General features: G+C 53.2%; 104 protein-coding genes, 7 tRNA genes, 3 rRNA genes, 1 other RNA gene, 1 pseudogene and 1 other annotated feature (2 of these 117 cut by a window edge). Of the genes and pseudogenes, 54 read left to right on the forward strand and 62 right to left on the reverse strand.

What is annotated here, in order from left to right; translation table 11 throughout:
• Positions 1 to 309 carry the final stretch of an NO-inducible flavohemoprotein gene (hmpA, locus tag AC6I8A_RS14705; RefSeq protein ID WP_497818958.1) on the forward strand. The gene continues 897 nt to the left of window position 1, outside the view, so 309 of the gene's 1,206 nt are visible here — the last part of the coding sequence; its start codon lies beyond the left edge, outside the window; the stop codon is at positions 307 to 309.
• Positions 310 to 357: 48 nt separating this feature from the next.
• Here hmpA and glnB read toward each other — a convergent pair whose 3' ends face one another.
• From glnB to purL, 5 genes are all read right to left on the reverse strand, one after another.
• Positions 358 to 696, reverse strand: a complete 339-nt coding sequence (gene glnB / locus AC6I8A_RS14710) for a nitrogen regulatory protein P-II (RefSeq protein WP_007886217.1) — start codon at positions 694 to 696, stop codon at positions 358 to 360.
• Positions 697 to 771: 75 nt separating this feature from the next.
• Positions 772 to 2,103: a two-component system response regulator GlrR gene (gene glrR / locus AC6I8A_RS14715; protein ID WP_497818706.1), complete on the reverse strand. Its 1,332-nt coding sequence runs from the start codon at positions 2,101 to 2,103 to the stop codon at positions 772 to 774.
• Positions 2,104 to 2,105: 2 nt separating this feature from the next.
• Positions 2,106 to 2,777, reverse strand: coding sequence for a two-component system QseEF-associated lipoprotein QseG (gene qseG, locus AC6I8A_RS14720; RefSeq protein ID WP_497818707.1), 672 nt, complete (start codon positions 2,775 to 2,777; stop codon positions 2,106 to 2,108).
• Positions 2,778 to 2,780: 3 nt separating this feature from the next.
• Entirely contained in the window at positions 2,781 to 4,208 is a 1,428-nt protein-coding gene (locus AC6I8A_RS14725; RefSeq protein WP_497818708.1) for a sensor histidine kinase, read from the reverse strand.
• A 614-nt stretch (positions 4,209 to 4,822) separates the two neighbouring features.
• Positions 4,823 to 8,713, reverse strand: a complete 3,891-nt coding sequence (gene purL, locus AC6I8A_RS14730; protein WP_497818709.1) for a phosphoribosylformylglycinamidine synthase — start codon at positions 8,711 to 8,713, stop codon at positions 4,823 to 4,825.
• 270 nt (positions 8,714 to 8,983) lie between these two features.
• Between purL and mltF the strand changes: the two genes are divergently transcribed.
• Entirely contained in the window at positions 8,984 to 10,441 is a 1,458-nt protein-coding gene (gene mltF / locus AC6I8A_RS14735; protein ID WP_312179986.1) for a membrane-bound lytic murein transglycosylase MltF, read from the forward strand.
• Here the strand turns inward: mltF and tadA are convergent.
• Together tadA and yfhb are read right to left on the reverse strand one after the other, a co-directional pair.
• Positions 10,438 to 10,932 (reverse strand): tRNA adenosine(34) deaminase TadA, encoded by a 495-nt coding sequence (gene tadA / locus AC6I8A_RS14740; RefSeq protein ID WP_008101500.1) that lies wholly within the window; start codon positions 10,930 to 10,932, stop codon positions 10,438 to 10,440. The two genes, mltF and tadA, sit on opposite strands and share 4 nt — an antisense overlap.
• Positions 10,933 to 10,996: 64 nt before the next feature.
• Complete coding sequence (yfhb, locus tag AC6I8A_RS14745) at positions 10,997 to 11,635, reverse strand: phosphatidylglycerophosphatase C (RefSeq protein ID WP_497818710.1); 639 nt, start codon at positions 11,633 to 11,635, stop codon at positions 10,997 to 10,999.
• 167 nt (positions 11,636 to 11,802) lie between these two features.
• Between yfhb and AC6I8A_RS14750 the strand changes: the two genes are divergently transcribed.
• Together AC6I8A_RS14750 and AC6I8A_RS14755 are read left to right on the forward strand one after the other, a co-directional pair.
• Entirely contained in the window at positions 11,803 to 12,642 is an 840-nt protein-coding gene (locus AC6I8A_RS14750) for a MurR/RpiR family transcriptional regulator (RefSeq protein ID WP_256697137.1), read from the forward strand.
• 55 nt (positions 12,643 to 12,697) lie between these two features.
• A complete protein-coding gene (locus AC6I8A_RS14755; protein ID WP_008101505.1) occupies positions 12,698 to 12,946 on the forward strand; it encodes a YfhL family 4Fe-4S dicluster ferredoxin in 249 nt (82 codons plus the stop codon).
• Here AC6I8A_RS14755 and acpS read toward each other — a convergent pair.
• The 11 genes from acpS to rpoE all read right to left on the reverse strand — a co-directional run bounded on the left by acpS (position 12,943) and on the right by rpoE (position 22,289).
• Complete coding sequence (gene acpS / locus AC6I8A_RS14760) at positions 12,943 to 13,323, reverse strand: holo-ACP synthase (protein WP_497818711.1); 381 nt, start codon at positions 13,321 to 13,323, stop codon at positions 12,943 to 12,945. The genes AC6I8A_RS14755 and acpS overlap by 4 nt on opposite strands.
• Entirely contained in the window at positions 13,323 to 14,054 is a 732-nt protein-coding gene (gene pdxJ / locus AC6I8A_RS14765; RefSeq protein WP_007886179.1) for a pyridoxine 5'-phosphate synthase, read from the reverse strand. The genes acpS and pdxJ overlap by 1 nt, the downstream gene beginning before the upstream one ends.
• A gap of 70 nt (positions 14,055 to 14,124) precedes the next feature.
• The gene (gene recO, locus AC6I8A_RS14770) at positions 14,125 to 14,853 is read right to left on the reverse strand and encodes a DNA repair protein RecO (RefSeq protein WP_008101510.1); all 729 of its coding nucleotides are present in this window, start codon (positions 14,851 to 14,853) and stop codon (positions 14,125 to 14,127) included.
• 3 nt (positions 14,854 to 14,856) lie between these two features.
• Entirely contained in the window at positions 14,857 to 15,762 is a 906-nt protein-coding gene (gene era, locus AC6I8A_RS14775) for a GTPase Era (protein WP_256697140.1), read from the reverse strand.
• 49 nt (positions 15,763 to 15,811) lie between these two features.
• The gene (gene rnc, locus AC6I8A_RS14780) at positions 15,812 to 16,492 is read right to left on the reverse strand and encodes a ribonuclease III (protein ID WP_036620136.1); all 681 of its coding nucleotides are present in this window, start codon (positions 16,490 to 16,492) and stop codon (positions 15,812 to 15,814) included.
• Positions 16,493 to 16,610: 118 nt separating this feature from the next.
• Positions 16,611 to 17,582, reverse strand: coding sequence for a signal peptidase I (lepB, locus tag AC6I8A_RS14785; protein WP_176971030.1), 972 nt, complete (start codon positions 17,580 to 17,582; stop codon positions 16,611 to 16,613).
• A gap of 9 nt (positions 17,583 to 17,591) precedes the next feature.
• Positions 17,592 to 19,391, reverse strand: coding sequence for a translation elongation factor 4 (lepA, locus tag AC6I8A_RS14790; protein WP_256697141.1), 1,800 nt, complete (start codon positions 19,389 to 19,391; stop codon positions 17,592 to 17,594).
• A gap of 218 nt (positions 19,392 to 19,609) precedes the next feature.
• Complete coding sequence (rseC, locus tag AC6I8A_RS14795) at positions 19,610 to 20,074, reverse strand: SoxR-reducing system protein RseC (protein ID WP_008101521.1); 465 nt, start codon at positions 20,072 to 20,074, stop codon at positions 19,610 to 19,612.
• A complete protein-coding gene (gene rseB / locus AC6I8A_RS14800; protein ID WP_008101523.1) occupies positions 20,071 to 21,027 on the reverse strand; it encodes a sigma-E factor regulatory protein RseB in 957 nt (318 codons plus the stop codon). The genes rseC and rseB overlap by 4 nt, the downstream gene beginning before the upstream one ends.
• Positions 21,027 to 21,683, reverse strand: a complete 657-nt coding sequence (gene rseA, locus AC6I8A_RS14805; RefSeq protein WP_008101525.1) for an anti-sigma-E factor RseA — start codon at positions 21,681 to 21,683, stop codon at positions 21,027 to 21,029. The genes rseB and rseA overlap by 1 nt, the downstream gene beginning before the upstream one ends.
• 27 nt (positions 21,684 to 21,710) lie before the next feature.
• A complete protein-coding gene (gene rpoE, locus AC6I8A_RS14810) occupies positions 21,711 to 22,289 on the reverse strand; it encodes an RNA polymerase sigma factor RpoE (protein ID WP_007886161.1) in 579 nt (192 codons plus the stop codon).
• A gap of 441 nt (positions 22,290 to 22,730) precedes the next feature.
• On the opposite strand from rpoE, the gene nadB reads away from it, so the two are divergent.
• Entirely contained in the window at positions 22,731 to 24,368 is a 1,638-nt protein-coding gene (gene nadB / locus AC6I8A_RS14815) for an L-aspartate oxidase (protein WP_497818712.1), read from the forward strand.
• On the opposite strand, the gene trmN is transcribed toward nadB, so the two are convergent.
• Positions 24,334 to 25,083, reverse strand: a complete 750-nt coding sequence (gene trmN / locus AC6I8A_RS14820) for a tRNA(1)(Val) (adenine(37)-N(6))-methyltransferase TrmN (RefSeq protein WP_265300105.1) — start codon at positions 25,081 to 25,083, stop codon at positions 24,334 to 24,336. The genes nadB and trmN overlap by 35 nt on opposite strands.
• A 141-nt stretch (positions 25,084 to 25,224) precedes the next feature.
• Between trmN and srmB the strand changes: the two genes are divergently transcribed.
• A complete protein-coding gene (srmB, locus tag AC6I8A_RS14825) occupies positions 25,225 to 26,553 on the forward strand; it encodes an ATP-dependent RNA helicase SrmB (RefSeq protein ID WP_497818713.1) in 1,329 nt (442 codons plus the stop codon).
• Between the two features lie 185 nt (positions 26,554 to 26,738).
• Here srmB and grcA read toward each other — a convergent pair whose 3' ends face one another.
• Complete coding sequence (gene grcA / locus AC6I8A_RS14830; RefSeq protein WP_256697147.1) at positions 26,739 to 27,122, reverse strand: autonomous glycyl radical cofactor GrcA; 384 nt, start codon at positions 27,120 to 27,122, stop codon at positions 26,739 to 26,741.
• 265 nt (positions 27,123 to 27,387) lie between these two features.
• Here grcA and ung point away from each other — a divergent pair, with 265 nt between their 5' ends.
• Positions 27,388 to 28,065: a uracil-DNA glycosylase gene (gene ung, locus AC6I8A_RS14835; RefSeq protein ID WP_497818714.1), complete on the forward strand. Its 678-nt coding sequence runs from the start codon at positions 27,388 to 27,390 to the stop codon at positions 28,063 to 28,065.
• A gap of 46 nt (positions 28,066 to 28,111) precedes the next feature.
• Here the strand turns inward: ung and grpE are convergent, their stop codons facing one another.
• Positions 28,112 to 28,690 (reverse strand): nucleotide exchange factor GrpE, encoded by a 579-nt coding sequence (gene grpE / locus AC6I8A_RS14840; RefSeq protein ID WP_154155627.1) that lies wholly within the window; start codon positions 28,688 to 28,690, stop codon positions 28,112 to 28,114.
• Positions 28,691 to 28,812: 122 nt separating this feature from the next.
• On the opposite strand from grpE, the gene nadK reads away from it, so the two are divergent.
• The 3 genes and pseudogenes from nadK (at position 28,813) to bamE (ending at position 31,974) form a co-directional block, all read left to right on the forward strand.
• Complete coding sequence (nadK, locus tag AC6I8A_RS14845; protein WP_008101540.1) at positions 28,813 to 29,691, forward strand: NAD(+) kinase; 879 nt, start codon at positions 28,813 to 28,815, stop codon at positions 29,689 to 29,691.
• Positions 29,692 to 29,776: 85 nt separating this feature from the next.
• Complete coding sequence (recN, locus tag AC6I8A_RS14850; protein WP_265300097.1) at positions 29,777 to 31,438, forward strand: DNA repair protein RecN; 1,662 nt, start codon at positions 29,777 to 29,779, stop codon at positions 31,436 to 31,438.
• 187 nt (positions 31,439 to 31,625) lie between these two features.
• A pseudogene (gene bamE / locus AC6I8A_RS14855) lies at positions 31,626 to 31,974 on the forward strand (outer membrane protein assembly factor BamE).
• A gap of 54 nt (positions 31,975 to 32,028) precedes the next feature.
• Here bamE and AC6I8A_RS14860 read toward each other — a convergent pair.
• Both AC6I8A_RS14860 and AC6I8A_RS14865 read right to left on the reverse strand, forming a co-directional pair.
• A complete protein-coding gene (locus tag AC6I8A_RS14860; protein ID WP_265300094.1) occupies positions 32,029 to 32,319 on the reverse strand; it encodes an RnfH family protein in 291 nt (96 codons plus the stop codon).
• The gene (locus AC6I8A_RS14865; protein WP_008101549.1) at positions 32,312 to 32,746 is read right to left on the reverse strand and encodes a type II toxin-antitoxin system RatA family toxin; all 435 of its coding nucleotides are present in this window, start codon (positions 32,744 to 32,746) and stop codon (positions 32,312 to 32,314) included. Before AC6I8A_RS14865 ends, AC6I8A_RS14860 begins: the two co-directional genes overlap by 8 nt.
• Positions 32,747 to 32,905: 159 nt before the next feature.
• On the opposite strand from AC6I8A_RS14865, the gene smpB reads away from it, so the two are divergent.
• The 4 genes from smpB to AC6I8A_RS14885 all read left to right on the forward strand — a co-directional run bounded on the left by smpB (position 32,906) and on the right by AC6I8A_RS14885 (position 37,922).
• The gene (gene smpB, locus AC6I8A_RS14870) at positions 32,906 to 33,388 is read left to right on the forward strand and encodes an SsrA-binding protein SmpB (protein WP_007886141.1); all 483 of its coding nucleotides are present in this window, start codon (positions 32,906 to 32,908) and stop codon (positions 33,386 to 33,388) included.
• 44 nt (positions 33,389 to 33,432) lie between these two features.
• Positions 33,433 to 33,795: a transfer-messenger RNA gene (gene ssrA / locus AC6I8A_RS14875) on the forward strand.
• 192 nt (positions 33,796 to 33,987) lie between these two features.
• Positions 33,988 to 35,178, forward strand: coding sequence for an integrase domain-containing protein (locus AC6I8A_RS14880; RefSeq protein WP_497818715.1), 1,191 nt, complete (start codon positions 33,988 to 33,990; stop codon positions 35,176 to 35,178).
• A 149-nt stretch (positions 35,179 to 35,327) separates the two neighbouring features.
• Positions 35,328 to 37,922 (forward strand): SIR2 family protein, encoded by a 2,595-nt coding sequence (locus AC6I8A_RS14885; protein WP_497818716.1) that lies wholly within the window; start codon positions 35,328 to 35,330, stop codon positions 37,920 to 37,922.
• Positions 37,923 to 38,222: 300 nt separating this feature from the next.
• Here the strand turns inward: AC6I8A_RS14885 and AC6I8A_RS14890 are convergent, their stop codons facing one another.
• Both AC6I8A_RS14890 and sid read right to left on the reverse strand, forming a co-directional pair.
• Positions 38,223 to 38,474: an ogr/Delta-like zinc finger family protein gene (locus tag AC6I8A_RS14890; protein WP_497818717.1), complete on the reverse strand. Its 252-nt coding sequence runs from the start codon at positions 38,472 to 38,474 to the stop codon at positions 38,223 to 38,225.
• A 2-nt stretch (positions 38,475 to 38,476) separates the two neighbouring features.
• The gene (gene sid / locus AC6I8A_RS14895; protein WP_497818718.1) at positions 38,477 to 39,187 is read right to left on the reverse strand and encodes a capsid size-determining scaffold Sid; all 711 of its coding nucleotides are present in this window, start codon (positions 39,185 to 39,187) and stop codon (positions 38,477 to 38,479) included.
• A gap of 521 nt (positions 39,188 to 39,708) precedes the next feature.
• On the opposite strand from sid, the gene AC6I8A_RS14900 reads away from it, so the two are divergent.
• From AC6I8A_RS14900 to AC6I8A_RS14935, 8 genes are all read left to right on the forward strand, one after another.
• Positions 39,709 to 39,966 (forward strand): helix-turn-helix transcriptional regulator, encoded by a 258-nt coding sequence (locus tag AC6I8A_RS14900; protein WP_159338566.1) that lies wholly within the window; start codon positions 39,709 to 39,711, stop codon positions 39,964 to 39,966.
• Complete coding sequence (locus AC6I8A_RS14905; RefSeq protein ID WP_497818719.1) at positions 39,963 to 40,211, forward strand: hypothetical protein; 249 nt, start codon at positions 39,963 to 39,965, stop codon at positions 40,209 to 40,211. The genes AC6I8A_RS14900 and AC6I8A_RS14905 overlap by 4 nt, the downstream gene beginning before the upstream one ends.
• 13 nt (positions 40,212 to 40,224) lie before the next feature.
• A complete protein-coding gene (locus AC6I8A_RS14910) occupies positions 40,225 to 40,752 on the forward strand; it encodes a host cell division inhibitor Icd-like protein (RefSeq protein ID WP_497818720.1) in 528 nt (175 codons plus the stop codon).
• Complete coding sequence (locus tag AC6I8A_RS14915; RefSeq protein ID WP_497818721.1) at positions 40,749 to 41,015, forward strand: hypothetical protein; 267 nt, start codon at positions 40,749 to 40,751, stop codon at positions 41,013 to 41,015. Before AC6I8A_RS14910 ends, AC6I8A_RS14915 begins: the two co-directional genes overlap by 4 nt.
• The gene (locus AC6I8A_RS14920) at positions 41,002 to 41,343 is read left to right on the forward strand and encodes a DUF5375 family protein (protein WP_497818722.1); all 342 of its coding nucleotides are present in this window, start codon (positions 41,002 to 41,004) and stop codon (positions 41,341 to 41,343) included. The genes AC6I8A_RS14915 and AC6I8A_RS14920 overlap by 14 nt, the downstream gene beginning before the upstream one ends.
• A 14-nt stretch (positions 41,344 to 41,357) precedes the next feature.
• Positions 41,358 to 43,670: a primase-like DNA-binding domain-containing protein gene (locus AC6I8A_RS14925; RefSeq protein WP_497818723.1), complete on the forward strand. Its 2,313-nt coding sequence runs from the start codon at positions 41,358 to 41,360 to the stop codon at positions 43,668 to 43,670.
• Positions 43,671 to 43,973: 303 nt separating this feature from the next.
• Complete coding sequence (locus tag AC6I8A_RS14930; RefSeq protein ID WP_497818724.1) at positions 43,974 to 44,684, forward strand: lysogenic protein; 711 nt, start codon at positions 43,974 to 43,976, stop codon at positions 44,682 to 44,684.
• 623 nt (positions 44,685 to 45,307) lie between these two features.
• Positions 45,308 to 46,162 carry a PA4780 family RIO1-like protein kinase gene (locus AC6I8A_RS14935; RefSeq protein ID WP_256697170.1) on the forward strand — a complete coding sequence of 285 codons (855 nt, stop codon included), beginning with the start codon at positions 45,308 to 45,310 and terminating at the stop codon, positions 46,160 to 46,162.
• Here the strand turns inward: AC6I8A_RS14935 and AC6I8A_RS14940 are convergent.
• Positions 46,129 to 47,046 (reverse strand): LysR family transcriptional regulator, encoded by a 918-nt coding sequence (locus tag AC6I8A_RS14940; protein WP_436333369.1) that lies wholly within the window; start codon positions 47,044 to 47,046, stop codon positions 46,129 to 46,131. The genes AC6I8A_RS14935 and AC6I8A_RS14940 overlap by 34 nt on opposite strands.
• A 106-nt stretch (positions 47,047 to 47,152) precedes the next feature.
• Here AC6I8A_RS14940 and AC6I8A_RS14945 point away from each other — a divergent pair, with 106 nt between their 5' ends.
• The 3 genes from AC6I8A_RS14945 (at position 47,153) to AC6I8A_RS14955 (ending at position 49,794) form a co-directional block, all read left to right on the forward strand.
• On the forward strand, positions 47,153 to 48,472 hold the full coding sequence (locus tag AC6I8A_RS14945; RefSeq protein ID WP_497818725.1) for a serine hydrolase domain-containing protein: 1,320 nt from the start codon (positions 47,153 to 47,155) through the stop codon (positions 48,470 to 48,472).
• Between the two features lie 182 nt (positions 48,473 to 48,654).
• Positions 48,655 to 49,011 carry a KPN_00521 family repetitive protein gene (locus AC6I8A_RS14950; protein ID WP_008101580.1) on the forward strand — a complete coding sequence of 119 codons (357 nt, stop codon included), beginning with the start codon at positions 48,655 to 48,657 and terminating at the stop codon, positions 49,009 to 49,011.
• A 123-nt stretch (positions 49,012 to 49,134) separates the two neighbouring features.
• Positions 49,135 to 49,794 carry an epoxyqueuosine reductase QueH gene (locus tag AC6I8A_RS14955; protein WP_008101584.1) on the forward strand — a complete coding sequence of 220 codons (660 nt, stop codon included), beginning with the start codon at positions 49,135 to 49,137 and terminating at the stop codon, positions 49,792 to 49,794.
• 133 nt (positions 49,795 to 49,927) lie between these two features.
• Here the strand turns inward: AC6I8A_RS14955 and mgtA are convergent, their stop codons facing one another.
• Positions 49,928 to 52,651 (reverse strand): magnesium-translocating P-type ATPase, encoded by a 2,724-nt coding sequence (gene mgtA, locus AC6I8A_RS14960; protein ID WP_256697173.1) that lies wholly within the window; start codon positions 52,649 to 52,651, stop codon positions 49,928 to 49,930.
• A 737-nt stretch (positions 52,652 to 53,388) separates the two neighbouring features.
• On the opposite strand from mgtA, the gene AC6I8A_RS14965 reads away from it, so the two are divergent.
• The 6 genes from AC6I8A_RS14965 to speG are packed head-to-tail and all read left to right on the forward strand — an operon-like array spanning position 53,389 to position 58,913.
• Positions 53,389 to 54,957 carry an ABC transporter substrate-binding protein gene (locus AC6I8A_RS14965; RefSeq protein ID WP_008101588.1) on the forward strand — a complete coding sequence of 523 codons (1,569 nt, stop codon included), beginning with the start codon at positions 53,389 to 53,391 and terminating at the stop codon, positions 54,955 to 54,957.
• Positions 54,957 to 56,009 (forward strand): ABC transporter permease, encoded by a 1,053-nt coding sequence (locus AC6I8A_RS14970; RefSeq protein WP_154181619.1) that lies wholly within the window; start codon positions 54,957 to 54,959, stop codon positions 56,007 to 56,009. Before AC6I8A_RS14965 ends, AC6I8A_RS14970 begins: the two co-directional genes overlap by 1 nt.
• Positions 56,006 to 56,863, forward strand: a complete 858-nt coding sequence (locus AC6I8A_RS14975; protein WP_008101592.1) for an ABC transporter permease — start codon at positions 56,006 to 56,008, stop codon at positions 56,861 to 56,863. Before AC6I8A_RS14970 ends, AC6I8A_RS14975 begins: the two co-directional genes overlap by 4 nt.
• The gene (locus AC6I8A_RS14980; RefSeq protein ID WP_497818726.1) at positions 56,853 to 57,686 is read left to right on the forward strand and encodes an ABC transporter ATP-binding protein; all 834 of its coding nucleotides are present in this window, start codon (positions 56,853 to 56,855) and stop codon (positions 57,684 to 57,686) included. The genes AC6I8A_RS14975 and AC6I8A_RS14980 overlap by 11 nt, the downstream gene beginning before the upstream one ends.
• Positions 57,679 to 58,371 carry an ABC transporter ATP-binding protein gene (locus AC6I8A_RS14985; RefSeq protein WP_061718040.1) on the forward strand — a complete coding sequence of 231 codons (693 nt, stop codon included), beginning with the start codon at positions 57,679 to 57,681 and terminating at the stop codon, positions 58,369 to 58,371. Before AC6I8A_RS14980 ends, AC6I8A_RS14985 begins: the two co-directional genes overlap by 8 nt.
• Positions 58,368 to 58,913: a spermidine N1-acetyltransferase gene (gene speG, locus AC6I8A_RS14990; protein ID WP_008101618.1), complete on the forward strand. Its 546-nt coding sequence runs from the start codon at positions 58,368 to 58,370 to the stop codon at positions 58,911 to 58,913. The genes AC6I8A_RS14985 and speG overlap by 4 nt, the downstream gene beginning before the upstream one ends.
• Positions 58,914 to 59,316: 403 nt before the next feature.
• Here speG and AC6I8A_RS14995 read toward each other — a convergent pair whose 3' ends face one another.
• The 4 genes from AC6I8A_RS14995 to AC6I8A_RS15010 form a co-directional block, all read right to left on the reverse strand.
• Positions 59,317 to 59,736, reverse strand: a complete 420-nt coding sequence (locus AC6I8A_RS14995) for a hypothetical protein (protein ID WP_256697178.1) — start codon at positions 59,734 to 59,736, stop codon at positions 59,317 to 59,319.
• Positions 59,737 to 59,820: 84 nt separating this feature from the next.
• On the reverse strand, positions 59,821 to 60,756 hold the full coding sequence (gene mmuM / locus AC6I8A_RS15000) for a homocysteine S-methyltransferase (RefSeq protein ID WP_497818727.1): 936 nt from the start codon (positions 60,754 to 60,756) through the stop codon (positions 59,821 to 59,823).
• Positions 60,746 to 62,161, reverse strand: a complete 1,416-nt coding sequence (gene mmuP, locus AC6I8A_RS15005; RefSeq protein ID WP_497818728.1) for an S-methylmethionine permease — start codon at positions 62,159 to 62,161, stop codon at positions 60,746 to 60,748. Before mmuP ends, mmuM begins: the two co-directional genes overlap by 11 nt.
• A 132-nt stretch (positions 62,162 to 62,293) precedes the next feature.
• Positions 62,294 to 62,632, reverse strand: a complete 339-nt coding sequence (locus AC6I8A_RS15010) for a DUF2002 family protein (RefSeq protein ID WP_008101622.1) — start codon at positions 62,630 to 62,632, stop codon at positions 62,294 to 62,296.
• 150 nt (positions 62,633 to 62,782) lie between these two features.
• Here AC6I8A_RS15010 and AC6I8A_RS15015 point away from each other — a divergent pair, with 150 nt between their 5' ends.
• The 11 genes from AC6I8A_RS15015 to emrB all read left to right on the forward strand — a co-directional run bounded on the left by AC6I8A_RS15015 (position 62,783) and on the right by emrB (position 75,213).
• Positions 62,783 to 63,103: a DUF883 family protein gene (locus tag AC6I8A_RS15015; protein ID WP_008101623.1), complete on the forward strand. Its 321-nt coding sequence runs from the start codon at positions 62,783 to 62,785 to the stop codon at positions 63,101 to 63,103.
• 434 nt (positions 63,104 to 63,537) lie between these two features.
• The gene (gene nrdH / locus AC6I8A_RS15020; protein WP_008101624.1) at positions 63,538 to 63,780 is read left to right on the forward strand and encodes a glutaredoxin-like protein NrdH; all 243 of its coding nucleotides are present in this window, start codon (positions 63,538 to 63,540) and stop codon (positions 63,778 to 63,780) included.
• A 3-nt stretch (positions 63,781 to 63,783) separates the two neighbouring features.
• On the forward strand, positions 63,784 to 64,188 hold the full coding sequence (nrdI, locus tag AC6I8A_RS15025; RefSeq protein WP_497818729.1) for a class Ib ribonucleoside-diphosphate reductase assembly flavoprotein NrdI: 405 nt from the start codon (positions 63,784 to 63,786) through the stop codon (positions 64,186 to 64,188).
• Complete coding sequence (gene nrdE, locus AC6I8A_RS15030) at positions 64,167 to 66,305, forward strand: class 1b ribonucleoside-diphosphate reductase subunit alpha (RefSeq protein WP_293792566.1); 2,139 nt, start codon at positions 64,167 to 64,169, stop codon at positions 66,303 to 66,305. The genes nrdI and nrdE overlap by 22 nt, the downstream gene beginning before the upstream one ends.
• Positions 66,306 to 66,313: 8 nt before the next feature.
• Positions 66,314 to 67,273: a class 1b ribonucleoside-diphosphate reductase subunit beta gene (gene nrdF, locus AC6I8A_RS15035; protein ID WP_497818730.1), complete on the forward strand. Its 960-nt coding sequence runs from the start codon at positions 66,314 to 66,316 to the stop codon at positions 67,271 to 67,273.
• A gap of 399 nt (positions 67,274 to 67,672) precedes the next feature.
• On the forward strand, positions 67,673 to 68,863 hold the full coding sequence (proV, locus tag AC6I8A_RS15040; RefSeq protein ID WP_008101632.1) for a glycine betaine/L-proline ABC transporter ATP-binding protein ProV: 1,191 nt from the start codon (positions 67,673 to 67,675) through the stop codon (positions 68,861 to 68,863).
• Between the two features lie 2 nt (positions 68,864 to 68,865).
• A complete protein-coding gene (proW, locus tag AC6I8A_RS15045; protein ID WP_479486113.1) occupies positions 68,866 to 70,041 on the forward strand; it encodes a glycine betaine/L-proline ABC transporter permease ProW in 1,176 nt (391 codons plus the stop codon).
• Positions 70,042 to 70,104: 63 nt separating this feature from the next.
• Positions 70,105 to 71,100, forward strand: coding sequence for a glycine betaine/L-proline ABC transporter substrate-binding protein ProX (gene proX, locus AC6I8A_RS15050; protein WP_265300026.1), 996 nt, complete (start codon positions 70,105 to 70,107; stop codon positions 71,098 to 71,100).
• 708 nt (positions 71,101 to 71,808) lie between these two features.
• On the forward strand, positions 71,809 to 72,339 hold the full coding sequence (mprA, locus tag AC6I8A_RS15055) for a transcriptional repressor MprA (protein ID WP_008101638.1): 531 nt from the start codon (positions 71,809 to 71,811) through the stop codon (positions 72,337 to 72,339).
• Positions 72,340 to 72,487: 148 nt separating this feature from the next.
• The gene (emrA, locus tag AC6I8A_RS15060) at positions 72,488 to 73,660 is read left to right on the forward strand and encodes a multidrug efflux MFS transporter periplasmic adaptor subunit EmrA (protein ID WP_256697186.1); all 1,173 of its coding nucleotides are present in this window, start codon (positions 72,488 to 72,490) and stop codon (positions 73,658 to 73,660) included.
• 17 nt (positions 73,661 to 73,677) lie between these two features.
• Complete coding sequence (emrB, locus tag AC6I8A_RS15065; RefSeq protein WP_101763434.1) at positions 73,678 to 75,213, forward strand: multidrug efflux MFS transporter permease subunit EmrB; 1,536 nt, start codon at positions 73,678 to 73,680, stop codon at positions 75,211 to 75,213.
• Positions 75,214 to 75,250: 37 nt separating this feature from the next.
• On the opposite strand, the gene AC6I8A_RS15070 is transcribed toward emrB, so the two are convergent.
• Entirely contained in the window at positions 75,251 to 76,363 is a 1,113-nt protein-coding gene (locus AC6I8A_RS15070) for a tRNA/rRNA methyltransferase (protein ID WP_256697189.1), read from the reverse strand.
• A gap of 156 nt (positions 76,364 to 76,519) precedes the next feature.
• On the opposite strand from AC6I8A_RS15070, the gene trxC reads away from it, so the two are divergent.
• The 5 genes from trxC (at position 76,520) to AC6I8A_RS15095 (ending at position 82,276) form a co-directional block, all read left to right on the forward strand.
• Complete coding sequence (gene trxC / locus AC6I8A_RS15075) at positions 76,520 to 76,939, forward strand: thioredoxin TrxC (protein ID WP_008101648.1); 420 nt, start codon at positions 76,520 to 76,522, stop codon at positions 76,937 to 76,939.
• Positions 76,940 to 77,030: 91 nt separating this feature from the next.
• A complete protein-coding gene (locus AC6I8A_RS15080; protein ID WP_497818731.1) occupies positions 77,031 to 77,735 on the forward strand; it encodes a tRNA-uridine aminocarboxypropyltransferase in 705 nt (234 codons plus the stop codon).
• A gap of 87 nt (positions 77,736 to 77,822) precedes the next feature.
• Positions 77,823 to 80,480 carry a bifunctional acetate--CoA ligase family protein/GNAT family N-acetyltransferase gene (locus AC6I8A_RS15085; RefSeq protein ID WP_497818959.1) on the forward strand — a complete coding sequence of 886 codons (2,658 nt, stop codon included), beginning with the start codon at positions 77,823 to 77,825 and terminating at the stop codon, positions 80,478 to 80,480.
• 116 nt (positions 80,481 to 80,596) lie between these two features.
• Positions 80,597 to 81,952, forward strand: coding sequence for a CDP-diacylglycerol--serine O-phosphatidyltransferase (gene pssA, locus AC6I8A_RS15090; protein WP_256698443.1), 1,356 nt, complete (start codon positions 80,597 to 80,599; stop codon positions 81,950 to 81,952).
• A 3-nt stretch (positions 81,953 to 81,955) separates the two neighbouring features.
• Positions 81,956 to 82,276, forward strand: a complete 321-nt coding sequence (locus tag AC6I8A_RS15095) for a YfiM family lipoprotein (RefSeq protein ID WP_497818732.1) — start codon at positions 81,956 to 81,958, stop codon at positions 82,274 to 82,276.
• Here the strand turns inward: AC6I8A_RS15095 and AC6I8A_RS15100 are convergent, their stop codons facing one another.
• The 9 genes from AC6I8A_RS15100 to rluD form a co-directional block, all read right to left on the reverse strand.
• Positions 82,277 to 83,581 carry an MFS family transporter gene (locus AC6I8A_RS15100; RefSeq protein WP_293792560.1) on the reverse strand — a complete coding sequence of 435 codons (1,305 nt, stop codon included), beginning with the start codon at positions 83,579 to 83,581 and terminating at the stop codon, positions 82,277 to 82,279.
• Between the two features lie 232 nt (positions 83,582 to 83,813).
• Positions 83,814 to 83,929: ribosomal RNA gene (gene rrf, locus AC6I8A_RS15105) — 5S ribosomal RNA — on the reverse strand.
• A 106-nt stretch (positions 83,930 to 84,035) separates the two neighbouring features.
• Positions 84,036 to 86,941, reverse strand: a 23S ribosomal RNA gene (locus AC6I8A_RS15110).
• A gap of 201 nt (positions 86,942 to 87,142) precedes the next feature.
• Positions 87,143 to 87,218, reverse strand: a tRNA-Ala gene (locus AC6I8A_RS15115).
• A 116-nt stretch (positions 87,219 to 87,334) separates the two neighbouring features.
• Positions 87,335 to 87,411 (reverse strand) — tRNA-Ile (locus tag AC6I8A_RS15120).
• Between the two features lie 73 nt (positions 87,412 to 87,484).
• Positions 87,485 to 89,024: ribosomal RNA gene (locus tag AC6I8A_RS15125) — 16S ribosomal RNA — on the reverse strand.
• The 16S, 23S and 5S rRNA genes sit together here with 2 tRNA genes alongside, the layout of an rRNA operon.
• Before the next feature lie 474 nt (positions 89,025 to 89,498).
• Positions 89,499 to 92,072: an ATP-dependent chaperone ClpB gene (gene clpB, locus AC6I8A_RS15130; protein WP_436333483.1), complete on the reverse strand. Its 2,574-nt coding sequence runs from the start codon at positions 92,070 to 92,072 to the stop codon at positions 89,499 to 89,501.
• A 126-nt stretch (positions 92,073 to 92,198) separates the two neighbouring features.
• Entirely contained in the window at positions 92,199 to 92,927 is a 729-nt protein-coding gene (yfiH, locus tag AC6I8A_RS15135) for a purine nucleoside phosphorylase YfiH (RefSeq protein WP_256697196.1), read from the reverse strand.
• A complete protein-coding gene (gene rluD / locus AC6I8A_RS15140; protein ID WP_256697198.1) occupies positions 92,924 to 93,904 on the reverse strand; it encodes a 23S rRNA pseudouridine(1911/1915/1917) synthase RluD in 981 nt (326 codons plus the stop codon). Before rluD ends, yfiH begins: the two co-directional genes overlap by 4 nt.
• 130 nt (positions 93,905 to 94,034) lie before the next feature.
• Between rluD and bamD the strand changes: the two genes are divergently transcribed.
• From bamD to pheA, 4 genes are all read left to right on the forward strand, one after another.
• Positions 94,035 to 94,775 (forward strand): outer membrane protein assembly factor BamD, encoded by a 741-nt coding sequence (gene bamD / locus AC6I8A_RS15145; protein ID WP_008109011.1) that lies wholly within the window; start codon positions 94,035 to 94,037, stop codon positions 94,773 to 94,775.
• A 276-nt stretch (positions 94,776 to 95,051) separates the two neighbouring features.
• Positions 95,052 to 95,378: a ribosome-associated translation inhibitor RaiA gene (gene raiA / locus AC6I8A_RS15150; RefSeq protein ID WP_436333484.1), complete on the forward strand. Its 327-nt coding sequence runs from the start codon at positions 95,052 to 95,054 to the stop codon at positions 95,376 to 95,378.
• 96 nt (positions 95,379 to 95,474) lie between these two features.
• Positions 95,475 to 95,599 (forward strand) — a sequence feature (Phe leader region).
• Positions 95,476 to 95,523: a pheA operon leader peptide PheL gene (gene pheL / locus AC6I8A_RS15155; RefSeq protein WP_100703679.1), complete on the forward strand. Its 48-nt coding sequence runs from the start codon at positions 95,476 to 95,478 to the stop codon at positions 95,521 to 95,523. (Overlaps the previous feature by 48 nt.)
• 22 nt (positions 95,600 to 95,621) lie before the next feature.
• The gene (gene pheA / locus AC6I8A_RS15160; RefSeq protein WP_154155473.1) at positions 95,622 to 96,785 is read left to right on the forward strand and encodes a bifunctional chorismate mutase/prephenate dehydratase; all 1,164 of its coding nucleotides are present in this window, start codon (positions 95,622 to 95,624) and stop codon (positions 96,783 to 96,785) included.
• A gap of 33 nt (positions 96,786 to 96,818) precedes the next feature.
• Here pheA and tyrA read toward each other — a convergent pair whose 3' ends face one another.
• The gene (tyrA, locus tag AC6I8A_RS15165; RefSeq protein ID WP_008109005.1) at positions 96,819 to 97,940 is read right to left on the reverse strand and encodes a bifunctional chorismate mutase/prephenate dehydrogenase; all 1,122 of its coding nucleotides are present in this window, start codon (positions 97,938 to 97,940) and stop codon (positions 96,819 to 96,821) included.
• A gap of 6 nt (positions 97,941 to 97,946) precedes the next feature.
• Entirely contained in the window at positions 97,947 to 99,026 is a 1,080-nt protein-coding gene (locus AC6I8A_RS15170) for a 3-deoxy-7-phosphoheptulonate synthase (protein WP_061719955.1), read from the reverse strand.
• A 287-nt stretch (positions 99,027 to 99,313) separates the two neighbouring features.
• Between AC6I8A_RS15170 and AC6I8A_RS15175 the strand changes: the two genes are divergently transcribed.
• Positions 99,314 to 99,835 carry a GNAT family N-acetyltransferase gene (locus AC6I8A_RS15175; protein WP_256697199.1) on the forward strand — a complete coding sequence of 174 codons (522 nt, stop codon included), beginning with the start codon at positions 99,314 to 99,316 and terminating at the stop codon, positions 99,833 to 99,835.
• Positions 99,836 to 99,892: 57 nt separating this feature from the next.
• Here the strand turns inward: AC6I8A_RS15175 and rplS are convergent, their stop codons facing one another.
• The 5 genes from rplS to ffh form a co-directional block, all read right to left on the reverse strand.
• On the reverse strand, positions 99,893 to 100,243 hold the full coding sequence (rplS, locus tag AC6I8A_RS15180) for a 50S ribosomal protein L19 (RefSeq protein ID WP_007893316.1): 351 nt from the start codon (positions 100,241 to 100,243) through the stop codon (positions 99,893 to 99,895).
• Between the two features lie 42 nt (positions 100,244 to 100,285).
• The gene (gene trmD, locus AC6I8A_RS15185) at positions 100,286 to 101,050 is read right to left on the reverse strand and encodes a tRNA (guanosine(37)-N1)-methyltransferase TrmD (RefSeq protein WP_036649673.1); all 765 of its coding nucleotides are present in this window, start codon (positions 101,048 to 101,050) and stop codon (positions 100,286 to 100,288) included.
• Positions 101,051 to 101,085: 35 nt separating this feature from the next.
• Positions 101,086 to 101,634, reverse strand: a complete 549-nt coding sequence (gene rimM, locus AC6I8A_RS15190; RefSeq protein WP_008108998.1) for a ribosome maturation factor RimM — start codon at positions 101,632 to 101,634, stop codon at positions 101,086 to 101,088.
• Between the two features lie 18 nt (positions 101,635 to 101,652).
• Complete coding sequence (gene rpsP / locus AC6I8A_RS15195; RefSeq protein ID WP_007893313.1) at positions 101,653 to 101,901, reverse strand: 30S ribosomal protein S16; 249 nt, start codon at positions 101,899 to 101,901, stop codon at positions 101,653 to 101,655.
• Between the two features lie 143 nt (positions 101,902 to 102,044).
• Positions 102,045 to 103,406 (reverse strand): signal recognition particle protein, encoded by a 1,362-nt coding sequence (ffh, locus tag AC6I8A_RS15200; protein ID WP_008108995.1) that lies wholly within the window; start codon positions 103,404 to 103,406, stop codon positions 102,045 to 102,047.
• Positions 103,407 to 103,573: 167 nt separating this feature from the next.
• Between ffh and AC6I8A_RS15205 the strand changes: the two genes are divergently transcribed.
• Both AC6I8A_RS15205 and AC6I8A_RS15210 read left to right on the forward strand, forming a co-directional pair.
• A complete protein-coding gene (locus AC6I8A_RS15205; RefSeq protein ID WP_008108993.1) occupies positions 103,574 to 104,368 on the forward strand; it encodes a cytochrome C assembly family protein in 795 nt (264 codons plus the stop codon).
• 10 nt (positions 104,369 to 104,378) lie between these two features.
• Positions 104,379 to 105,665 (forward strand): HlyC/CorC family transporter, encoded by a 1,287-nt coding sequence (locus tag AC6I8A_RS15210; RefSeq protein ID WP_008108991.1) that lies wholly within the window; start codon positions 104,379 to 104,381, stop codon positions 105,663 to 105,665.
• A gap of 53 nt (positions 105,666 to 105,718) precedes the next feature.
• Here the strand turns inward: AC6I8A_RS15210 and luxS are convergent, their stop codons facing one another.
• From luxS to pncC, 14 genes are all read right to left on the reverse strand, one after another.
• Complete coding sequence (luxS, locus tag AC6I8A_RS15215) at positions 105,719 to 106,234, reverse strand: S-ribosylhomocysteine lyase (protein WP_007893307.1); 516 nt, start codon at positions 106,232 to 106,234, stop codon at positions 105,719 to 105,721.
• Positions 106,235 to 106,384: 150 nt separating this feature from the next.
• Positions 106,385 to 107,989, reverse strand: a complete 1,605-nt coding sequence (gene gshA / locus AC6I8A_RS15220) for a glutamate--cysteine ligase (RefSeq protein ID WP_265299441.1) — start codon at positions 107,987 to 107,989, stop codon at positions 106,385 to 106,387.
• 31 nt (positions 107,990 to 108,020) lie between these two features.
• The gene (locus AC6I8A_RS15225) at positions 108,021 to 108,449 is read right to left on the reverse strand and encodes a YqaA family protein (RefSeq protein WP_061719953.1); all 429 of its coding nucleotides are present in this window, start codon (positions 108,447 to 108,449) and stop codon (positions 108,021 to 108,023) included.
• Complete coding sequence (gene yqaB / locus AC6I8A_RS15230) at positions 108,446 to 109,012, reverse strand: fructose-1-phosphate/6-phosphogluconate phosphatase (protein WP_256697202.1); 567 nt, start codon at positions 109,010 to 109,012, stop codon at positions 108,446 to 108,448. Before yqaB ends, AC6I8A_RS15225 begins: the two co-directional genes overlap by 4 nt.
• A 240-nt stretch (positions 109,013 to 109,252) precedes the next feature.
• Positions 109,253 to 109,329 (reverse strand) — tRNA-Arg (locus AC6I8A_RS15235).
• A gap of 44 nt (positions 109,330 to 109,373) precedes the next feature.
• Positions 109,374 to 109,450: transfer RNA gene (locus AC6I8A_RS15240), tRNA-Arg, on the reverse strand.
• A gap of 55 nt (positions 109,451 to 109,505) precedes the next feature.
• A tRNA-Arg gene (locus tag AC6I8A_RS15245) sits at positions 109,506 to 109,582 on the reverse strand.
• Between the two features lie 85 nt (positions 109,583 to 109,667).
• Positions 109,668 to 109,744, reverse strand: a tRNA-Arg gene (locus tag AC6I8A_RS15250).
• Between the two features lie 8 nt (positions 109,745 to 109,752).
• Positions 109,753 to 109,845 (reverse strand) — tRNA-Ser (locus AC6I8A_RS15255).
• 305 nt (positions 109,846 to 110,150) lie between these two features.
• Positions 110,151 to 110,336 (reverse strand): carbon storage regulator CsrA, encoded by a 186-nt coding sequence (gene csrA / locus AC6I8A_RS15260; RefSeq protein WP_008104508.1) that lies wholly within the window; start codon positions 110,334 to 110,336, stop codon positions 110,151 to 110,153.
• A gap of 249 nt (positions 110,337 to 110,585) precedes the next feature.
• Positions 110,586 to 113,213 (reverse strand): alanine--tRNA ligase, encoded by a 2,628-nt coding sequence (gene alaS, locus AC6I8A_RS15265; RefSeq protein ID WP_497818733.1) that lies wholly within the window; start codon positions 113,211 to 113,213, stop codon positions 110,586 to 110,588.
• Between the two features lie 135 nt (positions 113,214 to 113,348).
• Positions 113,349 to 113,804: a regulatory protein RecX gene (locus tag AC6I8A_RS15270; RefSeq protein WP_256697204.1), complete on the reverse strand. Its 456-nt coding sequence runs from the start codon at positions 113,802 to 113,804 to the stop codon at positions 113,349 to 113,351.
• Between the two features lie 175 nt (positions 113,805 to 113,979).
• Positions 113,980 to 115,050 carry a recombinase RecA gene (recA, locus tag AC6I8A_RS15275; protein ID WP_008104515.1) on the reverse strand — a complete coding sequence of 357 codons (1,071 nt, stop codon included), beginning with the start codon at positions 115,048 to 115,050 and terminating at the stop codon, positions 113,980 to 113,982.
• 92 nt (positions 115,051 to 115,142) lie between these two features.
• A protein-coding gene (pncC, locus tag AC6I8A_RS15280; RefSeq protein WP_497818734.1) for a nicotinamide-nucleotide amidase crosses the window boundary here: on the reverse strand, positions 115,143 to 115,343 show its end. 294 nt of this gene lie beyond the right edge of the window; the window shows 201 of its 495 coding nt (coding positions 295–495); its start codon lies off the right edge, out of view — the gene reads right to left on this strand; the stop codon is at positions 115,143 to 115,145.

Below are 115,343 nucleotides of genomic sequence, written 5' to 3' on the forward strand. Positions count from 1 at the left end.
CTGCACGCCGCAGAAGCCGGTTCGCAGCATGCATTTGCCGAAGAGGTGAAATCCCTTGGCGCACGCCTGCCAATCTTCACCAGCCACGTTTGGTATCGTCAGCCGGAAGGTGCAGACGCCGGACGTTACGACGCGCAAGGCTTGGTGGATTTAGCAAGCGTATCCGCCGCGCTCAACCAGGCCGATCGTCAGTTCTGGATCTGTGGTCCACTGCCGTTTATGCAGTTTGTCGCGCGTCAACTGGTTGACGCCGGCATTAATGCCGATCGCATCCACTACGAAGTGTTCGGCCCGCACAAGGTGCTGTAAAACAAAAACCTGCACAAGGCAGGTTTTTCAGGCAATGCGCGAAGGGGCTTAGATCGCCTCTTCGTCCTCTTCACCGGTACGGATACGCACCACGCGCGCCACGTCAAAGACAAAGATTTTGCCGTCACCGATTTTGCCGGTCTGCGCGGTTTTCATAATGGTTTCTACGCAGGTATCGACGATATCGTCACCCACCACCATTTCGATTTTCACTTTTGGCAGAAAATCAACCATGTACTCAGCGCCGCGATACAGCTCAGTGTGACCTTTCTGACGACCAAAGCCTTTCACTTCACTGACCGTCATCCCGGTGATGCCCACTTCAGCTAACGCTTCACGTACATCATCGAGTTTGAATGGTTTGATAATTGCATCGATCTTTTTCATGACAGATCCTTTTTAACTCCCTCCATGATGGACGGATAAATATAGTATACGTGTTCCTGCCGCCGCCGCAGCAAGCTACTCTTTAAATTCGCTGGCGTCCAATTCATGGCGCGACAGCAGCTTATAGAATTCAGTGCGGTTACGTCCAGCCAGACGCGCAGCGTTGGTGACATTTCCTTTGGTCATCTGTAGCAATTTACGCAAATAGTTGAGCTCAAACTGATTACGCGCTTCGACGAAAGTGGGCAACGCGGTATTTTCGCCCGCCAGCGCCTGTTCAACCAAAGCATCACCGATCACCGGCGCGGTACTCAAGGCGACGCACTGCTCAATCACGTTGACCAGTTGGCGCACATTGCCCGGCCATGCGGCGCTGACCAGCCGCTTCATCGCATCCACCGAGAAGCTGCGCACAAAAGGTTTATGGCGATCGGCCGACTGGCGCAGCAGATGATTTGCCAGCAGCGGGATATCTTCAGCACGCTCGTGCAGCGCCGGGATCTTTAGATTCACCACGTTTAGACGATAGTAGAGATCTTCGCGGAAACTCTTCTTCTCCATTGCTTTGGGCAAGTCGCGGTGCGTCGCGGAAATAATCCGCACGTTGATATCCAAATCGCGGTTGCTGCCTAACGGACGCACTTTGCGCTCCTGCAGCACACGCAGCAGTTTCACCTGCAGCGCCTGCGGCATGTCGCCAATCTCATCAAGAAACAGCGTGCCGCCCTCGGCCGCCTGGAACAGACCTTCACGTGCGCTAACCGCGCCGGTAAAGGCGCCTTTAGCGTGGCCAAACAGCTCGGACTCTAAAAGCTGTTCCGGCAGCGCACCGCAGTTGATGGCGATGAACGGCTTAGTGGCGCGCGGGCTGGCGGCATGAATTGCCTGCGCCAGTACCTCTTTACCGGTGCCACTTTGCCCATTGATCAACACGCTGACGTCAGATTGCGCCACCATGTGCGACTGGTCCAGCAAACGCAGCATCTGCGGATTGCGCGTCACAATCGTTTCACGCCAGCCGTCATCGCTGATCGGCGCGCGCTGGGCCAGCGCTTCATCTATCGCTTTGTACAAGGCGTCACGATCAACCGGTTTGGTCAGAAAACTGAACACGCCTTGTTGCGTGGCGGATACCGCTTCCGGGATCGATCCGTGCGCGGTGAGAATGATCACCGGCAAGCCCGCATGACGTTTCTGCACTTCGCCGAACAGCGCCAGACCATCCATTTCGTCCATGCGCAGGTCGCTGATCACCAGATCGACCTTCTCTTTTTGCAGATGGCGCAGGGCTTCTGGCCCGCTGGCGGCCGTCGCGACCTGATAGCCTTCACTGCTTAGGCGCATGCCAAGCAGTTTCAATAAGCCCGGATCGTCATCCACCAGCAATAAACGTGCGGCTTGTTTCATGGTTACTGATCCTCACTTTGCACATCGCTGCCGCCGTGCGATGTGTCGCTGCTGTCGGGCGCTTTGCGCGACGACAGCTGGCGTTCGATATCGGTTAAACGCTCTAACTTGCGTTGGGTATCGGCCAGCGACTGACGCATTTTGGTTTGCTGCTGGCGCAGGTTATCCATCTCGGCGTCATTACTCTGCTGCAAAGCGGCGTAGCGTCCACGCGCTTCACTCAGCTCCAGTTGAGCCGCCTGATTGCTACGCCACAGCTGGAGCAGCGGACGCACCGACGCCGGATACGCCGCGCTGTAACCGTCTAAAGTGGTGACAAAATCACGGCGCTCAACCGGCGTGACATTACCGTTAGCGAGTAAGATGCCCTGCTTGAAGGCGCGCGCCCAGCCTTGCACCGGCCAACGACGTGCTTCAGCCCGCGCTTCGGCTGGCGATAAGCGCTCGGCGCAATCCATGGCGCGCTGCCAATAGAGCGGATTGCCTGAAGCGGTTGGCGTTTCGATTTGCCAGACGTTTTGGCAATCGGTCGCCAGATAATCCGGCAAGCGCACGTCCGGTTCTGGCACGCTGACGCCATTATGCTGCGTACGATCTTGTGACGGTGCCTGGCAGGCGCTGAGGCCCAAAACCAGCACGGCACTGGCCACAAGTTTGAATAGGGTTAATTTCATTAATCAGGCATTCCCGGCGCTGGTCGTCAGAATGATACGAAAACAGACATCCGCATCCTTGCGTGTTACCAACTGCAGATCGCCGTGCATCCTGCGCAGACAATCTTTGGCGATGCTCAAACCCAGCCCGCTGCCTTTAACCGGCCCTTTGCGCTGTTGGCTGCCCTGATAAAAGGGCTCAAAAATCATCGCCTGCTCTTCAGCCGGAATCGGTGTGCCGGTGTTTGCTACCTCAATCCACACCTGGTTGCCCTTCTGCTGGCTCTGCAGCCAGATGTTACCGGATTCGCTGCCGTAGTTCACGGCGTTCGAATAGAGGTTATCAATCACTCGCTGCAGCAGCGTCGCTTCCGCCAGACAGTGATGCACTTGCAGATCAACATGTGTGGTCATTTCACGCGCATTGGCGGGCAACGAGTGCACTTTTACCACCGAATCAATGATTTCATTTAGCGCCACGGGCTTCAGCGCCATTGGGCCATCGGCCAGTTTGCGGTTGTAATCGAGTAACTGCTCGATTAGCCGCTGTAAATGGCGGCTGCTGGTATCGAGGATTGCCACCACTTCCTGCTGCTCGGCATTCAGGGGACCAGCGACCTGATCGGCCAGCAGTTCAGTGCCTTCACGCAGGCTGGCGAGCGGCGTTTTCAGCTCGTGCGACAGATGACGCAAAAATTCGTGGCGCTGCTCTTCCAGCCAGCTTAAACGCTCACTCAGCCAGACGATGCGCTGCCCCAGCGAACGGATCTCACGCGGCCCCCGGAAGCTACCGCTATCGCCCAGCGCTTTACCTTCGCCCAGGCGATTGATCATACGTTCGACCCGTTTCACCGGACCGATGATCATTCCCGTAAACAGCAAGACCAACACCAGGCTTATCAGGAACAATATCAGCGCCTGCCAGCCAAAAAACTGACCGCGATCGGCGATTTCACGCTGCAGCTGTAAACCGCGCGAAAACACCACTTCGCGCGTTGCCTGCACCATTTGCGTATTGTTATCTGAAAAGCGCTCCAACGCGCTGGCGGCTTGTGCCTCAGGATTGCCGTTGTCGCATTGCAACTGCTGCAGCTGCGGCAAGGTGGTTTGCAGCACTTCAAAAGAGGGCAGATCGGGTAAACTGGCGGCGTGGCTGCTGAGCATTTGGCCGTAGCGCGTCCATTGCGTTTGATACAGCTTCGCCAGCGACACATCGCCGAGCACGCAATATTGACGATAGCTGCGCTCCAGCTCCAGCGCGGTTCGCGCCATCGCTTCACTGCGACGCACATCGGTAAAGGTGTTGCGGTTGGTATCCGCCGCCTGGTTGCTTAACGCCGAAAGACTTTCCCACGCTTGCCACGCCAGCACCAGCAACGGTAGCAGAACCAGCAGGAAAGCCATTAACACCAACTGCCGCAGGGATCGGGGAAACAGACGCCATTTCATCACAACCGCGCTTCCTTAAATGTGAGCTGCAGGCATGCTAGCGAAGTATCAAAAGGGAAGAAAGGCCAGATATGAAAACGGCAGGCCTTTTGGCCTGCCGTGGGAGCGACGCCGCAGCATCGCTTGCAAATTAGGTGGAGCCTAACTCAACGTTGCGTCCGATGTTTGATAACGTTGCAAAGCAAACGATTATCGGTGAGGTGGACGACAGGCTCCGTTTGGTGCGTCATTCGGTTTTTATGAGCTCAGCCGCTAAAGCGGGGCAATCATAAACAGGTGAATGAGCCACGCAAGGAGTATAGCAAGTATCGTGCCAATAAATAAATAGCATTTATTATCAGAGAAATACCAGACAGGAAGCGGGTTCCGGGCGAAAAGCGGACCGGACGGTCAGTGAAAAGTGTCGCTAATTAGCAACGGGTTTAGTACGCCAATTTACTCGCTATATAAATCAATAAGTTAAGTGTCACCTTTTGGCGACAACATAAAGGCGGGATTGTCGTTGTTTTCCGACAGTCTCAGAATCATGCGGATTTCAGCAAGGTCGCCATGAATGGCGACCCTACAAAACGCGCAGTTCAATAAAAAAGGCCGCTGTTTAGCGGCCTTTGTTTTGCTTATCCCAACTGCTTACGCGCGTTGCGGAAGATACGCATCCACGGGCTGTCTTCGCCCCACTCTGCCGGATGCCAGGAGTTGCTCACGGTACGGAACACACGCTCTGGGTGCGGCATCATAATAGTGACGCGACCGCTTTCGTTGGTTACCGCAGTGATGCCGTTTGGTGAGCCGTTCGGGTTGGCCGGATAGCTTTCTGTCACTTTGCCGAAGTTATCGACGAAGCGCAGCGCCACTAAACCTTTGCTCTCCAGCTGTGCCAGATGCGCGCCGTCACGCACTTCGACAAAACCTTCACCGTGCGATACCGCGATTGGCATATGCGATCCGACCATGCCATCCAGCAGCAGCGATGGACTCGCCGCCACTTCAACCAGGCTGAAACGCGCTTCAAAACGCTCGGACTGGTTGCGCACAAAGCGTGGCCACAGCTCGCTGCCTGGAATCAGTTCACGCAGGTTCGACATCATCTGGCAACCGTTACACACGCCGAGTGCCAGCGTTTGTGGACGATGGAAGAAGTTCTCGAACTCATCACGCACGCGGCCATTGAACAGAATGGATTTCGCCCAGCCTTCGCCCGCGCCCAGCACATCACCGTACGAGAAGCCGCCGCAGGCGACCAGCGCCTGGAACTCTTCCAGACCGCGACGACCAGCCAGCAGATCGCTCATGTGCACATCAACCGCAGTAAAGCCTGCACGATGGAAGGCGGCAGCCATTTCCACGTGTGAGTTAACGCCCTGCTCACGCAGCACTGCCACACGCGGACGTGCGCCCGTCGCAATCATCGGTGCCGCAACATCTTCTTCTGGCTTGAAGGTCAGATGAACGTTCAGACCTGGGTCGTTATCGTCTTTTTTCGCTGCATGCTCCTGATCGGCACAGGCTGGGTTATCACGCAGACGCTGCATCTGCCAGGTGGTTTCTGCCCACCAGGTACGCAACGTGGTACGGCTTTCGCTGTACACCGCGCTGTCGCCAGAACGGATCACGAAGCGATCGCCCGGCAACGCTTTACCAATCACATGCAGGTTAGCGCTCAGGCCGTGGTCAGCAAACACCTTCTCGACTGCTGCACGATCCGCTGCATTGATCTGCAACACTGCGCCGAGCTCTTCGGTGAACAAGGCGGCTAACGCATCGCTGCCCAGCGCGGCGATATCGGCTTCGATACCGCAGTGGCCGGTGAAGGCCATCTCCGCCAGCGTAACCAGCAGGCCGCCGTCAGAACGGTCGTGGTAAGCCAGCAGTTTCTGCTCAGCCACCAGCGCCTGAATGGCGTTGAAGAAGCCCGCCAGCTGCGTGGCGTCACGCACGTCGGCAGGCTTGTCACCCAGCTGACGATAAACCTGCGACAGCGCGGTCGCGCCAAGCGTGTTCGCGCCGTTGCCGAGATCCACCAGCAATAGCAGGTTGTCTTGATCCGCTTGCAGCTGTGGCGTCACGGTGCGACGCACATCTTCAACGCGAGCAAAAGCGGTGATCACCAGCGACAGCGGCGAGGTCATTTCGCGCTGCTCGGCACCATTCTGCCAGCGGGTTTTCATCGACATCGAGTCTTTGCCCACCGGAATGGTGATGCCCAGCGCGGGACACAGCTCTTCGCCAACTGCTTTCACCGCAGCGTACAAGCCGGCATCTTCGCCCGGATGACCGGCGGCGGCCATCCAGTTCGCGGACAGCTTAACGCGTTGCAGCGAACCAATTGAGGTTGCTGCGATGTTAGTCAGCGCTTCACCGACGGCCAGACGACCTGAAGCGGCGAAGTCGAGCAACGCCACTGGCGCGCGCTCGCCGAGGGAGAAGGCTTCACCGTGATAGCTATCGAGGCTGGCGGTGGTGACGGCGCAGTTCGCAACCGGAATCTGCCACGGACCTACCATCTGATCGCGCGCGACCATGCCGGTTACGCTGCGGTCACCAATGGTGATCAGGAAGGTTTTTTCTGCCACGGTCGGCAAGTGCAGCACGCGATTTACCGCATCCGCCACGCTAATGCCGTCACGCTGCAGCGCATCACCTTTAGCCTGCTGGCTGGCAACATCACGCGTCATCTTCGGCGTTTTGCCCAGCAGCACGTCAAGCGGCATGTCGATTGGCTTGTTGTCGAAATGGCTGTCGGCGAGGTTCAGATGCAGCTCTTCGGTGGCTTCACCGATAACGGCATAAGGTGCGCGTTCACGCTTACACAGCTCGTCAAACAGCGCCAGTTGTGCAGGGGCAACCGCCAGCACATAACGTTCCTGCGACTCGTTACACCACACTTCCAGCGGGCTCATGCCTGGCTCATCGCTGAGGATGTCGCGCAGGTTGAAGTTACCGCCACGATTACCGTCGCTCACCAGTTCTGGCATCGCATTCGAAAGTCCGCCCGCGCCGACGTCGTGGATAAACAGAATCGGGTTGGCTTCGCCCAGCTGCCAGCAGCGGTCGATCACTTCCTGGCAGCGACGTTCCATTTCTGGGTTGTCGCGCTGTACTGACGCAAAGTCGAGATCGGCATCCGATTGGCCAGATGCCATCGAAGATGCCGCGCCGCCGCCCAAACCGATGTTCATCGCCGGTCCACCCAGCACGATCAGTTTGGCGCCCACCACGATTTCGCCTTTCTGCACGTGATCGGCACGGATGTTACCGATGCCGCCCGCCAGCATGATTGGCTTATGGTAGCCGCGCAGCTCCACGCCATTGTGGCTGTTGACGCGCTCTTCATAGGTACGGAAGTAGCCGTTCAGGGCAGGACGACCAAATTCGTTGTTGAACGCCGCGCCGCCCAATGGGCCTTCGGTCATGATATCCAGCGCGGTGACAATGCGATCCGGCTTACCGAAATCCTCTTCCCACGGCTGTTCAAAGCCTGGAATACGCAGGTTCGATACCGAGAAACCGACCAGACCGGCTTTTGGCTTGGCGCCACGTCCGGTTGCGCCTTCGTCACGAATCTCGCCACCGGAACCGGTCGCGGCACCCGGCCACGGTGAAATGGCGGTTGGGTGGTTATGGGTTTCAACCTTCATCAGGATATGCGCGTCTTCCTGATGGAATTCGTATTCGCCCTTCTGCGCATCGGCGTAGAAGCGGCCAACCTCGGAACCTTCCATTACCGCAGCGTTGTCTTTATAGGCAGACAGCACGTGCTCAGGATTATGTTCGAAGGTGTTTTTGATCATTTTAAACAGCGACTTCGGCTGCTTTTCGCCGTCGATAATCCAGTCGGCGTTGAAAATCTTGTGACGACAGTGCTCAGAGTTTGCCTGCGCAAACATGTAGAGCTCGATGTCGTTCGGATTGCGGCCCAGCTTAGTAAAGGCATCAAGCAGGTAATCGATCTCATCATCGGCCAGCGCCAGGCCCAGCGTGGTGTTGGCCTGCTCCAGCGCGCTGCGACCGGCGCCCAACACGTCAACGCTCTTCAGCGGCTGCGGCTGATGGTGAGCAAACAGCTGCTGCGCATCGTTGAGGTCAGCGAACACCGTTTCCATCATGCGGTCATGCAGCAGGCTAGCCAGTTGCTGCCACTGTGCTTCCGTCAGCTCAGGCGCCTGCACATAGAAGGCCATACCGCGCTCGAGACGCAATACCTGTGGCAAATCGCAGTTGTGAGCGATGTCAGTGGCTTTCGATGACCATGGCGAGATAGTGCCGGGACGCGGCGTTACCAGCAACAGACGCCCTTGTGGCGCGTGTTCGGCGAGAGAAGGACCGTATTTCAGCAGGCGTTGCAGGCGGGCTTGCTCATCCGCGCTGAGCGCTGCACTAACATCGGCAAAATGGACGTACTCGGCGTAAATATCACTCACCGGAAGGTGAGCGTCCTGAAAGCGGGTCAGCAGTTTGTTTACACGAAATGCCGACAGAGCGGGCGAACCACGCAGAATTTCCATCATTAAAGATCTCTCGTCTTTGAAGTGCCGGGCGACGCTTCATTGGGCGCAACAGGGGAAAACGGGCGGTATTATAGAGAAACAGCACGGGTTACGAAACCGTTTGCGCATAAATTCTGGCACCTGGCGTTTGGCTGAATTTTGCACAATTCTTGCTATAAAAGTTGCCCTGCCCCTTTTTGTTGCGCAAAATGCCCCTCGCTCTGGGAGTTAAAACAACATAAATACTGCCTTTAAAAGACAGAGGCCTGTGAGCCATTACGAGACAACTATTTGAAACGCCTAAAAATAAACTATCTGTTTATCGGTCTGATCACCGTGCTGCTTGCGCTAGCATTGTGGCCTTCCATCCCGTGGTACGGGGGCGGAACAGACGCGCTATCACAGATCAAATCACGCGGAGTGCTGCGCATCAGTACCGTTAACTCTCCGCTGACTTACTACACCATTAACAATGCACCAGCCGGTATGGACTACGAGCTGGCGAAGCGCTTCGCCGATTACCTGGGCGTGAAACTGGAAGTTGAGGTGCGTCCTAACCTCGGCGATCTGTTTGACGACCTCGATGACGGAAAAGCGGATTTGCTGGCTGCCGGCTTGATCTACAACAGCGAGCGCCTCGCACACTACCAAAGTGGCCCGAGCTACTATTCGGTGTCGCAGCAGCTGGTGTACCGCATTGATAAGCCCCGGCCGAAGAATCTGGGCGATCTCAAAGGCCGCCTGATTGTGCAGTCCGGTTCGGCATATCTGTCAACTTTACGTTCCGCCAAAGCTGACAGCTATCCCGATCTCGACTGGGCTATCTCCACCGATCAGGGCCAGAAAGCGCTGCTTGAAGCGGTTGCCGACGGCAAACTCGATTATACGGTGGGCGATTCGGTCACCATCGGCCTGCTACAGCGCATTCATCCGCAGCTGGCGGTGGCGTTTGATGTGACCGATGAAGAGCCGGTAACCTGGTATTTGCCGCGTAACGATGACGACAGCCTGAGCGCGGCGATGCTCGACTTCTACAGCCAGATGGGCGAGGAAGGCACCATGGCGCGGCTGGAAGAGAAGTATCTCGGCCACGTTGGCACCTTTGACTACGTTGATACCCGCACCTTCCTGCGCGCCATTGATCACACGCTGCCGGATATCAAACCGCTGTTTGAGAAATATTCTGCCAGCATGGATTGGCGTTTACTGGCGGCGATCTCTTATCAGGAATCGCACTGGAATCCGCAGGCTACGTCGCCAACCGGCGTGCGCGGCATGATGATGTTGACGCGCAATACCGCCGATAGCCTCGACGTTGACGATCGCCTCGATCCCGAACAGAGCATTCGCGGCGGCAGCGAATATCTCAAGCGCATGATGGAGAAAGTGCCGGAGACCATTCCGGAAGAGGAACGTATCTGGTTCGCGCTGGCGGCATATAACATGGGCTACGCGCACATGCTGGACGTGCGCAAGCTGACGGCAAAACAGGGCGGCAATCCGGACAGCTGGGCCGATGTGAAGCTGCGTCTGCCAATGCTCAGTCAGAAGCGCTACTACACGCAAACCACTTACGGCTATGCGCGCGGCCACGAAGCCTATAACTACGTTGAGAACATCCGTAAGTATCAGATCAGTTTGGTGGGATATTTGCAGGAGCAGGAGAAGCGTTTAGCGCAGCAGTCTGCGCTGGAAGCGGAATTAGGCGCCGGTTACCCGGCGGTCGAACCGAAAATTGCGATGAATTAACCGGTGCGCTGCGCCTGACGCAGCGCCTTCTTCTGCTCGCGACGCATGCGGAAGAAGTCACTCAGCATCCCGGCACACTCTTCCGCCAGCACGCCGCAATCAATCTGAATTTGATGATTCATGCCGGGATGACCAATCACATCCAGCAGTGAACCGGCCGCGCCGGTTTTCTCATCTTTAGCGCCATACACCAGCCTCGTGATGCGGCTGTGCACCATCGCACCGGCGCACATCACGCAGGGTTCCAGCGTGACGTACAGCGTGGTATCCAGCAGACGATAGTTTTCCAGTACTTTGCCGCCCTGGCGCAGCGCCATGATCTCGGCATGTGCGGTAGGATCGTGCTGACCAATCGGCCGATTCCAGCCTTCGCCAATCACCTTGTCACCCTGCACCAGCACCGCACCAACCGGCACTTCGCCCTGCTCCCACGCGCGCTTCGCCAGTTCCAGCGCATAACGCATCCAATATTCATCAGTTTGTGGGTTCACCGGGCAGCTCCTGCGGACATTTAAGGCGGCGCATTATAACGATGCTGCTGCCGGAATCGAAGCGTTATTCCAGCTGTTGCAGCTCACCGCTTGGCGTGACGCGCCAGCGGTGCTGACAGAAGAACAGCAGCGGGTTGTCATGTTTGCTGTCGCTGTAGCCGCTATACAGTTGCAGCGGCGTGCCGATTTTCTCCTCCAGCTGCGCCACCTTTTCATGGCCGAGGCAGCGCATTGACAGCAAACGTCCGCCACGGCCCGGTTTCATCTGGCTGGCAATCAACTGCACGCGCGGTAAGAAGGCCGAATCGAAATAGACTTGCTCCACCAGCGACTGCGGCGAACCGGTAATCAGCCAGACATCGGCATCGTTACTGCTGAGGTAGTCGGTAAGCCGCTGCTGCACCACCGGAAATGCGGTAACACGCTGGCGGAACCACTCGGCGAATTCAGCCTCACGCTGGCGCAGACGTGTTTCGCTGTGGCCGAAAGTGATCGCCCACAGTAATAAACTCATCGGCCAGCGTGCGGCGCGGCCTTTGAACAGCATGCCGAGACCGATCACCGGCAACAGCGGCACCACCAGCAGCAGATTGATCGGCTGACGTCGCAGCAGATAGCGCATAAAGGTGCCAAACATGTCTTGCTGATGTAGCGTGCCATCGAGATCGAAAAACACCACGCGTCGTTGTGTACCCTTTGTCAAACAGCACTCCTTCTCTATCCTTCGCGGTTTCTGCACTACAGTGTAGCCAGCTTCGGCGTTCGAGGCGAAAGCTGCTATTTTTAATTCCAATGACTACAATGCCATTTGAATAGTTTATTCTTCGCGTTTACGCGCTGTTTGCGGATAAAGGAATTAAGGATCGAACCATGAGTTCATTGCTGCGCATTCGTCAGCTCTACCCGCGACTGGCGCTAAATGAGCGTCGGCTGGCGGATTTTTTGCTGTCGCAGCCGGATCGTGCACGGCATCTCAGTTCACAAAAACTCGCCGAGGAATCGGGCGTCAGCCAATCCAGCGTGGTGAAGTTCGCCCAAAAGCTCGGCTATAAAGGCTTTCCGGCGCTAAAGCTGGCGCTGAGCGAGTCGATGGCCGATCGCGATGCGATTACCGTGCATAACCATATTCTCAGCGACGATCCGCTGAAAGTGGTTGGCGAAAAGTTGCTGACCGAGAAGATCTCGGCGATCCGCGCCACGCTGGATATCAACAGCGAAGAGAAGCTGCTGCTAACCTTGCAGCTGCTGAAAAACGCTAATCGTATTTTGCTGGTCGGCATCGGTGCGTCCGGTTTAGTGGCGAAAGATTTTTCGTGGAAGCTGATGAAGATCGGCATTAATGCGGTGGCGGAACAGGATATGCACGCCTTGCTCGCCAGCGTGCAAGCAATGGCGCCAGGCGATGTGCTGCTGGCGATCTCCTATACGGGCGAACGCCGCGAAATCAATCTGGCGGCGCAGGAAGCCGCGCAGGTCGGTGCCGATGTGTTGGCCTTCACCGGTTTTACGCCGAATGCCCTGCAGCAATGCGCCACGGTTTGCCTCTACACCGTGGCGGAAGAGCAAAGCACGCGTAGCGCGGCGATCTCGTCGACCAGCGCGCAGCTGGCGCTGACCGATTTGCTGTTTATGGCGCTGGTACAAAACGATCCCGAACGCGCCTCCAGCCACATTCGCCACAGCGAAGAGTTGGTGAAAAAGCTGGTCTGATGAGATCAGGCGCGTATAATACCCGCGCCTTTTCTGCTGTTATTGGACTTCCGCTATGGCCCTGCTCATCACCACTAAATGCATCAATTGCGATATGTGCGAACCTGAATGCCCAAACCAGGCAATCAGCTTAGGCGATGCGATCTATGAGATTGACGTCGACCGCTGCACCGAGTGCGTGGGCCATTATGATGTGCCGACCTGCCAAAGCGTCTGCCCGATTGATAACACCATTATTCTCGATCCACAGCACCCGGAAAGCCGCGAGGCGCTGTGGGAGAAGTTCGTGGTGTTGCACCCTTAGTTCTCGATAATCACCGTTGCGCAGGCGTAATGGCGTTCATCCGCTAACGTCACATGCACGTGCTTCACGCCGAGCTGGCTGGCAATCACTTTGGCCTGCTCAAAGAAACGTAATCCCGGCTTGCCCAGCGCATCGTTGTAGACTTCGAACTGATTGAACGCCAGCCCACCGCGAATGCCGGTGCCGAAGGCTTTTGCTGCCGCCTCTTTCACCGCAAACCGTTTGGCCAGAAAGCGCACCGGTTGCTGGTGCACCTGATATTGTTGCCACTCGGCTTCGCTTAATACGCGGCGCGCCAGACGGTCGCCGGAGCGCTCAATGACGCCCGCAATGCGCTCGATCTCTACGATATCGCTGCCGAGTCCGAGAATGGCCATTAGCGACGCGCTTCCCGCATCAGCTGCTTCATTTCGCTGACCGCATCTGCCAGACCGCTGAACAGCGCACGACCAATAATCGCATGGCCGATATTCAGCTCGTGCATTTCCGGCAGTTCAGCAATCGGCTGCACGTTGTGGTAGGTCAAACCGTGGCCGGCATTCACTTTCAGGCCAAGGCTGGCGGCGAAAGTCGCGGCTTTACGAATGCGTGACAGCTCTGCCTGGCGCGCGAGACCTTCGGGCGCTTCGGCATAGGCGCCGGTATGAATTTCGATGTAAGGCGCGCCGCTGGCAACCGCTGCTTCAATCTGGCGGTGATCGGCATCAATAAATAACGAAACCAGAATGCCGGCATCGCTCAACAGGCGCACCGCAGCATTGATTTTATCCTGCTGGCCCGCCACATCCAGCCCGCCTTCGGTCGTCACTTCCTGACGCTTTTCCGGCACCAGACAAACAAAGTGCGGCTTGATTTCGCAGGCAATGTCGATCATCTCGTCAGTGACCGCCATCTCCAGATTCATGCGCGTCTGGATGGTGTCACGCAGAATGCGCACATCGCGATCGGTGATGTGGCGGCGATCTTCACGCAGATGCACGGTAATGCCGTCGGCGCCGGCCTGCTCAGCTACAAACGCGGCCTGCACCGGATCGGGATAGTTTGTGCCACGTGCATTACGTACGGTGGCAATGTGGTCAATGTTGACGCCTAATAGCAACTCAGCCATGACAATCCTTAAATGTGTTCAGTGTGTTTGCAGTGTACCGCGCTGAATATATCAGGCGGTACGACCAGCGCTAGTCGTTTGCCACATCGGGTTTCTTTTTTGGCACAAACTGGCGAAACAGTTCCTGGCTCTTCAGCGGTTTGCCGCCAAGATAGGGCTTCAGCGCCATACGCGTAAAGCGTTTGGCGGCGCGTAGAGTATCGGCATCGGGGAATTCGCGTTCCCACAACGCCCGCAGCTGGCGGCCGGTAAAGCTGCGCTGATTGACCACCAAACTGGCGATGAAGCCCTTCTCTTCGCGGTAGCTGTAGGTCATGCCATCGGCTACCTCTTCGCCACTGCCTGCACAATGCAGAAAATCCACGCCGTAGCCGAGATGCCCAAGCAGCGCCAGCTCAAAGCGACGTAGTGCCGGTTCAGGCGAGCCGTTGCCTGCCGCCAGCGTTTGGATGCAATTCAGGTAATCGAAGAACATGTCAGAGAAGGGAATTTGCTGCTCCAGCACGCGCGATAGCAGCTCGTTGACGTAGAGTCCGCAATAGAGCGTGATGCCGCTGAGCGGCAATGCCAGCGAAACGGCTTCGGCATTGCGCAGCGTTTTGACGTCACCGCGTCCGCCCCAGCGCACCAGCAGTGGCGTAAAAGGTTGCAGTGCACCTTTCAATTGAGAGCGGCGCGAGCGGGCGCCTTTGGCAAGGACGCGGACGCGCCCTTCACTTTCGCTGAACAGATCGAGGAGCAGGCTGGTTTCGCTGTAGGGGCGACTGTGCAGCACAAAGGCGCGTTGCCAGCCTTCCATCAATTAACCTTCGTCAGAGTAACCTAAGCTGCGCAGCGCACGTTCATCGTCCGCCCAGCCAGATTTCACTTTAACCCACAGTTCGAGATGCACTTTCGCTTCAAACATCTCTTCCATGTCTTTACGCGATTCAATGCCGATGGTTTTGATCTTGGCGCCTTTATTGCCGATGACCATCTTCTTCTGGCCTTCGCGCTCAACGAGGATCAGGCCATTGATGTCGTAACCGCCGCGATCGTTAGACACAAACTGCTCAATTTCTACAGTAACGGAGTAAGGCAGCTCAGCACCAAGGAAGCGCATCAATTTTTCACGGATGATCTCAGACGCCATAAAGCGCTGTGAGCGGTCAGTGACATAATCTTCCGGGAAATGGTGCTCAGATTTTGGCAGGCATTTGCGCGCAATTGCTGCAATAGCATCAACGTTTTTGCCGCTTTCCGCTGAGATCGGAACGATTTCGAGGAAGTTCATCTGCTGGCTGAGGAACTGAAGATGCGGCAACAGAATGCTCTTGTCCTGAATGTTGTCGACTTTATTGATCGCCAATACCACAGGAACTTTGTTATCACGCAGCTTGTTGAGCACCATCTCGTCGTCTGGTGTCCAGCGCGTGCCTTCAACTACAAAAATCACCAGCTCAACGTCACCGATGGAGCTACTGGCGGCACGGTTCATCAGGCGGTTGATCGCCCGCTTCTCTTCCATGTGCAGCCCTGGCGTATCTACGTAGATCGCCTGATAAGCGCCTTCGGTGTGGATGCCCATGATGCGGTGACGCGTGGTTTGCGGCTTGCGTGAAGTGATCGACACTTTCTGCCCCAGCAACTGGTTCAGCAAAGTGGATTTACCGACGTTTGGTCGGCCTACAATCGCGATAAAGCCGCTATATGTTTCGAGTTCGCTCATTCGAGTCCTGACTTGGGCAGCGTCGCTGTCGACGCTGCGATGTGACTATTTATTCGAGGCCAAGCTTAATTAACGCCTGTTCGGCGGCTGCTTGCTCGGCTTTACGGCGGCTGGAGCCAATGCCCACCACCGGTTCTGCCATGCCACTCACCTGACAGTGAATGGTGAATTCCTGATCGTGGGCTTCGCCACGCACCTGCACCACCAAATACGATGGCAGTGGCAGATGACGTCCCTGCAAATACTCCTGCAGGCGCGTTTTCGGATCTTTTTGTTTATCGCCCGGACTGATCTGTTCCAGTCGCGAGTGATACCAGTCGAGAATTAACTTTTCGACGGTTTGAATGCTGCTGTCGAGGAAAATGCCGCCGATCAAGGCTTCAACGGTATCCGCGAGGATCGATTCGCGACGGAAACCGCCGCTTTTCAGCTCGCCCGGACCGAGGCGTAAACATTCGCCAAGGTCGAACTCGCGCGCCATCTCCGCCAGCGTATTGCCGCGCACCAAGGTGGCACGCATGCGGCTCATGTCGCCTTCGTCCACGCGCGGGAAGCGGTGATAGAGCGCATTGGCGATCACGTAGCTGAGAATAGAATCGCCAAGAAATTCAAGACGTTCATTGTGTTTGCTGCTGGCGCTACGGTGCGTCAGTGCCTGCTGCAATAAATCCGGATGAGTAAAAGTGTAGCCCAGTTTGCGCTGCAGCTTGTTAATGACGATGGGGTTCATGCTATTCCAGTTGTTCTGTGCGTCTATCACTGCATACGAAACAGGGCTGAGGTTCCAACCTGTTCTGTTTGGTGTGCACTGGCCTCCCGAAAGAGAGGCCAACCTTTTTTGAAGATAATTAGTGAATCCCACCAATGCGGCTAAAGCGCACGCCGGTCGGCCACTGTCCTTCTTGTTTTTCGAAGCTCATCCAGATAGCCACCGCTTTGCCGACCAGATTCTTCTCGGGCACAAAGCCCCAGTAGCGGCTGTCGGCGCTGTTATCGCGGTTATCGCCCATCATGAAATACTGCCCTTGCGGCACAATCCAGGTCGATTGCGGCTGGCCCGGCTGCTGATAATACATGCTTGCCTGACTTTGCGCTTCGTTTACCAGCAAGATATCGTGCGTTACGTTGCCCAATGTCTCTTTACGGGTGCCGAGACGCAGGCCGCCCTTCATGGTTTCGCCCTGCGGCGCCTGGAAGAAGCCGTTGCCGGTTTCATTGCCATCAAAGCCGCTGAAGGTCTGAATGAAGTTGCTTGGCTCAACGTTAGTGTAAGTCACCGGCAGCGCCGTGTCGCAATTGCCGCTGCTGCAACCCGGATTGATGGTCAGGGTTTTGCTGTAAGGATCAAACACCACTTTGTCGCCTGGCAAGCCAATCACGCGCTTGATGTAATCCACGCTTGGATCTTTCGGGTATTTGAATACCGCGACATCACCGCGCTGCGGATGGCCGGTTGGGATCAGCGTGGTTTGAGTAATCGGATCTTTAATGCCGTAAGCAAACTTCTCCACCAGGATGAAGTCGCCAATCAGCAGCGTTGGCATCATTGAGCCCGATGGAATCTGGAACGGCTCAAAAATAAACGAACGTACGATCAAAACCACCGCCAACACTGGGAACACCGATGCGGTGGTTTCTACCCAACCCGGCTGCGCGGCTACTTTCGCCAGCGTTTTACTGTCGAGTGCGTTGCCAGCCTGCGCTTGCGCAGCAGCCTGCTTCGCACGACGCGCCGGTGCCCATTTAAAGCGATCGATACACCAGATAACGCCAGTGATCAGTGTGGCGATCACTAAAACCAGGGCGAACATGTTAGCCATTAAAAATCCTTATTTGCTGTCTTTACCGACATGCAGAATGGCAAGGAATGCTTCCTGCGGCAGCTCAACGTTGCCGACCTGCTTCATTCGCTTCTTACCGTCTTTCTGCTTCTGCAACAGTTTCTTCTTACGGCTCACGTCACCGCCATAGCATTTCGCCAGGACGTTTTTACGCAGCTGTTTTACCGTTGAGCGAGCGATAATGTGGTTGCCGATTGCCGCCTGAATCGCAATATCAAACTGCTGACGTGGGATCAGATCTTTCATCTTCTCCACCAGATCGCGGCCACGATATTGTGAGTTATCACGGTGAGTAATCAGCGCCAGCGCATCAACACGTTCTGAGTTAATCATCACGTCGACACGCACCATGTCAGAGGTCTGGAAACGTTTGAAGTTATAATCCAGCGAGGCATAGCCGCGCGAGGTTGATTTCAGACGGTCAAAGAAGTCGAGAACCACTTCTGCCATCGGAATCTCATACGTCAGCGCAACCTGCTTGCCGTGGTAAACCATGTTGGTTTGCACGCCACGTTTTTCGATACACAGCGTAATGACGTTGCCGAGGAACTCCTGCGGCAGCAGCATGTGACACTCCGCAATCGGCTCACGCAGCTCAGCAATATTGTTCAGCGGTGGCAGCTTCGACGGGCTATCAACGTAGATAGTTTCGCCGTCGGTGGTTTCCACTTCATACACGACGGTTGGCGCGGTGGTGATCAGATCCAGATCGTATTCACGCTCAAGACGCTCCTGAATGATCTCCATGTGCAGCAGACCGAGGAAGCCGATGCGGAAACCGAAGCCCAGCGCCGTTGAGCTCTCTGGCTCATAGAACAGGGACGCATCGTTCAGGCTCAATTTGCCCAGCGCATCACGGAACGCTTCATAGTCGTCAGAGCTGATCGGGAACAGACCGGCGTAAACCTGTGGCTTCACTTTCTTGAAGCCAGGCAACACGTTCTCTGCCGGATTGCGCTGCAAGGTCAGAGTATCGCCCACAGGTGCGCCGAGAATGTCTTTAATCGCACACACCAGCCAGCCTACTTCACCGCAGTTCAGTTCATTGCGATCAACACGCTTCGGCGTGAAAATGCCGAGACGGTCAGCGTTGTAGCTTTGACCGGAGCTCATGACTTTAACTTTGTCGCCTTTGCGCAGCGTGCCGTTCTTAATACGAATCAGCGAGACCACACCAAGGTAGTTATCGAACCAGGAATCGATGATCAGCGCCTGCAGCGGACCTTCCGGATCACCTTCTGGCGGCGGGATGTCACGCACCAGACGTTCCAGCACGTCGGGTACGCCAACGCCGGTTTTCGCCGAGCAACGCACCGCATCGGTCGCATCAATGCCGACGATATCTTCAATCTCTTCCGCTACGCGCTCTGGATCGGCGGCAGGCAGGTCGATTTTGTTCAGTACCGGTACCACTTCCAGATCCATTTCCATTGCGGTGTAGCAGTTTGCCAGCGTCTGCGCTTCAACGCCCTGCCCTGCATCGACCACCAGCAATGCTCCTTCACACGCCGCCAGCGAGCGGGAAACTTCATAGGAGAAGTCAACGTGACCGGGAGTATCGATAAAATTGAGCTGGTAAGTTTCACCGTTCAGCGCTTTGTAATCGAGCGTCACGCTCTGCGCTTTAATGGTAATGCCGCGCTCACGTTCCAGATCCATGGAGTCCAGAACCTGCGCCGCCATCTCACGATCGCTCAGGCCACCACAAATTTGAATCAAACGGTCAGAGAGCGTTGATTTGCCGTGGTCAATGTGAGCGATGATGGAGAAATTTCGTATATGCTTCATTTATATGAATATCTTCACGTAGAAAACCAGTGGGAAACTTGAGCACGGACACATTCAGGAAAGTGAGCTTTACCCGGAACCCTGTCGGCCTCATTAATGACGACGCATATTACACTGTTAACGCCGCGCGTTAAAGAATGGAACTGTGGGGAATCGCAACAGATTTCAGCGGTTAAGCCGATTGAGAAAGGCCGCATCAAATGCGGCCTGGACGGGGATCACGCTTCGCTTTCCACGCGCAACGCATCAGGCGGTAACGCAACGCTAAGAATCACCGGCTGGAAAGCCTCGCGATCGCCGAAGAGTTTGGATACACCTTTAGCAACGATAAAGCCGCCAATGCCGCCTAAGAGCGCGCCACAGGCCGCAGCCAGATCGCTGGCAAACAGCATCTGAAAGATGCCCGCCACTAAAAACAGGCCAAACAGCGGCGTCATGTAAACCAGCAAAGCGGAACCCAACAAGCTGCTTTCGCGGATGCCTAACTCGATGCGCTGGCCGGGTTGCAACGGCTCCGCACTGGCGATAGTCATCACGTGGGCATTTTTCGGCCCCAGCTGATTAAGCGCGTGGCTGCCGCAGCCTTTACGCGCTGAGCAGCTGTTACAAGACGTTTTCGCTTCCGTGTGCAGGGTGGCAATGCCTTCTTTCCACGCCACCACGGTGGCCCATTCTCTCATCATTTTGGTGAACCCGAATCTATGCTGTCCGCAATACGTTTAGCAGTGGCTGGCGGTAACTCGCCCACCACCGTGATTTCGTTATTATTGCGTACTTCTGTCTGCACCGTACGACGCCCAGTGCGCAATGCCTGCACGCTGCTGCTTTTATCGGCTGGCGTAACGTTGATGGCGAAGCTAAACAGGCCATCGCTGTACAGGCGCGATTCGACCGTTTTGTTCATCGACGGGATATCACGGCGACTTTGTGAGATCAGTTTCATGCCCGCCGGGAGCCAGCCTGGCTGCCAGCTGAGTTCAACTTTATCACCCGCAGGTAAAGACAGCGATGGCGGCAAGTTGGCCTTCTCCAGCCCTTGCATCAAGTTGCGCACGCCTTCATCGACGGCAAAGCTGATGACGCGGAACTGCTCCAGCGTTTCACCATCACGATCGAGCAGATCGATGCGCAGCGGCAATTTGGTATCCACATCCAGCCACACAACGTAGCTGTAGCGCGTGCCATCACGTGACACGATGCGCACCACTTCGCACATTTGATCGGCCATGCGCGAGCGGCCAACCGGAATGAAATCGTAGGCTTCACCCAAACGGGAGAAGTCGGCGAACATCAAACCAGGTAACGCATCGATGATGTGATTGCCCGGCAGCGAGAAGGGATCTAATCCCGGCTCGAAATAGCTGATGTCGTTTCCACGCTGGATCACTTCACGGCGCGGTCCGTCCATCTGCAGCAGTTGGGCAAAGATACGATTGTCGATAACCGCGTGGCGATAACGCAGGGATTCAATGCCGAGACGCGAGACATTGATGTAGGCAAATTCGTAGTTGAGGTTCTGGCTTGCCTGCTCCATCTGTTGTAACAACGCACCGGACGCAGAGGTCTGCGCCGAGGCGATAGATGAGCAAAACAGGCTGCCTGCCAGCAGGCTAACGGCACACCAAAGCTGCTTCATTACTGCTGCTGAGTTCCTAACGACTGATTTCCGGGAACATTAGCCTGAGCCTGTTGCGGATCGTTTTTCTCAAACTGAACCTGATCGGCATGCAGACGACGTTGCAGTTCATAATCCTGTAGCATGGCATTGACGCGACGACGCTGCTCCTGCACCTGCTGATTAGAGCTGTTGGTGTCAAAGGCTTCAGAAGGCACGCCTAAGCTAACCGGAGAAGCTTTACCCATCATCGGCAAGGTATTGAATGCCGGTGAATCGGACGCTTCAGTCGCGCTGCCGGTGGGTGAACTGTTGTAGTGCTGAACACCGACAATCACCGCCAGTGAAACACAAGCAGCAACACCGACTTGCGTCAGCTGTGCCGCCCAACTGCCACCGCGACGCCAGAACGGCATCTTCTCGTAACGTGACGGCTCAGGCTGCGCTTCAGGGATCAGCGGAGTGACTTTGCGTGCCGGCTCGTTTTCGATGGCCGCAGCCACACGTGCGGAGATATCAAAATGCAGCACTTCTCCGATATCACCTCGTAAGGTGTCGCGGATGAGATGGTAGCTTTCCCAGCTTTGCTGAAGATCCGCATCCTTAGATAACGACGCCAACAGCTCGTTATCTAATGTTTCACCATCCATTAAAGCGGAAAGTTTTTCTTTCTGCATGCCTTGGTACCCTTCCAGTAGCCGTTATCACTGACGTTGGATAAGCGGTTGAACTTTATTATCAATAGCCTCTCGTGCACGGAAGATACGCGAACGTACGGTACCGACCGGACAATCCATGATGACGGCAATCTCTTCGTAACTCAGGCCATCCAATTCCCTGAGGGTAATGGCCATACGAAGATCTTCGGGAAGCGCCTCAATGGTACGAAAGACGATTTGTTTCAGTTCCTCAGACAACATTAAGTTCTCAGGGTTCGAAATTTCTTTCAGTGCACCTGCACTTTCGAAATTTTCCGCATCAATCGCATCCACATCACTGGATGGCGGACGTCGCCCCTGAGCAACCAGATAATTTTTTGCTGTATTGACCGCGATGCGGTACAGCCATGTATAAAAGGCGCTGTCGCCACGGAACGATTCCAGTGCGCGATACGCTTTAATAAAAGATTCCTGAACCACATCAGGCACATCGCCTGACGGAACATAGCGTGAAACCAGGCTCGCCACTTTATGCTGGTATCGAATCACCAGTAAATTAAAGGACTTTTGATCTCCCTTCTGAACCCGCTCAACGAGAACCTGATCCGTTAACTGCTCGCTCATCCGAGGTAATATCTCCCCAAAACTTTTTTATGCGTAAGTGAACTGCCAGCACATCTCATTGTTCAGAGCAAGCATGCGCTTAGAGTGACCAAATGGTCTGAAGTTCACTACGACCTGAATTTTTCCGTATCGGAACCACGACATCATTGTTGTTGATTGTCTTTCAGTGTAGCGACTTGCCACGCTGGTGGTGTCTTTTGCGGCACCGATAATCGCTGGCAGAGTACCTTATGACGCCGTCATTTTCACCTTTATTACCTGAATTTTCAGAGTGTTTGATATAAAAAACACGTTGTGCGCAATTTCAGAGTTAACTTACTGAATTCACGTTATTATCTTCCTTTGCTGAATAATTTTTCCGCGCAATTTGTTCAAAATACTTCACAGCATCCCCATCCGGGCTTATGCTCAAGCCACCTTTTGTTTAGTAAATTAAACACCATGACTTCTCTCCCGGAATATCAGTGTGATGTCCTCATCGTCGGCAGCGGTGCGGCAGGTTTATCGTTAGCGCTGCGCTTAGCGCCGCATTATCAGGTTACCGTGCTGAGTAAAGCGCAGGTGAATGAGGGCTCAACGCTGTATGCGCAGGGCGGGATTGCGGCGGTGTTTGACGAAACAGACAGCATCGAATCACACGTTGAAGACACGCTGGTTGCCGGCGCAGGTTTGTGCGACCGCGATACGGTGAGCTTTATCGCCAGCAACGCGCGTCACTGCGTACAGTGGCTGATTGATAACGGCGTCGCCTTCGACAAAGAGCCGCAGGCTGATGGCGAAGCGCGTTATCACCTTACGCGCGAAGGTGGACACAGTCATCGCCGCATTCTGCACAGCGCCGATGCCACCGGCCGCGCGGTAGAAACCACGTTGGTAAGCCAGGCGTTGAGCCATCCCAACATCCGCATTATCGAACGCACCAATGCGGTGGATTTGATTCTCTCCGATAAGCTTGGCCTGCCCGGCAAGCGTCGCGTGGTTGGCGCGTGGATTTGGAACCGTAAGCGTGAGCAGGTGGAAACCTGTCGCGCGCGCGCCGTGGTGCTAGCCACTGGCGGCGCAGCAAAAGTCTATCAGTACACCACTAATCCGGACGTAGCGTCTGGCGATGGCATTGCCATGGCATGGCGCGCCGGTTGCCGCGTGGCGAACCTCGAATTCAATCAATTCCATCCCACCTGTTTATTCCATCCGCAGGCGCAAAACTTTCTGCTGACGGAAGCACTGCGCGGAGAAGGCGCCTGGCTGTTGCGTCCTGACGGCACGCGCTTTATGCCTGACTTTGATGAGCGTGCCGAGCTGGCGCCGCGCGATATTGTGGCGCGCGCCATCGATCATGAGATGAAACGGTTAGGCGTCGATTGTATGTATCTTGACATCAGCCACCAGCCGGAAAGCTTTGTGCGCGCGCACTTCCCGATGATTTACGAAAAGTTGCTGACCTTTGGCCTCGATCTCACCAAACAGCCGATTCCAATTGTGCCAGCAGCGCATTACACCTGCGGCGGCGTGATGGTCGATCGGCAAGGCCGCACTGACGTGGATGGGCTGTACGCGATAGGTGAAGTGAGCTATACCGGCTTGCATGGCGCAAACCGTATGGCATCCAACTCTTTGCTGGAGTGCCTGGTCTATGGTTGGTCAGCGGCTGAAGATATGATCGCACGCTTGCCGGACGTCGCGGCGGTCGAGCATCTGCCCGCGTGGGACGAAAGCCGCGTTGATGATGCCGATGAACGCGTAGTGATCCAACATAACTGGCATGAACTGCGGCTATTCATGTGGGATTACGTGGGCATTGTGCGCACCACTAAGCGTCTGGAGCGCGCACTGCGGCGCATTAATTTGCTGCAACAGGAGATTGATGAGTACTACGCGCACTTCCGTCTCTCTAACAATTTGCTCGAGCTGCGCAATCTTGTGCAGGTCGCCGAACTGATGGTGCGCTGTGCGCTGGAGCGGAAGGAGAGCCGAGGGCTGCACTTTACCCTCGACAATCCCGATTTGCTGGATGAAGCGTTACCAACCATCCTGCAGCCCGAAGTTAGCGGAATAGGTAGAAGTCCTTCACCAGGCTGAGCCAGTCGGCTGAATAGCTTTTATCTTCATCACGAATGGCGAGACGTTCCAGCAACGTTTCACCGGCGGAGGGCGAAAAGCCCAACACCACGCGATTCGGCGGGCGCTGCGCATAGGCGGCGACATCGTAGCGATAACGCAGATGCCAGCCATCCGCCAGCGCCAGTGAAATCAATGCTTCGCCTGCTTCAGCCGGCAGCACCACGCAAAATAGCCCTTCCTCTTCAATCAACTGGGCGGCACAGCGCAGCAGCGTGAGATGGTCGAGTGTGGCGGTGCTGCGTGCGGTATCACGCGCGACACTGCCTGTTGCCATGCCGGGCGCAAAAAACGGCGGGTTGCTGACGATGAGCGAAAAGCGTTTTTCACACTGCTCGCTCCAGCTGACAATATCCTGATGGTGCACATGAATGCGATTTGCCCACGGCGAGGCCTGCATATTTTCCTGCGCCTGTTGCGCCGCACTGGCTTCCAGTTCGACCGCATCAATCTCTACCGAATCGGGCGTGCGTTGCGCCAGCATCAGCGCTATCAACCCGCTGCCGCAGCCAATATCGAGGATACGACGCGTACCTGCCACTGGCGCCCAGGCCCCGATTAACACGCCATCGGTGCCGACTTTCATCGCACAGCGATCGTGCGCCACGAAAAATTGCTTAAAGGTAAAACCATCTTTTCTTAACGTCGGCCGCACCTGCGGCTGGTCCTGAGACATACTTCACTACCATTGAATTTTTTACTGCCGGAAGTGTAACGTGGTGGCGATGGGAATTCACCTGCGCCTGTAATACCTACACAAACAGATGAAGATTATATTCGTTCTGTCTATAATCAGCGCCCCAAACTGAGGTAGACCATGACCGTAACCACATTCTCCGAACTCGAACTCGACGAAAGCCTGCTACAAGCTTTGCAGGAAAAAGGCTTTACTCGCCCTACTGTTATTCAGGCCGAGACCATTCCTGCGGCGCTGGAAGGCCGTGACGTTCTGGGTTCGGCTCCAACCGGGACGGGGAAAACTGCAGCGTTTTTGCTGCCCGCTTTACAGCACTTGCTCGATTTCCCGCGCAAGAAATCAGGCCCACCACGCATTCTAATCATCACCCCAACGCGCGAACTAGCGATGCAGGTTGCCGATCACGCGCGCGAACTGGCTAAACACACGCATCTGGATATCGCCACCATCACCGGTGGTGTGGCGTATATGAACCATGCCGAAGTGTTCAGCGAAAACCAGGACATCGTTGTCGCGACTACCGGCCGTTTGCTGCAGTACATCAAAGAAGAGAACTTTGACTGCCGCGCAGTAGAAACGCTGATTCTTGATGAAGCTGACCGCATGCTCGATATGGGCTTTGCGCAGGACATCGAGACCATCGCCGCAGAAACCCGCTGGCGCAAACAGACGCTGCTGTTCTCGGCGACGCTGGAAGGCGATCACATTAAAGACTTCGCCGAGCGTTTGCTCAACGAGCCAGTCTTTATTGAGGCCGACCCAAGCAAAAGCGAACGTAAAAAGATTCAGCAATGGTATTACCGCGCCGACGATCTGCAGCATAAAAACAAGCTGCTGATTCACCTGTTGAAACAGCCAGACGCCACCCGCGTCATCGTATTTGTGCGTAAACGTGAACGTCTACATGAGCTGGTCACCTGGCTTCATGAAGCCGGTATTCGCACCAGCTATCTCGAAGGCGAAATGGTGCAGGTTAACCGTAACGAAGCGATCAAACGTATGAATGATGGCCGCGTTAAGGTGATGATTGCCACCGACGTTGCTGCGCGCGGTATCGACATTGACGATATCTCGCACGTGATTAACTACGATTTGCCGCGCACCGCCGATACCTATCTGCACCGCATCGGCCGTACCGCGCGTGCAGGCCGTAAAGGTACCGCCATCTCGCTGGTTGAAGCGCACGATCACGTGCTGCTGGGCAAAATCACCCGTTACATCAACGAGCCGTTGAAAGCGCGTGTGATTGATGAGCTGCGTCCGGAAAGCCGTGCGCCAAGTGCTAAAGTGACGGGAAAACCGTCGAAAAAAGCCCTTGCGAAGCGTCAAGAGCGTAAAGAGAAAGAACAAGAGAAACCGCGCGTCAAACAACGCCATCGCGACACCAAAAATGTGGGTAAACGCCGCAAGCCAAGCGGTAGCGATGCACCAGAGTCTGGTGCGGAATAAAACAGCACTCGCTGTAATTAATCGCCTCTTTTGAGGCGATTTTTTTGTTTTAAGCGTAGCGAAAAAGCACTTTCGCTATCAAACGCCCTCAAGCAGCCTTCTTTTAAACTCGGCCTATAAAAAAGCCGCGCCAATCAACATTGGCGCGGCTTGTATTGCTGTGTGTCTTTTCGTCAGCGCTGCAATTACAGGCTTTCGGTGAATGTACGTGTAATCACGTCACGCTGCTGCTCTGGCGTCAGCGCGTTAAAGCGCACGGCATAGCCCGATACGCGAATGGTCAACTGCGGATATTTTTCCGGATGATTGACGGCATCTTCCAGCGTTTCGCGACGCAGCACGTTGACGTTGAGATGCTGACCACCTTCGATGCGCACCTGCGGCTTCTGCTCAAGTGGAATTTCACGGTAAGCGATTTCGCCGAGGTCGCTGATAGCAACAACCTGATCTTCTGAGAAATCGCCTTTGGCGCACAGGCAGCGCGCTTCGGCTTTATCATCGTCCAGCAGCCAGAATGAGTTCAACAGCTGTGGATTATTTGCCTGAGTAATTTGAATACCGGTAATCATAGTAGGTCTCCAGGGCTTTACGCTGTCGCAACCGGACAGCGAGGTTCATAAGGTTTTGGAATGCTGTGGTATATCACTGCAAGAAACCCGCCGTTTTGACCTGTATCAATTTCGCCCAGTCACTATTGCAAGCTGAAAACCTAACAACTTGATTCATAACAACTTCACTCGATAACTTTTTACGTAAATATTCAAATTATTTTTACCCTTCTGCTGTTGAGTCCGACACGTTAAGCTAGGCGCACTATTTTGCAGGGAGTCAATGATGGCTGAGAAGCTGACCTGGCACGACGTGCTGGCTGAAGAGAAAGAGAAACCTTACTTCGTGGAAACGCTGAAAGCGGTGGCCAATGAACGCGCTGCCGGCGTAACGGTGTATCCGCCGCAGAAGGATGTGTTTAATGCCTTTCGGCTGACCGAACTGGGCGATATCAAAGTGGTGATTTTGGGTCAGGATCCTTATCACGGCCCGAATCAGGCGCATGGTCTGGCCTTTTCTGTGCTGCCCGGCGTGGCGATTCCACCGTCATTACTGAATATGTACAAAGAGCTGGAGCAGGATATGCCCGGCTTTGTGCGCCCCACGCACGGTTTTCTTGAAAGCTGGGCAACGCAAGGCGTGATGCTGTTGAACACCGTGTTAACGGTGGAAGCCAATAAGGCGCATTCGCACGCGCGCTTTGGCTGGGAAACTTTCACTGATAACGTTATCAGCGCCATCAATCAGCATCGCGAAGGGGTGATTTTCTTGCTGTGGGGATCGCACGCGCAGAAGAAAGGCAGCATCATTGATACGCAACGCCATCATGTATTGAAAGCCCCGCACCCCTCCCCGCTCTCTGCGCATCGCGGCTTTTTTGGCAGCAAACACTTCTCGCAGGCGAATGCGTTGCTGAGCCAATCAGGCCAGTCACCGATTGACTGGATGCCGGTGCTGCCTTAAAAAACAAACGGCCGCATTAAGCGGCCGTTGTTATGATAGCGACGGATTAGCCTTTGGCTTTGGTCACTGCCACCATCGCCGGACGCAGCAGGCGACCGTTGAGGGTGTAACCGCGCTGCATCACCATCAGCACGTGATTTGGCGCCATCTCTTCTGATTCCATCATCGACATCGCCTGATGAATCTCTGGGTTGAATGGCACATTGGTTTCGCCAACCACTTCCACGCCAAACTTACGCACCGCGCCCAGCAGCGACTTCAGCGTCAGCTCGATACCTTCAATCATCGAAGCCAGTTCAGCGTTATCTTTGTTTGCGACTTCCAACGCGCGCTCCAGGCTATCGATCACTGGCAGCAGCTCGTTGGCAAATTTTTCCAGCGCAAATTTATGCGCCTTTTCCACATCCATTTCAGTACGACGACGGATATTCTCGATTTCCGCCTGCGCACGCAGCTGAGCATCACGCACGCCGGTTTGCGACACGGCTAACTCGGCTTCCAGTTGCGCGATACGCTCATCACGCGGATCCACCTCAGCGGTTGTCTCTGCGTCCACGTGCTGCTGATCCTGTTGAATTTCGTCTGAGACTTGCTCGTTTGGGGTGTTCTGTTCTTTACTACTCATGAATTTCTCCGCGTTTTGCACATTCATCTCGCTGGTTGGCTTATTATGGGGATCAGTTTGACGGTTTCAAGTAAACCCATCACATTGCCTGGCCGTTTTGGCTTATAAGGAACTCGCGCTAAATGAACAAACACTTTAACTGCATCGGGATTGTCGGCCATCCGCGCCATCCTACTGCGTTAACCACCCATGAAATGCTCTGGCGCTGGCTAACGGCAAAGGGTTATGAGGTGATTGTCGAGCAGCAGATTGCGCGCGAACTGGATTTGAAAAATGCCGAAACCGGCAGCCTTGCGGATATTGGTCAACGCGCTGATTTAGCGGTTGTAGTAGGTGGCGATGGCAACATGCTGGGTGCTGCCCGCGTGCTGGCGCGCTATGACATCAAAGTCATTGGCATTAACCGTGGCAATCTCGGTTTTCTGACCGATCTCGATCCGGACAACGCGCAGCAGCAGCTGGACGATGTGCTGCAGGGCGATTACTTCGTCGAAAGTCGCTTCTTGCTCGAGGCGCAGGTGTGCAAAGAAGATTGCTCGCCGCGTATTGGTAGCGCCATCAATGAAGTGGTGCTGCATCCCGGTAAAGTCGCGCACATGATTGAATTCGAAGTCTATATTGATGAGGTGTTTGCCTTTTCACAGCGCTCCGATGGTTTAATTATCTCCACGCCAACCGGTTCAACCGCCTACTCGCTCTCGGCGGGCGGTCCCATTCTGACGCCGTCACTGGATGCCATTACGCTGGTCCCGATGTTCCCGCATACGCTCTCAGCGCGTCCGCTGGTGATCAATAGCAGCAGCACCATCCGCCTGCGTTTTTCTTCCCTGCGCAGCGATCTGGAGATCAGCTGTGACAGCCAGATTGCCTTGCCGATTCAGGAAGGTGAAGACGTTCTGATTCGCCGCAGCGCTAATCACCTCAATCTAATCCATCCAAAAAATTACAACTATTTTAATACCTTAAGTTCAAAGTTGGGTTGGTCTAAAAAATTGTTCTGAAAATCAGCACTGACTACTTTACTGTATAAAAAACCAGGATATACTGTATGTAAAACCATATCTGTTTTTACATACAGGTGATTCTATGCTGGCACAACTGACCATCAGTAACTTTGCTATCGTTCGTGAACTGGAGATCGACTTTCATCGTGGTATGACCGCGATCACGGGTGAAACCGGCGCAGGTAAATCTATCGCCATCGATGCGCTAGGCCTGTGTTTAGGCGGACGCGCTGAAGCAGATATGGTGCGTCAGGGTGCCAGTCGCGCGGATATCTGCGCCCGCTTCCAACTCAAAGCTTCGCCTTCCGCACAGCGCTGGCTGGTGGAGAATCAGCTGGATGAAGGCAATGAGTGTCTTCTGCGTCGTGTTATTAGCGCGGATGGTCGTTCGCGTGGCTTTATCAACGGCACGTCGGTGCCGCTGTCGCAGCTGCGTGAACTCGGTCAATTATTGATTCAGATTCACGGCCAGCATGCCCATCAGCTGTTGCTCAAATCCGATCACCAAAAACATCTGCTGGATGCTTATGCAGCCCACGATCATTTGCTGTCTGACATGCGCCAGCACTATCAGCGCTGGCATCAGAGTTGTCGCGCGCTGGCGCAGCATCAGCAGCTCTCGCAAGAGCGTGAATCACGTCGCGAGCTGCTGCAATATCAGTTGAAAGAACTCAATGAATTTGCCCCGCAGCTGGGCGAATTTGAACAGATTGATGAAGAGTACAAACGTTTGGCGAACAGCGGCCAGTTGCTGTCCACCAGCCAGCAAGCATTGCAAATTCTCGCCGATGGTGATGACACCAACCTGCAGAGCCTGCTGTATAGCGCCCGTCACATGCTGGGTGAACTGGTGACGTTGGATAATAAAGTCAGCGGCGTGTTCAATCTGCTGGAAGAAGCCGCAATTCAGCTCAGCGAAGCCAGCGATGAATTGCGTCACTACTGTGAACGTCTGGATCTCGATCCCAATCGCCTGCATGAGCTGGAGCAACGTCTGTCACGGCAGATCGCGCTGGCGCGTAAGCATCATGTCTCACCTGAAACCTTGCCGGTGCTTTATCAGCAGCTGCTGGATGAAGCAGAACTGCTTTCGCAGCAAGAGAGCGATCAGGAAACCCTGCAATCTGAAGTCGTCGCGCACCATAAAGCCGCGCTAGCAAGTGCTGAAAATCTGCATCAATTGCGTGAACACTCTGCTCAAGAGTTGAGCCAGCTGATTACGCAAAGCATGCGCACGCTGGCGATGCCGCACGGCCAGTTTGCAATTGTGCTGGAGTTCAATGCCGATCAACTTACCGCAGATGGCGCAACGCGTATTGATTTCCGTGTCACGACTAACCCAGGCCAACCGCTCCAGCCGCTGGGTAAAGTAGCATCCGGCGGTGAGCTGTCGCGTATTGCGCTGGCGATTCAGGTGATCACTGCACAGAAAATGGAAACGCCAGCGATGATCTTCGATGAAGTGGATGTCGGTATCAGCGGCCCAACCGCCGCAGTGGTAGGCCAAATGCTGCGTCAACTGGGCGAGTCAACCCAGGTGATGTGTGTGACACACCTTCCGCAGGTTGCTGGCTGCGGTCATCAGCACTTCTACGTCAGCAAAGAGACGGATGGCGCGATGACAGAAACCCATATGCAGCCGCTGGATAAACGCGCGCGTCTGCAAGAGTTGGCGCGTTTACTGGGCGGCAGCGAGGTGACGCGCAACACGCTGGCCAACGCTAAAGAACTTTTAGCCGCCTGATACCGCACTTTTTTCCTGGCTGGTGGTCATATGCTTGCTCTGTAGAGGTTTCAAATAGCGAAAAGGTTTATTATCATCGGCAGTTATGTCGTCTGAGTAATAAAGCCTGCCGCAGGCAGAGTTCAGAATTTGATGGCAAAAAAATAGCCTGCTGAAAGGCGTTTGGCCCCAGAAAAGGAATGTATAGATGCGCTGTAAAACGCTGACTGCCGCGGCAGTAGTAATGTTGATGATGACCGCTGGATGTTCCACCCTTGAGCGCGTTGTGTATCGTCCGGATATCAATCAGGGGGAATTACCTGGTCGCCAACGATGTGTCGAAGATTCATAACGGCATGACGCAGCAGCAGGTTGCCTACACGCTCGGTACGCCGATGATGCGCGATCCATTTGGCAGCAACGTTTGGTATTACGTGTTCCGCCAGGAACCAGGTCATGAAAGTGTGAAACAGCAAACCCTGACGCTGACCTTTGACAGCAATGGAACGTTGACCAACATCGACAACAAGCCGAAGCTCACTGGCAAAGAAGGCTAAGTGAACGGCAATAAAAAAGGCGCTTAAGCGCCTTTTTTTGTTTTTACTTTCTGACTATTTCTTTTCAGCTGAACGCTCTGCGCGTTGACGCCGCAACTCTTTCGGATCGGCTATCAGCGGACGATAAATCTCAATGCGATCACCATCCTGCACGACATCAGCCAATTTTACCGGGCGGCTATAAATCCCGACCTTATTCGAGTTCAGGTCAATATCTTTACGCAGTGACAGCAAACCCGACGCCTTGATCGCTTGCTCAACTGTTGCGCCTTCCTGAAGCATGACGGCACGCAAATACTGCTTATCGGGCAGTGCGTAAACCACTTCCACGCTGATATCAGGCACGATAAACCTCTTTCGCGCGCTGGCTGAATGCCTGCACCATGCTGTTCGCCAGCTCTTTAAAGATGCGGCCGAACGCCATTTCTACCAGCATATTGGTGAACTCAAAATCGAGGTTCAACTCAACTTTGCAGGCATCATCACCCAATGAGGTGAAATGCCAGCCGCCTGTCAATTTACGAAACGGGCCATCAACCAACTGCATCAATATGCTTTGGTTGCTGATCAGCGTATTGCGCGTGGTGAAAGTTTTACTGATGCCGGCTTTCGAGACATCAACGGCCGCGGTCATTTGATCTCCGCTGTTATCCAGCACGCGACTGCCGGTGCAGCCCGGCAGAAACTGAGGATAAGCATCCACGTCATTCACAAGACGGTACATCTGCTCAGCGCTATAGGGGACCAGCGCTGAACGACTAATCTGGGCCATAATGGTTCCTGTTCATCACAAAACCATTGAATAATACCATTTTCGGTCACCAAACAAAAATTCACGGCTTTGCTTGCTGTGCTAAAATGGAGTGTTTTTTACCGCCCTGCAGGACAGGGGATGCGCCCATAAACTGAGTGATGTAGACTACGCCGCACTATGACAAAGAAAAAAGTTAACAAACCCGGTTCAGCCACTATTGCCCTCAATAAACGCGCACGTCATGAATACTTCATTGAAGAAGAGTTCGAGGCGGGTATGTCGTTACAAGGATGGGAAGTCAAATCACTGCGTGCCGGTAAGGCAAACATCAGCGATAGCTACATTCTGCTGCGTGATGGTGAAGCTTACCTGTTCGGCTCCACTTTCCAGCCGCTAGCGGTGGCTTCAACGCATGTGGTGTGTGACCCCACCCGAAGCCGCAAGCTGCTGCTAAAACAACGCGAACTCGATTCGCTGTATGGCCGCGTTAACCGTGAAGGCTTTACCGTGGTTGCACTGTCGATGTACTGGAAAAATGCCTGGGCCAAACTGAAAATCGGGGTGGCACGCGGTAAGAAAGAGCACGACAAGCGTGACGACGTTAAAGAGCGCGAATGGAAGATGGATAAAGCGCGTATTATGAAGAATTCAAAGCGTTAAGCGCTGGATCTTGACGCCACTTATCTGTAGTATTGAAATTTCTTGGGGCTGATTCTGGACTCGACGGGATTGTGAAGCCTTAGGAGCATGCCGAGGGGCGGTTTGCCTCGTAAAAAGCCGCAAAAAAATAGTCGCAAACGACGAAAACTACGCTTTAGCAGCTTAATAACCTGCTTTGAAGCCCTCTCTCCCTAGCTTCCGCTCTTAAGACGGGGATCAAGAGAGGTCAAACCCAAAAGAGATCGTGTGGATGCCTTGCCTGGGGTTGAAGCACTAAATCTAATCAGGCTAGTTTGTCAGTGGCGTGTCTGTCCGCAGCTGGCCGGCGAATGTAAAGACTGACTAAGCATGTAGTGCCGACGGTGTAGTAATTTCGGACGCGGGTTCAACTCCCGCCAGCTCCACCAAAATCCTTCGAAGATGATTCCAGAGTCATCCGTAGAAGTCCTGAAAGCCCGCACGGCACAAGCCCTGCGGGCTTTTTTGTGTCTGTAACCTTCCGAGACGATCCGCCTGAATCCAGAGATAATTGGTACACGAATTGGTACACGTTATAATGTGTACCAAAAACGTGTACCAATTATGGACGGAAACCAGTCATGGCGCGGATGACACGCCCACTCACCAATAACGAAATCCTCAAAGCTAAGCCTCAAGAGAAAGACTTCACACTGCACGATGGCGACGGACTTTTCCTACTCGTCAAAACTTCAGGTAAGAAGCTGTGGCGTTTTCGCTACCAGCGACCAAATAGCAGCAGTCGCACAAATCTCAGCCTTGGCTCTTACCCTGCCCTGACGCTAGCTGTCGCACGCCAAATGCGTGACCAATATCTTTCGATGCTTGCGCAAGGGATTGACCCGCAGAAGCAGCAAGAGGAAGTTTCTGAGCAACGGCAAATAGAGCTGGATAGTATTTTTTCAGTTGTAGCAGGAAGGTGGTTCCAGCTTAAGAGCAAAAGCGTTACCGAGGATTATGCGAAGGATATTTGGCGATCGCTGGAGAAGGACATCTTCCCTACTATCGGAGAGATTCCTGTTCAGGCGCTAAAGGCCAGAACGATCGTTGAAGCACTGGAGCCGATTAAAGCTCGCGGGGCGCTTGAGACAGTTCGCCGGTTGGTGCAGCGCATTAATGAGATCATGATTTATGCAGTCAACACGGGGTTGATTGATGCGAATCCGGCTTCGGGTGTCGGAATGGCTTTTGAAAGGCCAAAAAAACAAAATATGCCAACTTTACGGCCGGAAGAACTGCCAAAGCTAATGCGCTCATTAGTAATGTCCAATCTCTCAATCACCACCCGATGTTTAATTGAGTGGCAACTTCTTACTCTTGTACGGCCGTCAGAAGCCTCTGGAACACAATGGGCAGAGATCGACTTTGATTTAAACCTTTGGGTTATTCCAGCGGAGCGTATGAAGGCTAAGCGCGAACATGTCGTTCCTTTATCGAAACAAGCTCTCGATATTCTTGAGGTTATGCGGTCTCTAAGCGCCAACCGACAATATGTTTTTCCAAGCCGAAACGATCCGAAAGAGCCAATGAATAGCCAGACTGCGAATGCCGCATTAAAGCGCATAGGCTATGGAGGCAAACTAGTGGCTCATGGATTGAGATCAATAGCTAGCACAGCATTGAATGAGGCAAATTTTAATCCTGATGTTATTGAAGCGGCACTGGCACATTCTGACAAAAATGAAGTAAGAAAAGCATACAACCGCAGCACTTATCTAAAGCAACGGGTTGAATTAATGGACTGGTGGGGGGCTAAAGTTAAAGAATTATGACGTAAAACATTCACTACCAATATGTGACTATAGTTACAAAAAATCAAACACCACTATAAACCATTGATTTTAAATGTTTTAATTTTGTTTATTTTTATAACTCAAAGTTATAATGTAAGAATAATCTTAAAAAACATCAAAGGATTCTTATGCACAGTATCTCGCCAATGGACAAAAAACTTGAGAATAAAAAAAGGACTGTAAAGGATTTAGCAGATTATATTAGAACTAGATCTGGTAACGCTCCGAATTATTGTTTATTCCTCGGGGCAGGTGCTTCTGTCACATCTGGTATTAGAACAGCAGTTGAACTTGTTGATGAATGGAGAAAGGAAATATTTCTTCGTTTAAGTAATGAGAGTTTTGATTCTGATGAACAATCAAAAAAGTGGTTAGAAAGTCATCATGGCGATTGGTACAACCCACTTAATGAGTACTCTTCATTATTTGAAAAGAAGTTTGACCTCCCATCTCAGCGCCGCAGGTTTGTTGAGTTGCAAGTTGATAAAAAATTGCCTTCAATCGGTTATGCCTATCTGGTTGAACTTTTTGAAGCGCAGTGCTTTGATACTATATTTACTACCAACTTTGACGATCTCATCAATGAGGCTTTTTATCAGTTTTCAGCTGAACGGCCTCTCTTGTGCGCACATGATTCGTCTATTAAAGGAATATCAATAACATCATCGAGACCTAAGATAATAAAATTACACGGTGATTATTTATATGACAGCATTCGAAGCTCCCTGAATGAAACTGAATCCTTAGAGATAAACACCAAAGAAAAACTGATTGAGTTCACCAAAGAGTACGGCCTTATATTTATAGGATATGCTGGCAATGATAATTCCATAATGGAAGTTATTAAATCTCTTTTGAAGCAAGATGAATATTTGAAAAATGGAATTTATTGGTGTAAAAGAAAGTCAGACCCCTTGACCGCAGAATTAATCCGATTCATAAACAATGAACGCGTATACTTAGTTGAAATTGATGGATTCGATGAATTAATGGCTGAATTATGCCATGAGATGGGGCAGAAATTATCTTTAGGTGGTCTACAGAAATCAACAAAACGAGAAAGAATAATTTCAAAATTTTTGGAAGATGAATTTCATTTAAATAATAACGAATTCATAAATGATGATTTAGTTACTCTTAAAAAACACACTTACACGCAAGATATATCGTCCTTAATAAACGAACTATCTGATGAAGAAAGTACTGACCATCGAATTCCAGAAACTGACTTTAGAAATCTATTGCTCCTAGATGAATTATTAAGAAATAAATCATATGATCAAGTAGAGTCAGAAATTGAGAAACTCCTATTATTGAACCCAAGTGATAACATGAGGGCTAAATACTTACAGCGTCTAATCGTAGCATCTGAGGATAAAGGCAATCTTAAAAAAGCTCTTGAATATAATGAAAAACTAATAAGCTTAGATGAGTATAATATTTCCCACAACTTATCAAGATCAGATTTCTTCCCAAGCACTTTGGAAAAAGTTGTTTATTTAAAAACTTTACTTACTAAATTTCCATATAGCATTAACCTTAAAAATGAATTAGCAAGATTCTCAATAAAGTTAATGAATGAGTCGACTATTCAAGATGTAGTTACTTATACAGATATAGACAAATGGCTTGAATGCAGCATCAAACATGATTGTGGGCTAGATAACCGAGCATGGAGTATTAAATATGATAGTATTAATTCCGAATACTCAAATACGATCGATAAGAAAGACAGAAATGAGAAGATCGAAAACCTTTTAAAGACCATGAGAGATATCAACCCCTCAAATGGAAATTATTTAAATCTAGAAGCATCATCCGCTTGCGAAAGTTCGGATTTCAAAAAAATAACAAATTGCATATCTACACATAATGACGTATACGAAAAATCACCTCGAAGCAAAAGAAAATACATACTTAAAAACCTATGCAAGCTTAATTTAGGTCTATTTGAAACCGATAAGATATTAGAATCAAAGCAGATTATGGATGATTTCATTAATCGCTATGATAATGGTAAAGATGAAGTTAACATTGCACCCTTCTTAATATTTAAGGCTAGGTATGCGATAGGACACAATCGAGATATTTCGTCTGCAATAAATTTAGCTAAACAGAGCCTAGATAAACCTTTGCGAAATTTTGAGATCGATAAAATCTGTGATATTTTACTTCTCGATAAAGAAAACATTAAATTTACTCTAGAATTTCTTGATGCGTTACCAAATGATGAGCACAAAATCACAATTGAGAAAATAAAATCAGACATACACCTTTCTCAAGGTAACTTTTCAGAGGCTTTACAACATTTAGATAATGCTCTAAAGAAAAATTGGCCATTTACTGAATACTTGATGTCCAAAGTATATTTATTCCTGAAAGAGGGGAAATATTCTGAGGTAATCCATTTAGTTGACAATAACCTTGATAAGGTCAAAGACGTTAGAGACAGAGACGTGTTAATAATTAATCGTGAAGTTGCAAAAAAGAACAAAGGCATCGATTTGAAAGAAAGCGACATTCGCAGTGTAATTGCTCATCAACAATCAAAAGGGCAGATAGCAATGTGTGCATTCTTTCTATTGAATGAAGATCACAATGCAAAAAGACAGCTTAAAAACATCATCGATAAAGATTATATGAATTACTTCAGAATGAGAAGTTGGCCTGCTTTACCGCATGGCGCTCTTTCAAGCTATGAATTAACTATTATCGCAGCTTGAGATCACTAGTTTTAGGTAGAGTAGCCAGCGCTTCGATTAAGTTATTGAGGGGTGCCAGCGCGCAATGCTATCCCCCCCTCGCCTGCCCGCTTTATGCACCGCTTTTCATGCAGGTGCATAAAGCCACTTACGCCACGCCATGTATGGCTTCAACACATCCCGCTGACGCATAACTTTGCATGCAAATCCATGCACCTTATGTATGCACGGCTATTTACAAACCGGCTTGCCAGAAAAAACGCTTTCGAATGGCGAATAGCGGATACAATAAAGCCGCTGTTTGATTAGCGGCTTTGAGAGTTAGTGAGCAATTCGAAATGCTGAGCCGTATCGGCCTAGCGTCTGCCGTTCTTTAACCGGCATTGGCGCAACTTCCTCAACAGTTTCCTGCGGTGGCGGCGAGGTTATGACTTTCGTTATGCTTTCATTCGTCTTAAACGTGCAGGAGCAGTCCAGATTCGTGCACTGGTGATAACGCTCTTTTACCTGCTCGGACATATAGCGACTGGATTTCGCGTGCGCCGGGCTTTTGCAGTAAGGGCAGTGCATCATTTCTAATCTCCTCCCTGCAGTTCAGAACGCTGATCACGGATTGACTCGGCCAATTTGCTACGACGCATAGTAGAGTTGTAGAGTTCCATATCGACGCCCGTCAGTGCAGGTCGGTAAAGACCAATATTTTCCAGAAGTGGGGCATCATGCATTACATTATCGGGCAATGCCGCAGCAGCATGCGTCAGAGCCTCGCCGACAAGCCAAGCTATGTCGCGCATCGTATTGTGATCATCTCCAACAAATGTCGGTGCGATTGTTTCACGCTGGATGCGCAACTTGATCGCCCATAGCAATGATGGACTTACGTTACGCATTGCCGACTGCCAGTGTAGATCTGCAAATTCCGTAAAGGCTGCACTGTGTGACTCGACTAACTCTTTACCAGTAGTACAGCAGCGCAGCATGGCGTATTGCTTATCCAGCTCAAGTTCCTTTAACAGTCCCGCGAACTCATCTGCCAGCTCGCGGTTGGCAATGCGCTGAGTATGCTCGGCACGAAGCTCCTCCGTGAGATTACCCCGCAATTTTCGAAAATTAGTGCGCCAGTTATTCTCAGCTTCCTTACCCGCCTCGATAGCGGCCTGACGCTCTTTTTCACAACGTGTAATGTTAGCGACAACGCCATTAAATTCCGTCATCTGCGCAGTGTGTTCTGCGCGCGCTTTTTCAAATCGAATCAGTGAGGCTGGTTTGTTTTCCGTAGTGCTCATCGTGGTCTCGCATCGTCTGTAAAGGATGAAGACATTCTGTCGTGCACCAACGGACAAATCATTTCATTGCTTTCTGTCTGTCGCTCAGCAAACAAACCCAAAATTGCGGCGGGAACATACTTCTAAGGCTTTTAATTCTTATAAAGCTATTCACCACTATTCATTAAAGGAAAAAAGATAGTAAATACAGTAATTAAAGTAGTGAACAGTTAGACATTAAGTCTTCACTCAGTGTTCACTAGTCTTCACCGTCTTTCAAATAGCAGCCTTTTTCTGGCTAGCTATTTATAGAATTTATTCCTATTAATTTGGTAATTTCAATTACCGTTAGCTATTAAAGGGCAAGCTTTGGCATCTCCTGGCAAACAGGGTGTAACATGATAGAACAGAGCTGAATTTTGCTCATTTATTAGCAAACAGGGGGTTGTTTACATTAGATAAAATATTCTCAAAATAGCGAGTTACCTAAAGACACACCCGGAACCGGGCAGCACCGGCCGGACTTATTATGAGGTAACACCATGCACGCTGTTTCATCCGCTTCATCCCCAACAACGCCTATTACTTGTGATGTTTCCTATCCCCGTGATCGCTTTATGCGCCTGCCGGAAGTGATCAACACTTGCGGCCTGTCCCGCTCAACTATTTATGACTTAATCAGTCGTGAGCTGTTTCCTACGCAAATTTCCCTTGGCGGTAAAAACGTTGCCTGGCTGGCATCAGAGATCGACGGCTGGATGCAATCGCGTATCGCTCATCGTGCTGGAGGTACAGCATGATTACACTCAATTTCGATACTCGCTCATTTCCGTTAACTAAAGATGAGGCAACCTTCATAGCTGAGAGCCTCACTAACGCGCTTAGTCATAAGCCACCTACTTCACCTTCCTTTAACAGCGGGATGCACGGTCATATTTCGGTTATGAGCAAAAAAGCGCAGTCAAGAAATCACATAACGGGCAAAGCTGACAGCAAACGCCGATCAAATCCGCAGCAGTCCGATCAAGTCCTGACCGATTGCTAGGGAAAACGCACCAATGAACGAAAAAAGCCTTTTCTCTGGCGAGCGGCCGTTATACAGTTTTCGCGCTGCCGCAAAATCGGTAGCCGGGATTTGCAGCCCGTGTAACTCAATGGCGACACAACACGCGCCACGCGTGTTTTTTTGTGTCATTGCTCAGGCATACCTATTTTTCGGGCTGTGGTTCTTTATCCGCAGTCTCTGTCAAATAATGGTGGCTCGGGCGGGGCAGCCTTCGGGCTGGCCGGTATCCATTGAGGCCGGTACTGCAAACCCCGTTCGGGTCACCACCCATGAGATTTGCAGCTCCGGTGGTGGCGTTAACCGCTACTCATTGGAGATTGTCATCATGGCAACGGTTCTAACTATTACTCGCCCCAAATTCACTTATATTTTCGCTGCCGTGCGCCGCACCGATCACGAAGCCCGTCCCTGCATGCTGCGCTATGCGGCAGAAGACGAGCGCACAGCTCGTGCCAATTTCGTTCGTGATTATGTTCTGTGCTTTGCTGGCCGCGTGCCGGTACAGGCGGTGGCTGCATGAATACTCTTGCCGCTCGCACCAACAGCAACAGCACCTATTCAATTCCACACGCCGATTATCTGCGCCTGCTGCATGCTCATTCCGTAGGCGTAACAGTGCTTGATATGTTCGATTCCGTTCATTGCCTCAGCGCTCAAAACTTCGTGCCTGACAGCGCCGCTCTGGCTTCTGTCGTTGCCCTTCTCACCGATCAGCTCGGTAAAGTCGTTGAAACCTGTGATTCCCTGATTCTTGCCACGGAGGCTCGCCATGATGACCGCTAATAATTCCTGCTTACCTGTTGAAGTCCGTACTGCAGTTTACCGTCGTGCGCTGGCGCAGGGGTATCTCAACGCCTGCAAAACACTGGGGATCACCGTTTCGGCAACGCTCGACGAGCTGCAGATGACCATCGCGCTTGAGCTGGAAGGATTTTACGTGCGTCGCCACGGCGCAGAAGCCGGAATGGAAATGGCCTGCACCATGCTGGGCGATATGGTTGAGCCTGACCTGCTGACCGCGACGCCGCGCCTGACGCGTCTTGGCGCAACCATGATGGATGAGCTGTTCTGTAGCCAGCTTGCCGCAACCCGTCGCGCCACGTTGCACTGAGGGAGGTCGAGCAGATGAAACATATTGTCTCTGACACGGTAAAAGCGGCCGCCGGATTCTGGCCGCAACTGCTGCCCGCGCTCGGCATCAGCATTCTCGCCAGCGGCAGACACGGCGCATGCCCGGTTTGCGGCGGCAAAGATCGTTTTCGCTTTGATAATCAGGACGGTCGCGGGACGTGGCACTGCAACCATTGCGGAGCCGGTGACGGCCTGAATCTGGTCGAAAAGGCGCTCGACGTCAGCGCCAAAGAGGCGGCAATCAAAATTGCCGATATGCTTGGCGCGCTGCCACCGGTATCAAAAGCACCGGTGAACACAGTTGATAAAGCAGCCGCACAATCAGAGGCCGCCGCGCGGGCGCAGACGCTGATCGCCGCCGCCGTCAGCCGCACGGATAACGCCTACCTTTTATCGAAAGGGCTGCATAGCACTCAGGCATTAACGCTCGCTGCCGGTCTGCGCTGTGGCGGTATCAGTTTTGTGGCTGGCGATCTGGTTGTGCCGTTAACCAACGAAAGCGGCAACGCCGTTAACATCCAACTAATCAGCGCCGCTGGTGACAAGCGCACCCTGCCCGGCGGACAGGTGAAAGGCGCTTATCACCTTGCAGGCGAGCCGGACAGCAAAACGCTGTGGCTCACCGAAGGCTATGCAACTGGCCTCACAGTGCAGCGCCTGATGGGGCAACCGGTTTATGTGGCACTCAGCGCCAATAACCTGCCGGCGCTTGCCGCGCAGCTACGCAAAATCAATCCTGATGCGCTGATGCTGATTGCCGCCGATCGCGACGACAACGGCACAGGCCAGCTTAAGGCAGATGAAGCCGCGAAAGCCTGCAAAGGTAAAGCCGCTTTACCGCCAGAAACCGGCGACTGGAACGACGTCTGGCAGGCACAGGGCGACATTGCGACGCAGGCGCTACTTACCGCTTTCACTCAACTCCACAAGCCAAGCCCGTTTGAGTCGGTGAGCGAGGCCGATCTCAAAGCCATGAGCGCCAGTGAAAAGGCGGAGCTACTGGTCGATCATTACGGGCAGGCGCTGGCCGTGCCGCCCGTTGGAGAGGAAATCTGCCGCTACGAGAACGGCGCGTGGCAGGTGATGCCGGTACAGACGCTGCGCCGTGAGATTGCCGCGCTGTTTCAGAAGGTGCGCGCACCGTTTTCAGCCGCCGGGATTAGCAGCGTGCTCGATACGCTCAAGCTGATGGTGCCCCAAATGGGTGAACCGGCGCGCCGTCTTATTGGTTTTCGTAACGGCGTTTTTGATACGACCAACGGCACATTCAGCCCGCACCGCCGCGAGAACTGGCTGCGCACGGTAAACAGCGTTGATTACTCTGCGCCGCGCCCCGGTGAAAATCTCGCAGACCACGCGCCTAACTTTTACCGCTGGTTAAAGCGGGCGGCCGGAAACAATGACGACAAGCAGAAGCGCATCCTCGCGGCGTTATTTATGGTGCTGGCAAACCGCTACGACTGGCAGATGTTCCTGGAGGTAACTGGTCCAGGTGGAAGCGGGAAAAGCGTATTAGCTTCGATCGCCACGCTGCTGGCTGGCCGCGATAACACCACGTCTGCCACCATCGACACGCTGGAATCATCGCGCGAACGCGCCAGCGTGGTAGGATTCTCGCTGATAATTCTGCCCGATCAGGAGAAATGGAGCGGCGACGGCGCAGGCATTAAGGCAATTACCGGCGGTGATGCGGTAGCCATCGATCCCAAGTATCGCGATCCGTACTCAACCCACATCCCGGCAGTAATTCTGGCAGTAAACAACAACCCGATGCGTTTCAGCGATCGCAGCGGTGGCGTATCACGTCGCCGGGTAATCCTGACGTTCCCGGAAGTGATACCGGCGAAAGAGCGCGACCCACAGCTGCTCGAAAAAATCAGCGCCGAGCTGGCCGTCATTGTTCGTTACCTGATGCAGCGCTTCGCGTCACCGAATGAAGCGCGCGAGCTGTTACAGGCGCAGCAAACATCCGGCGAAGCGCTGGAGATAAAACGACAGGCCGATCCGCTGGTCGATTTCTGCGGCTACCTGATGCCGCTGAGTACGCCGAACGGGCTATTTATCGGCAATGCGAATATTCGCCCGATAAATCCGAAGCGTTACCTCTACCATGCGTATTTATCATTTATGGAATCGCGTGGACATCTGCACCCGCTCAGCCTGACAGCTTTCGGCCAGGCTGTGCCGCAGATGCTTAAAGAGTACGAGCGTGTGCTTCTCAAGCGGCGAACGAATAACGGCATACAAACTAATCTGACGCTGCATGAGGACAGCGAGGCTGACTGGCTGCCCGCTTGTAGCAAGTGAGTACCATATGCTAACCGGCTAAGGCCGGTTTTTTATTTTAAGGAGGAAATCGTACATATTGGAACATTTAATAGCCTGGCAATCACAATGAGTAAATTGTGTAAGCATAGTTCTGTGTTGACAACGATAATTGACAAGTAACAAAATACTGGCTTGATAAAAATCACAAATGAAAATATTATCGAAGCATCAATATGCTTAACATCCTTTCCAAATGAATTTAGATTTAATAATTACCCGCTGACTATAAATTCAAAAAATAGAGCCATTTCACTATAAACAAAAATCTAAGGAAGAGTTTAAATGAATGTAACATTAATATCTAGCATCATCAGTGGCGTTTTTGCAATAGTTTCCGTTGCCATTTCCGTTGGAATTACTACGTACTACCAGAGTAGAGTCAATAGAATAAACAATGCAATAGAAAACAATAGGAAGCACCAATATTACCTTGAACCATTAATTCGTTCCGCGGCCGATCTGCAAAGCAGAATTTATAACATCTTAGAACTTAGATTTATTGAAACATACTACCATAATGGCACCGATAGAAATAAAGATTATGTCATATATAATACTATTTTTCTTTTAGCACAATTTTTTGCATGGACTGAAGCAGCTCGCAGTGACGTTCAGTTCCTTAATCTTGAAAATGATTCAAAGACCAGTAATCTGTCAAAATTGCAGAGTGATATATACTCATTAATGCAGACCGATAAGTATGGGAGTAATTTTATGTTTTTTGCAGGAGAACAACGAGCTATAGGTGAACAAATGTTAATTAAAATGGAGCGTGGATATAATTGCATTGGGTATGGTGAATTCATAAAAAAAGATGCATTCAGTAACGAGCTTCTATTCAATGAAATAAAAAAAGAAGTCATTAAAATGACTATAGACATTCAATTTTATCGCAAGCGATTACAGGAATTGCAGCATGCATTGATTGATCTTCTTGATTATCTTGACCCGAAACACATTAGAATCCCAAGTAAAGAACGCACTAAAATATAAAAAAAATTTAAAATTGATAATCAAGTCATAACGACGACTAACATTTAAAGGAGTATTTAAATTGGTTAATTTTTAAATACTCCTTTGCTAATTCCATGTTGCTCAAGCGCAGAACTAACCATAAAAGCCAAACAAGACTAACCAAGACCGGCCGTTTTCAAGCATTCATCACTGGGCTACGTGATCCAACATTAAGCCAGTTCAGGTCGGTCTATATGGACGCATATTAAGTGATAACTATAAGTGCATACTAGTGTACATCCCGCTTCAAACCCCTCACTACCTAAAGATATGATTTTTATAGACAAAAATCAAAAGTGAACAGTGTGAATACTTTTCCCTAAAATCATTTTTATTTGGATTTTAGGTTAGCCGTTGGTTATCCTAGCAACGCCGTTCCGGGGTATGAGATCCATTAATTGGTACACGTTTAGGTACACGGAACAAAGTTGAATTAACGAAAAACACTTAATTTCATTAACTTACAAAAATTATTCAGATTCCGCCAGCCCACCAAAATTCTCCATCGATGATTACCAGAGTCATTCGATGAAGTCCTAAGAGCCCGTATGGCGCAAGCCTTACGGGCTTTTTTGTATCTGGACTCTTTCAAGGCGACTCGCATGAAAATCCCAAACCGACTCCAGCCTCTCGTCGATGATGGCCTGGTAGATGAAGTACTACAGAGACTAAGAAGCGGCAAAGAAGCTGACGTTTATACCGTGTTAACGGGCGGCAAAATCCAATGTGCCAAAGTGTACAAGGACGCCACGCAACGAAGTTTTAAGCAGGCCGTGCATTATCAGGAAGGACGTAAAGTCCGTAACAGCCGCAATTCACGTGCGATGCAAAAAGGGTCGAAATTCGGGCGTAAGCAGCAAGAAGAAACCTGGCAAAGTGCCGAAGTGGATGCGTTATTCCGCCTAGCGAATGCCGGCGTACGCGTCCCACAGCCCTACATTTGCATCGACGGCGTATTGTTGATGGAGCTGGTCACAGACGCAGAAGGCCTGGTTGCGCCACGCCTGAGTGATGTGTTCCTCTCCAAAGAGAATGCCATGAAGGATTTCGATACCATGATCCGCAATATCGTGCGTATGCTGTGCGCCGGCATTGTTCATGGCGATCTGTCGGAATTCAACGTGCTGCAGGACGCCAACGGACCGGTCATTATCGACTTGCCACAAGCTGTCGATGCCGCCGCAAATAATCACGCAGAATCGATGTTTGAGCGCGATGTGAATAACATCACCGCCTATTACGGGCAATACGCTCCTCAAATTTTGCAAACGCGCTATGCGAAAGAGATCTGGCAGTTATATGAAGACGGAAAGCTAACGCCAGAAACGCCGCTTACCGGTCTCTTCGTAGAAGAGTTGCATGAAGTGGATATGAATTCGCTGATGGATGAGATCATCGCCGCCGAGGATGAGTTCTACGATCGTCAGCGCGCGGCTAAAGAACGCGACGAGGAATAAATGCGGCTCCACAGCTCGGGCAGGCTGGCAATAAACGCCTCGGCTATCGCATGTTTATTGCCCCCGGGATTCCATAACGTTACCAGCGTAACATTCAATCCCTGATTGCCGACTTCGGTGGGCAATAGCTGCACATTGCGCCACTGCTGAGCCTGAAAATGCATCGGCAGGAATCCCCAACCCGCACCACTTTCCAGCAAATGCTGCAGGATGGCGCGATCGTTAACGAATAGGCACTTGCCAGAAATTTGCAGGCGTCGGCTAATCTGTTCATCGTGGTGGGGATGCATTACCAACTGCGGAATTAGTGACAGATCGAGCAGCGTCACCGGCCGCTGCTGTTCGCGAAACAGCGTGTGGGCGGCGAAAAAATTAAGTTCGATGGTGCCCAGCGCCTGCCATTCCATCTCATTTCCCAACGTACGATGCTGCGCCTGGCAGATAGCAACATGCGCCGTCCCATTTTTGAGCGCCGCTTCAGCCTCATCACGCGTACAACTCCATGCGTTAAAACGGATGTTCTTCTCAGCCATATATTCAATCACAGCGTGAAGAAAAGCGTGCGGAACGAAAGGATCGTAAACCAGCACCAGTTCCTGCTCGACGGCAGCAGGCAATGCACGCGCATAGGATTCAAATGCCTGCGCCTGACGCAGGAAAAGATGCGCCTGACGATGCAGCTGTTGGCCTTTCTCCGTTAGCAGTAACCTGCGCCCTTCCCGTAAGAACAGCGTGTAACCCAACGCATCTTCAAGATAATCCAGCAAGTCACGTAACGTGGTGCGATCCTTCCCAAGCAACAGGGCAGCTTTCGAAATGCTGCCGGTTTCAGCAATCGTGGCAAAGGCTTCAATCTGCGAAAAAGAGTAGCGCAACGCGGTCATAGCAGACTCCAGAATTGAGAGGGTTTTTCCCCCATTGAGTGATTTTATCAGGGGATTAACCGTTCATATACTACTGCGTATTCACTCCTCAAGCGCAGAGAAAAAAATGCATAAACGTCTTTTACAACCCATCCTGATGGCCGCATCGCTGAGCGCGATCGCCCTTTCCTTCGCCTCGCCCTCCTTCGCAGCGGAAACACAGAATTGCGGTGGCGTAATGCTGCAATCTTGTCCGCAGCCTTTTGATAAAAAGCTGCCGGATCCGCATCAGATGCTGAGCTGGAGCCAGGCCGATCGCGTGGTGGGATTCCGCAATGATTACCGCAACTATGCGGGCGATGTGTTTCATCATGGCGATTCAACGGCTTTGAAAGCCGCCAGTAAGCCGCTGACCGACGCCTCTTACACCTTCAACGGCAAACGCTATTCGTTGTCCGACTACCTGAAAAGGGAAAATGTCAGCGGCATGCTGGTGCTGAAGAACGGGAAAATTGCCTATAAGTATCTCGGCGCAGGCAATACCGACCAGACATTATGGACGTCTCGTTCAGTGGGTAAATCGGTGGTTTCCACGCTGGTAGGTATCGCCATCAAGCAAGGTAAAATCCATTCGCTTGACGATCGGGTAACGGATTACGAGCCGGATCTCAAAGGCACCGCCTGGGATGGCGTCACGCTGAAGCAATTGATCCAGCACACTTCCGGTGTCGCCTGGAATGAGGATTACACCAATCCCAACTCTGACTTTGCGCATCTGACGCAGTGCGAAGCTCGCCCTGGCACCTACGATTGCGTGCGCAATATCATCAAGCAACTGCATCGCGCACATCCGGCGGGAGAATCCTGGTCGTACTCATCCGGCGGTGCGTGGTTGCTTGGCGATGTACTGGAGAAAGCCACCGGCATGTCAATCGCCTCCTGGCTGGAGCAATCCATTTGGAAGCCTTACGGCATGGCCAGCGATGGCGTATGGCATGCTTATGCCAAAGGCCAGCACGACGTTGGCGCACATGGCTTTAACGCCACGCTGGAAGATTGGGGCCGCTTCGGCTTGTTCATCATGAATGAGGGTCGTTTGCCAAATGGTCAGCAGATGTTGCCCGATCACTGGCTGGATGATGCATCCAACTGGACGCAGGCGCGCAACTCGCTATCCGCCGCTCATCCTGAAGGCACTTATGGCTATCAATGGTGGAACAACGCGGTTGCCGCCAATGCGCAACATGTCGCTCCCACCGCCGATAAATCGTTGAAAAATTCACTGTGGGCGCTGGGTATTTATGGTCAGGTGATTATGGTGAACCGTGCTGAAAACCTGGTGATCGTGCAATGGTCAACCTGGCCTGAAGCTGAACCAAAGATGAATGCTCAGCCACTTGAAGCCGCGCTTATGTTCAGCGCAATTGCGCAGCAGCTGGCAGATTAACGCTGCGGGGCCACCGTTAAGGTGGCTCCCTTCACTCTCTGTAACAACCTAAAATGCTATCTGGTGTCGATTTAACCAACGAAACTAGACCTTTTTCATTCCTGGTTTATTCTTAAATCTTTCCATCCCGGCCTATGCCAGGATGAATACCTGAGACGACATATTTCATGAAAGAGGGAATTATGAAAAAGACCATTATTGCACTGTCAGCCATTCTGATGGCTTCTTCGGCTTTTGCCGCGACCACACATGCAACTGATGAGACTGTCGCTAACGCGCAGGCCGGTGCTAACACCGCTAAAGAAAAACTGCATCAGGCGCAGAACGAAGGTAAAGAGCAGCAGCTCAAAGCCAAGCATGCCGCTGAAGGCAAAAGCGACAGCATGACCAGCAAAGCCAGCGAAGGGACGCAGAAAGCCTGGAACAAAACCAAAGAAGGTTCTGAGAAAGGTTGGGATGCCACCAAAGAAGGCACGCAGAAAGGCTGGAATAAAACCAAAGAAGGTGCCAGCGATCTGAAAAAGAAAGTGACTGAATAACTCTCTTTGCTGAACCAAGAGGCCGCGTTTGCGGCCTTTTTTAATGCCAGTATTTCCTCAACTTTGCATCTTCCGCGCTATCCCCTTAGACTTTACGCAACACTCCATTAACCAATAATTCTTATGTCTGACACCTTTACCCGCCAGCCGCTGCCTTTACCCAACGGTCACAACAAAGTGCTGCTGCACTCCTGCTGTGCGCCCTGTTCGGGCGAAGTGATGGAAGCGATGCTGGCTTCCGGCATCGATTACACCATCTTCTTCTACAACCCAAATATTCACCCGCTGAAAGAGTACGAGCTGCGTAAAGAGGAGAATATCCGCTTTGCCGAGCAGTTTGGTGTGCCCTTTGTTGATGCCGATTACGATAAAGACAATTGGTTTGAGCGGGCGCGCGGCATGGAGTGGGAACCGGAACGTGGCGTGCGCTGCACCATGTGTTTCGACATGCGCTTTGAACGCACCGCGCTGTATGCACATGAAAACGGCTTCCCGGTGATCACCAGTTCACTCGGTATTTCGCGCTGGAAGAATATGCAGCAGATCAACGACTGCGGCGTGCGTGCGGCGGCGCACTATCCGGATATGCTTTATTGGGAATTTAACTGGCGTAAAGGTGGCGGCTCGTCACGCATGATTGAGATCAGCAAGCGCGAACGCTTCTATCAGCAAGAGTATTGCGGCTGCATATATTCGCTGCGCGACAGCAATCGCCATCGCGTAGCCAGCGGCCGCGAGCGCATTGAAATCGGCGTGCAGTATTACCAGCCAGACGAAGAGTAAAGAAAAGGGCAGGAAATCCTGCCCTTTTTCGTTAACGAAACACCAGCGTTAACACCACGATGACGATCATCATCAGTATCAGGTGAAACACCACCTTATTGAGATTGCGGTTACGCATTTCGCCTCCATGTGTTTAAAACCACTGACCAAAACGCTTGATGTAGAGCATTTTCATGCCCTGCGCGACCACGCAATAACCGAGCAGCGTTGCGACCAGCCATGGGAAGTAAGACCACGGCAGCGGTACCAATCCCACCATCGCGCCCAGCGGTGAGAACGGCAGCAGAATACCGGCGATCATCACACACGCAGTGGTCAGCAGCACCGGCAGCGCTGCACGGCTCTGGATAAACGGAATCTTTTGCGTGCGCAGCATGTGCACCACCAGCGTCTGCGACAGCAGGCCTTCAATAAACCAGCCGGACTGGAACAGCGACTGCATTTCTGGCGTATTCGCCGCGAACACGTACCACATCAGCGCGAAGGTGGTGATATCGAAAATCGACGACGTTGGCCCAATCCACAGCATAAAGCGTTTGATATTACGCGCGTCCCATTTACGCGGTTTGCGCAGGAACTCGCGGTCCATTTTGTCCCACGGCAGCGCCAGCTGGGACAGATCGTACATCAGGTTCTGAATCAGCAGATGAATCGCCAGCATCGGCAGGAACGGAATAAAGGCGCTCGCCACCAATACCGAGAACACGTTGCCGAAGTTGGAGCTGGCGGTCATGTTCAGGTACTTGATGATATTGCCGAAGGTTTCGCGTCCCTTCATGACGCCCTCTTCCAGCACCATCAAATCTTTTTCCAGCAGGATGATATCGGAGGACTCTTTGGCGATATCCGCCGCGCTATCCACGGAAATCCCAACATCGGCATCGCGCAGCGCCGGGGCATCATTAATCCCGTCGCCGAGGAAGCCCACGGTATGCCCTTGCTGTTGCAGCGCGCGCAGAATGCGTGATTTTTGCAGCGGCGTGAGTTTAGCGAATACCGAACTCTGCGCGGCGGCATCGGTCAGCTGCTCGTCGCTCATCAGGGCAATCTGGTCGCCGGTGATGATGGCGCCGCTGTCGATGCCAACCTGCTGGCAAATGCGCGCGGTGACCACCGGATTATCGCCGGTCAGCACTTTGACGCTGACGCCATTGTCGCGCAGCGCGCTGATGGCTTTGGCGGCGCTCTCTTTCGGTGGATCGAGGAAAGTCAGCAGCCCTTCAACCGTTAACCCTTGCTCATCCGCCACGCTCAGCGGCTGTTGTAAACCCGGCTCCGCCAGCACGCGACTCGCCACCAGCAGCACGCGGAAACCCTGCTCATTATATTGATGTGCCAGCGCCAGCAGTTCTGCGCGACGCGTTTCGTTCAGCGGCTGCACCAGTTTGCCTTCACGCTCGGCAGTCGCGATGCTCAGCATCTCTTCCACCGCGCCTTTGCAGATCAACATCTGTTGATTGAGACGACGATCGCGCACCACCACCGAAACGCGACGGCGAATAAAATCAAACGGCAGTTCATCCACTTTAATATAGGTGTCGCCCACCGCCTCGCTGACGCGGTTTTTGCCGTACTGCAAAATGGCGCGATCCATCAGATTCAACGTGCCACTTTGATAGTGGCTGTTGAGCCAGCTCAACATCAGCACGCGAGAATTCTCCACGCCAGCACAATCCAGATGATGCTCCAGAATGATGTTGTCCTGCGTCAGCGTGCCGGTTTTATCGGTGCAGAGAATATCCATCGCGCCGAGGTTTTGAATCGCGTTCAGGCGTTTGACGATCACTTTACGCCGCGACATGGCGATGGCGCCTTTCGCCAGATTCGAGCTGACGATCATCGGCAACATTTCAGGCGTCAAACCTACCGCCACCGCCAGCGCAAACAGCGAAGCATCCAGCCAGTCGCCTTTGGTCAAACCATTAATCAGCAACACCACCGGCACCATCACCAGCATGAAGCGGATTAACAGCCAGCTCACGCTGTTGACGCCGCGGTCAAAGGCGGTTTGTGAGCGGTTACCCACAATCGATTTCGCCAGGCTACCGAAGTAGGTTTCACTGCCGGTTGCCACCACCACCGCTTTGGCGCTACCGCTGGACACGTTAGTGCCCATCAGGCAGACGCTGCCGAGTTCCAGCAGCGATGTGCCCTGCTCGCTGGCCCCGCTGCTTTTACTGGTGACGTGGCCGGTGACGTCATATTTCTCAACCGGTAACGATTCGCCGGTCAAAATCGCCTGGCTGATAAACAGATCGCGTGAATCCAGCAGCCGCACATCGGCAGGCACCAAATCTCCCGCGGACAGATAAATGATGTCACCCGGCACCAGCGTGGCGATATCCACTTCCTGTTTGAGCGGCGCTTGCTGCGCTGACTCACGACGCAGCACCGTTGCGGTGGTGCGCACCATTGATTTCAGCGCCTGCGCCGCTTTGTTGGTGCGGAACTCCTGCCAGAAGCGCAGCAAACCGCTGAGCGTTACCATCGTCACAATGATGATGACACCGGTCAGATCGGTCTCCTCGCCGTTGCGCAGCGGCAGCCAGAAATCAGTGAAAAAGCTCACCAACGCCAGCGCCATCAGGACATAGATAAACGGATTGTTGAACGCCTGCAGCAACTGCAATAACGCCGGTGGCGCTTTGTCGTGTTCAACCTGATTGCGGCCATACACGTCTAAACGTGCCTCGGCTTCACGTTCACTCAGGCCAAGCGCATCGCTGCGCAGACGCACCAGCGTTTCGTCGGCAGTGAAGCCGGCTTCATCTTCAATCAGGTAACGCGGTGTTTTTTGACGCGGCTGGCGCGTGGTATTCCAGGCTTTTTTTTCCTGGTTGAGTTTCATGTCAGTCATGGTGACATTCCTCTTTATTACGGCAATAAAAATCCCTGCGTGCGTGGCACACAAATTAAATTAACGGCAATGCTTTTTTAAATTAAAAATAACCTGTCGGGAATTTCCATATCACCTCCCGGAAATTAAAGACGAAAAGAGTCGCTCGAAAAATAACGAGTAATAAATAAAGACGAAGGTAAACACCACGCAATCGAACAGCGAAAAGCTGTCTAATGCGCAGCGCAAATCAGCACGCTGAGGTTCAGCGCGCGTATCGAGGCGGAGGGAAAAGTGTGTTAAAAATCATGTGCATGATGATCTTCCCACGGGTTTTGGCCCGTTACAGTGTCGTTTTAAGGGAACAATCATCAGAAAAGGGAGGATTGCTGCCCGCCAGGATGGCAAGCAGCGACAAAAAAGTTCGCGCGTCAGCTTGCCTTGTGATGCCAACTAAAAGGGTGACTGTCCAACTGAACTCTCCTGCTTTGAAATTGCGGCCATTATATTCTCGGAAGGAACGAAGTAAAGTTAATTATCGGTTAATCACAGAACATTTATATTTCGTTGCAGTTGAGTTGATATATCCCATTTCGGTCGCCATAAATGGCGACCCTACGACGGCCATGCAGCCTACCTTCCTTATAACTGAACCACCCGACTTAGATCATTAATGCATATGCATAGCCTGAAATTGACTATTCTTCACTGCTGCGCTCTCGTAAACTCGCGTTACTTTTTTTAGGCAAGGAAACAACATGAAAAAAATTATTCCCTCACTGCTAGCGTTATCGCTGGTAGCCGCCTTCTCTGTTCAGGCAGCGACGCCGAAAGATACGCTGGTTATTGCCCAGTCCACCGACGATGCCGACAGCTTCGATCCCGCGCAGGGCTTTGAGCTCACAACAGTGCAAGCATTCACTAACATTTATCAGCGCCTGGTTCAGTCCGATCCCACCAATCCAACCGATTTAAAACCAACGCTGGCGACCTCCTGGCAAGCGGGCAGCGATAATCGCAGCCTGACCTTTGAACTGCGCAAAGGCGCTCAGTTCGCCAGCGGCAATCCGTTGCGTCCGGAAGATGTGATCTTCTCGCTGGGCCGCGTGGTGAAACTCAACCTCGATCCCTCCTTTATTCTTACCCAACTTGGCTGGAATAAAGACAACGTCGATACCTTCCTGAAGAAGGTTGATGACAACCACGTACAGATCAGCTGGAGCGCCAACGTCAGCCCGGCGTATGTCCTCAGCCTGCTCTCCGCGCCGGTCTCTTCGATTGTTGATGAGAAAACCGCGCAGGCCAACGCGAAGAACGGTGACTTCGGCCACGCGTGGCTCGGCACCCACTCTGCCGGTAGCGGCCCGTATCAGATTCGTAAAGTGGTGCTGCATGAAGCGATTCTGCTGAGCGCCAACCCAACCTCTCCGGCGGGCGCACCGAAGCTGAAAAACATCCTGATCAAAAACGTGCCGGAACCGGCTGCGCGTCGTCTGCTGCTGGAACAGGGCGATGTGGATATCGCGCGTAACCTCGGCGCGGATCAGATTGCCTCGCTGAAAGGCAAAGCGGGCGTGAAGACCGAAGCGATCCCGATGGCATCGCTCTATTACATCCAGTTCAACATTGGTGAGAATCCGGTACTGAAGAACCCGGCGCTGTGGGAAGCGGCTCGTTACCTGTTCGACTATAAAGGTATCGCTAATGACCTGCTGAAAGGCCAGTTCGACGTGCATCAGACTTTCCTGCCGAAAGGTTTCCTCGGCGCAATCAACGACACGCCATACACTTACGATCCTGAGAAAGCCAAAGCGATTTTGAAGAAAGCCGGTCTGACCAACGTCAGCTTCAAGCTCTCCACCAGCAATCAGCCGCCTTACCTCGACATCGCGCAGGCGCTGCAGGGCAGCTTTGCTAAAGGCGGCGTGAAGGTTGAAGTGCAGCCTGGCTTGAGCTCTGAAGTCTCTACCCGCGTGAAGGCGCACAAATACGAAGCCACCCTGAACGCCTGGGGCGCAGACTATTTCGATCCAAACACCAACGCCGCGTCCTTCGCTTACAACCCGGAAGATGGCAGCAAAACCGTGGCTTACCGTTCTGACTGGCATATCCCAGAGCTGAACAAGCAAACGCTGGCCGCCACCGCCGAGAGCGATAACAACAAGCGCGTTGAACTTTATCAGGCGATGCAGCGTGAAGTGCTGAAAAACTCGCCGTACGTGATTGGCTTGCAGGCGAAAAACCTGATTGCGCTGCGCGACAATCTGCAAGGATATGTGCAGGGCATCAACCCAGACATGGTCTATTACTCGCAGGTTTCTAAGTAATGGCAGTGTCAGCTTCACAGGCCGGGTTCGCCCGGCCACTCTGGCAACGCGTTAGCCACCTCGTTACCAGCCTGCTTTCGCTGCTGGTGACGTTGGTCGGTTTGTTAGCGTTCACTTTTATGCTGTCGCACCTGTCGCCTGTCGATCCGGTGCAGCAGATCGCCGGCGATCACGCCAGTGAAGCCACTTACGCGCAGGTGCGCCACGATCTCGGCCTCGATCAGCCGGTGCTGGTGCAGTTCTGGCGCTATATCAGCCATCTGGCGCGCGGCGATCTCGGCTTATCGCACCTGACCAATCAACCGGTCAGCGCCGACCTGATGCGTACCTTCCCCGCTACCATTGAGCTGGCCACCTGCGCGATGATTTTTGCCGCAGTGTTTGGCATTGCCCTGGCGCTGCTGGCGGCGTGGAAACCGGGCAGCATTATCGATAACGTGGCGCGTTTTGTGTCGCTGCTTGGCTACTCGGTGCCGGTGTTCTGGCTCGGCCTGCTGGGTTTGCTGCTGTTTTACGCCGTGCTGCACTGGTCTGCCGGACCGGGCCAGCTCGATGACATCTGGATCTACACGCTGGAGCCGAAAACCGGCTTTGTGCTGATTGATAGCTGGATGTCCGGCGATCCCGAGATGTTCCGCAATGCGATTGCCCATTTGTGGCTGCCGGTGGTGATTCTCGGCCTGCTGGCGATGGCGGGTATTACGCGCCTGCTGCGCGCGGCGCTGCTGGAAGAGAGCAGCAAAGAGTACGTGGTGCTGGCGCGCGCCAAAGGTGCCAGCCGTGGCCGCATTTTGCTGCGGCATATTTTCCCCAACGTGCTGGGCACGCTGATTACCGTTATCGCCCTCTCCTACGCCACGCTGCTGGAAGGTTCGGTCTTGACCGAAACGGTTTTTGCCTGGCCTGGCGTCGGTCGCTACATGACCAACGCGCTGTTTTCCTCTGATGTACCGGCGATTCTCGGCTCGACCTTGCTGATTGGCAGCTGCTTTATTCTGCTCAACGCGCTGGCCGATGCCCTGACCTGGTTAACCGATCCGAGAACCCGATGACTCAACAACTCTCTGAACTGGAAACGCTGCGTCCACGCCGCCGACGCGCGCGCGTGACCTCACTCACCATCGGCCTGACGCTGGTGCTGATTGTGGTGGCGATGGCGTTGTTCGCGCCGTTGCTGGCGCCTTTCGATCCCAATGCGCAGATCATCTCCCAGCGTTTGCAGGCGCCGTCGGCGCTGCACTGGTTTGGCACCGATGGCTTTGGCCGCGATCTGCTGTCACGCGTGATTTACGGCGCGCGCCCAACGCTGCTGCTGGTGTCACTGATTCTGGTGCTGACCATTCCGGTTGGCCTGCTGGTCGGCATCACCGCCGGTTACGTGGGCGGCTGGACCGAGCGCGTGTTGATGCGCATTACCGATATCTTCCTGTCGCTGCCAAATCTGGTGATCGCGCTGGCGCTGGTCGCCATGCTCGGCCCCGGTTTGATGAATGGCGCGCTGGCGCTGGCGCTCACCAGCTGGCCGCCGTTTGCCCGTCAGGCGCGTGCGGAAACGCTGGCGCTGCGCCGCAGTGATTACCTCGCCGCCGCGCGCATGCAGGGCATCACCGGCTTGCGCCTGATGTTTGGCCACATTCTGCCGCTCTGTATGCCAACGGCGGTGGTGCGTGCAGCGCTGAGCCTCGGCGGCATTATTCTCTCGGCCGCTGGCCTCGGCTTCCTTGGCATGGGCGTACAACCGCCTACCGCCGAATGGGGTTCGATGGTGGCGGAAGGCAGTAAAGTGATCTTCGACCAATGGTGGGTAGCCGCCGCACCCGGCGGCGCGATTCTGTTCGCCAGCCTGGCGTTTAACCTGACAGGCGATGGCCTGCGTGACCGACTGGATACTCGCCATGCCAAATGATCTGTTAATTGATGTACAAGGCCTGACGATTCGCAGCGATGATGCGCTACTGGTCGATAACATCGGCTTTCAAATTGGCCGCGAGCGCGTGGCGTTGGTAGGGGAATCCGGTTCCGGTAAATCACTCACCGCGCGCACGCTGATGGGCTTGCTGTCGCCTTCGCTGCATTTGCAGGCCGAGCGTTTGCAGATTGTCGGCACCGATGCGCTGAGCCTGCGCGAACGCGACTGGATCCAGCTGCGCGGTAGCAAGGTGGCGATGGTGATGCAGGATCCGAAATATGCGCTCAATCCCACGCGCACTATTGGCTGGCAGGTGGAAGAACCGCTGGTGCTGCACCACAAACTGAGCCGCGCCGAGCGTAAAGAGAAAGTGTGCGAGATGCTGGATGCGGTGGGTCTGCCCGATCCGCATCAGTTGATGAAACGCTATCCGCATCAACTCTCTGGCGGCATGGGCCAACGCGTGATGCTGGCGATCGCCCTGATCACCGATCCTGAACTGCTGATCGCCGATGAACCCACGTCGGCACTCGATCACGCAATGCGCGATCAGGTACTGGCGCTGATTCGTCGTCTGGTTGAGCAGCGCAACATGGGTTTGCTGCTGATCAGCCACGATCTGCAACAGGTTTCCGAGCACTGCGAACGTGTGATGGTGATGTATCAGGGCCGCGTGCTGGATACCTTGCCGGCGTCCGAACTCTCCAACGCCAGCCATCCTTACACCAGCACCTTGTGGGCCTGTCGTCCGAGTAAAGCCACACACGGCGAGCGCTTGCCGGTGCTGGATCGTGCAGCACTGGAGAAGAGTGATGATTGAGTTATCGAACCTCAGCGTTTCGCACAAGCAAGGTTACGAGCTGCGCACCGTAGTGCACGATGTGTCGCTGCAGGTCGCGGCCGGTGAGTGTTTTGGTCTGGTTGGCCCGTCCGGCTGCGGCAAGTCGTCGCTGCTGTGGGTGCTGGCGGGATTGAATCCGCACTGGAGCGGCAGCATGTCGCTGGCGGGCACCGCCGTGCAGCCCGGCAAAGCGTTTACCGGCCAGCTGCGCCGCGATGTGCAGATGGTGTTTCAGGATCCCTACGCTTCGCTGCATCCGCGTCATCGCCTGCGTCGCACGCTGGCGGAACCGCTGAAAATGCTTAAGCGTGATAACATCGACGACCGCATTAATGCCGGGTTCCGCCATGTCGGGCTCGATCCGGCGCTGGCGGATCGCTATCCGCATCAGCTTTCAGGCGGTCAGCGTCAGCGCGTGGCAATCGTGCGCGCCCTGCTGCTGGAACCGAAGATCCTGCTGCTGGATGAGCCGACCTCGGCGCTGGACATGTCGGTGCAGGCCGAGATCCTCAACCTGCTCAACGATCTGAAGCAGAAAGATGGGTTAACCATGGTGCTGGTCAGCCACGATCCGGATGTGATCGATCACATGTGCGATCGCGCAGCGCGCATGGCGCAAGGCCGCATCGTGGAACAACATTCAACAACAAGGAACACCGTATGACGGTTAAGTTACGTCCGCTGGAGCGGGAAGATTTACGCTTTGTGCATCAACTCGATAACAACGCCAGCGTGATGCGTTACTGGTTTGAGGAGCCGTACGAAGCCTTCGTCGAGCTTTCTGATCTGTATGACAAACACATCCACGATCAAACCGAGCGTCGCTTTGTGGTGGAGCATGATGGACACAAAGCCGGTTTGGTGGAGTTGGTCGAGATTAATCACGTGCATCGCCGCGCTGAGTTTCAGATCATTATCGATCCTTCACATCAGGGCAAAGGCTTAGCCACGAAAGCGGCAAAGTTAGCGATGGATTACGGCTTTTCGGTGCTGAATCTCTACAAACTCTATCTGATTGTCGATGAAGAGAATAAGAAGGCGGTGCATATCTACACCAAGTTGGGTTTTGAGGTGGAAGGCGTACTAAAGCACGAATTTTTCATCAACGGCGAATACCGCAACACCATTCGCATGTGCATTTTCCAGCAGCAGCATCTGGCGCAGCATAAAAGCGCCAATGCGATGGTGAAGCCAACCGCGCAGTAATCATTGTCTATGCATTCATGCGCACCAGGTCGCCATGAATGGCGACCCTACGGGGTTTGTGGCGATGGTGAGTCAGAAAAACGCATTGTCGCTGCAGCGACGGTGTTGAGGCGACATCCCAAACCGCTGAGCGAATGAGGGATTCCAGGGCGAGCCGCATGGATGCGGCGAGAGGTGGCGCTGAGCAGGAGCGAATCGCCACCGGTCCGTCAGGAATCGTGAATGAGTGAAGGTACCGCGAAGCGGCGGATTGGGCTGGCGCAAGGCCCGGGAGTGCAGAGGGCGCGGCCAGGCGCTCTCTGCTCGGTCGCCGCACCAGGGTACTGCAACTGCCTCAGTACATGGCGAACGAAAGTCGCTCTACGCTTAACTGAGCGGCATTACGCCATAAATGGCGGCGTAATTAACCGCGTGCGCCGACGACGTTCAGCTTCGGCTGGGGATGTTCAGGTTTGAGATCGTACATGCCGCCATAGAAGGGATCGACCAGCAGCCAGCCGGGGAAGCCCAATAGCGGAATATTGCCCAGCACATACCACAGATTGGCACTGGCCTCGATCGGCAAGGTTAGCGGCACGTAGCCCGGACTCTCCAGCATCACCTGATAGTGCTTCTTACCAAAGTAATTCCCGGTCGATTTCGCCAGCTCGACGGTTTGCGGCGTATAGCCCTGAGCCACCGCGCGGCCGGTCTCATCCTGCACGGTGAAACGCGCGCCTTGCGGCAGGGAGTCGATTTTTACCGGTTGCGTTTCAGTGCCAACAATGGTGGCGCAGCCGCTCAGCAGCAGCGCACAGGCAGGAAAAAGAGGTCGCAGGTTCATAGCAGGTCCGCTTTAGCATCAGATAGGACAGTGTAAACTGCCCTTCTGTGCTTAATCGCGCTATCACTGATGATTTTCTGCGCTTTATTGCGGTTGACAACAGGCAGCAATCGCCGCGATATCCTGCGGCGTGGTGCGGCAGCAGCCGCCAATCAGACGTGCGCCCGCCTGCTGCCATTCGGCGAACTTGTCATGCAGCGTGCAACCCGATGGCGCGGAGTGCCAGGTTTTGCTGCTGGCATCGTACTGCTCGCCGGAGTTCGGATAGACCAGCAGCGGTTTGTCACACAGCGCCTGTAAGCTGCGCAGAGCGGGCGTCACGCTCTCCAGCGCCACGCAGTTGATGCCAATCGCCACCACTTGCGGTGCCGCATTCACCAGCTGCGCCACTTTGCTCAGCGGCGTGCCGTCGCTGAGGTGTTCGGCATCGCGCAGGGTAAAGGAGAACCACGCGCTGCTGTCAGGGAATTCGGCCAGTAAACTCACCAGCGCCTGCGCCTCAGCGAAGGACGGCAGCGTTTCGCAGGCCAGCAGATCGACACCCGCTTCCAGCAACGCCTTCACGCGCGGACGGTGGAACGCTTTCATCTCCTCTTCCGGCAGCGCGTAATCACCCCGATACTCCGCGCCATTGGCCAGAAACGCGCCATACGGCCCGACGGATCCGCCCACCAGCAATGGCGCGGTGCTGGCCGAAGATGCGCGATAGTCGTCACGCGCGCGCTGCGCCAGCTGTACGCTCTGGGTAATCAGTGCCAGCGCCTGCGCTTCATCTAATCCGCGCGCAGCAAAACCCTGCGGTGTGGCCTGATAGCTGGCGGTGATCGCCACATGCGCGCCAGCGGCAAAGTAATCGTGATGCACCTGATAAATCAGCTCAGGATTTTCTACCAGCACTTTGGCCGACCACAGCGCATCGGCCAGATTGCAGCCGCGCGCCTCCAGCTCGGTCGCCAGCGCGCCATCCAGAATCAGCGTGTCAGTTTGGGTTAGTGCCTGCGCGATGGGATTACGCGACATCGTTGGCCTCCTCAGCCTTAAGGGATGACTTACGTCGTTGCGTGACATGGTATGCGGCATAGCAGAACAGCACAAACGGAATGCCGCACCACAACGCAATACGCTGCGACGGATCGAACGCCAGTCCGACGCACGCCAGCAGGCAAAGCAGGAAGCCGAGAATCGGCGTCAGCGGATAGAGCGGCGCGCGATACGCCAGCTGTAGTAAGCTGCCACCCGCTTGCAGATGGCGACGACGGAACACATAGTGCGAGGCGCAGATGCTGAGCCACACCGCTACCACGGCAAAACCGGAAATCGCCGACAGCGCCACAAACACCGTGTCCGGCGCAATTACGCTGGAGAACAGCGCCAGCAGGCCGCCAATCATGCTCACGGTCAGCGCCAGCACCGGAATGCCGCGGCGATTAACGCGCGCAAAACAGCGCGGCAGCGTGTTCTCATTGGCCAGCGACCACAACATGCGGCCAGAAGCATACAGGCCGGAGTTAGCGGCGGAGAGGATGGCGGTCAGGATCACGAAGTTGAAGATATCCGCTGCGTACGGGATGCCGATCTTTTCAAACACCAGCACAAACGGGCTTTTGACGATCCCCGCCTGATCCATTGGGATCAGCGCCGCCAGCACGAATACCGTGCCGATAAAGAAGATGATCAACCGTGCCACGGTGGTGCGGATCGCCAGCGGCAGCGCTTTTTGTGGCTGCTCGGTTTCACCGGCGGCGATACCGATCAATTCCGTGCCCGAGAAAGCGAAGTTGACCGCCACCATGGTCATCAGAATTGGCAACGTGCCGTGCGGCAGCCAGCCGGAAGCGGTGAGATTGTGTAATCCCGGCGCAGCACTGCCGTCTTTCATCGGGATAAAACCAAAGATCGCACCCGCACCGAGAATGATAAAGGCGATGATGGTGATCACTTTAATGATGGAGAACCAGAATTCACCTTCGGCAAAGAAGCGCGTTGAGACGATATTCAGCAGATAAATAGCGATGCAGAACACCAGACACCACGTCCACACCGGCACGCTCGGGAACCAGTACTGCATGCAGAACCCGGCGGCGGTCAGGCTGGAACCCAGCGCCACCGTCCAGGTGAGCCAGTAAAGCCAGGCGACGGTATAACCGGTGGCCGGGCTGAGGTAGCGCGCGGCATAGACGTGGAACGCGCCGGTTTCCGGCATCGCCACGGCCAGTTCGCCAAGACAGACCATCACCAGCCACACCACCAGCGCACCAATCAGATAGGCCAGCAAAGTGCCGGCTGCACCGGTGGTTGAGATGATGTAGCCGGTATTGAAGAACAGCCCGGTTCCGATCACACCGCCCAGCGACAGCATCACCAGATGCCGTACTTTCATGGTGCGCTTAAAGTTTTCCTGAGGAGGCGTATCCTGAGTTTGCATGATATTTATCCGTATGGACGTCTGAACATCTATATGGACACAAGGTTATACGCGTCAGCGTGCGGATTTGCAACGGGGCAGAAGGAGAGGATTCAGTGAGGGTTTGCGGCCCCGCGTTGACGGGGCGCAAGATCAGGCGCCGAATACGCCTTGCAGATAACGCTCAAGCGCAACGCGCGAGCTGAAGCCGTGCGGAATACCGTAATGCTCCTGCGAATCGCCCATTAAATAGAGTGGGAATTGCGTGTAGTGATCGCAGGTTTTCATCTCTGAGGCCGGTTCAGCAAAGCTCTGGCTTTTCTCTTTCAGCGTCGGGTGAATGATTAAGGCGGTCCGTCCCATTCGCGCTTCGCGATTAACATACACATAGTTTTCGCCGCGACGATAACCGTAAATTTTTGGCGTTTGGGTATCCATTTCGAAGCCTACTTTCTCAAGTACGCGCGCTACCTCATCTGGTCGTAAATACATGCTTGCTCCTCTCTTCTCACAGCCCCGCAACCTTACAGCAGCAGGATGGCATGGGCATTCGGAATTTTCCCTAAAGCCTGGCACATCCCTGCGTTTAATCACGCTTCGTCTACACTGAGTATTACGTTTTAAATCAAAGGGAGCCAAAAAATGTTTAATCGAAGCGCAAAAAACGATGACATTGATATTAATCAGGATGTAAACGAACTGGCCGATTCGCTAGAGGCGTTACTTAAATCTTATGGCAGTGAAGCTAAAGATGAGGTTGATAATGCACGCAGCCAGGCGCAGGCGCTGCTGAAGCAGACGCGTGCCAAACTCAGCGGCGGACAGAGTCGCGTATCGCAAGCGGCGCGTGACGCCGGTACGCAGGTTGATGCCTACGTCCACGACAAGCCGTGGCACGGCGTGGGCGTCGGTGCGGCAATAGGCCTGGTGCTTGGCGCGCTGCTGGTGTCTTCACGCCGATAAGCCTGAAAGTAGACTCAATAAGCCTCGCTGATGCGGGGCTTTTTTGTGGGCGCGAGATAGTGCGCACTCTCCCTCACCCTAGCCCTTTCCCGCAGGCGGGAGAGGGAATAGTTAGCGCGATCGGCTCCTTCTCCCGCTTGCGGGAGAAGGCTGGGATGAGGGCCAAATCGCACAAAATCTAACCATCTCTCCCACCTCGTTCCCTTTACAAAAAATTTTTACGGCCTGGAAGGCGCATGATCTCTGGCCTTAGCGAATATCCGAAGATCAAAATCACAAAACCCTATATCTGGTGGGCTTGATCCTTTTAATCACTACATCTAGTATTCAACCCATCAACCAGCACCTAAATATCGTCAAGGACGAAGTTCGATGCAAACAGGAATTTGCTTCGTATCTCGCAATCTGACCGCAATCAAAGGGAAATACGAATCATGCGCATTATTATTTACACCAAAGACAACTGTGTCCAGTGCAATGCGACAAAAAATGCCATGGACCGCAAAGGTATCGACTATCAGCTGATCAACCTTGATACCCAACCCGAAGCCATCGACAACCTCAAATCTCTCGGCTACCGTCAGGTGCCGGTGGTGATGACGCAAGACGATCACTGGAGTGGCTTCCGTCCCGACAAAATTGCCAGCCTGCGCCAGCTCGCGGCCGTCGGGGGATAAGCCATGTTTCCACTGGTCTATTTCTCTAGCCAGTCGGAAAACACGCACCGATTCATCACGCGTCTTGGGCTGCCTGCCCGCCGTATTCCGGTTGATGGCAAGCAGCGCCTGCATATCGAACAGCCCTACATTTTAGTGGTGCCGAGCTACGGCGGCGGCAGTTCGCGCGGTGCGGTGCCGAGACAAGTGATCCAATTCCTCAATGATGATGCCAACCGACGCGGGATTCGCGGGGTGATTGCTGCCGGTAACCGCAACTTCGGTGCAGGCTATTGCCTGGCGGGCGACATCATTGCGCAGAAATGTCAGGTTCCCTATCTCTACCGCTTTGAGCTGATGGGAACCCCCGACGATATCACTAATGTAAAAGCGGGAGTGACCCAATTTTGGCAACGACAGACACCCTAAACAGCTCGCTGACTGATTACCACGCGCTTAACGCGATGCTGAACCTGTATGACGCCGATGGCCGCATCCAGTTCAGCAAAGATCATGAAGCGACGCGCCAGTTCTTCCTGCAGCATGTGCAACCCCATACCGTGCAGTTTGCCTCTGCGGGTGAACGCCTGCGCTATCTGGTGGCCGAAGGCTACTACGAAGCCGAAGTGCTGAATCAGTACGATTTCGCTTTCCTGTGCCAGCTGCACGATGAAGCCGATGCGGCGGGTTTCGCTTTTCACACCTTCCTCGGTGCGTGGAAGTTTTACACCAGCTACACGCTGAAAACCTTCGACGGCAAACGCTATCTGGAAACTTTCGAACAGCGCGCCTGCATGGTGGCGCTGACGCTGGCACGCGGCAATGAAACCTTAGCGCGCGAGCTGCTGGCGGAAATGCTGAGCGGTCGCTTCCAGCCCGCTACGCCAACCTTCCTTAACTGCGGTAAGCAGCAGCGCGGCGAGCTGGTTTCCTGTTTCCTGCTGCGCATCGAAGACAATATGGAATCGATTGGTCGCGCGGTGAATTCGGCGTTGCAGCTGTCGAAACGCGGCGGCGGCGTGGCGTTCCTGCTCTCCAACCTGCGTGAATCGGGTGCGCCGATTAAGCGCATTGAGAACCAGTCGTCGGGCGTGATTCCAGTAATGAAGATGTTGGAAGATGCGTTTTCCTACGCCAACCAGCTCGGTGCGCGTCAGGGCGCGGGCGCAGTGTGGCTGAATGCGCATCACCCGGATATTTTCCGTTTCCTCGATACCAAACGCGAAAACGCCGACGAGAAGATCCGCATTAAAACGCTGTCGCTCGGCGTGGTGATCCCGGATATCACCTTCCAGCTGGCGAAAGAGAATCGCGATATGGCGCTGTTTTCGCCGTACGATGTTGAACGCATCTACGGCAAAGCCTTTGGTGATATCAGCATCAGCGAGCATTACGACGCGATGCTGGCGGACGATCGCATCACCAAAACCTACATCAAGCCGCGCGATTTCTTCCAAACGCTGGCGGAGATTCAGTTTGAATCGGGCTATCCGTACATCATGTTCGAAGACAGCGTGAACCGCAGTAACCCGATTGCCGGTCGCATTAACATGAGTAATCTCTGCTCCGAGATTTTGCAGGTTAATAGCGCCAGCGAGTTCTATGACGATCTCAGCTATCGTCGCATCGGCAAAGATATCTCCTGCAACCTCGGCTCGCTCAACATTGCCCATGCCATGGATTCGCGCAATCTGGCGCAAACCGTGGAAACCGCCGTGCGTGCGCTGACCGCCGTTTCCGAAATGAGTGAGATCAATTCGGTGCCGTCGGTGGCGGAAGGCAATCGCCGCTCGCACGCGATTGGTTTGGGTCAGATGAACCTGCACGGTTATCTGGCGCGCGAAGGCATGGCGTACGGTTCAGAAGAAGCGCTGGATTTCACCAATCTTTACTTCTATTGCGTCACCTATCACGCCGTGCGCACCTCGAATCTGCTGGCGCAGGAGCATCAGAAGAGTTTTGACGGTTTCGCCGACTCGAAATATGCCAGCGGGCAATATTTCGATAAGTACATCGAACAAGCGTGGCAACCGCGCACCGCGCGTGTGGCAAAACTGTTCGCTGATGCCGGACTGGCTCTGCCGACGCAGGCCGACTGGCAAGCGCTACGTGCAGCGGTGATGCAGCATGGACTGTACAACCAGAACCTGCAGGCGATTCCGCCCACCGGTTCGATCTCGTACATCAACCATGCGACCTCCAGCATTCACCCGATTGTGTCGCGCATTGAGATCCGTAAAGAGGGCAAAACTGGCCGCGTCTATTATCCGGCACCGTTTATGACCAACGACAATCTCGACCTCTATCAGGATGCGTACTCGATTGGGCCGGAAGCGATTATTGATACCTACGCCGAAGCCACGCAGCACGTCGATCAAGGCCTGTCGCTGACGCTGTTCTTCCGCGATGACGTCACCACGCGCGATATCAACAAAGCGCAGATCTACGCGTGGAAGAAAGGCATCAAAACGCTCTATTACATTCGTCTGCGCCAGATGGCGCTTCAAGGCACCGAGGTGCAGGGCTGCGTCTCCTGCTCACTGTGATGAAAACTATGCAACTAAAACAGATTCAAGCGATTAACTGGAACCGCATTCAGGACGAGAAAGACCTCGAAGTGTGGAACCGACTGACCAGCAACTTCTGGCTGCCGGAAAAAGTGCCGCTCTCCAACGATCTGCCGGCGTGGCAGTCGCTGGACCACCAGCAACAGCAGCTGACCATTCGGGTGTTTACCGGTTTGACGCTGCTCGACACCATCCAGAACGTGATCGGTGCGCCGGGCCTGATGGAGGATGCGATTACACCGCATGAAGAAGCCGTGCTGTCGAACGTCTCCTTTATGGAAGCGGTGCATGCGCGTTCATACAGTTCGATTTTCTCCACGCTGTGTAACACCGCAGATGTCGATGCGGCGTATCGCTGGAGTGAAGAGAATGACGCGCTGCAGATCAAGGCGAAGATTGTGCTGGAGCACTATCGCGCCGAGGATCCGCTGAAGAAGAAAATCGCCAGCGTGTTCCTTGAATCGTTCCTGTTCTACTCCGGTTTCTGGTTGCCGATGTATTGGTCAAGCCGTGGCAAGCTGACCAACACCGCTGACCTGATTCGTCTGATCATTCGTGACGAAGCGGTTCACGGTTACTACATCGGCTATAAGTACCAAAAAGCGCTGGAAAATGTTGATGCTGGTCGCCGTGAAGAGTTGCAACAGTTCGCGATTGATTTGCTGCTGGCACTGTACGAAAACGAAGTGGTGTATACCGAAGCGTTGTACGGCGAAGTCGGCTGGGCGGAAGAGGTGAAAACCTTCCTGCACTACAACGCCAACAAGGCGCTGATGAACCTCGGCTACGAAGCGCTGTTCCCGGCGGAATTGACCGCAGTGAACCCGGCGATCTTGTCTGCGCTGTCGCCCAACGCCGATGAAAATCACGATTTCTTCTCCGGCTCGGGCTCTTCTTATGTCATGGGTAAAGCAGTAGAGACCGAAGACGAAGACTGGAATTTTTAACATTAATACCCGGTGCGCATTAATGCGCACCCTACGTCGTAGGGTCGCCATTTATGGCGACCTGGATTCCACATTTATTCCCCTCGCCTCGTCATAATTGACATTTAAATATCCCTCAATCGCCCCTTTCTATTTCCACTCACAACATCTTTTTTCACGCCATTGACACCATTTCCGCCGTGAAATAGTGATAAATCACACTATCCTTCATAAAAATTTAATCCACGCGCATCCCTTGTGAGCACTGGCGATTTTAGCCATTGACCGCTGCGCGTGCCGCCGAATATCGCCATTCAGGGTTGTCAGATAATTTCACTATGCTAGGGTATAGGGCGCTTAAATTTAATCAGGACCACAACAAGAAATAGTTAAACATTTAACCGGGAAATTAATTACTGCATGGCAATTAAACTCGAAGTAAAGAATTTATATAAGGTATTTGGGGATAATCCCGAAAAGGCATTTAAGCTGATCGATAAAGGCGAAAGCAAAGAGAGTATTCTGGCGAAAACCGGTCTCTCTGTTGGCGTCAAAAATGCCAGTCTGGCCATTGAAGAAGGCGAGATCTTCGTCATCATGGGGCTTTCAGGTTCAGGTAAGTCCACCATGGTTCGCCTTCTCAATCGTCTGATCGAGCCCACGCGTGGCCAGGTAATCATAGACGGTGTCGATATTGCCAAAATATCGGAATCGGAACTGCGTGAAGTACGCAGAAATAAGATCAGTATGGTATTCCAATCCTTCGCATTAATGCCGCACATGACGGTGCTAAATAACGCGGCTTTTGGCATGGAATTAGCCGGCGTCGCTTTGGCCGAACGTCAGGAAAAAGCGCTGGAAGCATTGCGTCAGGTTGGCCTGGATAATTACGCTCACTCTTATCCCGATGAACTTTCTGGCGGCATGCGTCAACGCGTTGGATTAGCCCGCGCATTGGCGATTAATCCAGATATTTTATTAATGGATGAAGCCTTCTCAGCACTTGATCCGCTGATTCGTACCGAAATGCAGGATGAACTGGTAAAACTGCAGGCCAAACATCAGCGTACCATCGTATTTATTTCTCACGACCTCGATGAAGCGATGCGCATTGGCGACCGCATTGCCATTATGCAGGGCGGCGAAGTGGTGCAGGTCGGCACGCCGGATGAAATCCTCAATAATCCTGCCAACGATTATGTGCGCACCTTCTTCCGTGGCGTCGATATCAGTCACGTGTTTAGCGCCAAAGATATTGCGCGTCGCAGTGCGGGTTCACTGATCCGCAAAGCCGCCGGTTTTGGTCCGCGATCCGCCATCAAGCTGCTGCAGGATGAAGATCGCGAATATGGCTATGTGCTGGAGAAACAGAAGTTTGTTGGCGTGGTGTCCACCGATTCATTGAAAGCCGCGCTGGCGGCCGGTGAAGGGCTGGATAGCGCGCTGCTCGACACGCCGTTAGCGGTTCCTGCCGATACCTCCCTGAACGATCTGCTGTCGCATGTGGCACAAGCGCCCTGCGCCGTGCCGGTGGTCAGCGAGGAGAATCAGTACGTCGGTATCATTTCGAAAAGCATGTTGTTGCGTGCTTTAGACCGTGAAGGAGCCTAATCATGAGTGAACAAACAGCGAATCCGTGGGAAAGCGCCAGCCAAACCACCCAGCAACCTGCCACAACCGATACCAGCGCCGCTGCCAGCAGCAGCGATCCCTGGGCGAGCGGCGGTGCCGCGCCTGCGGATAATAATAGCGCCGATGCATGGGGCGATCCCTCCGCCGCCAGCAGCGGTGGCCACGATGCCGCCAGCAATGCTGCCAGCAGCAGCAGCGACTGGCTGAGCAGCGCGCCCGCTCCCGCGCCTGAGCATTTCAACATCATGGACCCGTTCCATAAAACCTGGATTCCCCTTGATAGCTGGGTAACCGAAGGCATCGATTGGGTGGTCAGCCATTTCCGTCCGGTGTTTCAGGGGATTCGCGTGCCGGTGGATTACATCCTCAGCGCGTTCCAGCAGTTACTGCTCGGCATGCCCGCGCCGGTGGCGATTGTGGTGTTTGCGCTGATCGCCTGGCAAATAGCCAGCCCGGCGATGGGCATTGCCACGCTGGTCTCGCTGATTGCCATCGGCGCAATTGGCGCCTGGTCGCAGGCGATGGTGACGCTGGCGCTGGTGCTGACCGCCCTGCTGTTCTGCATCATTATCGGCTTGCCGCTCGGCATCTGGCTGGCGCGCAGCGAACGTGCCGCGCGCATTATCCGCCCGCTACTGGATGCGATGCAGACCACGCCCGCCTTCGTCTATCTGGTGCCGATCGTGATGCTGTTTGGTATCGGCAACGTGCCGGGCGTGGTGGTGACCATCATCTTTGCGCTGCCGCCGATTGTGCGCCTCACCATTCTGGGCATTAAGCAGGTGCCAGCCGATCTGATTGAAGCGAGTGAATCCTTCGGTGCCAGCCCGCGCCAGATGCTGTTCAAAGTCCAGTTGCCACTGGCGATGCCGACCATCATGGCTGGCGTCAACCAGACGCTGATGCTGGCGCTGTCGATGGTAGTCATCGCCTCGATGATCGCGGTTGGCGGTCTTGGCCAGATGGTGCTGCGCGGCATTGGTCGCCTGGATATGGGCCTCGCCACCGTCGGCGGCGTGGGCATCGTGATTCTCGCCATTATTCTCGATCGTTTGACCCAGTCGATGGGCCGCGACAGTCGCAGCCGTGGCAGCCGCCACTGGTACAGCACTGGCCCGCTGGGTCTGCTGATGCGCCCTTTCAGTAAAAAAGCCTGATTTCAATGGGCGGTCCGCTGCGGCCGCCCGTCTCCGACGTAACACGTAAAATAAGGAATGACTATGCGCAAGACAGCTCTCATCGCTGCCGTCCTGACGACGTTCGCCGCGACGCACGTGTCCGCCGCCGACCTGCCCGGTAAAGGCATCACCGTTAAACCGACTCAGAGCACCATCTCAGAAGAAACCTTCCAGACGCTGCTGGTGAGCCGCGCGCTGGAGAAACTCGGCTATACCGTTGAGAAGCCAAGCGAGATTGATTACAACGTGGCGTACACCACTATCGCAGCCGGTGATGCCACCTTTATTGCCACCAACTGGAAACCGCTGCACGACGATATGTATAAAGCAGCGGGCGGCGATGCGAAGTTTTACCGTCAAGGCACTTACGTCGGTGGCGCTGCGCAGGGTTACCTGATCGATAAGAAAACCGCCGAGCAGTATCACATCACCAATATCGAGCAGCTGAAAGATCCAAAAATCGCCAAGCTGTTTGATACCAATGGCGATGGCAAAGCGGATTTGACCGGCTGTACGCCAGGCTGGGGCTGTGAAGCGGTGATTAATCACCAGATTGAAGCCTACAAGCTGAGCAATACCGTTGAGCACAATCAGGGCAACTACTCGGCGATGATCGCCGATACCATCACGCGCTTTAAGCAGGGCAAACCGGTGTTCTATTACACCTGGACGCCGTATTGGGTCAGCGACGTGCTGAAGCCGGGTAAAGATGTGGTATGGCTGCAGGTGCCGTTCTCTTCACTGCCAGGCGAGCAGAGCAAAGTCGATACCAAGCTGGCGAACGGTGCTAACTACGGTTTCCCGGTGAACACCATGCACATTGTCGCCAACAAAGCCTGGACCGAGAAAAATCCGGCAGCGGCAAAACTGTTTGCTGAGATGAAGCTGCCAATTGGCGACATCAACGCCGAGAATGCAGCGATGCATGAGGGCCATGCGTCTGAAGCCGATATCAATGGCCACGTTGATGGCTGGATCAAAGGTCACCAGGCGGAATTCGATAAGTGGATTCAGGACGCGCTGGCGGCAGCGAAGTAACGCGATTTACATTAGCGTTGGTATTGTGGCGGCGCGATTTATCGCGCCGTTTTTCTTGCGATAAATGCACTACAACCACTCTGCACAATGAATTGCGCCGCTATGGCAAGTTTCTTTCTTACCCTCTCTCATCCCCCCGATAAGCGAAGCGTACGCTATAGCGCACTGGTACGTCCTGTTAATTAACACACCATTGAAATAATTTTTTCGGTTACTATTACCCACAAATGATTATCTCTCTTCTCCTCGCGCAATGACTGCTTCCCGCTTAGCGATCGAATTCCATCATTTTTGCTGGTATCGCATCCGCGCGGGCGTTGTTAAGAGCATGTTAATCAACGCCTTGATTTTAGTGGACAAGCTGCGTGCTAAAAGTGTTTAGAAATCGTAAAGATGAGACCAAACCGCTGAGCGATACTGTTCATTGATGATTGGCTTTGTTATGGTTAGCAGCGCAGTTATTCACCAGAGTTATTTTTTCTCGCGAAATTATTTATCAGTAAAAAGATTTCCCGGGATTAATTGATGACATCGGCTGCCTGCATGATCAGGCGGGATGTCAGGGCGAAATGCCCTGGGTTAAGGAACAACCTGGAATGTCAGATGTTGACAATGTGATCGTACTAACAATCACCTGCGGAAATTGTGACTACGCTTAATCTGTCACCATCATTACTATACCAGTTGCAACTAAGAGGTTTTTTTAAAATGGAAAGTTCGTTTACTCCCATTGAACAGATGCTAAACATCCGTGCTAACCGCCATAAAGATTTTCCGCTGCAGGAGATCATTCTGACCCGCTTGTGCATGCATATGCAGGGAAAACTGCTGGATAATCGCAACAAAATGTTGAAGGCGCAGGGAATTAACGAGACCTTATTCATGGCGCTGATTACCCTTGATGCGCAGGAAAATCAGAGCATTCAGCCTTCAGAACTGAGTTCTGCTCTCGGCTCTTCACGCACCAATGCCACGCGTATCGCCGATGAGCTGGAGAAGCGCGGCTGGATCGAACGCCGTGAAAGCGAGAACGATCGTCGCTGCCTGCATCTGCATTTGACCGAAAAAGGTAATGAGTTCCTGCGTCAGCTGCTGCCACCGCAGCATCAGAGCCTGCAATACTTGTGGTCTTCGCTCTCCACTAACGAGCAGGATCAGTTGGAATCGATTACCCGTAAGTTACTTAACCGTCTCGATAAAATGGACGAAGATCAGGTTATCGCTTCCCTGTCGCGCTAATAGCAAGAAGTGCGACACAATCACCTTCCGAAATCGCTATTTTAATCCCCTTTTGTCCGGCCAGCGCTCAAGCGCTGGCTTTTTCGACTCGGGCAACCGTGTTGAAGGATCAGCACATCCCGACTAAATGGAAAACGTGGAGAACGACATGAGTGCGACAGCGGAAGCTCAAAGCCCGCAACAGCCAGCGAATAAAAAGAAGAAGCGCAAAGGTGTGCTGATCCTGCTGGCTATCGTGTTTGTAATTATTGGTGTTTCGTATCTGGCTTACTGGTATTTGGTGCTGCGTCACTTCCAGGAAACCGATGATGCGTACGTGGCGGGCAACCAGGTGCAGGTGATGGCGCAGGTTTCCGGCAGCGTAAACAAAGTGTGGTTCGACAACACCGACATCGTGAAGAAAGGCGATGTGTTGGTGTCACTGGATAAAACCGATGCAGAGCAGGCGTTTGAGAAAGCGCAGACCGCGTTGGCCACCAGCGTGCGTCAAACCCACCAGCTGATGATCAACGGCAAGCAGTATCAAGCCACCATCAAGTTGCAGCAAACCGCGTTAGAACAGGCCGAAGCTGACCTGAAACGCCGCGAGCCGCTGGGCGCGTCTAATCTGATTGGTCGCGAAGAGCTGCAACACTCGCGTGATGCCGTGGCAACTGCCAAAGCACAGCTGGATGTGGCAGTACAGCAATACAACGCTAACCAGGCGATGATTCTGAATACCTCGCTGGAAAACCAGCCGGCGGTACAGCAAAGTGCGGCTGAATTGCGCGATGCCTGGCTGGCGCTACAGCGTACCGAGATTCGTAGTCCGATTGATGGCTTCATTTCCCGTCGTAGCGTGCAGGTGGGTTCGCAAATCTCCACCACCACGCCGCTGCTGGCGGTGGTGCCGTCCACTAACCTGTGGATCGATGCGAACTTCAAAGAGACGCAGCTTGCGGGTGTGCGTATCGGTCAATCGGCCACGGTGATCAGCGATATCTACGGCGATGACGTGGAGTATCACGGCAAAGTGGTGGGCCTGGATATGGGTACCGGCAGCGCCTTCTCGCTGCTGCCTGCGCAGAATGCCACCGGTAACTGGATCAAAGTGGTTCAGCGTCTGCCGGTGCGTATTGAGCTGGATCCGAAACAAGTGGCGGAACATCCGCTGCGTATCGGCCTCTCCACGCTGGTGAAAGTCGACACGCAGAACAAAGATGGCGCCACGCTGGCCAGCGCCGTGCGTTCGCAAGCCGCGTATGAAAGTAATGCGTTGGCAATCGACCTCGCGCCGGTTAACCAGCTGATTACTGACATCGTTCGTGCCAACGCTGACTAACGCCGCGGGAGGCTGTTATGGCACAAAAACCGCTTGAAGGTGCGCCGTTAGTCCTGATGACCATCGCCCTGTCGCTGGCGACGTTTATGCAGGTACTCGACTCCACCATCGCTAACGTGGCGATTCCGACCATCGCCGGTAACCTCGGTGCCTCGAACTCGCAGGGCACCTGGGTGATTACCTCTTTCGGGGTGGCAAACGCCATCTCGATTCCGATTACCGGTTGGCTGGCCAAGCGCATCGGTGAAGTGAAGCTGTTTACCTGGTCGACCATCCTGTTTGTGCTGGCGTCCTGGGCTTGCGGCATGTCCGAAAGCCTGGAGATGCTGATCTTCTTCCGCGTCATTCAGGGCGTGGTTGCCGGTCCGCTGATTCCGCTGTCGCAGAGTTTGCTGCTGAACAACTATCCGCCGGCGAAACGCAGCGTGGCGCTTTCGCTGTGGGCGATGACGGTGATTGTGGCACCGATCTGCGGTCCGATTCTCGGCGGCTGGATCAGCGATAACTATCACTGGGGCTGGATCTTCTTCATCAACGTGCCGATTGGTTTGGTGGTGGTGTTACTGACGCTGCAAACGCTGCGTGGACGTGAAACCAAAACCGAAATCCGCCGGATCGATATGGTGGGGTTGGTACTGCTGGTGGTGGGCATTGGCTCGCTGCAGGTGATGCTGGATCGCGGAAAAGAGCTCGACTGGTTTAGCTCAACCGAGATCATTGTGCTGATGGTGGTCGCCGTGGTGGCGCTGCTGGTGTTGCTGGTGTGGGAGCTCACCGACGACCATCCGATAGTCGATTTGTCGTTGTTCAAGATGCGCAACTTCACCATCGGCTGTTTGTCGATTAGCCTGGCCTATATGCTTTACTTCGGCTCGATAGTGTTGCTGCCGCAGCTGTTACAGGAGGTATATGGCTACACCGCCACCTGGGCCGGATTAGCGTCGGCACCGGTGGGGATTCTGCCGGTGATCCTGTCGCCGATCATTGGCCGCTTCGCCCACAAGCTGGATATGCGTAAGCTGGTGACCTTCAGCTTCATCATGTATGCCGTCTGTTTCTACTGGCGCGCCTACACGTTTGAGCCGGGGATGGATTTTGGTGCATCGGCGTGGCCGCAGTTTATTCAGGGCTTTGCGGTGGCGTGCTTCTTTATGCCGCTCACCACCATTACGCTGTCAGGCTTACCGCCAGAACGTATGGCGGCGGCATCAAGCCTGTCGAACTTCGTGCGTACGCTGGCGGGTTCCATCGGTACCTCGATTACTACCACCATGTGGAGTAACCGTGAATCGATGCATCATAGTTATTTGTCGGAGTCGGTGAATCCGTACAACGTCAATTCACAGCAGATGTACGACCAGCTGCAAAGCATGGGCATGACCCAGCAACAGGCCTCGGCGTATATCGCGCAGCAAATTACCAATCAGGGTCTGATTATTTCGGCGAATGAGATCTTCTGGGCATCGGCGGGCGTGTTCTTGATCTTGCTGGTGCTGGTGTGGTTTGCGCGTCCACCATTCGGTGCGGGCAGTGGCGGCGGCGGCGCTCACTAAGCGATACAAATAAAAACGGGCCTTGCGGCCCGTTTTTTTATGCGTTCTGACGCCACCATTCGGCGAGCAGAATACCGGTCGCCACGGACACGTTGAGGCTTTCAACGTTGCCGGTGCCGCCAATCGACAGGCTGAGATCGCCCTGCTGGAAAGCGCTGTCTGACAGACCTTCGCTCTCCTGACCCAACACCAACACCATTTTGGCAGGCAGCTCGGCTTTCGCCAGCGGTGTGCCTTCATGGCTTGAGGTGGTAACGATGGTGTAACCCGCTTTACGGAACGCTTCCAGACCATCGGCAAAGCTTTCGCCGCTGATTGCCTGGACGTGCTCAGCGCCACCTTCGGCGGTACGGACTGCCGCACCCGATTCCAGCAGCGAAGCATCATTCACCAGCAAACCTTTCACACCGAAGTGCGCGCAGCTACGCATAATGCCGCCAAGGTTGTGCGGGTTGCTGACATCTTCCAGCGCCAGCACGCAATCTTTGGTCGGTGCCTTTGTCAGCCACTCGGTAACCGGCATGCCCATGCGTTTTTTGATGATGAAGCACACGCCGCCGTGGTGTTCAGTACCTGAGGCTTTGGTCAGCTCAGCATCTTCTACCACATGATAGGCTTTGCGGTTGGCCGCCAGCCAGCGCAGGGTTTCGCGGAAACGCGGCGTTACGCTTTGAATAAACCAGGCACGCACGATGCTTTCCGGGCGGCTCAGGAACAGCGCCTGACAGGCATTTTCACCGTAGACGCGCGTCTCTTCCTGACGCTGACGGCGAATCTGCTCTGGATCGATCACCGGCTTGTTCGCGGCCTCATCCAGCTGGCTGTCATCGGCAACCGGTGGACGAGAAACGGTGCGCCACGGCGAATCACCGAAGCTGCGGTTGTCGTCACCACGATCGTCACGACGTCCAAAGCTGCGGCCACGTTCGGTATTGCTCGCACCGCGCGGTGCCGAGCTGCGTGCGCCGCTACGGCCACCTTCTTCATTATTACGTGCACTGCTGCGAGGACCAGAACGACGATTATCTTCCTGGCGCGCAGCAGGACGGCCGCCTTTGCCGGTACGGGGATTCGGCTTTTGACCACCCTCCTCATCACGTACGTACATCACTTTTACCTTGCCGCTTTTGCCTTTAAATTCGTCGTTCATCTGTTCCTCCAGCATTGAGAGCGCGAAGATTACCTGATGTGTCGGTGCTTAGCTATCAACTATTGAACCTATTGGGCAATCCAGATTGAGCATAGCACTCAACCTTTTCATAATGTCCGGCAATCATCAGATTTACAGGTCCGGGTTGAGGTAAATATGAATACAGTTTGTGCCTCCTGTCAGGCAACCAACCGCGTGCCCGAGTCGCGCATTGCCGATGGAGCAAAATGCGGTCGCTGCGGCGGCGAGCTGTTCAACGGTGAAATCGCCAACGCGACGGCCGCCACGCTGGATAAGTATCTGCAAGACGATCTGCCCGTGGTGATCGACTTCTGGGCACCGTGGTGCGGTCCGTGCGTTAACTTCGCACCGGTGTTTAAAGATGTCGCAGACGAGCGTCGCGGGAAAGTGCGCTTCGTGAAAGTGAATACCGAAGCTGAACCTGCGCTCAGCTCGCGTTTCCGCATTCGTAGCATTCCTACGATTATGCTGTTCAAGAACGGCGAGATGGTCGACATGCTGAATGGCGCAATGCCAAAAGCGCCCTTTAACGAGTGGCTCGACGAATCGCTGTAAACCGCTGATGGCCAGCCGCATGCTGGCCTTCCTTATTACCTTTCCCGGCTAATTCCATTACACTGGCGTTTTTTATCCTGCCTGCGAACCTATGTTTGAAAATGCCGTTCTGCGCTTACGTGCGCAACGTTTAGCGCGCGCCACGCGCCCGTTTCTTGCGCGCGGTAATCGTGTCATCCGTTGCCAACGCTGCCTGCTGCCGCAGAAAAACTGTCTGTGCGCCACCATCCAGCCTCAGCAAGCGCGCAGTCGCTTTTGTCTGGTGATGTTCGATACCGAGCCGATGAAGCCGAGCAATACCGGAAGATTAATCGCCGATGTGCTGCCGGACACCGAGGCGTTTGGCTGGTCACGCACCGAGCCAGATCCCGCGCTGCTGGCGACGGTGAAGAATGAGCTTTATCAGCCGCTGGTGGTTTTCCCTGCGTCTTATGCTGATGCCGGTCGTGAAGTGCTCACCAGCCCGCCGCTTACCGGCAAACCGCCGCTGTTTATTATGCTCGACGGTACCTGGACTGAAGCGCGCAAGATGTTCCGCAAAAGCCCGTGGCTGGATGCGTTGCCGGTGATGTCGTTAAACGTTTCTGCGCCGTCGCGCTACACGCTGCGCGAAGCCCACGGCGAAGGCCAGCACTGCACCGCCGAAGTGGCTGCCGCGCTGCTGGAACAGGCGGGCGATCTCGCCGCCGCCGCCGAGTTACAGCACTATTTCGCCCGCTTCCGTCATGCTTATCTGGCGGGGAAACCGCATCATCCGATTCATGCTCTGGAAGAAGCATTGAGTAGCGGAATCTGAAGCTGGTTCTCAGCCTGCGATCGGCGAATCGGCAAGCGCGGTAAAAAGCGTTTACAATCATGCCAATCTTGATAGCAGGAGCGGATGATGAGCCAACGCGGACTGGAAGCGCTGTTACGACCTAAATCAATCGCGGTAATCGGTGCATCAATCACACCGGGCCGCGCCGGCTACTTTATGATGCGTAACTTGCTGGCCGGTGGATTTAGTGGTCCGGTATTGCCGGTAACGCCTAAGTATAAGGCGGTGAGCGGCGTGCTAGCGTGGCCCGATATCGCCAGCCTGCCCTTCGCACCCGATCTCGCCATCATCTGTACCCACGCCAAACGTAATCTCGAGCTGCTGCAACAACTGGGTGAAAAAGGCTGTAAGGCCTGCATTATTCTCTCGGCGCCGTCCAGCCAGTTGGAAGAACTGAAAGCCTGTGCGAGCCAATGGCAAATTCGCCTGCTTGGGCCCAACAGCTTAGGTTTGCTGGCACCGTGGCAAGGGTTGAATGCCAGCTTCTCGCCGGTGCCGATTGCTAAAGGTCGCATTGCTTTTATTTCGCAATCCGCTGCGGTCTCTAACACTATTCTCGATTGGGCGCAGCAGCGTAACCTCGGTTTTTCCTGGTTTATCGCCTTAGGGGATAGCCTGGATATCGACGTGGATGATCTGCTGGATTTCCTCGCGCGCGACGGCAAAACCAGCGCCATTCTGCTCTACCTCGAACACCTCAGCGATGCGCGTCGCTTTGTTTCCGCTTCGCGCAGCGCCTCACGCAACAAACCGATTCTGGTGATAAAAAGTGGTCGCAGCCATCAGGCGCAGGCGATGCTCGGCACTCACAGCGGACTGGATGCTGCCTGGGATGCGGCGATTCAGCGCGCCGGTTTGCTGCGCGTGCAGGATACGCATGAGCTATTTACGGCGGTTGAGTCGCTGAGCCATATGCGTCCACTGCGCGGCGATCGCCTGATGATCATCAGTAACGGCGCGGCCCCGGCAGCGCTGGCACTGGATGAACTGTATGCACGTAACGGTAAGCTGGCGACGCTGAGTGATGAAACGTTGCAGGCGCTGGCCGCACTGCTGCCGGAAGGCGTTGGGCGCGGCAATCCGCTGGATTTGAAAGATGACGCGACACCCGCGCGCTATGTCGCCTGCATTGAACGGCTGCTGGATAGCCATGAACTCGATGCACTGATGATCATTCATGCGCCAAGCGCCGTATCACCCTCCAGCGAAACCGCCGAGCAGATTATCGCGGCGGTTGCCAAACATCCGCGCGGCAAGCAGGTCACGCTGCTGACGAACTGGTGCGGCGAATACTCCTCGCAGTCCGCGCGGCGTGCTTTTACTCAGGCCGGCATTCCCACCTGGCGCACGCCGGAAGGCACCGTCACCGCCTTCATGCATCAGGTGGAATATCGCCGCAACCAGAAGCAACTGCGTGAAACGCCCGCGCTGCCGATCGGTCTGACGCAGAACAGCGCGCAGGCACATCAGCTGATTCAACAAGCGCTGGATAAAGGCATCACCACGCTGGATACCCATGAAGTTCAGCCGGTGTTGCAGGCTTACGGCCTGGCGACGCTGCCCACCTGGATTGCCAGCGACAGCGTCGCTGCTGCCAGCATTGCCGATCAGATTGGTTATCCGGTGGCGCTCAAGCTGCGTTCGCCGGACATTCCACATAAGTCCGAGGTACAAGGCGTAATGCTCTATCTGCGTAGCGCCGCAGAAGTTGAACAAGCGGCTGAAGCCATTTTCGATCGTGTGCGTGAAACCCATCCGCAGGCGCATATCGATGGCCTGCTGGTGCAGAGTATGGCGAACCGCGCCGGAGCCCAGGAGCTGCGCGTGGTGGTCGAACAGGATCCGCTGTTTGGCCCTATTATCCTGCTGGGTGAAGGCGGCGTGGAGTGGCAGCCCGACAAGCAAGCCGCCGTGGCTTTGCCGCCGCTGAATATGACGCTGGCGCGTTATCTGGTGATTCAAGCGATGAAAAGCGGCAAAGTCCGCAGCCGCAGCGCGTTGCGACCGCTTAATATTACCGGGCTTAGCCAGCTGTTAGTGCAGGTTTCCAACCTGGTGGTCGATTGTCCCGAAATTCAGCGCCTGGATATTCATCCGCTGCTGGCATCGGCCGATGAATTCACGCTGCTGGATGTCACGCTGCAGCTGGCACCTTTCAACGGTGATAACGAAACTCGCCTGGCGATTCGCCCCTATCCGCACCATCTTGAAGAGCAGGTGCAGCTAAAAGATGGGCAATATTGCCTGTTCCGCCCCATCCTGCCGGAAGATGAACCGCAGCTGCGCGCGTTTATTGCTCAGGTAACTAAAGAAGATCTCTACTATCGTTACTTCAGTGAAATCAATGAGTTTACCCATGAAGATTTGGCAAATATGACGCAAATCGATTATGACCGCGAAATGGCGATTGTCGCTGTGCGCCAGCACAATGGCGTCGACGAGATCATTGGCGTAACGCGCGCGATCTCTGATGCCGACAATATCGATGCTGAATTCTCGGTGCTGGTGCGTTCCGACCTGAAAGGCTTGGGCATGGGCAGGCGTTTGTTGGAGAAGATGATTCGCTATACGCGCGATCATGGCCTGCAACAATTGAACGGTATCACCATGCCAAACAATAGCGGCATGATTACGCTGGCGCGAAAACTCAATTTTCGCGTGAATATTCAACTGGATGATGGCATTGTCAGCCTGAATTTGCCGCTCGGTGATGTCATCAGCTAACCTGTACAGAAAGGTAAAAGTCCTCCTCTACAGGCCGGTTGATGGTATTATTTACCGTTAGGATCATGATTTGATGGCAAAAGGCCATGCAATGAACAGAGAAGAAGTGCACTGTGATGTTGTCTAAATTCAAACGTAATAAACACCAACAACACCTCGCACAGCTGCCTAAACTGTCACAATCCGTGTCGGATCTGACGACGCTTTACTCGCCTGCCGAGTTTCGCGAAACCCTGCTGACGAAAATTGCCGCAGCAGAAAAGCGTATCTGCATCACCGCGCTGTATCTGGAGAATGATGACGGCGGACGGGGAATCATGCAGGCGCTGTACGCAGCGCGTCAGGCACGTCCGGAGTTGGATGTCTGTATTCTGGTTGACTGGCATCGTGCGCAGCGTGGTCGCATTGGTGCCGCCCGTGGCGTGACCAATGCTGACTGGTATTGCGAAATGGCGGCTCAGCATCCGGATATCGCTATTCCGGTTTACGGCATTCCGGTTAACACCCGTGAAGCGCTCGGCGTGCTGCATCTTAAAGGGTTTATCATTGATGATACGTTGCTCTATAGCGGCGCGAGCCTGAACGATGTCTATCTGCATCAGCATGATAAATACCGTTATGACCGCTATCAGCTGATCCGCAATCCACAGCTTACCGATACTATGTATGCGTGGATCTGCGAAAATCTCAAGGAATCCGATGCGGTTAATCGGCTCGATAAAACTGAGCGTCCTTCCAGTCCGGAAATTAAGAACGAAACGCGTCAGTTCCGTCAGGAACTGCGCAGCTTTAACTATCAGTTTACCGGCAATGCAGATAATGAATCCCTTGCCGTCACGCCGCTGGTTGGCCTGGGTAAACGCAGCCTGCTGAACAAGACCATTTTCCATTTGATGCCCTGCGCCGAGCGCAAGCTGACGTTGTGCACGCCCTATTTCAACCTGCCCGCTATTCTGGTACGTAACCTGATTCATTTACTGCGTCAGGGCAAAGAGGTTGAGATCATCATTGGCGACAAAACGGCCAATGACTTCTACATCCCGCCAGAACAGCCGTTTAAGATTATCGGCGCGCTGCCTTATCTTTATGAGATCAACCTGCGTCGCTTCCTTAGCCGTTTGCAGTATTACGTCAATAATGGTCAGCTGACGGTACGCTTGTGGAAAGATAGCGAGAACAGTTATCACCTGAAAGGCATTTGGGTGGATGACGAATGGATGATGATCACCGGTAACAACCTCAATCCACGCGCGTGGCGACTGGATCTTGAGAATGCGGTGCTGATTCACGATCCGCTGAATCAATTGGCCGAACAGCGTGAAAAAGAGCTGGCGCTGATTCGTGAGCATACTTCCGTGGTGCAGCATTTCCGCGAGCTGGAAAGTATCTCCGATTATCCAGCGAAGGTGCGCAAGCTGATTCGTCGCCTGCGCCGTATCCGCATCGATCGTTTGATTAGCCGTCTGCTCTAGCCGATGCGTGCGCTCATCCTCTGCGTGGTTTTGCTGTGTAGTGGATGTGCGCATGTCGCCCAGGATAAATGGACCGGCAAAGATAAAGCACAACACTACTTCTCTTCCGCTGTGCTGGCTGCCGCTGGTAGCGAAATTTCTCAGCATCAAAATCACAGCCGCGGGCAGAATTTGCGTTTAGGCTTTCTGTTTTCGTTGAGTTTTGGTGTGGGAAAAGAGTTATATGACAGCCGCTCAGCAGGGAGCGGCTGGAGTTGGAAAGATCTTAGCTGGGATGTCGCCGGTGCCGCCAGCGGTATCGCACTGTGGAATCTCAGTCAGTAACTACAGCGCAATCCCCTTCCCTTTGCGATGCAGCATCAGCGATACCAGGAATGCTAAAGCGCCCATAGCCGAAACATACCAGAAGAAGCTGGTTTCAATGCCTTCCCTTTTCAGTAGTAAGGCTACATATTCTGCCGAACCACCAAAAATAGCATTCGCCACCGCATAGGATAGACCAACGCCCAACGCACGAACTTCTGGCGGGAACATCTCTGCTTTCAGGATGCCACTGATCGCGGTGTAGAAACTGGTGATGATAAGCGCCAACATGATCAGTGCGAATGCCAGCCAACTGCTCTGCACATTTTGCAGCAGCATCAGAATTGGTACCGTGCAGATTGCTGCTCCAGCCCCGAAAATCATCATTGAGGCACGACGACCGATTTTATCTGACAGTGCGCCTACAATTGGCTGAATCAACATGAACACCAATAAGCAACCGGTCATTAATCCACTGGCACTGCGCGCATCCATCCCGGCGGTGTTCACCAGATATTTTTGCATGTAGGTAGTGAAAGTATAGAAGCTTAGCGAACCGCCTGCGGTAAAGCCCAGCACCATTAGAAACGCGCGGGTGTGATTGCGCAGTAATCCAGTAATACTGCCGGCATCTCGGTGTTCGCGATGCTTTTTTTCTGAGGTTTCATTGAGCGAACGACGCAACCACAATGCCACGACAGCCAGCGCCGCCCCGAGGAAGAACGGGATACGCCAGCCCCAACTACGGAGTTCTTCATCGCTGAGGATTTGCTGCAAGATGACGACGGTCAGCACCGCTAACAGTTGGCCACCGATGAGCGTCACATACTGGAAAGAGGCATAAAATCCTTTTCGTCCTTCCAGTGCTACTTCGCTCATATAAGTGGCGCTGGTGCCGTATTCCCCACCAACCGATAATCCCTGAAACATACGTGCTAGTAGAAGAATGACAGGCGCGGCCAGGCCAATTTCTCCGTAGCCCGGTAGACAGGCGATCACTAATGATCCCAGACACATCATGCACACTGAGATTAGCATTGAGGCTTTGCGGCCATGACGATCGGCGATGTAACCAAATAGCCATCCACCGATCGGACGCATGAGAAAACCAGCGGCAAAAACGCCAGCAGTTTGCAGCAATTGAGTGGTGGTATCACCGCTTGGGAAGAAAACGTGGGCAAAATAGAGTGAGAAGAAGGAGTAGACGTAGAAATCGAACCATTCGACCAGATTGCCGGAAGAAGCGCCAACAATCGCCCAGATGCGCTTTTTACTGTCGGCTACCGTTTCAGATCGTGCCACTTTTTGTTGTTGTGAGTCAGTCATGCTTACCTCTTTTCCTTGCGAAGAATTAACGCCAAAGGATTCAGTAAAGCATCTATTAACTGGTTGCGGTAATTGTCTATACTCCTGGATTACAAAATGTGACTGACAGGGAGTTTTCAGTGCAATTTTTTGCTTTTTTCAAGCAAATTCAGTTAACTACTGGCTTTAATCCGCTATGTACAGACGTAAAAAAGCCCCGAACTTTCGTTCGGGGCTTCTTCACTTAATTGATGCCTGGCAGTTCCCTACTCTCGCATGGGGAGACCCCACACTACCATCGGCGCTACGGCGTTTCACTTCTGAGTTCGGCATGGGGTCAGGTGGGACCACCGCGCTAAAGCCGCCAGGCAAATTCTTTGCGCAAAAACGAATAACATCCGCTTCCGCTAAATCTTTAATCCGTAAAACAAGCTGAAAATACCGGTCTCTCAGACCAAAACGCCTCTGGCGTTGTAAGGTTAAGCCTCACGGGTCATTAGTACCGGTTAGCTCAACGCATCGCTGCGCTTACACATCCGGCCTATCAACGTCGTAGTCTTCAACGTCCCTTCAGGACTCTCAAGGAGTCAGGGAGAACTCATCTCGGGGCAAGTTTCGTGCTTAGATGCTTTCAGCACTTATCTTTTCCGCACTTAGCTACCGGGCAGTGCCATTGGCATGACAACCCGAACACCAGTGGTGCGTTCACTCCGGTCCTCTCGTACTAGGAGCAACCCCCCTCAATTCTCCAGCGCCCACGGCAGATAGGGACCGAACTGTCTCACGACGTTCTAAACCCAGCTCGCGTACCACTTTAAACGGCGAACAGCCGTACCCTTGGGACCTACTTCAGCCCCAGGATGTGATGAGCCGACATCGAGGTGCCAAACACCGCCGTCGATATGAACTCTTGGGCGGTATCAGCCTGTTATCCCCGGAGTACCTTTTATCCGTTGAGCGATGGCCCTTCCATTCAGAACCACCGGATCACTATGACCTGCTTTCGCACCTGCTCGAGCCGTCACTCTCGCAGTCAAGCTGGCTTATGCCATTGCACTAACCTCCTGATGTCCGACCAGGATTAGCCAACCTTCGTGCTCCTCCGTTACTCTTTGGGAGGAGACCGCCCCAGTCAAACTACCCACCAGACACTGTCCGCAGCCCGGATTACGGGCCTACGTTAGAACATCAAACATTAAAGGGTGGTATTTCAAGGTTGGCTCCACGCAGACTGGCGTCCACGCTTCAAAGCCTCCCACCTATCCTACACATCAAGGCTCAATGTTCAGTGTCAAGCTATAGTAAAGGTTCACGGGGTCTTTCCGTCTTGCCGCGGGTACACTGCATCTTCACAGCGATTTCAATTTCACTGAGTCTCGGGTGGAGACAGCCTGGCCATCATTACGCCATTCGTGCAGGTCGGAACTTACCCGACAAGGAATTTCGCTACCTTAGGACCGTTATAGTTACGGCCGCCGTTTACCGGGGCTTCGATCAAGAGCTTCTCCTTGCGGATAACCCCATCAATTAACCTTCCGGCACCGGGCAGGCGTCACACCGTATACGTCCACTTTCGTGTTTGCACAGTGCTGTGTTTTTAATAAACAGTTGCAGCCAGCTGGTATCTTCGACTGGCTTCAGCTCCGGGAGCAAGTCCCTTCACCTACGCGCCAGCGTGCCTTCTCCCGAAGTTACGGCACCATTTTGCCTAGTTCCTTCACCCGAGTTCTCTCAAGCGCCTTGGTATTCTCTACCTGACCACCTGTGTCGGTTTGGGGTACGATTTCGTGTTACCTGGAGCTTAGAGGCTTTTCCTGGAAGCAGGGCATCAGTTACTTCACCACCGTAGTGGCTCGTCGTCACGCCTCAGCCTTAAGATATCCCGGATTTACCAAAGATATCAGCCTACACGCTTAAACCGGGACAACCGTCGCCCGGATAACCTAGCCTTCTCCGTCCCCCCTTCGCAGTAACACCAAGTGCAGGAATATTAACCTGCTTCCCATCGACTACGCTTTTCAGCCTCGCCTTAGGGGTCGACTCACCCTGCTCCGATTAACGTTGAACAGGAACCCTTGGTCTTCCGGCGAGCGGGCTTTTCACCCGCTTTATCGTTACTTATGTCAGCATTCGCACTTCTGATACCTCCAGCAACCCTCACAGGCCACCTTCAACGGCTTACAGAACGCTCCCCTACCCAACAACACATAGTGTCGCTGCCGCAGCTTCGGTGCATGGTTTAGCCCCGTTACATCTTCCGCGCAGGCCGACTCGACCAGTGAGCTATTACGCTTTCTTTAAATGATGGCTGCTTCTAAGCCAACATCCTGGCTGTCTGTGCCTTCCCACATCGTTTCCCACTTAACCATGACTTTGGGACCTTAGCTGGCGGTCTGGGTTGTTTCCCTCTTCACGACGGACGTTAGCACCCGCCGTGTGTCTCCCGTGATAACATTCTTCGGTATTCGCAGTTTGCATCGGGTTGGTAAGCCGGGATGGCCCCCTAGCCGAAACAGTGCTCTACCCCCGAAGATGAGTTCACGAGGCGCTACCTAAATAGCTTTCGGGGAGAACCAGCTATCTCCCGGTTTGATTGGCCTTTCACCCCCAGCCACAAGTCATCCGCTAATTTTTCAACATTAGTCGGTTCGGTCCTCCAGTTAGTGTTACCCAACCTTCAACCTGCCCATGGCTAGATCACCGGGTTTCGGGTCTATACCCTGCAACTTAACGCCCAGTTAAGACTCGGTTTCCCTGCGGCTCCCCTATACGGTTAACCTTGCTACAGAATATAAGTCGCTGACCCATTATACAAAAGGTACGCAGTCACCCCATTAAAGAGGCTCCCACTGCTTGTACGTACACGGTTTCAGGTTCTGTTTCACTCCCCTCGCCGGGGTTCTTTTCGCCTTTCCCTCACGGTACTGGTTCACTATCGGTCAGTCAGGAGTATTTAGCCTTGGAGGATGGTCCCCCCATATTCAGACAGGATACCACGTGTCCCGCCCTACTCTTCGAACTCACAGTATGTGCACTTTCGTGTACGGGGCTATCACCCGGTATCGCGCGACTTTCCAGACGCTTCCACTAACGCACAAACTGATTCAGGTTCTGGGCTGTTCCCCGTTCGCTCGCCGCTACTGGGGGAATCTCGGTTGATTTCTTTTCCTCTGGGTACTTAGATGTTTCAGTTCCCCAGGTTCGCCTCGCAACACTATGTATTCATGTTGCGATGATGCACTGAGTGCACCGGGTTTCCCCATTCGGACATCGTCGGCTGTAGCGGTTCATATCACCTTACCGACGCTTTACGCAGATTAGCACGTCCTTCATCGCCTCTGACTGCCAGGGCATCCACCGTGTACGCTTAGTCGCTTAACCTCACAACCCACAGGCGTTTTGCAACGCTGCGGACTGCAGGCATTGAGAGACTCGAACATGTTGTTATTCATTTCTTATTACGGAGAAATGAACCAACACGTCGTTTCAATTTTCAGCTTGTTCCGGATTGTTAAAGAGCAATAACTTCGCAATGTACCCGAGGATACATTCTGAAGTTAGTTATCAACGTGGGGTCGTTGATGGTGGAGCTAAGCGGGATCGAACCGCTGACCTCCTGCGTGCAAGGCAGGCGCTCTCCCAGCTGAGCTATAGCCCCATAGAGTTTTGCAAAACGCGTGCTTACCAGGAGAATTCTTTCAGGTTCAAGGCGTGTCGATACGAAGCATACTCAAGTATGCGAGCTATCGGCACAACGCGGAAACTGTAAGAATTTGGTAGGCCTGAGTGGACTTGAACCACCGACCTCACCCTTATCAGGGGTGCGCTCTAACCACCTGAGCTACAAGCCTGCAGGCGTTTTACGCTCTTCTTTAATTTCATCAGACAATCTGTGTGAGCACTGCGCGGGAAGGTATCTTCAGGTAAGGAGGTGATCCAACCGCAGGTTCCCCTACGGTTACCTTGTTACGACTTCACCCCAGTCATGAATCACAAAGTGGTAAGCGCCCTCCCGAAGGTTAAGCTACCTACTTCTTTTGCAACCCACTCCCATGGTGTGACGGGCGGTGTGTACAAGGCCCGGGAACGTATTCACCGTAGCATTCTGATCTACGATTACTAGCGATTCCGACTTCACGGAGTCGAGTTGCAGACTCCGATCCGGACTACGACGCACTTTATGAGGTCCGCTTGCTCTCGCGAGGTCGCTTCTCTTTGTATGCGCCATTGTAGCACGTGTGTAGCCCTACTCGTAAGGGCCATGATGACTTGACGTCATCCCCACCTTCCTCCAGTTTATCACTGGCAGTCTCCTTTGAGTTCCCGGCCGGACCGCTGGCAACAAAGGATAAGGGTTGCGCTCGTTGCGGGACTTAACCCAACATTTCACAACACGAGCTGACGACAGCCATGCAGCACCTGTCTCAGAGTTCCCGAAGGCACCAAAGCATCTCTGCTAAGTTCTCTGGATGTCAAGAGTAGGTAAGGTTCTTCGCGTTGCATCGAATTAAACCACATGCTCCACCGCTTGTGCGGGCCCCCGTCAATTCATTTGAGTTTTAACCTTGCGGCCGTACTCCCCAGGCGGTCGACTTAACGCGTTAGCTCCGGAAGCCACTCCTCAAGGGAACAACCTCCAAGTCGACATCGTTTACGGCGTGGACTACCAGGGTATCTAATCCTGTTTGCTCCCCACGCTTTCGCACCTGAGCGTCAGTCTTTGTCCAGGGGGCCGCCTTCGCCACCGGTATTCCTCCAGATCTCTACGCATTTCACCGCTACACCTGGAATTCTACCCCCCTCTACAAGACTCTAGCCTGCCAGTTTCGAATGCAGTTCCCAGGTTAAGCCCGGGGATTTCACATCCGACTTGACAGACCGCCTGCGTGCGCTTTACGCCCAGTAATTCCGATTAACGCTTGCACCCTCCGTATTACCGCGGCTGCTGGCACGGAGTTAGCCGGTGCTTCTTCTGCGGGTAACGTCAATCGGTGAAGCTATTAACTTCACCGCCTTCCTCCCCGCTGAAAGTACTTTACAACCCGAAGGCCTTCTTCATACACGCGGCATGGCTGCATCAGGCTTGCGCCCATTGTGCAATATTCCCCACTGCTGCCTCCCGTAGGAGTCTGGACCGTGTCTCAGTTCCAGTGTGGCTGGTCATCCTCTCAGACCAGCTAGGGATCGTCGCCTAGGTGAGCCATTACCCCACCTACTAGCTAATCCCATCTGGGCACATCCGATGGTGTGAGGCCCGAAGGTCCCCCACTTTGGTCTTGCGACGTTATGCGGTATTAGCTACCGTTTCCAGTAGTTATCCCCCTCCATCGGGCAGTTTCCCAGACATTACTCACCCGTCCGCCACTCGTCACCCGAGAGCAAGCTCTCTGTGCTACCGTTCGACTTGCATGTGTTAGGCCTGCCGCCAGCGTTCAATCTGAGCCATGATCAAACTCTTCAATTTAAGTTTGATTTGCTGAAACAAGTTCAGCGGTGCTCATCTGTAAAACGTCATAATGAATTTCATTATGTGTTCACTCGTGAGGCTTTGATATTTTGTTGCGTCCGGAGACGCTGATATCAATCCTGCGAGTGCCCACACAGATTGTCTGATAAATTGTTAAAGAGCGTTGCGAGCAGCGGCTGAACCGTCTGTCGCGAGGTGGCGTATACTACGCTACTCTCCTTCGGAGTCAAACACTTTTTTCAGCGTTTTCATCCGGCGGGATGAATTTCTTCACTCCCTGCTGAGCCGTCTGCGTTGCCGCTTTGCCGTCTCAGTGGTGGCGCATTATAGGGGGTTATTCGGAGCTGACAAGAGCTAATTTGAAGTTTTCGCGCAACCGCTCACTTTCCAGGCTATGCGTTGCAAAAAGCAGCTAATTCTTGTGATAAGGCAAAAAAAACGGGCCCGCAGGCCCGTTTTAATCGAACGTGATTACTGGTGAGCAACAATCACATCGTCTTTTACATCCATTTCGATGGTTTTTCCCGGAACCAAAGCACCAGAAAGAATCTGCTGCGCCAGCGGATTTTCAATCTGCTGCTGGATAGCACGTTTTAATGGACGCGCACCATAAACCGGGTCATAGCCATTCTCGCCAAGCAGTTTGAGCGCCTCATCGGAGATATGCAGCTGATAGCCGCGCTCCTCAAGACGTTTATACAAACGTTGCAGCTGAATCTGCGCAATGGAAGCAATGTGTTTTTCGCCCAACGGATGGAATACCACCATGTCATCGATACGGTTGATAAACTCTGGGCGGAAATGCTGACCCACAACCGCCATCACCACCTCTTTCATCTCTGCATAATCCAGAGAACCGAAACGTTCCTGAATAAGATCGGAGCCAAGGTTCGAGGTCATGATCACCACGGTATTGCGGAAATCGACTGTACGCCCCTGTCCATCGGTTAAGCGACCATCATCCAGCACCTGCAACAGGATATTGAAGACATCAGGATGCGCCTTCTCCACCTCATCCAGCAAAATTACCGAATAAGGACGACGACGCACCGCTTCAGTCAGATAACCGCCCTCTTCATAGCCGACATATCCCGGAGGCGCACCCACCAGCCGCGATACCGAGTGTTTTTCCATAAACTCGGACATATCAATACGCACCATCGCGTCATCGCTGTCGAACAGGAAGTTAGCCAGTGCTTTACACAATTCGGTTTTACCGACTCCCGTTGGTCCAAGGAACAGGAAGGAACCAATTGGACGATTCGGATCCGACAAGCCGGCGCGGCTACGACGAATCGCATTCGAAACCGCTTCTACCGCTTCGTTCTGACCGATAACCCGTGAGTGCAGCTCTTGTTCCATACGCAGCAACTTATCGCGCTCCCCTTCCATCATGCGTGCGACAGGTATTCCGGTCCAACGCGCCAGTACATCGGCAATCTCCACATCCGTTACGCGATTGCGTAACAGCTTCATGGTTTTGCCTTCAGACTGCGTAGCGATGGCTAACTGTTTCTCCAGCTCCGGTATTTTACCGTACTGCAGTTCAGACATCTGACCCAGGTCACCCACGCGACGCGCTTGCTCCATCGTCAAGCGCGCTTGCTCCAGCTCGGCTTTAATGTTCTGCGTGCCAGTTAAAGAGGCTTTTTCCGCTTTCCATTCCTCTTCCAGTTCAGCGTATTCACGCTCTTTCTGGTTAAGTTCGCTTTCCAGCATTTCCAGACGCTTCACGCTGGCATCATCAGACTCTTTCTTCAGCGCCTGCTGCTCCAGTTTTAACTGGATGATGCGGCGCTCAAGGCGATCGAGTGATTCTGGTTTCGAATCCATCTGTAAACGAATACTTGAAGCCGCTTCGTCAATCAGATCGATGGCCTTATCCGGCAGCTGGCGATCAGAGATATAACGGTGCGACAGCGTCGCCGCGGCCACAATCGCCGGATCGGTGATCTGCACATGGTGGTGCAGCTCATAGCGTTCTTTCAGTCCACGCAGAATCGCAATGGTATCTTCCACACTCGGCTCAGCGACAAAGACTTTCTGGAAACGACGTTCCAGCGCCGCATCTTTCTCGATGAACTGGCGATACTCATTCAGCGTGGTTGCGCCGACACAGTGCAACTCACCGCGAGCCAATGCGGGTTTCAGCATGTTGCCCGCATCCATTGCGCCATCGGCTTTACCGGCGCCAACCATGGTATGCAGTTCGTCGATAAACAGAATGACGTTACCTTCCTGCTTCGCCAGGTCGCTAAGCACACCTTTGAGGCGCTCTTCAAATTCACCACGATATTTGGCGCCCGCCACCAGCGAACCCATATCCAGAGCCAGCACGCGACGACCTTTCAGTCCTTCCGGCACTTCGCCATTGATGATGCGCTGCGCTAAACCTTCGGCGATAGCCGTTTTACCGACGCCGGGTTCACCAATCAGCACCGGGTTATTTTTGGTGCGACGCTGCAACACTTGAATGGTGCGGCGGATCTCTTCATCACGACCAATTACCGGATCCAGCTTGCCGAGTTCGGCACGCTCTGTAAGGTCGATGGTGTATTTTTTTAATGCCTGACGCTGATCTTCAGCCCCTTGATCGTTCACGCTGTCTCCTCCCCGTATTTGTTCGATGGCCTTAGAGAGTTTTTCCGACGTCGCGCCAGCTGATTTCAATAGATCAGCCAGCGAGCCACGTGAATCGAGGGCCGCCAATACAAATAATTCAGATGATATAAAGTTGTCGCCGCGCTTTTGCGCCAGCTTGTCGCACAGGTTAAGTACCCGAATCAAATCGGCAGATGGCTGTACATCGCCGTCGGTCCCTTCAACCTGCGGTAGTCGATTAATTGCTTGTTCAATGCTGGTACGCAGGCCAGCCACGTCGGCACCCGCTGCGCTGAGCAACGGACGCACCGATCCGCCTTCCTGATTGAGCAAAGCGCTCATCAAATGAAGGGGTTCAATGAATTGATTGTCATGTCCCAGAGCAAGGGACTGTGCATCGGCAAGTGCCAGTTGAAATTTATTAGTAAGACGATCCAGACGCATAATTCCTCCCATTACAGGTCAAAATGCTACTGGAGATTAAATGAGGTCATCCCTCAAATTTTTCAAGGTTAATGACCTGAGTTGTGAGCAAAAAATACGCTAACTGGACCGTCTTGTGGCGTAAGGTTATCTCAGCCAAATCAAAGTTGCCATACGCCCGGTGATTCCGTCGCGTCGGTAGGAGAAAAAATCATCGCGCTCATGGAAGGTACAACGCGTTGAACCACTGATGGAATGTACGCCGGCAGCTTGTAACCGCTGACGAGCCAGCAGCCAAATATCGGCGAAGTATTTGTCACCAGCCGGGCGGAAAGCTTCTTCCGCTTTTGAATCATGCGCCATAAATGCCGTTCTGACTTCCGGACCAACTTCAAATGCCTGCGGCCCAATTGCCGGACCAAGCCATGCATGAATGTCATGTGGCGCGGAGTTGAACTGTGACAATGTCTGTTCCAGCACGCCATTACAGAGACCACGCCAACCCGCATGCGCTGCTGCGACTTCACTGCCATCCTTACTACAAAGCAACACCGGCAAACAATCCGCCGTCATAACTGCGCAAACAACCCCACTTTCACGGGTGATGGCGGCATCAGCGCGCGGTAGCGGATCGCTGGCAGGTAAACGCGCAACCACTTGGCCATGGATCTGATCCAGCCATTGCGGCATTGCTGGCAGCGTCAGTTGTTCAACCAAGCGTTGACGATTCTGAGCAACATGCGCCTCAGCGTCGCCAACGTGCCCACCAAGATTCAACGAATCCCAGGGGGCAGCGCTGACGCCGCCGTATCGGGTGGTGGAACATGCCCGAACATGCTGCGGCGCAGGCCAATCCGGGATGATCCATTCACTCATAGCCAATCCATCTGATCGCGGAATTCAAGGGTATCGGCTTTCAGCGCATCAATTAAATCGACCATATCCTGCGGCAACGGTGCGTGCCATTCCATCTCGATACCGGTAATGGGGTGATAGAGACGTAACATCGTGGCATGCAGCGCCTGGCGATCAAAACCACGTAGCGTAGTGATGAAAGCTTCAGATGCACCTTTTGGCGGACGCGGACGACCACCGTACAGCGGATCGCCCACCAGCGGATGGTTGATATGCGCCATATGCACACGAATCTGATGGGTACGACCGGTTTCAAGGCGTAAACGCAAACGCGTATGGGCACGGAAGTGCTCCATGATGCGATAGTGCGTGGTAGCCGGTTTACCCATCGGATGCACCGCCATGTGTGTGCGTTTGGTAGAGTGGCGCGCCATGGGTTGATCCACAGTACCGCCTGCGGTCATGGTGCCGATCGCTACCGCTTCATATTCACGCGTGATTTCGCGCAGCTGCAGCGTTTCAACCAGGTGAGTTTGCGCAGGAACGGTTTTCGCTACCACCATCAAACCGGTGGTATCTTTATCCAGACGATGAACAATCCCTGCGCGAGGCACATCAGCGATAGGTGGATAGTGATAAAGCAGTGCGTTAAGCACCGTGCCATCAGGATTACCGGCGCCGGGATGTACCACCAAACCGCGAGGTTTGTTGATGACCAGAATGTCGTCATCTTCATAGACGATGTTCAGTGGGATGTTTTGCGCTTCCCAGCGTTGTGCTTCTTCGATCTCAGCATCAATCGAGACATGCTCACCGCCAAAAACTTTTTCTTTTGGTTTATCGATGATAGTGCCGTTGACGCTGACTCGGCGCTCAAGAATCCATTCTTTTATGCGAGAACGTGAATAATCAGGGAACAATTCTGCCAAAGTCTGATCTAAGCGTTGTCCAAGTTGTGCTTCGGACACCGTTGCGGTGAGTTGAACTTGTTGTGCCATATACAGCTTCTTCGTTAACGTTGGGTTTTCACGGCGATGCCGTTTAATATAATGTGCTATCGTACCTGGTCATAACTGGGAGCTATACGGACAGCTTCTGCTACAACACTTTGAGGATAATCATTTCGTCATGACGCGTATGAAACATCTGGTGGCTGCTGCCACACTGAGCCTGAGCCTGGCGCTTGTGGGTTGTTCTGGCTCATCAGATCCAGTCCCGGACAGCCCGCCGTCTGAAATTTACGCCACGGCCCAGCAAAAGCTGCAGGACGGTAACTTTAAAGCGGCGATTAAGCAACTGGAAGCACTGGATAACCGCTATCCATTTGGTCCTTACTCGCAGCAAGTACAACTGGATTTGATCTACGCGTATTACAAAAATGCCGATCTGCCACTGGCGCAAGCCGCTATATCTCGCTTTATGCGTCTCAATCCAACCCATCCGAATATCGACTATGTCATCTATATGAAAGGTCTGACGGATATGGCGCTGGATGATTCTGCACTGCAGGGCTTCTTCGGTATCGATCGTTCCGATCGTGATCCGACGCACGCTCGTGATGCTTTCCGTGACTTCTCGCAATTACTGCGCGGTTATCCAAACAGCCAATATGCTGCGGATGCGCAGAAACGTTTGGCATTCCTGAAAGAGCGCCTGGCGAAGTATGAACTCTCGGTGGCGCAATTCTATACCAAGCGCGGTGCCTATGTCGCTGTTGTTAACCGCGTGGAAACCATGATGAAGGATTATCCGGATACTGAGGCGACGCATGAAGCGCTGCCGTTGATGGAAAATGCTTACCGCCAGCTGCAGTTGACGGCTGAAGCCGACAAAGTAGCAAAAATCATTGCGGCAAATAATCAGTCCTGATTATGACACCCACAAAAAAGCAGCCCATGAGGCTGCTTTTTTTATGTCATTTAGAAGATAACTCAACAATTTTAGAGATTTATCGCTGCGGTTATCCATTCAATCATGCGCCCTTCCGCACTCGTCTTCAAGCATTTCCGGCTACTTTCCCGGCCTTTCTCACAATTAAGCGGCATTGACAAAAAGTGACATTTCAATGTGATCTAGATCACACATTTTCTTGATATCCGCGGTATGCTGGTCCTACCCCGACGGAAATGACAGAGAGGTTTAACTATGATTCTGAACATTACCAGCAAACAAATGGAAATCACCGAGGCCATCCGTAACCACGTTGAAGAGCGTCTCGCCAAGCTGGAAAAATGGCAAACACATCTGATAAACCCTCACATTGTGTTATCGAAAGAGCCGAAGGAGTTTGTGGCTGACGCCACCATCAATACCCCTAGCGGAACGCTGGTTGCCAGTGCGAAACATGATGATATGTACACGGCCATCAATGACTTGATTGCCAAGCTGGAGCGACAACTTAATAAAGCGCAACACAAACCCGAAGCACGTCGCGCCAACAGCAGTGTGAAAGATTTTCTTCCGACAGAATAAACAAACATCTCTAGTAACGCGCCTCCGGGCGCGTTTTTTATTGACAGCTTTAAATCACTGCGGTTACTCTCAAGCCACTTCATTTATGGAAACAACCATGAAACATCTGCCGTTCTTCTTCGCATTCTTTTTTACCTTCCCCTGATTGGGAGGCGATTCGTCATGTGAAAATGAATGCGAAGACGAACAACAAAGCCTCCCAAATGGGAGGCTTTTTTATTGGACATTTTACAGGTGAGCCCTATGAATCCCGAAAATCCGCTGCTGGCATTACGCGATAAAATCAGCGCCGTTGATGAAAAACTCTTAGCGCTTTTGTCGGAGCGTCGCACACTGGCTGTTGAAGTTGCCCAAGCTAAGCTGGCAACGCATCGCCCTATCCGAGACGTAGAACGTGAACGCGCACTGCTGGAAAACCTGATTTCTCTGGGTAAAAAGCATCAGCTTGATGCGCATTACATTACCCGCCTGTTCCAGCTGGTAATTGAAGATTCTGTTCTTACCCAGCAAGCGTTGTTGCAAAAGAATCTCAACCATCCACACGCTCACGCGCCGCGCATTGCATTCCTTGGCCCGAAAGGTTCTTACTCGCATCTAGCGGCGCGTAAATATGCCACCCGACATTTCGATTCGATGGTGGAGATTGGCTGCCTGAAATTCCATGACATTATTCATCAGGTAGAGAGTGGCCAGGCGGATTACGCCGTAATGCCGATTGAAAACACCAGCTCTGGCTCGATTAACGACGTTTACGACCTGCTTCAGCAAACTACGCTATCGATTGTGGGTGAACTGACCATTCCAATTGAGCACTGTGTGCTGGTCAACGGCAGCACCGATCTACAGCAGATCGAAACGGTGTACAGCCATCCACAGCCATTCCAGCAGTGCAGCCAATTCATCAATCGCTTCCCGCAATGGAAAATCGAATACACCGAAAGCACCGCTGCAGCGATGGAGAAAGTGGCCGCGATGAATTCCCCGAAGGTTGCCGCATTGGGTAGTGAAGCGGGCGGTGAGCTGTATGGATTGCAGGTACTGGAGCGTAATCTGGCCAATCAGCAGCAGAACCATACGCGCTTCATCGTGCTGGCACGTAAAGCAATTGAGGTTTCCGGTCAGGTTCCAGCGAAAACAACGCTGATCATGGCGACTGGCCAACAAGCGGGCGCATTGGTTGAAGCGCTGATGGTATTGCGTAACCACGGCCTGATCATGAGCAAACTGGAAAACCGTCCAATCAACGGCAATCCATGGGAAGAGATGTTTTATATTGATGTGCAAGGCAATCTGCAATCAGAGAATATGCAGTTGGCGTTAACGGAGTTAAGCGGCTTAACCCGTTCATTAAAAGTTCTCGGCTGCTATCCAGGCGAGAATGTGGTGCCGGTTGAACCGCGCCTCTAAGCAAAAAGGCATCCTCGCGGATGCCTTTTGTTTTTACTGCCGGCTGTCGTTCGCCGATCGCAGCATGCTTCTGCTTTCGACAAGGAAGCGTTTCGCGTAATCACCAAACCAGTGTTCAACCCGCTCGAAGCTATCGATGAAGGCTTGCTTATCGCCCTGCTCGAGCAGTTTGATCGCATCGCCAAATCGTTGGTAATAACGTTTGATCAGCGCCAGATTACTCTCCGAGGACATAATGATGTCCGCGTAAAGCTGTGGATCCTGCGCAAACAGACGTCCAACCATCGCTAGTTCAAGGCGGTAGATCGGCGAAGATAACGCTAACAGCTGATCCAGATTAACGTTCTCTTCCGCCAGATGCAGACCATAAGCGAAAGTCGCAAAGTGACGCAGTGCCTGAATAAACGCCATATTCTGATCGTGCTCAACGGCACTGATACGATGCAGGCGCGCGCCCCAAACCTGAATCTGCTCAAGGAACCACTGATAAGCTTCCGGCTGACGGCCATCGCACCACACCACAACCTGCTTCGCCAGGCTGCCGCTGTCCGGGCCAAACATCGGATGCAAGCCCAGAACCGGTCCGGTGTGCGCGGCTAGCATCGCTTGCAGCGGGCGATTCTTCACCGAGGCCAGATCGACAAGAATGCAGTCTTCTGGCAATTTCGGCAGCTCACCGATAATTTGCTCTGTCAGATGGATTGGCACACTGATGATCACCATGCCCGCATCTTTCAGCAGCTCGTCCGAACGATCCCAATCGCCTTTATCCAGAATGCGGACCTGATAGCCAGAAAGTGTCAGCATCTTTTCAAACAGACGCCCCATCTGGCCGCGGCCACCCACTATTACCACCGGACGCAGCGTAGGACACAGTGTTTTGAAGCCTTTGTCATTTTCATGCGCATAAGATTCACGCATCAAGCGACGCAATACATCTTCAATCAAATCCGGCGAGACACCGAGCGCTTCAGCTTCCTGACGGCGTGAAGCCAACATGCTGGCCTCACGCTCAGGAACATAGATCGGCAAACCGTAGCGGCTTTTAACTTCCCCTACTTCGGCTACCAGCTCCAGTCGTTTTGCCAGTAACCCAAGCAGTGCTTTATCTACTTCATCTATTTGATCGCGTAGCGCGGTCAGTTCAGCCACCATGACTCATTACACCTCGTGTGACAGACGCGCCGACAGCACTCCCTGCAGATCCTGATGGATTTCACGCAGCAACGTTTCAGTGGTTTCCCAGTCGATGCAAGCATCAGTGACGGATACACCGTATTTCATTTCGCTACGTGGCTGTTCAGAAGACTGATTGCCTTCATGAATGTTGCTTTCCAACATCAGTCCAATGATGGAACGGTTTCCATCTTTAATCTGCGCGATAGCCGATTCGGCTACGCCAGGCTGGCGGCGATAGTCTTTGTTAGAATTACCATGGCTGCAATCTATCATTAAGGCCGGACGCAGTCCCGCTTTCAGCATCTCTTTTTCACACTGAGCGACATCTTCTGGGCCGTAGTTTGGTGCTTTGCCGCCGCGCAGAATCACATGTCCATCTGGGTTGCCCTGGGTTTGCAGCAAGCAAACCTGACCAGCCTGATTGATACCAACAAAACGGTGCGGCATCGCAGCCGCGCGCATGGCGTTAATCGCGGTACCAAGGCTGCCATCCGTACCATTTTTAAAACCAACCGGCATGGAGAGACCTGAAGCCATTTCACGGTGGGTTTGTGATTCGGTGGTACGCGCACCGATCGCTGACCAGCTAAACAGATCGCCAAGGTATTGTGGGCTGTTGGGATCCAGCGCTTCGGTCGCCAGCGGTAATCCCATCTCGACGAGATTAACCAGCAGCTGACGTGCGATATGCAGGCCGGCTTCCATATCAAACGAGTTGTTCATGTAAGGATCATTGATCAACCCTTTCCAGCCGACGGTGGTTCGAGGTTTTTCAAAATAAACGCGCATAACGATGTACAGCTGATCCTTCAACTGTGCAGAGAGAGATTGCAACTGACGGGCATAGGCAAGTGCGGCTTCGGTATCGTGAATTGAACAAGGACCACAAACCACCAACAGGCGCGGATCGCGGCCCGCAATAATGTCGGCAATGGTCTGGCGAGAAGACGCAATTTGCGCTTCCTGCGCCGCAGTGAGCGGGAATTTGGCTTTCAGCTCTTGCGGGGTAATCAAAATTTGTTCGTCGGCGATATGCACATTGTTCAGCGCGTCTTTTTGCATGATTGCGATCCTTTTTACTCGTTTATGCGGTTTGGGATCCTCACTGAGGATGGCGCTTACTTTATCACATCATGTACATCATGCAATCCACACATGTACACTTTTATTACCATCAAAATAAAAAACCACTTAAAAACACATAAAAACCTTAAATTACAATAATTTAATTTAGCGCACCAAAACACCAGCCTGTAAACATATAATTACATCATAATGAGTCCCGTTAGTGATTTTTGCCATCAGCCAAGCTAACATTCTGTTATTCATTATTTTTCAGGGATCGTGCGATGTCCATTTCGCTTATCACACTGCGTCCTTTCACGTTGCAGGATATCAATGCTTTTACTCAGGCCGTCAACGAATCGCTGAGTACGTTAAAACCCTGGATGGCCTGGGCCCACGACGATTATCATCCTGATGAAGCGGCCAGCTGGATCGATTTCACGCGCATTCAACGCAGTAAAGGCGAAGCGGAAGAGTTCGCGATTGTGGATGGCAACGATCGGTTGCTAGGAAGCGCCGGTATTCGTTTCGCAAAGAATCCGGACGAAAGGAGTGCATTAGGATATTGGGTGCGCAGTGATGCTCAGCGGCAAGGCGTTGCGACGCGTGCGGTGGCGCAGTTGGTCGAATTTGGCTTCCAGCATCCACATATCAATCAGCTAGAGATTCTTGCAGCAGAAGAGAATCACGCCAGTCGCGCGGTTGCCTTACGCTGCGGCTTCACTTTAGTTAATTATTGCTTTGGGCTAATCATTCTGGAGAGCGGAGCGGTGAACGCCGCGATTTATCATTTACAGCGCCCATAAAAAAAGGGGCCGGCCAAATGGCCAACCCCTTGTTTGCTATTAACTTTGAGAAGTCGCTTACGCGCCAAGACGCTCTTTGATACGAGCTGACTTACCGGTACGCTCACGCAGGTAATACAGTTTGGCTTTACGCACAGCACCACGACGTTTAACAGCAATGCTGTCAATTACTGGAGAGTGAGTCTGGAAGACACGCTCAACACCTTCGCCGTTAGAAATCTTACGAACAGTGAATGCAGAATGCAGACCGCGGTTACGAATAGCGATAACCACGCCCTCGAATGCCTGCAGACGCTTCTTAGAACCTTCTACGACCCATACTTTCACTTCCACGGAATCACCCGGACGGAATGAAGGTACGTCCTGCTTCATCTGCTCTTGTTCAAGTTGCTTGATAATGTTGCTCATAATTAAATCTCTTATCCTGGGTAAACTGATAGTGAGGGAAGATTACTCTCCCGCCTCATCGTTTTGTTGCTGCTGATGTTCACGCTGGAACTCATTTAGCAACCGTGCTTGCTCTTCAGTCAGAGCCAGGTTTTCCAGAAGTTCAGGTCTTCTTAGCCAGGTACGGCCTAACGACTGTTTCAGGCGCCAGCGGCGAATATCGGCATGGTTGCCCGACAGTAAAACTGGCGGAACTTCCATCCCTTCTAACACTTCAGGTCGGGTGTAGTGCGGGCAATCCAGCAAACCATCCGAGAACGAATCCTCATCGGCTGACGCCTGTTTCCCCAGTACGCCGGGAATAAACCGGGCGACCGAATCAATTAACGTCATGGCTGGTAGCTCACCGCCACTGAGAACGTAATCACCGATTGACCATTCTTCATCAATCTCTGTGTGAATCACGCGCTCATCTATCCCTTCGTAGCGACCACATACCAGAATCAACTTCTGATTGGTCGCCAGTTCGCAAACGCCCTGTTGGTCCAGTTTGCGTCCCTGAGGTGAAAGATAAATCACCTTAGCGCCTTCTCCCGCCGCCGCTTTCGCTGCGGAGATGGCGTCCCGTAAGGGTTGCACCATCATCAACATTCCCGGTCCGCCGCCGTAAGGACGATCGTCCACGGTACGGTGCCGGTCATGCGTGAAGTCACGAGGACTCCAGCTTTGAATGTCGAGCAGGCCATTTTTTACTGCCCGGCCAGTTACCCCGTACTCGGTAATAGCGCGAAACATCTCTGGAAACAGGCTAATAACACCAATCCACATCGCGTTCGCCGTTACGTTACCGGATTGTCCGGAGATCAAAAACCAGGATCCCAATCTACTTCAATAAGGCCAGTAGAGAGATCGACTTTCTTGATAACCTGTTCATCAAGAAACGGAATTAACCGCTCTTGCGCACCGAATGCATCCTTCAGGTTTGCCTTAACGACGAGAACGTCGTTCGATCCGGTTTCCATCAAATCAATGACTTTGCCCATCTCGTAGCCTTCGAGGTTCACTACTTTCATACCCATAAGGTCTTTCCAGTAGTAATCACCTGCTTCCAGCGCTGGCAGCTGCGTGGAGTCAACCGTAATTTCGCAATTGGTCAACTGTGCTGCAGCGTCCCGATCGTCAATGCCTTTGACTTTGATGATCAGGTCCTGATTGTGGTGCTTCCAGCCCTCGAGTTCGACCTGCTGCCATTTACCGGCGCGCTGGATGAACCAAGGTTGGTAGTCGAAGATGCTTTCAGCGTCTTCAGTGGAGGAAAACACTTTGAGCCAACCCCGAATTCCGTAAGCCGCGCCCATTTTTCCCAATACAATCGGGTTAACGGGAGGCTGCCCGGCAGGTTTAATGCTCATGCTCACCACCGTGACAGATTAAGCTGCTTTCTTTGCTTCTTTGATCAGCGCGTTAACGCGATCAGAAAGCGTTGCGCCCTGGCCAACCCAGTGCTCAATACGGTCCAGATCCAGACGCAGACCTTCAGCCTGACCAGAAGCGATCGGGTTGAAGAAACCTACGCGCTCGATGAAACGACCGTTACGAGCATTGCGGCTGTCAGTGACGACGACCTGATAGAACGGACGCTTTTTAGCGCCGTGACGTGCCAAACGAATTGTTACCATAACATCCTCATTAGTTAATAAAGCGCTCGGGCCCCATCGAGGAACGGGGCCCGAGCGCGATATAAAAAGCCCGAAAATTTTACTCATTTTGGCGCAAAAAGCAACCTGAGTGTGTCAAATAACCGGCTTTCTATGCGGCCGCCTTAGCGACCAGGGAATCCAGGCGGCATCATACCTTTCATGCCACGCATCATTTTGGCCATGCCGCCTTTCTTCATTTTCTTCATCATGCGCTGCATATCATCGAACTGTTTCAGCAGTCGGTTGACGTCCTGCACCTGCATGCCTGAGCCCAGCGCAATACGACGTTTGCGCGAACCCTTAATAATTTCTGGCTTCTCACGCTCTTTACGCGTCATCGAATTGATGATGGCTTCCATGCGAACCAGCACTTTGTCATCCATCTGCGATTTCACGTTGTCAGGCAGTTGTCCCATGCCCGGCAGTTTGCCCATCAGGCTCGCCATGCCGCCCATGTTGCGCATCTGCTTCAACTGCTCAAGGAAGTCGTTGAGATCAAAACCGTCGCCGGTTTTCAGTTTCTTCGCCAGTTTCTCCGCCTGATCGCGGTCAACTTTGCTCTCGATATCTTCGATCAGCGACAGAACATCGCCCATGCCGAGAATGCGCGACGCGATACGCTCTGGATAGAAAGCTTCCAGCGCTTCGGTCTTCTCGCCCATCCCCATAAATTTGATTGGCTTGCCGGTGATGTGACGAATCGACAGCGCCGCACCACCGCGCGCATCACCATCGACTTTCGTCAGGATCACACCGGTCAACGGCAGCGCTTCGTTGAAAGCTTTGGCGGTGTTGGCGGCATCCTGACCGGTCATGGCATCGACCACAAACAGCGTTTCCACCGGATTGATCGCGGCGTGTACCTGTTTGATTTCGTCCATCATCGCTTCGTCGACGTGTAAACGACCGGCGGTATCCACCAGCAGCACATCGTAGAATTGCACTTTGGCTTGTTTCAGCGCGTTCTGAACAATGTCGACCGGCTTTTGGCTCAGATCGGACGGACAGAAATCAACGCCGACCTGCTCAGCCAGGGTTTCCAACTGTTTGATCGCCGCAGGGCGATAAACGTCAGCAGAAACCACCAACACTTTCTTCTTGTGCTTCTCGCGCAAGAATTTACCCAGTTTTGCCACGCTGGTAGTTTTACCGGCACCTTGCAAACCGGCCATCAGCACCACGGCTGGCGGCTGAGCATTCAGATTGAGCGCATTATTTTCAGCGCCCATCGCCGCAACCAATTCGTTGCGCACGATTTTGATGAACTCCTGGCCTGGCGTCAGGCTTTTGTTCACATCGTGGCCAACGGCGGCCTCTTTCACGCGATTAATAAATTCACGCACCACCGGCAGCGCAACGTCAGCTTCCAGCAGCGCCATGCGAACTTCACGCAGCGTGTCTTTGATGTTGTCTTCGGTCAGCCTTCCGCGGCCGCTGATATTGCGCAGGGTTTGCGACAAACGATCGGTTAAATTATCAAACATGCTCTCTCACTTAGAACCGTAGCGAGGCCGCCATAGGCGACACAATGCGCCGGATTATAACACGAAGACGAAGCGATCTCTGCAATTGACCGTCAGATCGTTTGGAGCCTGCTGCTGCTGGCGCTATACTGCTTTTTTCCTTATCTGACCGATACCTGAAAGGATCTATGTTCGTTTTCGCGATCGTGGCGCTGTTCGCCTACTCCCTCAGTCTTGCATTGATCATTCCCAGCCTGCTTAAACGCAACGGTGGCTGGCGTCGTTTTGCTGTGCTTTCCGCCTGCGTGGCGCTGATTGCGCACGCCGTTGCCCTGCAGCAGCGCATTTTTGCTGTTGATAACGGGCAAAACCTCAGCCTGCTTAATATCGGCTCGCTGGTTAGCCTGCTGATCTGCGCCATCATGACAATTGTCGCCTCGCGCAATCGTGGCTGGCTGCTGCTACCGATTGTTTACAGCTTTGCATTGATTAATCTGGCCTTTGCCACCTTTGTGCCCAATGCCTTTATTACGCATCTGGAAACCACGCCGGGCATGATGGTTCACATCGGTCTGTCGTTGTTTGCCTATGCCACGCTGATCATCGCGGCACTGTATGCGCTGCAGCTGGCGTGGATCGATTACCAGTTAAAAAATAAGAAATTGGCTTTCACTCAGGATATGCCGCCGCTGCTCAGCATTGAGCGCAAAATGTTCCACATCACGCAGATTGGTGTCGTGCTGTTGACGCTGGTGCTCTGCACCGGTTTGCTCTTCATGCATAACCTGTTTAGCGCGGAGAATGTGGATAAAGCGGTTCTCTCCATCATTGCCTGGTTTGTCTACATCGTTCTGCTTTGGGGACACTATCGTGAAGGCTGGCGCGGACGCCGCGTCGTGTGGTTTAACTGTGGCGGCGCATTGCTGCTAACCATGGCCTACTTCGGCAGTCGCGTGCTTCAGCACCTGCTCACTTCTCACTAAGGATTTTGTGTTGGAACACGTTTCAACCACCACGCTGATCATTACGCTGGTCATCATGGTGCTGGTCTCTGCGTATTTCTCCGGTTCAGAGACCGGCATGATGACGCTCAATCGTTACAAACTGCGCCATAAAGCCAAAAGCGGTAATCGCGGCGCGCGTCGGGTGGAAAAACTTCTGCGTCGTCCCGATCGCCTGATCAGCCTGGTTTTAATCGGCAACAACCTCGTTAATATCCTCGCCTCCGCTCTTGGCACCATTGTTGGTATGCGCCTGTATGGCGATGCCGGCGTGGCGATTGCTACCGGTATTCTGACTTTTGTGGTGCTGGTATTTGCTGAAGTGCTGCCGAAAACGGTCGCGGCGCTCTATCCAGAAAAAGTCGCCTATCCCAGCAGCGTGTTACTGGCTCCGCTGCAGTACGTGATGTTGCCGCTGGTGTGGCTGCTGAATACCATCACCCGCATTTTGATGCGCATGGTGGGCATTAAAACCGACGGTTCAATCAACTCGGCGTTGAGCAAAGAAGAGTTGCGCACCATCGTGCATGAGTCACGTTCGCTGATGTCGCGCCGTAATCAGGACATGCTGCTGTCAGTACTCGATCTGGAGAAAGTCAGCGTGGATGACATCATGGTGCCGCGCAATGAGATCGTCGGCATCAACGTCAATGATGACTGGAAATCCATTGAGCGCCAGCTGAGTCATTCGCCGCATGGACGCATCGTCCTGTTCCGCGATTCGCTGGACGATTGCGTTGGTATGCTGCGCGTGCGTGAAGCCTGGCGCATGATGACCGAGAAGAAAGAGTTCAACAAAGATCGCCTGCTGCGTGCTGCTGATGAAATTTACTATGTGCCGGAAGGCACGCCGCTTAACGTGCAGCTGGTTAAATTTCAGCGTAATAAAAAGAAAGTCGGCATGGTGGTTGATGAATATGGTGATGTTAAAGGCTTAGTGACAATCGAAGATATTCTGGAAGAGATCGTTGGCGATTTCACCACCTCAATGTCGCCATCGCTGGCCGAAGAAGTGATGCCGCAAAACGATGGTTCGGTATTGATTGAAGGCAGCGCCAATGTGCGTGAAATCAACAAAGCCTTCAACTGGACGCTGCCGGAAGAGGATGCGCGCACCATTAACGGCATGCTGCTGGAAGCACTGGAAGAAATTCCGCTGGTTGATACCCGCGTTACCCTTGGAGCCTACGATATCGATATCCTCGATGTGCAGGACAACATGGTGAAACAGGTGCGCATCACGCCGCACCACGCACTGAAATCCTCCATCGGCTCCTGAAGCCTGCAAACAAAAACGCCGCGATAATCGCGGCGTTTTTCATTGTGTCTCAACTAGATGTGCAGCTCTTTCAGCTTTTCAGCTGGCAGCTTCAAATCTTCGTTGCGGTTCACGCCGATGTCGTGAGCCAGCACATTGCGCGCGATCTGCTGCGCTTCATCCAGTGAGTGCAGTTTGTAGCTGCCGCACTGATATTCGTTCAGCTCTGGAATCTGGCCCTGCTCTTTGACTTTCAGAACATCTTCCATCGCGCCTTTCCAGGCTTTCGCTACACGCTGCTCGTCAGGCGTACCAATCAAACTCATGTAGAAGCCAGTACGGCAACCCATTGGAGAGATGTCGACGATTTCAACGCCATCACCATTCAGGTGATTACGCATGAAGCCAGCAAACAGGTGCTCCAGCGTATGAATGCCACGCTCAGTCAGAATTTCAATATTCGGACGGCAAAAACGCAGGTCGAAAACGGTGATGGTATCGCCATGCGGAGTTTTCATGGTTTTTGCTACGCGTACTGCAGGTGCGCCCATGATGGTGTGATCAACAGTAAAACTATCCAGTAGTGGCATACGTCACCTCCTGTTTTGAGATTTTTTTTAAAACGATGAAACTTTTCTGTTCGTCCAGCGTCTGAATATATGAAAGACGCGCATTTGTTATCATCATCCCTGACAACAGAGATGTTTATTTTGGCCACATTGATGTGGCCATTTTCTTTTCTAGCCTTCGCGGCCCGCAAGGTAACTTTCGAAATCCAGCGTATCGCTCTGTTCCAGCTTCTCTTGTGCCTGCATCGACTCCAACGCCTGACGACTAAAGTCCTCTTCAGTCAGAATCTCTAACGACTCTTCACACAGCAGATGACGGTATTGCTCCGCCAAGGCCACGCCAGCGCCGGTCAAACCGTTTTCTTTGATCGCATGCAGAATACGCGCGGAATAGGTTAGCTCAGGATCGTCGAAAGATGCCACCAGTTGATCGCAAACCTGTTGATATTGCGTGTTGCCGTGATTGCTGTCGAGCACTTCCGCCACGCGACGCAGATCGGCAAACAGCGCTTTGCCCACTTCAACCAGCGTATGTTCAGTTTCGCTACAACCCACAGCAATGACCTGGCCGGGTTTGCGCCCTTCCATCACCACGCGGTTCCAGTTTTTACGCGTACACAGCAACTCATCCGCGCTCATTTCCGGCGCATCAGCCAGCGTACACCAAATCAGGAACAGATCGAGGAAGCGCGCCTGATCGGCATCTACACCAATCGCGGAGAATGGGTTGATGTCCAGCGAACGCACTTCAATGTATTCAATCCCGCCGCGCAGCAGCGCATCAGATGGCGCTTCACCTGAACGCGTAACGCGTTTTGGACGAATCGGTGCATACAGCTCGTTTTCAATCTGCAGCACGTTGGTGTTCAGCTGCAGCCAGTTGCCATCGGCATCTTTTGTGCCCATGGCGGCATACTCTTCCGACGGCGTTTTGATCGCCGCTTTCAGTGCCGCAACATAACCTTCCAGCGAGTTAAAGGTGATGCCCAATCCGCTCTGAGATTTATTGGTGTAACCGAGATCGCTCAGGCGCAGCGAGGTGGCATGAGGTAGCCACAACGTGCCTTTGCCATCAGTTTCAAACGGCAGATTGCTCTCACGCCCTTGCAGGAATGAGGAGCAGATCGCTGGCGATGCACCGAACAGATACGGAATGACCCAGCCAAAACGATAGTAGTTGCGAATCAAACGCAGATAGCCGGCAGAGATGGTCTCTTTGCCGCTTTCGGCATCTTTCACATCCGCCCACTCCTGCCAAAACGACAGCGGCAGCGAGAAGTTGTAGTGCACGCCAGAAATAATCTGCATCAACGCGCTATAGCGGTTCTTCAGGCCCTGACGATACAGCGTTTTCATTTTGCCGATATTCGAGCTGCCATATTGCGCCAGCTCGATGCTATTAACATCATCAATGAAGCCAGGCATGCTGAAAGGCCACAAACGCTCATCGCCCAACTCACGCGCCACATGGCGGTGAATATCGCGCAGGAATGCCAGTGAACGATCGATGCTCTGATCAACCGGCGTGATGAACTCCATCAGCGTCTCAGCAAAATCGGTGGTGATCCAGTCGTGCTTAAGCGCTGAACCGAGTGACTCAGGATGTCCTGTGGTTGCCAGGTGACCATCGGGTTTTACGCGTAACGACTCGCGCTCAATACCACGGCCGATACCCTTTAACGCGTCAGGATGCGCTTCCAGCCAGGAAAGTGCCTTAGATACGTCCGGGATCACATTAACCTCCCGCTGTGTGAATAATTTATTTTTGTTCAGCATAATGTTAACCGTAGCCTCGAATCTGTGCGAATCAATGCCACCATTGCATTGTTTGTAATGTGGCGGTCGCGATAACGATATAACGCAGCGTTTTACCGATGGCGAGGAACAGTACCGAAGGCAGCCAGGCAAAGCGCAACCAGCCTGCGAGCACGCAGAGTAAGTCGCCCACTACCGGCAGCCAGCTGAAAATCAGTGCTGCAGGTCCCAATCGGTGTAACCACGTCATTGCTGTGTCGTGCCATCGCCCTTGCCCTTTTGGCGGCATCAGGCGACCAAGAAGAATGTTGGTCAGGCCGCCCAGTGTGTTTCCCACTGATGCAGCCAATAACAATCCATAAACCGAACCTTTTTGGGCGATCAGCAGTGCAACCAGCACCGCTTCCGAGCTCCCCGGTAACAGAGTCGCACTCAGGAAGCTGCTGCCGAATAACGATCCATAGGTCAGAAATTCATTCACAGTAAACGGACATCAACCACGTCCATGCCTGCTGCTTTGGCGGCTTGTACACCGAAGTCAGCATCCTCAAACACCACACAGCGCTCGGGCGCGATGCCCATTAATTCAGCGCAGCGTAAAAAGGTATCCGGCTGCGGTTTATGACGCTGTACGTCATCCGCTCCGACAACCGCATCAAACAGGTGGTAAACGCCTAGCTCTTCGAGCAGGGCTTTTGCCAGGCTGTGTTCACTGCCGGTGCCCACCGCCATCGGGCGGCGACCATGATAGGCTTTGACCACGTCCATCAACGGCAGCGGACGCACGTCATCTAGCAACATCGCTTTCAGTGCAGCGGTTTTTTCCGCCGCCAGCAGATGCGGATCGTGCGTTGCATTGTTCTGCTCAAGAATGAACTGCGCCAGTTGCCAGGTTGGAGCGCCATTAAAACTCACCATTTTTTCTTCATCCATGGTGAAACCATAGCGGCCAAGCACCTGTTGCCAGGCTTTTCGATGTGTCGGCTCAGTATCCAGAATTGTGCCGTCCATATCGAAAATCAGGGCATCATATTGGTCGTACATTGTCACTCCATCGAGCACCACAAAATGAGCCATTACTTTAGCGTAATGCGCTCAGGTTGTCGCCAGGCGCGCTTAACCGCAAATGCTTTGAAAGCATTAGTTTTTTTCGTTTTCGGAAAAAGGTCAGAGTGCAATGCCGGGCATAAACGCCGGTTAATTCAGTAATTTTTTTACCAGTGGATTTGATTGGCGCAGGATTCAGAAACTGAGAGTCGAAACAGAAAGGTAATGAAGAAGAGATGGTGCATCCAGGAGGATTCGAACCTCCGACCGCTCGGTTCGTAGCCGAGTACTCTATCCAGCTGAGCTATGGATGCATCGAGTTACTGCTGAAGTCAATGTTGAGAAGTGTGAAGAGGAATGGTGCATCCAGGAGGATTCGAACCTCCGACCGCTCGGTTCGTAGCCGAGTACTCTATCCAGCTGAGCTATGGATGCATTGAGGTTTTCTTACGATGGACTAACTGAAACAACCTGAGGATGATACGAAGAATGGTGCATCCAGGAGGATTCGAACCTCCGACCGCTCGGTTCGTAGCCGAGTACTCTATCCAGCTGAGCTATGGATGCATCGAGTTAATTCTTGTACAACGCAGGGTGCTAACAACTCACCATGAAAGGAACTGCTCGTTCACTCTTACTTCACCATTCCGAATGGTGCATCCAGGAGGATTCGAACCTCCGACCGCTCGGTTCGTAGCCGAGTACTCTATCCAGCTGAGCTATGGATGCATCGGAAATGGCGGTGAGGCGGGGATTCGAACCCCGGATGCAGCTTTTGACCGCATACTCCCTTAGCAGGGGAGCGCCTTCAGCCTCTCGGCCACCTCACCTTACGCGTTCTTCCGAACCGTGCTTCTGAACTTGTTTCTGCTCATCGGCACTGCGTGGCGCACATATTACTTTCCCGGACTTATAAGTCAAACATTTATTTCCAGCCTTTTGTTTGATTGCACAAATGACGCTCAATTCGCATGCTTTAACGACAAAAAGAGTGATTTATCAACAAAGAATGGCTGCTGGAGAACACAAATGAGGATTAAAAGACTGGGGGAATTGAGAAAGAAAAACGGGAGATGTGCGGGACTAGAGGGGAAAAACCGGTAGCGCCTCGCTCAGGAGCGAGGCGCTGAATCCGTTAGTAACTCGAGGCTTGAGTTTTTTCGGCTTGAATACGCTGATAGATCTCTTCGCGATGAACCGAAACTTCTTTAGGCGCGTTAACACCAATGCGGACCTGGTTACCTTTTACACCCAGCACCGTTACAGTCACCTCATCGCCAATCATGAGGGTTTCACCAACTCGACGAGTTAGAATAAGCATTCTTTGCTCCTTGAAAGATTAAAAGAGTCGGGCTTGTTCGGTCTCCCGGCCGTATCCATCATATAACGCTGAACAATGCCTATGACAAATACACCATTGTGCTTCGCCATGCCAATACATTCTGCTGATAGTTAGTTTAGCCGAAATACACTACATCAACCGGACTTTGTCATTACCTGGTGTGCACCGCGTTAAAAAAGCGCCAGAAAACGGGCTTCTGGCGCTTATCACAATGCGAAGTTTTATACGTTACAGTCGGTTACTGACCCAATCCTGCACGCCAGCTAGCGCGCCAGCCAGCGCCTGCGGATTTGTACCGCCGGCCTGAGCCATATCTGGGCGACCACCGCCTTTACCGCCAACCTGAGAGGCAAGTTCGCCAATCAGCTCGCCAGCTTTTACGCGGTCAGTAAGATCTTTGGTCACACCAGCAATCAGTGAAACTTTGCCATCATCAACCGTTGCCAGCACGATGATGGCAGACGTTAATTGGTTTTTCAGGTCGTCGACCATGGTACGCAACATTTTCGGCTCAACGTTGCTCAGTTCACTGACCAGTAACTTCGTGCCTTTAACGTCAACAGCCTTACTGCTCAGTGAAGCGCTTTCCTGCGCAGCTTGCTGATCGCGCAGTTGTTGCAACTCTTTTTCCAGCGCGCGGACGTGATCAACCAGGCCGCGCACCTTCTCATTCAAATTACTGCTATTGGCTTTCACCAATTGCGCCACATCCAGTAGCTGTTGGCTCTGCGCATTTACTTGTGCCAAAGCACCTTCGCCGGTTACGGCTTCAATACGGCGTACACCTGCAGCAGTACCCGATTCAGACTGAATGCGGAACAGGCCAATATCACCGGTACGCAGTGCGTGGATACCACCACACAGCTCAGTAGAAAAATCGCCCATGGTCAGCACACGTACGCGCTGATCGTATTTCTCGCCAAACAGCGCCATTGCGCCCTTCTGTTTTGCGTCATCGAGATCCATGATTTCGGTCTCAACGGCAAGGTTGCGGCGAATTTGTGCGTTAACAATATCCTCAACCTGACGGATTTCCTGCGGCTTCATGGCTTCAAAATGAGAGAAGTCGAAACGCAGATACTTATCGTTAACCAGCGAGCCTTTCTGTCCTACGTGATCACCTAATACCTGACGCAGTGCGGCATGCAGCAAGTGCGTGGCGGAGTGATTCAGACGGATGCGCGCGCGGCGGGTTTCATCAACCTGGGCATGCAAACGGTCACCAACGCGTAACTGACCGCTGCTCAGCTTACCGATATGACCAATCGCTTTACCATACTTCTGCGTGTCCTGAACGCTAAATTCAGCATTCTGCCCAGCCAACACGCCGGTATCGCCAACCTGTCCACCTGACTCGCCATAGAACGGCGTTTCGTCAAGCACGACCACCGCGTCCTGACCTGCGCTGATCTGCTCGACTTGCTGACCGTCGACGAACAGCGCTTCGACTGTCGCGTTCAGTTCCAGATGGTCATAGCCTTTGAAGTCGGTTGCGGCATCGATGCGAATGACATTGTTATAGTCGGCACCAAAACCGCTGGCTTCACGCGCACGCTGACGTTGCTGCTCCATCGCGGCTTCAAAACCGGCTTCATCAATCTTCAGATTGCGCTCACGGCATACATCAGCAGTCAAATCCGCCGGGAAACCAAAGGTATCGTACAGACGGAACACCGTTTCGCCATCAAGGGTATCGCCCTGCAGCTTCGCCAGCTCTTCATCCAGCAGCGCAAGTCCACGCTCCAGCGTTTTAGCAAACTGCTCTTCTTCGTTCTTCAGCGCGTTTTCAACATGCTTCTGCTGACGCTTCAGATCTTCACCTGCGGCACCCATCACCTCGATCAGTGGCGCAACCAGCTTGTAGAAGAAGGCTTCTTTCGCACCCAGCATATTACCGTGACGCACTGCGCGACGAATGATACGACGCAATACATAGCCGCGGTTTTCGTTCGATGGGATTACGCCATCGGCGATCAGGAAGGCACAAGAGCGGATATGGTCCGCGATTACGCGCAACGACTTGTTATCCAGATCGGTTGCGCCAGTTACCTGTGCAACAGACTTGATCAATTTGGCGAACAGATCGATTTCATAGTTGGAGTTAACGTGCTGCAGCACGGCAGCAATACGCTCCAGACCCATGCCGGTATCCACTGACGGTTTCGGCAGCGGATCCATGGTGCCATCGGCCTGACGGTTGAACTGCATGAAGACGATGTTCCAGATTTCGATGTAACGATCGCCATCTTCTTCCGGGCTGCCCGGCGGGCCACCCCAGATATGATCGCCGTGATCGAAGAAAATTTCGGTGCATGGACCGCAAGGACCGGTGTCGCCCATCTGCCAGAAGTTATCTGATGCGTAAGCGCTGCCTTTGTTGTCACCAATACGGATAATGCGCTCGCGCGGCACACCAATATCGTTAGCCCAGATTTCGAAGGCTTCATCGTCTGTTTCATAGACGGTCACCCACAGGCGCTCTTTAGGCAGCTTAAACCACTGCTCACCCGTCAGCAGTTCCCATGCATAAGCGATCGCTTCTTTCTTGAAGTAATCACCAAAGCTGAAGTTGCCCAACATTTCAAAGAAGGTGTGATGACGTGCCGTGTAGCCCACGTTTTCGAGGTCGTTATGCTTGCCGCCGGCACGCACACAACGCTGAGACGTCGTTGCGCGCGCATAGTCGCGCTTATCCTGACCGAGGAAAACGTCTTTAAACTGGACCATCCCGGCATTGGTAAACAGCAAAGTCGGGTCGTTGTTCGGTACGAGGGAGCTACTGGCTACAACCTGATGTCCCTTGCTATGAAAAAAGTCGAGAAACGCTTGACGGATCTCAGCAGTGCTCTTGCTCATAAAATTCCTGGAATCACGCTAACGAACGTTCCCTTTCGCTGGCAAACCTTATCCATCCGGCCTGCCGCTGACTGAGGAACAAAAAGTGGGAATAAGATAAATTTTCTTCAGTGGGAAGTAAAATCACATCGCCTTTCAGTCGTCACTATTTCTGAAAACAGCCTGAATATCTTCCATCATAAAGCCTTTCGACATCAAAAAACGCTGAACCTTGCTTTTCTCGGTCCAGGTTTGCGGTAAGGGTTCGCCAAATTTGCGTTTGGCAAGGTCGGCTGCGCACTGGCTCCAGTCCACCTCGGTATCGAACAGCGCCTGATTGATCTCATCGCGGCCAATGCCCTTTTGCTGCAACTCCATACGCACACGCTGTGGACCATATCCCTTACGTGCACGGCTTTGAATAAAGCGTTCGGTAAAGCGCTCATCGTTGAGCCAACCGCTCTCCTGACACCAGTCGAGCACTTTTTCCAGTAACTCATCGGGAATCGGCGTGTTTTCCTGCTGCTGCAGATAGGCCGCACGTTGGGAAGAGAGCTGCAACTTACGCTTCAGCTCTTCGCGACTGTGATCGCGCTGCGAGAGGATACGCATAGCACGGTCCAGCAAACGGGAATATGTTGGCACAGGTGCCGCAGATGGTGACGATGACATAGGATCAACCTTGTTCTAACAGTCGTGCAGGGACGCAGGGTAAAGCAAGAAGGCAGAGAGGAAAAGCACTGGCGGGGAAAAGCAAAACGGGAGCATCTCTGCTCCCATTAATATTTTAGAAATCTTCGTTGGTTTCGCTGGCTTCTTCGCGATCATCAGCGGAGATTTTCGCGGTGTCTGCGGCGGCGACCTCACCACTTAGCAGCAAGTCACGCAGCTTCTTGTCGATCTCATTCGCAATCGCTGGGTTCTCTTTAAGGAAGTTGGTGGAGTTAGCTTTACCCTGACCAATCTTCTCACCGTTGTAGCTGTACCACGCACCGGCTTTCTCAACCAGCTTGTGCTTCACGCCAAGATCCACCAGCTCGCCGAAGGTGTTGATACCTTCGCCATACATGATTTGGAATTCAGCTTGCTTAAACGGTGCCGCAATTTTGTTCTTCACGACTTTCACGCGGGTTTCGCTACCTACCACTTCGTCGCCCTCTTTAATCGCACCGATACGGCGGATATCCAGACGAACAGAAGCGTAAAATTTCAGCGCGTTACCGCCGGTTGTGGTTTCCGGGTTACCGAACATCACACCAATCTTCATACGAATCTGGTTGATGAAGATCAGCAGCGTGTTGGACTGCTTCAGGTTACCCGCCAGCTTACGCATTGCCTGGCTCATCATACGGGCGGCCAGACCCATGTGTGAATCGCCGATCTCGCCTTCGATTTCCGCTTTCGGCGTCAGCGCCGCCACGGAGTCGACGATGATGACGTCAACTGCGCCTGAACGCGCCAGTGCATCACAAATTTCCAGCGCTTGCTCACCGGTATCCGGCTGTGAACACAGCAGGTTATCGATATCCACGCCCAGTTTTTTTGCGTATACCGGATCCAGTGCGTGCTCGGCATCGATAAAGGCACAGGTTTTGCCTTTGCGCTGTGCAGAAGCAATAACCTGCAGCGTTAGCGTGGTTTTACCCGAAGACTCCGGTCCGTAAATCTCAACGATACGTCCCATCGGCAAGCCACCCGCGCCCAGCGCGATATCCAGTGACAGTGAGCCGGTAGAGATGGTTTCGACATCCATTGAGCGGTCTTCACCCAAGCGCATGATGGAGCCTTTACCAAATTGCTTCTCAATCTGGCCCAGTGCGGCAGCTAAAGCCTTCTGTTTGTTCTCGTCGATCGCCATTTCCACTCCTAATCATGCTGGGTGAGTCGACATCAAGTATGTCGCTCGTTCTGTTGCCGCTAATTATACTGTATGGTCATACAGTATCAAGTTTAATTTATCAGAAATTCATCAAGCAGCGTTTGCAGCGCCCAGACCACTGATTGACGGCGCACCGCATCACGGTCGCCAGCAAAGATCTGGCGCTGCGCTAATACGCGCCCCTCTGGTCCCGCAATCGCAAACCAGACGGTGCCCACCGGTTTATCGGGCGTGCCACCATCTGGACCGGCAATACCGCTTACCGCGATGGC

The organism is Pantoea sp. X-Soil-ISGK-275 (genome assembly GCF_059730795.1).

Coding starts and splice junctions, on each gene's coding strand:
- trmD (WP_036649673.1), bottom strand. CDS start 101,050: ATGTGGATTGGTGTTATTAGCCTGTTTCCAGAGATGTTTCGCGCTATT.
- AC6I8A_RS15085 (WP_497818959.1), top strand. CDS start 77,823: ATGAGCCAACGCGGACTGGAAGCGCTGTTACGACCTAAATCAATCGCG.
- AC6I8A_RS14950 (WP_008101580.1), top strand. CDS start 48,655: ATGAAAAAGACCATTATTGCACTGTCAGCCATTCTGATGGCTTCTTCG.
- raiA (WP_436333484.1), top strand. CDS start 95,052: ATGATTCTGAACATTACCAGCAAACAAATGGAAATCACCGAGGCCATC.
- AC6I8A_RS14930 (WP_497818724.1), top strand. CDS start 43,974: ATGAATGTAACATTAATATCTAGCATCATCAGTGGCGTTTTTGCAATA.
- rpsP (WP_007893313.1), bottom strand. CDS start 101,901: ATGGTAACAATTCGTTTGGCACGTCACGGCGCTAAAAAGCGTCCGTTC.
- clpB (WP_436333483.1), bottom strand. CDS start 92,072: ATGCGTCTGGATCGTCTTACTAATAAATTTCAACTGGCACTTGCCGAT.
- yfiH (WP_256697196.1), bottom strand. CDS start 92,927: ATGAGTGAATGGATCATCCCGGATTGGCCTGCGCCGCAGCATGTTCGG.
- rpoE (WP_007886161.1), bottom strand. CDS start 22,289: ATGAGCGAGCAGTTAACGGATCAGGTTCTCGTTGAGCGGGTTCAGAAG.
- AC6I8A_RS14915 (WP_497818721.1), top strand. CDS start 40,749: ATGAATACTCTTGCCGCTCGCACCAACAGCAACAGCACCTATTCAATT.
- bamD (WP_008109011.1), top strand. CDS start 94,035: ATGACGCGTATGAAACATCTGGTGGCTGCTGCCACACTGAGCCTGAGC.
- srmB (WP_497818713.1), top strand. CDS start 25,225: ATGACCGTAACCACATTCTCCGAACTCGAACTCGACGAAAGCCTGCTA.
- AC6I8A_RS15170 (WP_061719955.1), bottom strand. CDS start 99,026: ATGCAAAAAGACGCGCTGAACAATGTGCATATCGCCGACGAACAAATT.
- alaS (WP_497818733.1), bottom strand. CDS start 113,213: ATGAGCAAGAGCACTGCTGAGATCCGTCAAGCGTTTCTCGACTTTTTT.
- mgtA (WP_256697173.1), bottom strand. CDS start 52,651: ATGACTGACATGAAACTCAACCAGGAAAAAAAAGCCTGGAATACCACG.
- AC6I8A_RS14985 (WP_061718040.1), top strand. CDS start 57,679: ATGATTGAGTTATCGAACCTCAGCGTTTCGCACAAGCAAGGTTACGAG.
- rseA (WP_008101525.1), bottom strand. CDS start 21,683: ATGCAGAAAGAAAAACTTTCCGCTTTAATGGATGGTGAAACATTAGAT.
- sid (WP_497818718.1), bottom strand. CDS start 39,187: ATGAGCACTACGGAAAACAAACCAGCCTCACTGATTCGATTTGAAAAA.
- AC6I8A_RS15010 (WP_008101622.1), bottom strand. CDS start 62,632: ATGTATTTACGACCAGATGAGGTAGCGCGCGTACTTGAGAAAGTAGGC.
- nadK (WP_008101540.1), top strand. CDS start 28,813: ATGAACAAACACTTTAACTGCATCGGGATTGTCGGCCATCCGCGCCAT.
- AC6I8A_RS14925 (WP_497818723.1), top strand. CDS start 41,358: ATGAAACATATTGTCTCTGACACGGTAAAAGCGGCCGCCGGATTCTGG.
- era (WP_256697140.1), bottom strand. CDS start 15,762: ATGAGCGAACTCGAAACATATAGCGGCTTTATCGCGATTGTAGGCCGA.
- AC6I8A_RS14955 (WP_008101584.1), top strand. CDS start 49,135: ATGTCTGACACCTTTACCCGCCAGCCGCTGCCTTTACCCAACGGTCAC.
- gshA (WP_265299441.1), bottom strand. CDS start 107,989: ATGCTGAACAAAAATAAATTATTCACACAGCGGGAGGTTAATGTGATC.
- AC6I8A_RS14935 (WP_256697170.1), top strand. CDS start 45,308: ATGAAAATCCCAAACCGACTCCAGCCTCTCGTCGATGATGGCCTGGTA.
- trxC (WP_008101648.1), top strand. CDS start 76,520: ATGAATACAGTTTGTGCCTCCTGTCAGGCAACCAACCGCGTGCCCGAG.
- grcA (WP_256697147.1), bottom strand. CDS start 27,122: ATGATTACCGGTATTCAAATTACTCAGGCAAATAATCCACAGCTGTTG.
- pheA (WP_154155473.1), top strand. CDS start 95,622: ATGAATCCCGAAAATCCGCTGCTGGCATTACGCGATAAAATCAGCGCC.
- rnc (WP_036620136.1), bottom strand. CDS start 16,492: ATGAACCCCATCGTCATTAACAAGCTGCAGCGCAAACTGGGCTACACT.
- rplS (WP_007893316.1), bottom strand. CDS start 100,243: ATGAGCAACATTATCAAGCAACTTGAACAAGAGCAGATGAAGCAGGAC.
- recN (WP_265300097.1), top strand. CDS start 29,777: ATGCTGGCACAACTGACCATCAGTAACTTTGCTATCGTTCGTGAACTG.
- luxS (WP_007893307.1), bottom strand. CDS start 106,234: ATGCCACTACTGGATAGTTTTACTGTTGATCACACCATCATGGGCGCA.
- AC6I8A_RS14905 (WP_497818719.1), top strand. CDS start 39,963: ATGATTACACTCAATTTCGATACTCGCTCATTTCCGTTAACTAAAGAT.
- AC6I8A_RS15095 (WP_497818732.1), top strand. CDS start 81,956: ATGCGTGCGCTCATCCTCTGCGTGGTTTTGCTGTGTAGTGGATGTGCG.
- recO (WP_008101510.1), bottom strand. CDS start 14,853: ATGGAAGGCTGGCAACGCGCCTTTGTGCTGCACAGTCGCCCCTACAGC.
- mmuM (WP_497818727.1), bottom strand. CDS start 60,756: ATGTCGCGTAATCCCATCGCGCAGGCACTAACCCAAACTGACACGCTG.
- acpS (WP_497818711.1), bottom strand. CDS start 13,323: ATGGCCATTCTCGGACTCGGCAGCGATATCGTAGAGATCGAGCGCATT.
- speG (WP_008101618.1), top strand. CDS start 58,368: ATGACGGTTAAGTTACGTCCGCTGGAGCGGGAAGATTTACGCTTTGTG.
- glnB (WP_007886217.1), bottom strand. CDS start 696: ATGAAAAAGATCGATGCAATTATCAAACCATTCAAACTCGATGATGTA.
- trmN (WP_265300105.1), bottom strand. CDS start 25,083: ATGTCTCAGGACCAGCCGCAGGTGCGGCCGACGTTAAGAAAAGATGGT.
- lepB (WP_176971030.1), bottom strand. CDS start 17,582: ATGGCTAACATGTTCGCCCTGGTTTTAGTGATCGCCACACTGATCACT.
- tyrA (WP_008109005.1), bottom strand. CDS start 97,940: ATGGTGGCTGAACTGACCGCGCTACGCGATCAAATAGATGAAGTAGAT.
- AC6I8A_RS14975 (WP_008101592.1), top strand. CDS start 56,006: ATGACTCAACAACTCTCTGAACTGGAAACGCTGCGTCCACGCCGCCGA.
- AC6I8A_RS14880 (WP_497818715.1), top strand. CDS start 33,988: ATGGCGCGGATGACACGCCCACTCACCAATAACGAAATCCTCAAAGCT.
- AC6I8A_RS14965 (WP_008101588.1), top strand. CDS start 53,389: ATGAAAAAAATTATTCCCTCACTGCTAGCGTTATCGCTGGTAGCCGCC.
- AC6I8A_RS14920 (WP_497818722.1), top strand. CDS start 41,002: ATGATGACCGCTAATAATTCCTGCTTACCTGTTGAAGTCCGTACTGCA.
- AC6I8A_RS14945 (WP_497818725.1), top strand. CDS start 47,153: ATGCATAAACGTCTTTTACAACCCATCCTGATGGCCGCATCGCTGAGC.
- AC6I8A_RS15270 (WP_256697204.1), bottom strand. CDS start 113,804: ATGCGTATCCTCTCGCAGCGCGATCACAGTCGCGAAGAGCTGAAGCGT.
- nrdI (WP_497818729.1), top strand. CDS start 63,784: ATGTTTCCACTGGTCTATTTCTCTAGCCAGTCGGAAAACACGCACCGA.
- ffh (WP_008108995.1), bottom strand. CDS start 103,406: ATGTTTGATAATTTAACCGATCGTTTGTCGCAAACCCTGCGCAATATC.
- pssA (WP_256698443.1), top strand. CDS start 80,597: ATGTTGTCTAAATTCAAACGTAATAAACACCAACAACACCTCGCACAG.
- nadB (WP_497818712.1), top strand. CDS start 22,731: ATGACTTCTCTCCCGGAATATCAGTGTGATGTCCTCATCGTCGGCAGC.
- rseB (WP_008101523.1), bottom strand. CDS start 21,027: ATGAAGCAGCTTTGGTGTGCCGTTAGCCTGCTGGCAGGCAGCCTGTTT.
- grpE (WP_154155627.1), bottom strand. CDS start 28,690: ATGAGTAGTAAAGAACAGAACACCCCAAACGAGCAAGTCTCAGACGAA.
- emrB (WP_101763434.1), top strand. CDS start 73,678: ATGGCACAAAAACCGCTTGAAGGTGCGCCGTTAGTCCTGATGACCATC.
- glrR (WP_497818706.1), bottom strand. CDS start 2,103: ATGAAACAAGCCGCACGTTTATTGCTGGTGGATGACGATCCGGGCTTA.
- AC6I8A_RS14890 (WP_497818717.1), bottom strand. CDS start 38,474: ATGATGCACTGCCCTTACTGCAAAAGCCCGGCGCACGCGAAATCCAGT.
- AC6I8A_RS14755 (WP_008101505.1), top strand. CDS start 12,698: ATGGCCCTGCTCATCACCACTAAATGCATCAATTGCGATATGTGCGAA.
- emrA (WP_256697186.1), top strand. CDS start 72,488: ATGAGTGCGACAGCGGAAGCTCAAAGCCCGCAACAGCCAGCGAATAAA.
- AC6I8A_RS14750 (WP_256697137.1), top strand. CDS start 11,803: ATGAGTTCATTGCTGCGCATTCGTCAGCTCTACCCGCGACTGGCGCTA.
- purL (WP_497818709.1), bottom strand. CDS start 8,713: ATGATGGAAATTCTGCGTGGTTCGCCCGCTCTGTCGGCATTTCGTGTA.
- mprA (WP_008101638.1), top strand. CDS start 71,809: ATGGAAAGTTCGTTTACTCCCATTGAACAGATGCTAAACATCCGTGCT.
- recA (WP_008104515.1), bottom strand. CDS start 115,050: ATGGCGATCGACGAGAACAAACAGAAGGCTTTAGCTGCCGCACTGGGC.
- nrdH (WP_008101624.1), top strand. CDS start 63,538: ATGCGCATTATTATTTACACCAAAGACAACTGTGTCCAGTGCAATGCG.
- AC6I8A_RS14995 (WP_256697178.1), bottom strand. CDS start 59,736: ATGAACCTGCGACCTCTTTTTCCTGCCTGTGCGCTGCTGCTGAGCGGC.
- rluD (WP_256697198.1), bottom strand. CDS start 93,904: ATGGCACAACAAGTTCAACTCACCGCAACGGTGTCCGAAGCACAACTT.
- AC6I8A_RS15175 (WP_256697199.1), top strand. CDS start 99,314: ATGTCCATTTCGCTTATCACACTGCGTCCTTTCACGTTGCAGGATATC.
- AC6I8A_RS15070 (WP_256697189.1), bottom strand. CDS start 76,363: ATGAACGACGAATTTAAAGGCAAAAGCGGCAAGGTAAAAGTGATGTAC.
- lepA (WP_256697141.1), bottom strand. CDS start 19,391: ATGAAGCATATACGAAATTTCTCCATCATCGCTCACATTGACCACGGC.
- ung (WP_497818714.1), top strand. CDS start 27,388: ATGGCTGAGAAGCTGACCTGGCACGACGTGCTGGCTGAAGAGAAAGAG.
- mmuP (WP_497818728.1), bottom strand. CDS start 62,161: ATGCAAACTCAGGATACGCCTCCTCAGGAAAACTTTAAGCGCACCATG.
- yqaB (WP_256697202.1), bottom strand. CDS start 109,012: ATGTACGACCAATATGATGCCCTGATTTTCGATATGGACGGCACAATT.
- csrA (WP_008104508.1), bottom strand. CDS start 110,336: ATGCTTATTCTAACTCGTCGAGTTGGTGAAACCCTCATGATTGGCGAT.
- AC6I8A_RS15100 (WP_293792560.1), bottom strand. CDS start 83,581: ATGACTGACTCACAACAACAAAAAGTGGCACGATCTGAAACGGTAGCC.
- AC6I8A_RS15205 (WP_008108993.1), top strand. CDS start 103,574: ATGTTCGTTTTCGCGATCGTGGCGCTGTTCGCCTACTCCCTCAGTCTT.
- AC6I8A_RS14940 (WP_436333369.1), bottom strand. CDS start 47,046: ATGACCGCGTTGCGCTACTCTTTTTCGCAGATTGAAGCCTTTGCCACG.
- AC6I8A_RS14910 (WP_497818720.1), top strand. CDS start 40,225: ATGAACGAAAAAAGCCTTTTCTCTGGCGAGCGGCCGTTATACAGTTTT.
- AC6I8A_RS14865 (WP_008101549.1), bottom strand. CDS start 32,746: ATGGCCCAGATTAGTCGTTCAGCGCTGGTCCCCTATAGCGCTGAGCAG.
- proW (WP_479486113.1), top strand. CDS start 68,866: ATGAGTGAACAAACAGCGAATCCGTGGGAAAGCGCCAGCCAAACCACC.
- proX (WP_265300026.1), top strand. CDS start 70,105: ATGCGCAAGACAGCTCTCATCGCTGCCGTCCTGACGACGTTCGCCGCG.
- qseG (WP_497818707.1), bottom strand. CDS start 2,777: ATGAAATTAACCCTATTCAAACTTGTGGCCAGTGCCGTGCTGGTTTTG.
- rseC (WP_008101521.1), bottom strand. CDS start 20,074: ATGATGAGAGAATGGGCCACCGTGGTGGCGTGGAAAGAAGGCATTGCC.
- rimM (WP_008108998.1), bottom strand. CDS start 101,634: ATGAGCATTAAACCTGCCGGGCAGCCTCCCGTTAACCCGATTGTATTG.
- AC6I8A_RS15015 (WP_008101623.1), top strand. CDS start 62,783: ATGTTTAATCGAAGCGCAAAAAACGATGACATTGATATTAATCAGGAT.
- AC6I8A_RS15080 (WP_497818731.1), top strand. CDS start 77,031: ATGTTTGAAAATGCCGTTCTGCGCTTACGTGCGCAACGTTTAGCGCGC.
- smpB (WP_007886141.1), top strand. CDS start 32,906: ATGACAAAGAAAAAAGTTAACAAACCCGGTTCAGCCACTATTGCCCTC.
- AC6I8A_RS14900 (WP_159338566.1), top strand. CDS start 39,709: ATGCACGCTGTTTCATCCGCTTCATCCCCAACAACGCCTATTACTTGT.
- AC6I8A_RS14970 (WP_154181619.1), top strand. CDS start 54,957: ATGGCAGTGTCAGCTTCACAGGCCGGGTTCGCCCGGCCACTCTGGCAA.
- pdxJ (WP_007886179.1), bottom strand. CDS start 14,054: ATGGCTGAGTTGCTATTAGGCGTCAACATTGACCACATTGCCACCGTA.
- nrdF (WP_497818730.1), top strand. CDS start 66,314: ATGCAACTAAAACAGATTCAAGCGATTAACTGGAACCGCATTCAGGAC.
- proV (WP_008101632.1), top strand. CDS start 67,673: ATGGCAATTAAACTCGAAGTAAAGAATTTATATAAGGTATTTGGGGAT.
- AC6I8A_RS14885 (WP_497818716.1), top strand. CDS start 35,328: ATGCACAGTATCTCGCCAATGGACAAAAAACTTGAGAATAAAAAAAGG.
- AC6I8A_RS14980 (WP_497818726.1), top strand. CDS start 56,853: ATGCCAAATGATCTGTTAATTGATGTACAAGGCCTGACGATTCGCAGC.